Source organism: [Actinomadura] parvosata subsp. kistnae (genome assembly GCF_900323885.1).
Classification (GTDB): domain Bacteria; phylum Actinomycetota; class Actinomycetes; order Streptosporangiales; family Streptosporangiaceae; genus Nonomuraea; species Nonomuraea composti.
Map to the genome: position 1 here is coordinate 451,570 of NZ_OOHJ01000030.1, position 111,900 is coordinate 563,469.

The window sequence follows — 111,900 nt, forward strand, 5'->3', positions numbered from 1 at the left end:
CCCGCAGCCTGCCCGGCACGCCCCTGGCGGCCAGCTCGTCGTCGGTGAACCTGGTCAGCCCCTCGCGGCCGTCCCGGAGCAGCTCCCAGTACGCGTCGGCGTCGGGCGCGCCGGGGAAGCGGCAGGCCAGGCCGACGACGGCGATCCGGCGGTCAGCGGCGGTCATCCGGCGAGCTCCGCCGCACGCGCCCGGGCCGCGCGGCGGGCGGCGGCCTGGTCAGGGGCGGGTCCGGTCTGTCCTGGCGGGGTGGCGGGCGCCTGCCTGCGGGCGGTGATGAAGGCGGCGAGCTCCCTGACGGTGGGCCGGGCGAACATGTCCACCACCGTCAGCTCCTCGTCGAGCTCGGCTCTGAGGGTGCGGTGGGCGAGCACCATGGTCAGGGACGAGGCTCCCAGCCGGAAGAACGGCGTGTTGACGTCGACCGGCGTCTTCAGCAGCTCGCTGAAGACTCTGGCCACGACCCGCTCCACCTGCGGATCGGGGCCAGGCGGCGGCATCGGGGAGGACGTCGCCGGGGCGGGCGGCTGCTCCTGCTGGGAGGCGGCATGGAGGCCCGCGCCGGGCATGGCGGGCGGCCTGCCGGCGCCGCTCGCGACATCACGGGCGGGTGGTCCGCCTGCGGCGCTCCCGACGTCTCGGGTGGGTGGCTCGCCTGTGTCGCCGTCGACGACGAGCTCCATCACTCCGTCGGGCGACACCGTGAGGGTGAGCCGCAGCCCACGGGTGACCGTGGCGCTGACCGCCTTCGGCGGTGTCGCAGGAGGCGCCTGCGCGGGGAGCGGTTCGGCCGGCACGACGGCCTCGGCCGGGCTCCCGGACCGCCGGTAGGGGTTGGCGAGCGCCTTGTAGTCGATCTTGCCGTTGCCGGTGATCGGCAGCGTGTCCATGAGCAGGAACCGGTTGGGCACCATGAAGCTCGGCAGGCTCGCCCGCAGGGTGTCGGCCAGCTCGTCGTCCGACGGCGGCGCGGCGGGGTCGGCGGGCACCACGTAGCAGACCAGCCGGGCCGGTCGTCGGGCCCGGGCACCGCGCGGGCCACCGCCTGCCGCACGGCGGGGTGCCGGTCGAGCGTGGCCTCGATCTCGCCCAGCTCGATCCGGTGGCCGCGGATCTTGACCTGCCGGTCCAGCCGGCCGAGGAACTCGATCGTCCCGTCGTACCGCCAGCGGCCGAGGTCGCCGGTGCGGTAGAGGCGGCGGCGCAGGATCGGGTGGGTGATGAACCGCTCGGCCGTCTGCGCGGGGTCGCCGACGTAGCCGCGGGCCAGCCCGTCGCCGCCGATGTGCAGCTCGCCGGGCTCGCCCACGGGGCTGGGCCGGCCGTGCTCGTCGAGGATGTGGAAGGACTGGCCGCCCAGCGCCCTGCCGTACGGGATGCTCGGCCAGGACGGATCGACCTGCCCGATGGGGTGGCAGATGGACCAGATCGACGCCTCGGTCGCCCCGCCCAGGCTGACCACCTCGGCGTCCGGCGCGAGCGCCCGCAGCCGGTCGGGCAGCGTCACCGGGATCCAGTCGGCCGACAGGAGCACCAGTCGCAGCGTGGCCAGGGCCTCGCGCACCGCCTCCGGCTCCAGCTCGGCGTACTCGACCAGCATCTCCAGCAGGGCGGGAGCGGTGTTCCACACGGTCACGCGGTGGCGGGCCATCAGCTCCAGCCAGTGGCCGGGGTCGCGCTGGCGGTGGGCGTCGGGCAGGACGACGGCGCCGCCGGAGCCGAGCACGGAGAAGATGTCGTAGACCGACAGGTCGAAGCTGTAGGCCGACAGGGCCAGCACCCGGTCGTCCGGGCCGAGGGGGAAGCGGCCGTCGAGGTCGTCGAGGGTGGTGCGGGCGGCGCGGTGCTCGATGGTCACGCCCTTGGGCCGGCCGGTCGAGCCCGAGGTGAAGATGGCGTAGGCGAGGTCGCCGGGCGCGGGCCGCCGCGGCTCGGCCTCCTCCGGCAGGCTCAGCACGCCGTCGGCGTCGAGCCGGTGCACGACGACGGGTTCCGGCCAGGCGGTGGCGTCGGCGTCCGGTGCGAGCAGCGCCGTCCTGATCGACGCCTGCTCGCTCAGCGCGGCCACCCGGCCGGCGGGCCAGGACGGCTCCACGGGCACGTACCCCGCACCGCTGGCCAGCACGCCGAGCAGGGCGGTGACCTGGGCGATGCCCTTGTCCGCCACGACCGTCACCAGGTCGCCCGGCCCGATCCCGAGCGCGGCCAGCGCGCGGCCGGTGCGCCGGGCTCGCTCGGCGAGGTCTCCCGAGGTCACCTCGCGGGCCGGGTCGAGCAGGGCGGGCGCGGACGGGGTCCGTTCGGCGGCGGCGCGCAGCGGGTCGTCCAGGAGCGGGCCGGCCCCGTCGAACGCCCCGGCCGGCACGTCCTCGTCGGCGCGGAACGACGGGTCCCAGCCGAGCGCGGGGTCGGTCCACAGCTCGGGCTCGGTGGCCAGCCGGCGCAGGAGGCGGACGTGCGCGGCCAGCATGCCGTCGACGAACCCGGCCGGCAGCGCGCCGTCCACGGCGTCCCAGGCGATGCGCAGCCGGCCGTCCTCGTCCCAGACGATGTGGTCGAGCATGACCTGGGGCGTCTGCGAGACGCCGAAGACCTCGCTGCCGAGCCAGGCGGCCGGCGGCTCACCCGGGCCCGCCAGGCCGATGCCGCTGGTGAAGACGACGGTGTGGGTGGGGATGGGCAGGCCGGTGGCCGGGTCGGTGACGCGGGGGCGTTCCCCCGCCTCGATCGCGGCGCGCAGCGCCTCCATCCCGGAGACGGCCCGGTGGTCGAGATCGGTCCAGAACTGACGGTTGACGGCCGCGGCGTAGCCGGCGAAGCCGTACCAGCGGCCGGGGTCGGCGACGGGGATCTCCACCAGGACGGTGCTGGTGAAGTCGCCGACGATGCCGTCCAGGCCGGGGGTGTCGTCGCCGCGGGCGAGGTCGTCGCGGTCGAAGAGGGTGGTGTTGAGGCAGAAGGGGTCGCGGGCGCCCCAGCGTTGCAGGACCAGGCCGAAGGCGGCCAGCAGCAGGCCGGTGGGGCTCAGCCCGTGCGCCGCGCCCTGCTTGCGCAGCTGCGCCCACTCCTCGGCCGGCAGCTCCGCGGCGTGCCGGACGAGTCGGTGGCCGCTGAACTCGGCCGGGCCCCGGGTCCACGGCAGGTCGGGGCCGTCGGGCAGGCCGGGAGCGCGGCGGGCCCAGTAGGCGGAGTCGAGCTCGCGGCGCCGCCGTTCGGCCGGGTCCGTCAGCCGGCGCCGTACGAGGTCGGCGAAGCCGAGCGGCGGCGGGGGCAGCTCCAGGTCGGGATCGGCGGTGTACTGCCCCCACTCCCTCATCAGCCGCATCCAGCTCATGAGGTCCAGGGCGAGCACGTCCACGCCGACGAACAGCCGGGTGCGGCCGTCCGGCAGCAGCGCCGCCCGCAGGTCGAACAGCGGCCACCGGTCGGCGGGCAGCACCTGGTGCGAGCACTGTGCGCGCAACGCCTCCAGCGCCCGCTCGGCCCGTTCCGGGCTTTCCCCGCGCAGGTCGGTACGGGCGATGACGTAGTCCGGCACCTGGTCGAGCACCGTCTGCCTGGCCGCGCCGTCCACCACCATGCGCAGCATCGGGTGCCGCCGGACGAGCCGGTTCCACGCGCTCTGCAAGCGGTCGAGGTCCGCTTCCGGGGAGCCCGGTGGCACGCGGTCGTACTCGACGTAGTAGAAGGTGGCCACTCCTCCGAGCGGGAACGCGGGGTCCCGGCCGACGAGGTAGGCGGTCTGGATCGGGGTCAGCGGGAAGGGCTCCCCGGCCTCGGCGGGCTGGTCCGGGACGAGGCCGGCGGCGACCGTCCGCGCGGTCGCGGAGCCGAGGAAGGCCGTCAGGGGAAGCTCGAGCCCGGACTCTTCCATGAGCCGCCGACGCAGGCGCACGGCCGTGAAGGACTCCAGACCCAAGGCGGTGAGCGGGGTGTCGGGGTCCAGGTCCGAGGGCCGGAGTTCCAGGACGTCGGCCAGACAGTCGAGCACTTCTTCGACGGTGGCGGAACCCAAGGGTGACCCCTTTCCGAGCATGGCAATGGAAACGGTTTTCATTGCTACACGCCTTCGTCGGCTTTGTCCAGATCTTGAAAATGATTACCGTTATTTCATACGATCTCGCCCCATGTCGCCCTTGAACGACCGTGCCGACGGCGCGGGGCACGCCGCCATCGCCGGTACCGACCTGAGCGGCGCGGCCGGAGCCGTCGAGGACCTGGACCGGCTGATCCTCCTGGGCCTCGCGGCCCACCTGCACCGGCACAGCCGCCTGGGCCAGGACGCGGCGCACCAGCCCCGCCTGTCCCCCGGGCCGGGCCAGGACCTGGCGCGCCAGACCTCCCCGTACCCCGGCCTGGGCCGGGACGCGGCGCACGAGGCCGGCACGATCGCGGGCGATCTCGGGGCCGCGCCGCGGCACCGCTGGATCGCCGGCCACTGGCTGGCCGCGCTCCACGAGGCCGGCCTGGTGGACCGGGACCCGGCGGGCCGCTACCACGACCTGCGCGGCCCGCGCCGCGCCGAGCTGGCCACCGCCCGCACCCGCATGGAAGCCGCGCGGCTGGCGCTCGGGTACCCCGCCGAGCTGGCCGAGCTCATGCTGCGCTCGCTGCGGCTGCTGCCCGCCCTGCTGCGCGACGAGATCGGCGTACAGGCGCTGCTCTACCCGGACGGCGAGCCCGCCACCGCCGAGGCCGTCTACCGCGGCAACGTGATCAGCCGCTACCTCAACGCCGCCGCCGCGGAGGTGGTCCGGGCTCAGGCGGAGCGGGCCACCCGGCCGCTGCGGATCCTGGAGCTGGGCGCCGGCATCGGCGCCACCACCGCCGACCTGCTGCCGGCGCTGGCCGGCCGGCCGGTCGAGTTCTACCTGTTCACCGACCTGTCCCCGTTCTTCCTCGACACCGCGCGGCGCCGCTTCGAGGCCGGCTTCCTGCGTTACGCCCTGCTCGACATCGCCCACGACCTGCCCGGCCGGCCGGGCGAGCTGGACCTGATCGTCGCGGCCACCATGGCGCACAACGCGCCGCACGTCGGCCGCCTGCTCGGCCAGGCCGCCGCGTCGCTCGCCCCGGCGGCCGGGTGCTGCTCATCGAGACCGTCCGCGAGCACCCCCAGTCGCTCACCTCGATGCCGTTCGCCCTGTCCACCCAGGACGGGCCGCCGCGCCGGCTCGACGGCCGGGCCGGCACCACCCGCACCTACCTCAGCCGCGAGGAATGGCTGAAAGCACTGGAAGGCAGCGGGCTGCGGGTCGAGGTGGACCTGCCCCGCGCCGGGGACCCGCTGGCCGCGCTGTCGCAGCGGCTGCTCGTCGCCACCCGCTGATCACCTGAACTGATGGGAGTACACGCATGAAGGAACTGGCCGAGATCTGGTCGGAGCTGCTCGGCCTGCCGCCGGACGAGATCCCGCACGACGTCGGGTTCCTGCGCCTGGGCGGAGACTCGGTGCTGGCGGTCCGCATGTCGGCGCTCGTCCGTAAACGGCTCGGCGTCGCGCTCGCCCTGTCGGACGTGCGGGTCGAGACCACCCTGGACGACCTGGCCGAGCTGGTACGCCGGCACGCCTCCGGCGGCGCGCCCGCGACCAGGGCGCTGCCCCTCACCGTCACGCCGCGCCCCGACCCGCACGCCGAGTTCCCCCTGCTCCCCCTCCAGCAGGGCTACTTCGTCGGCCAGCAGGACGGCTGGGAGCTGTCCTACGACTCGGCCCACTACTACCTCGACTACGCCCTGACCGGCGTGGACGGCGACGAGGCCGCCGACGCCCTGGCGGACGCCGTCGAACGGCTGGCCGCGCACCAGCCCACGCTGCGGGCCCGGGTCACCTCCGACGGCCGCCAGCACGTCCTGCCCGCCGACGCGCCCGGCGCGGTGCCTCAGGTCCGCGTGTACGACCTGCGCGAGGCGTCCCCGGGCGAGATCGCCACGGCACTGCGCGACGTACGGCAGGAGATGAGCACCCACGGCCCCGACCCCACCAGCGGGCCCGGCATCGACGTCCGGCTCACGCTGCTGCCCGGGGACGAGGGCCGGCTGCACCTCGGCCTGAGCCTGCTGCTGTTCGACGGCTGGTCGTCCAGCGTGCTCAGCCGCGACCTGCTCACCTTCGCCGCCGACTGGAACGCCGCCCTGCCGCCCCTGGACATCCACTTCGGCGACTACGTCACCTCGCTCGCCGACCTGCCCGCCACCGAGGCCTGGCAGGCCGACCGCGACTGGTGGTGGTCCCGGCTCGACACGCTGCCGGGACCGCCGGCGCTGCCCCTGGCCGCCGACCCGCAGGAGGTACGGCCGGTCACCATGGGCAACCGCGAGCACCGCTGGAGCGCCGGGAGCTGGGCGGCGCTGCGCCGGCAGTGCACCGACCGGGGCGTGACCCCGTCCACCGCCATGCTGACGGCGTTCGGCGTGGTGCTGGCCCGCTGGGCCGGGCACCGCCGGATGTTGCTGAACTCGCTGCAGCTCAACCGCCTGCCGATCCACCCCGAGGTGCAGCGCGTGGTGGGCGCCTTCGCCGCGACCATGCTGCTCCCCCTCGACCTGGCCGCCGAGGCCACGTTCGCCGAGCTCGCCGCCGCCGTGCAGGCGACGTCCGGCGAGCACGCCGCCCACAACCTGATCACCGGGGTGGAGGTCGGGCGCGAGGTGGCCCGCCGCCGCGGGAGCTGGCGGCCGGTCGGGCCGGTCGTCTTCCAGAGCGTGCTCGGCGTGGACGCGGCCATGGGCGGCGGGCCGCCGGAGGAGGCGGGGCCGCTCGGCCAGGTGGTCGCCTCCGACTACTTCCACCAGCTGCGCACGCCGCAGGTGGCGATCGAGGTCCGCTGCTTCGAGCTGGGCCCGGAGATGGTGGCGGTCTTCTCGCTGGTCGAGGAGCTGTTCGAGAGCGATCAGGTGACGGCGGCGTTCGACGAGTTCGTGGCGCTGGTCGACGCGCTCGCCGACGGGAGCGGCTGGGACCGGCTGCCCGGGCTGCCCGGCACCCCGGAGCCGGCACCCGGCGGCGGCCTGCGGCTCGGCCTGCTGCCCGAGCCGGCCGTCCGCCACCGGGAAGGGCCGCCGGCCGGCGATCTGGAGCAGGCGGTCGCCGACGTGTTCGAGGAGCTGCTGGAGGTGCCGGTGCTCGACCGGGCCGCCGACTTCTTCGGCCTCGGCGGGGACTCCCTGCTCGCGGTCCGGGCGGTCGTGCGGCTCGCCAAGGAGGCCGGCGCGTCCGTGCCCGTGCGCGAGTTCCTGTCCGACCCCACGGTCGCGGGGGTGGCCGCCGTCGTCCGCGCCCGCCTCGGGGACCAGCGGTGATCGGGATCCTGGGCGCCACCGGCGCGGTCGGCCGCACGGCCGCGCGGCGCATCGCCGCCTACGGACTCGGGCCGCTGCGCATCGGCGGCAGGAACCTGACGAAGGCCGCGGACCTCGCGTCCACGCTGCCCGCCCCTGCGCACGCGGTCCGGGTGGACCTGAACGATCCCGCCGGGCTGGCCGCCTTCTGCGCCGGCTGCCGGATCGTGGTCAGCTGCGCGGGGCCCACGTATCAGGTCCTGGACACGGTCGCCCGCGCCGCCTTCGCCGCCGGCGCCGACTACGTCGACATCGGCGGCGAACTGGCCGCCAAGGACGCGCTCACCGGCGACGGCGTCGTCGGCGACCGGACCGCGGTGTTCTCCGCCGGGGTCATGCCGGGCCTGTCCGGCCTGCTGCCCCGGCTCCTGGCCAAGGGACGCCCGCCGCGCCGCCTCGACGTGTACGTGGGCGGTGCCGCCGTCTTCACCCCGCTGTCCGCCGTGGACGCGCTGCTGACCAGGGGCCCGCGGTTCGGCGAGCCCATGGCGGCCTGGCGGGACGGCCGGGTGGCCCCCGGCACGCTCGCCCCGCTGCACCAGGTGCGGCTGCCCGGCTTCCCGGTGCCCGTGCACGCCTGGCCGTACCTCACCACCGAGGCACAGACCCTGGCCACCGACACCGGGGCCGGCGAGGTGCGCTCCTACAACGTCTTCGTCTCCAACCGCCTCCCCGAGGCCCTGGCCGCGGCGTGGGCCGAAGCACCGGACGCCCGCCCCGAGACGCTGGCGCCGTACGCGGAGACCGTGGTGCGCGCCTCCCTGCGGGACAACGCCGACTTCGGCGCCTTCTACGTCATGCTGTTCACCGCGCGCCCCCGCCCGGGCGCCCCGCCCGGGCCCACGAGAGTGCTGCTCACCGCCGTGGACTCCTACGCGTTGAGCGGGGTGGTGATGGCGCTGGCCACCCGCGCGGTGCTGTCCGGCGCCGTCCCGCCGGGCGTCCACCTGGCGGCCGAAGTGCTGGACCCCGACGCGACCGCCGCCGCCCTGCGCGAGGACGCGCTGGTGACCGGTCTCACCATCGAATAGGGCCGCCGGCGAGCAGGGGAAGCGGAAAGGCATCAGCGGTGCCGCGGCAGCCCCAGGGCACGCAGTTCTTCCCTGAGGGATTCGGGTGCGGTTCCGTGCCAGGCCACGAAGCCGTCGGGCCTGACCAGCGCCGCGCCCTCCACGGCTTCGAGCTCGTGAACGTGCACGTCGATCCCCAGGGAGGCGACCGCCGCCGGCCACCGGTGCTCGCCCGGACCGGTGAACAGGCTCCAGTGCGAGCCGGCCAGGTCGAGCGTGGAGACCCGGCCGGCCGCGGGCGAGTCGATCCAGCGGTGCGGGAACCGGCGGCCGGGCCGGATGGTGTCGTCCAGCACGTCGGGCTCAGGACTGTCGTATGGGGGGTAGGCGTAGCACATCATGCCGCGCAGGTAGTCGGCCGCGATCTGGTCGTACAGGGCGTCCGGGCCGCCGTCCAGCGCCTGGTAACCCTGGTGCAGGCCGCGGGAGAGGTTCAGGGACGCCCGGGCGGCGGCGCGGCGCTCGGGCTCGTAGGTGTCGAGCAAGGCCGGGGTGAACGACCCGTCCAGGACCGCCGCCATCTTCCAGGCGAGGTTGTGGCCGTCCTGGATGCCGGTGTTCATGCCGAGCCCGCCCGCCGAGCTCTGCACGTGGGCGGCGTCACCGGCCAGGAAGACCCGGCCGGCCGCGAACGAAGCGGCCATGCCGATGGCGGCCTCCCAGGCGTTGACGGCGTGCAGCTCGATCCGGACGCTGTCGTCGCCGATCGCCGCCCGCAGCAGGTCGATGGTCTTGCTCTCGGTCAGTTCGGCCGGCTCGTGGGGCTTGCCGGGGTAGTCCATGATGTGGGACGACCACTGGTCGTGCCCGTTCTTCGACATGAGCGTCGCGTACACCGCGTCGTTGCGCACGAAGCACATGTGCGTTCCCCACTCCCGCAGCACGGGCCCGAGATCGGCGCGGAAGAACGCGGTGTTGAGGCGCGCGATGACCTCGCGGTCGGGCACTTTGATCCCCAGACGCTCGCGTACGTCGCTGTTCGCCCCGTCCGCGCCGATGAGGTAGTCGGCCCTGATCTGCCATTCCGCGCCCGTGGCGACGTCGACGACCCGCGCGCGCACCCGGTCGGCCTCGGGGACGAGGTCGACCAGCCGGGTGCCGAACCGGACCTGGCCGCCGCGGCGGCGCACCTCGTCCAGGGCGAGACGCTGCACCTGGTCGTGCGTCAGGATCAGGCGCGGGTTCACCGGGCTGCAGGTCTCCAGCCTGGCGGCGTAGCGCTCCGGCAGCCCTGCCCGGTGCACGGTGGCGCCGAACCCGCTGTCCTTGAACACCGTGCGCATCGGCGGGCCGCCTTCCCAGCCGGCCTCCTTCAGCGCCGCCTCCAGCCCTATGGAACGGAACACCTCCAGCGTGCGCAGGCTCGTGCCCGCCCGAGCCACCTCCGAGATCCCCTCCCGCTTCTCAATGACCAGCGGCCGCACGCCCCAGTGGGCGAGGAACAGCCCCGTCGACAACCCGACCGGCCCGCCGCCCACCACCAGCACCGGCACATCCTCGATCCGCATCGCCCGCTCCCTTCAGCCGTTCCGTGGTGATCGGTGTCCACCCTGCACGCTCAAGTCGACTTGAGCGCAACATGGATCCATGACGGACGAGCGCTACTCGATCAGCCAGGTGGCCCGCTGCTTCGGCATGCCGGTCTCCACCCTGCGGTACTACGACGACCTGGGCCTCCTCCCCGCCGCCGAACGCCGGGGCAACGTGCGCTACTACGGCCACGAACAGCTGCGCCGGCTCGCGCTCATCCAGCGCCTGCACCACCGCGGCCTGGTCAGCCTGGCCGACACCGCCACGCTGATCACCGAGGACCCGCCCGCGGATCAGCCCTCAGGCCGGCAGGTTCTGATCGCCTCCATCGAGACGATCAGGACCCGGATCCATGACCTGCACCTCGCCCAGCAGCTCCTCGAACACCTGCTGACCTGCCCGACGGCGGATCCAGTGCGCGAGTGCACCCATCTGCGCACCGAACTCGGCGAGGTGGTCGACCACGCACTCGCCGCGCTGCGGCCCCCACCGCCGTCCCGCCCATGAATCCGCGACACCCGGTCACGACCGGGACGAAGTCTCTCGCATGCGCGAACGCACGTGACCGGGCGGCGGGGAAGGTCGTCGGCAGGCGCTAGGTGATCGCCCTGAGGATGTCGAGCAGGGCGGTGGTCGCGGGCGGGTCCGGCGGCTCGCCGTAGGTGGCGGCGTAGATGTGCCGGGCGTGGCCCGGGATCTCGGTGGCGTGCACCCCTGGCGTACGGTGTGCCTGCAGTGCGAGCCCGGGCAGGGTGGCGACGCCCATGCCGGCCGCCACGAGCGTCTGGACCACGACCATGTCGTCACTGCTGTACGCGATCCGCGGCGTGAAGCCCGCTCGCCGGCAGGCGGCGACCATCGTGGCGCGGCACCGCTCGCACCCGCCGACCCAGGCGGAGTCGCGGTGATCCTCCAGTCGCTGGCCCGGCTCGCGGCTGATCAGGTAGAGCGGGTCGTCCAGCAGGTGGGTCAGCCGGAAGCCCTCCTCCTCGTCCGGGGTGTCGGCGTGCCGGAACACCAGGGCGAGGTCGACGTGCCCGGCGCGCAACATCCGCAGCCCCTCGACCGGGTGCACGTCGACCAGGTTCAGCTCGATGCCCGGGTACGACGCGGCCAGCTCGGCCGCCGCCTTGGGGACGATCGTGCTGAGGACCGTCTGGAAACCGGCGACCCGGACCCGCCCGGCCCGCAGCCCGACGTGGGCGGCCATCTCGGCGGAGGCCGCCTCCACCCGCCCGACGATCTCCCTGGCCCGCTGCGCCAGAACCTCGCCTTCGGGGGTGAGCCGGATGCCGCGGCCCACACGTTGGATCAGCCGGGCCCCGATCGAGGACTCCAGCCGCCCGAGGTGGTGGCTGATCGAGGGCTGGGAGTAGTGCAGCTCCCTGGCCGCCTCGGTCACCGACCCGTGCCGGGCGACGGCCTCGAGAACCCGCAGGTGCGTCAGGTTCATCACCTATCAAGTTTATCTATGGGACGTTCGAGACTTTGGCATTGGACGTCATGAGCCCCGGCGCGCCAGCATCGTTGCCATGACCGAGCAGCTGACCACCCCCGCCGGCACCATCCGCACCGGCCCGCCGCCCAGGACCGGCCTGGCCGAGCTGGTCGCCCGCATCCGGCCGCACGCCAGCGGCCAGGCGGCCCCGCGCGCCATCGCCGAGCAGGTGGCCGTCGTCCTGGCGGAGACCGGACCGGACGCCGGCCTCCTCACCCCGGCCGAACGGGCCGGCTCGCCCGACGGCTACACCCGGCACACCCTGCACACCGAGGCGGCGTTCTCGGTGTCGGCGGTGGTGTGGCGGCCCGGCCAGGTGACGGAGATCCACGACCACCTGGTGTGGTGCTCGTTCCAGGTGCTCCAGGGCGCCGAGACCGAGACCCTGTACGACATCGACGGCGACCGCCTGGTCGAGATCGGCGAACGGCACCGGCCCGCCGGCTCGGTCAGCGCCGCCGCGCCGCCCGACGACATCCACCGGGTCCGCAACACCGGCGAGACGGTCGCGATCACCCTGCACGTGTACGGCGCCGACCTCAGCAACGGCACCAGCGTGCGCCGCGTCTACGAGCAGCGCCACGATCGCTGACGAAGAATCCGGGACGCGGGCCGCCGAGGATGTCGAGAACGCCGTCCCGGCTCCGTCCCAGGGATACCGGCGGCCACGTACCGGCCGCGTGATCAAGGAGACTTGGTATGACGATTCAGCGGATGGACAACGTCCTCATCGTGGTCGACGACCTCGACGCGGTCATCGCGTTCTTCGTGGAGCTCGGCATGGAGCTGGAGGGCAAGGCGGCGATCGAGGAGGCTTGGGCGGCCCGCGTCGTCGGGCTGGACGAGCAGCGCGTCGAGGTGGCGATGCTGCGGACCCCGGACGGCCACGGGCGGATCGAGCTGACGAAGTACCGCACGCCGGAGGCGATCGGCGGCGTGCCGGCGGACGCGCCGGTGAACACGCTGGGCATTCGCCGCATCATGTTCGCCGTCGACGACCTCGACGACGTCATCACCCGCCTGCGCCGCCACGGCGCCGACCTCGTCGGCACGGTGGAGCAGTACGAGAACAGCCACAGGCTCTGCTACGTGCGCGGCCCCGAGGGCATCCTCGTCGGCCTGGCCCAGCAACTCGGCTGACGACCCGTCGCGGCCGAGCCGGACCGTGTCCAGGCCGGGCAGGGTCCCGCCGGCGACGTGACAGGCCCTCACCGGGAAGGGCTCGCCGCCGCCACTCGGGACGGTGACGAGAATCCGGTCAGAGCGGCTCGCCCTGAGCGTTCAGGGGCGAGCCGTCCAGAGCGGTGTCCGTCAGCGTCATCCGCAGATTCGCGCTGAGCGTGGCCGAGCCGATCGGCATGCGGGTCAGGGCGAAGAGGATGAACCCGGCCCGCTTCTGCCCTCGTACTCCCTCGCTCAGCGGGCGGCTGTCGAGCCCCTCGATCAGCCAGTCGTAGAGCGCGTGCTGGTCCTGCTCCTGCCACCCCTTGAGGTCGGCGGCGTGCGCGGCCAGCGTGAGCTTCTCTGCCAGGTAGACGGGGTCGGGTACGCACCGGACCTCGATCTCCAGCCGGTCGAACTGGTGATCTCCGTCGAACTGCCAGACCGCCCAGACCTGGGAGATGTCCGGCGTGAGAGGGCGGGCCTCCAGGAGCCAGCGGTACTCGCCGGGGAACGGCCCATGACGCCGCAGCCACTTCTCCTCGCTGCCGCGCGGCAGCCCCCAGGGGTGCGGGATCTCCTCCAGCCCCGGCCAATCGATCTCCGGACAGTCCCAGCCGGTGATCCATGACCGAACCCTCTCCCTGTTGGAGAGATATTTCGCCAGGGGCTGGTCCCTGTTCTGCCGCTTGGCCGGGCGGAAGATCACGTGGCTCGTCCCTTCTCGGAGTAGTGGGCGACATCTCCTGACCTACACGCCAATGGATCACCAGGCAACCGCACAGTGCTCACCCGTGGCGACGGCCCGCGCCCGTGCCGCCGGTCCCACACTGGGAGCATGAGCACCACTCTGGTCAAGGTCATCCAAACCGTGCGGGACTGTGACCTGTCCCAGTGGGACGCATGGACGGCCGACGGGCAGTACCTCTGCCTGCGCTACCAGTCCGGCCTCGGCACCGTGGACGCCTACGACACCGCGGACTGGCGGACGTGGTCGCACCCGCCGTACGGATCGGTGGCCGAGTTCGGCGAGCCCGGCCCGGACGGCGCCATCAGCCTGGAGGACTTCTGCGCGGCGGCCGGGCTGCTGCTCGCCCCGGGCGCCCTCAACCTCCGCTTCGGGTGCGTGCCCGAGGTGTTCGGCGACTGCACGGTCAGCCGCGACGCCGACGGCACCTACAGCGTGACCCGGGCCGACCCGCGCCTCCACATCTCCGCCGGTCTGCTGCAGAAGATCGCCGCCGGGGAACACGAGCCGGGCGTCCTGACCGGCGACCCAGCCCGCATCGCCGCCTGCGCCCGCGGCGAGCACCACCGGGACGGCCCCGACATGGTGCTCACCATCGACGCCACCAACCGGCGGGTGATCTACCGGATCAGCACGTACGAGTTCCAGCCGGATTGGTACCTGGCCGAATGGCCGGACTGAAGCGGTGACACCATGACCATGAGCGCGGGCAGGCACCGCAAACCGACGGTCGGCGGCCGGCCTACTGCGGTGCAGGCCGCTCGGACGTCGCGAACCGGGTCAGGCCGTGGACGAGGTCGGCGGCCTCGGGCGAGGCGAGCCGGTAGCGCACGACCCGCCCGAGGCGGCGGCAGGTCACCAGTCCGGCCGAGCGCAGCACGGCCAGATGGTTCGACATGTTCGGCTGGGTGACGCCGGTGTGGCTGGTCAATTCGCTGACGGACGCCTCCCCCTGGGCGAGCCGCTGCAACACGGTCAGCCGGACCGAGCAGCCGAGTGCGCGCCCGATCAGGGAGAGCCGGTCGTCGGCGCCGCTGCCACCGTTGCCACTCATCACCAGGCGATGATACTTTGCGCGCATATATCAGCATACAGTGATGTATCGACGCCTCCCTCACGGGATCGGCATCGCACCTGCGGACCGTCCATCTCCAGGAAGGGCAGATCATGGCCGCGGACCGGACCAGGAACGCCGTCGTCACGGGCGCCGGCAAGGGCATCGGGCTGGCCGTCGCCGCCGCCCTGCGCGATGAGGGCTACCAGGTGGTGGCGGGCGCCAGGAACATCGGCGACGAGATCAGGCGGATCACCCCGTTCGCCGTCTCCGTCGATCTCAGCACCCCCGACGGTCCCGGCCGCCTTATCGACACGGCCATGGCCGAGCTCGGCGGCATCGACCTCCTGGTCAACAACGTCGCCGGCACCACCGGCCCGCACCCGGGCGGTTTCCTGTCCGTCTCCGACGACGACTGGCGGCACGCTCTCGACCTGACCCTGTTCAGCGCCATCCGGGCCAGCCGGGCCGCGCTGCCCGGCATCGTCGAGCGCCGCGGCCACATCATCAACATCGGCTCGGTCAACGCACGGCGCCCGGCGCCGCACCTGGTGGACATCTCCGCCGCCAAGGCCGCGCTGGCCAACCTGGGCAAGGCTCTCGCCGAGGAGTTCGGTCCTCGTGGCGTCAGGGTCAACACCATCTCCCCCGGGCCCGTACGTACCGCGGTGTGGACAGAGCCGGGCAGCACGGGTGACGTTCTCGCGAGCCGGGCCGGCATCTCGCGTGAAGAGCTCCTCACCACCCTGCCTACCACCTTCGGGATGTCCACCGGGCAGATCACCGAACCGGCCGAGATAGCCGCCCTGGTCGTCTTCCTCGCCTCGGGAAGGGCGCCGAACATCAACGGCTCCGACCTCGTCATCGACGGCGGCCTGCGCAAAGAGCTCTGATGACCCGCGCGGCGCCTCCTGCGCATCGCCGTCGGCACGCCGCCGCGGATGACGCTCACGCGCACTCCACGTCGACCTTGCTGACCCAGTGGCCCTCGTAGTAGACCTCGACGTTGGCCTTACAGGTGGAGCTTTCGGTCGGGCCGGGTGTCCAGCCGGGCTGGTACGTGGTGACGTCGCCCGGGTAGCTGGTGCCGCCGTTGGCGCCGCCGCCGCTGGTTCCCGGCTCCAGGCCGGGGATGTCGGGAGAGACCGGCGGTGGAGGGACGGGCACCGGCAGGGGGCGGCAGGTGAGGCCCTGGCTCATCATCGTGGCGTCCTCGACCGCGCGTTTGCCGACCTGGCGGGCCCAGGCCGAGTTGACCATGGACTGGGCCGCCTCCTCGTAGGCGCCTCGCCCGATGGCCGACAGCAGCTGCTCGAACTTGGCCAGACCGGTGGGCCCCAGGTTGAACACCATGTCGACCAGCGCCGCCTGGCGGGCCATGGACAACGAGTCGAACTGCGGCACGATCCGCTTGGCCGCGGCGAGGGCGACCGCCAGGTCGCCCTCGAAGAGCAGGGTGATCTGCATCTGTGTCAGGGTCGTCCGGCCGGCGCGGACGTCGTCGTAGCCGGCTCCGACGCCGGCGAGCTTCTCGCGGGCGTCGGCACGGTCCAGGTTGAAGCCGATGCCTACCGTCGGGTGCCCTTTGGTGTCGATGTAGACCTTGGGGTTGCCGGACAGGCCGTAGCCGCTCTCGTGCCGGGCGATGAAGTCCTTGATCTCGCCCACCAGCATCTCGCGCCCCGTTCCGCCGCCGGCACAGGGGAAGTCCGAGCCACCCTGCTGACCGCCGCCTCCCGGCTGGCCGCCGTCCGAGGGGGGCTCGTCGATCGCGGGCAGGTCGGGTATGGGGTCGGCCGCCGCCGCACCGGCGCCGGCCAGCACGATCAGCAGCCCCAGCGCGACCATGGTCGCCCAGCGTCGAAGGCCGCGTAAGAACACGTTCACGAAAAATCCCACTTTCATCCGAAGCGCTGCTCGATGGCGTGACTCGCCCGCCGAACAGCATCACCGGAGCCGAGAGGCGGTGAAAGCTCGTGAAATCACGTATGCGTGCCCGCCGGCCGCCCGCCGGCGGTGCCGAACACCCGCAGCGCGGCCTCCGTACGGCTGGCGGCGCCGAGCTTGGCGTAGATGTGCTCCAGGTGCTTCTCCACCGTGCGGGCGCTGATCCGCAACACCTGCGCGGCCTGCGCGCTGGTGTGACCGTGGGCGACCAGCCAGAGCACATCGTGTTCCCGGGAGGTGAGGCCGCTGTCCGTGACGGCGGCCGGGGCCGCGGCGTCGATCTCGGACAGCAGCAGGGCGGTGCTGGAGTGGTGCTCGGACAGGGTGACGGTGAGGTGGCGGGAGCCACGCGAGAGTGTGAACGGTCTCGGCGGCGCGGGCTGGTCAAGGCTGGGCGCGCGGCGTTGCTCGGTGAGCCAGGAGGCCAGCTCCCCGGGCAGCGTGCCGCTCTCCCCGCCGCAGCCGCGGAAGTAGGTGCCGAGGAGCAGCCGGGCCGACCGGTTCATCGCCCGGATCTTGCCGAACCGGCCGAGCAGGATGACGCCGTAGGAGGTGTCGTCGATCGCGTCCAGCGCCGCCAGGGCGGCCTCGAACAGGTGACGCGTCTCCGAAGCCGCCAGCAGGCCGGCCAGGTGCGGGCGGGCCAGGAGCAGAAGCTGCCGCTCGGCCTGGGCGAAGTCGGTCGTGCCCCGGCTGAGCACCAGCGTGTTGACCACGCCGAGATCCGAGGTGAGCAAGCAGGCCGTCTGGTGGTGGATGCCGAGCGGGCGATAGAAGTCCTGGTATATGCCGAGGCCGCGCAGTTCGCGCCGGCTGACCACGTCGCTCATCCGCACCGCGTCCCCGTCACCGGTGCGCAGGAAGTGACGCAGCAGCGGATGGTCGGGAAGGTGGCCGCGGAAGATCTGTTCGTAGTCGGCGGTCACCCACTCGTCGGGGGAAGCGATCTGCGTGGTGTGGTGCGTGTGCGGGTCGATGGACTGAAAGGCGACGATGTCGCTGGGAACGATCCGCGCGGCGATCGCCATGACCTGTTCGCGGGCATCTCCCGAGCCTGGCGGCCCGGTCTCGCGGATCGCACGGAACACTTGCTGGACTTGACTTGCGCGCAGCCGGGCCACCGCACCAGCGTACGACAAGTGGATCTTCCGTGGTGGATACGTAGATCCACGCACTTGGTGGAAGGGCCCGCCGATCGTTGACTGGACCCGCAGGTGTTCGACACGCAGAACGGGAGACCTCCACGATGCGAACGCTTCCTCAGCTCCTGGCCCGCTTGCTGGTCGTCGCGGTCCTGTCCGCCTCGGCCGCCGCCTCGGTCGCGGCCCCCGCCTCCGCCCGTGCTCTGTGCTCGGGCTACTTCTCCGACGCCGGTCGCGTCTCGGGCAGCGCGATCTGCAACACCATGTACGAGTACGAGGTCCATGTCACCTGCAGTGACGGCTTCTCGTTCGTCTCGTTCCCCGAGCCTTTGGGCTACGCCTACTTCACCTGCAGCGGCCATGGCTCCATCAGCAACGCCGTGGCCTGGATCTGGTACAACGCGGTCCGGACCCGGCCGGAGCCGATCGAGATCGCCATGTCGTAGGCGGCGCGGCTCGGGGACAGCATCGCGGCCGAGGGCGCGGGCGGGGCCGGCGGGCGCCCCTGACCTGCCCGCACCCCGCCCTGTGGCATCATCGCCTGATGCTCCAACTCACGGATTTCATCATCGACTGCCCGGACCCGATGAAGCTGGCGGCCTTCTACGCCGAACTGACCGGCCGCGCGATCAAGCCGGACAGCGACGACCAATGGGCCGGGATCCTCTTCGGCAAGATCGAGCTGGCCTTCCAGCGGGTGGACGACTACCGCCCGCCGCTCTGGCCCGACGACGAGCACCCCAAGCAGTTCCATCTCGACTTCGAAGTGGACGACATCGAGGCCGAGGAGCGGCGCGCCGTCGGGCTGGGCGCGACCCTGCGGAAGGACTTCATCGGGCCGGAGGGCTACGGCTGGCGGATCTACACCGATCCGGTCGGGCATCCCTTCTGTCTGTGCCGCAACAAGGGCGTCACGTGGACGGACGAAGGGGTGGTCCGGTCTTAGGAGCCGGCGTCAGGAGGCCCGTTCGACGGTGGAGCGGTAGTCGGCGGTGATGGTGGCCAGTTCGGCGGCCTTGTCGTCGCCGGTGCCGGGCCGGGCGGACACAATGCGTTCGGCGTGGTCCATCTTCCGGTTGGCGAGGATGATCGCGGTGGTGGCGGGGCGGCGGTCGTTCTCGTAGCGTTCCAGCGCTGAGGGCACGTCGCCGCGGGAGAGCTTGGCGGCGAGGGCGGCGGCGTCGAGGATGGCCTGGGAGGCGCCGTTGGCGCCGATCGGGTACATGAGGTGGGCGGCGTCGCCGAGCAGCGTGACGCGGCCCCGGCCCCACCGCTCCAGCGGCGCACGGTCCACCATCGGGTAGCGCAGGATCCGGGTGCTGCGGGAGAAGACGTCGTGGACGTCGAGCGCGCCCAGGTCCCATCCGGAGACGTGCGGGAGGAGGTCGGCGAGCCGGCCGGGGACGTCCCAGTCCGCGCCGCCGACCGGGCCGGGCGTGCCGGTGGAGGCGAGCAGGACCCAGTTGAGCAGCGCCCGGCCGCGGGCGGCGTGCCGGGCGGAGATGGGGTAGGCGACCAGGCGGGTGGCCCGCTCGTCGTTGGCCAGGATCATCGTGCGGCCGTCGAGGAAGCCGTCCAGCTCGGTCAGGCCGCGCCACATGTCGACCCCGGCCCCGTACAGCGTGCCCTGCCCGGGGTGCAGGCGGGCGCGGACGGCCGAGTGCAGCCCGTCGGCGCCGACCAGGGCGGCGGCCTCCAGCAGGCGGTCGGCGCCGCGGGTCCGGTCGCGGACGTGCACGCGGACGCCGTCCCTGCTCTGCTCGAAGCCGTGTACCCGCGTCCCGGTGCGGACCGCGTCGGGGCCGAGCCGGTCGCGGACCGCGTCCAGCAGCAGGGTCTGCAGTTCGCCCCGGTGGACGGAGTACTGCGGGCACGGATGCCCGGCGGCGATGCCGCGCGGCTCCGTCCACAGGGTGACACCCGTGTGGTCGAGGTAGTGGTGCGCGCGCGTGGGGATGCCGGTCGCGGCCAGCGCGTCCCCCAGGCCGAGGGCGGTCAGCACGGCGACGGCGGCGGGCTGGATGTTGATCCCGACGCCGAGCGGGCGGATCTCGGGCGCGCTCTCCAGGACGGTGGCGACGATGCCGCGGGCGTGCAGGGCCAGGGCGGTGGTCAGCCCGCCGATCCCGGCTCCTGCGATCACGATGTCGGCGGTGGTGTCGTTGCTCATGGCGGCTGACGTGCTCCCCTGCGGGTCTCGGGTCGGGCGGTGGCCGCCCCGCCGGCGCGTGGCCGGCGGGGCGGGGCCGGGCCTCGGGTTCCGGCTCAGGCGTGGTAGGTGGCGACCACCCGGTACGGGCTCGGCGTCGCCTTGGCGATCTCGGCGGCGCGCTTGGCGAACGCCTGCGCCTCGGGGTCGCCCATCGTCGCCTTGACGTCGTCGGGGCTGCGCCACTGGGCGTAGTTGACGACGCGGGTCCCGTCGGGGCTGGCGAGCAGGTTCACCGAGACGAAGCCGGGCCGGCTCCGCATGACCTTCTCCGTGCCCTCCTTCAGGATCTCGATGAGCTCCTGCTGCTTGCCGGGCTCGACGTCGAAGATGTTGATGAACGTCGCCACCGTGTCGTCTGCGCGGATCACGGTCTCACTCATGGTGGTGTTCCTTTCTCTGTCGGTGGAATCTCTTGATGCGATAAGTGGGGCCCCTCATTCGTTATGACGACCGGGCTCCGTGGAAGGTGACGCCGGGGTATCCGGCCGCGGCCACCTCCTTCAACCTGGCCCGATACGCGCCCAGGCCGCCGAAGTAGAACATGACGCTGTTCTTCTTGCCGGGGATGTTGGCGCCGAAGATCCAGGAGTCGACCTTCGGGAAGAGCGTGTGGCCGGCGCTGATCTGGCAGGCGAGCGTCCACTCGTCCTCGGCCTGCCGGGTGGCCTCGGCGGCGGCGGCGCCGCGCTCCTCGGCCGCCTCAATAAGCTCGGCGATCCAGTCGACCTGGGTCTCGATGCCGGGCGGCAGGTTGCTGAAGGCGCTGTTGGGGCCGAGCACCATGAACAGGTTGGGGAAGCCCTCGGTGGCCACGCCGAGGTAGCTGGTGGGGCCGTCCTTCCAGTGGGTGCGGATGTCCAGGCCGCCGCGGCCGCGGATGTCCATGGTGCGGTAGCTGCCGTCCACCGCGTCGAACCCGGTGGCCAGCACCAGCACGTCGAGGTCGTGCTCGGTGCCGTCCTCGGTGACCACGCCTTTGGCGGTCATCTCCCTGATCGGGGTCTCCTTGAGGCTGACCAGGGTGACGTTGGGGCGGTTGAAGGTCTCGTAGTAGCCGGAGTTGCAGATCGGGCGCTTGGCGTACGGGTCGGTGGGGGTGAGCCGGCGCGCGGTCTCCGGGTCACGGACGATCTCCTTGATCTTGCCCCTGATGAAGTCGGCGGCGGCCTCGTTCGCGGCCGGGTCGGTGGCGATGTCGCCGAACGTGCCGAACATGAAGCGGAAGCCGTTGCCCTGCTCCCACGCCTCCTCGAAGACGCGCCGGCGCTCCTCCTCCGTCACGCTCATGGCGGGCACGTCGCTCTCCTCGAAGCCGCAGGCCACCCGCGAGGCGCGCACCTGCTCCCAGATGCGGTCGTAGCCCTCCCGGTAGGCGGCCCGCTCCTCCTCGGTCAGCGGGCGGTTGCCGGAGGGCACGCAGTACTGTGGCGAGCGCTGGAAGACGGTCAGGTGCTCGGCCAGGCCGGCGGCCGTGCAGACGAACTGGGTGCCGGTCGAGCCGGTGCCGATGACGCCGACGCGCTTGCCGGTGATGTCGAGGTCGGCGGGCCAGGCGCCGGTGTGCACGATCCGGCCGGTGAACAGGTCGCGGCCGGGGTAGTCGGGGATGTTCCTGGACGACAGCGGGCCGAGCGCGGTGACCAGGTAGCGGGTGGTGCAGCGGTTGCCGTCGTCGAGGGTGACGTCCCAGAAGTGGCCGGACTCGTCGTAGACGGCGGACTCGACGCCCGTGTTCAGCTGGATGTCCTTGCCCAGGTCGTGGCGTTCGACCACGGCCTCCAGGTACGCCAGGATCTGGGCCTGCGGGATGTAGCGGGTCCGCCAGACGTCGTCGTCGATCAGCCACCGGTCGAAGGAGTACCGGTAGACGAAGCCTTCGACGTCCGACATGGCCCCCGGGTACCGGTTCCAGTACCAGGTGCCGCCGACCCCGCCGGCCCGCTCGAACGCCCTGACCTTCAGCCCCAGCTCGTTGCGCAGCCGATGCAACGCGTAGATCCCGGCGAATCCGGCGCCGATCACGACCGCGTCGAAATCCGTCTTGACAGTCACCTGTGAACTCCTCTCATGGTTGCAGCCTGCGGGCCTGCCAGCCCGCGGGTGTCTGGTCGTAGCGGAGCCTGCGGTGCAGCCTCGTGGCCGCGGCGGCCCAGAACTCCACGGCGGCCGGCTCCAGCCGGTAACCGGCGAACCGGGCCGGGCGCGGCAGCGGCCCGTCGCTCGCGGCCAGCCGGTCCGCCTCGGCCTGCAGCGCGGCGGCGTCCTCCAGCGGCTCGCTCTGGCGGGAGGCCGCGGACATGGGGTGCAGCTGGGGCGGGCGGGCGGCCCACAGCCGCTCGGCCTCCTCGTCGGGCACCTGGACGATCGGGCCCGACAGGATGATCTGCCGGCCGCTCTCGCGCCAGTACAGCACCCCGGAGCCCCAGCCGGTCTCGGCGATCTCGCGGCCCTTGCGGCTGCTGCTGTGGCTGGTGAAGAGCGCGCCCCGGTCGGTGATGTCGATGACGGCGACCATCCGGGTGGAGGCGCGGCCCCGGGCGTCGGCGGTGGCCAGCGCCAGGGCCAGCGGCTCGCGCACCCCCTCCGCCTTCGCCTCCTCGACCCAGCGCCGCAGGAGGTCCATCGGCTCGGCCGGCGGCCGGTCGTACTCGGGGAACGCCTCGTCCACCAGGCCCGTCAGGCTTTCGAACCTGCTGCTCACGCGTGCCTCCTTCAGACGTGGATGACGCCGCGGGCGACGGTGACGCCCGCGCCGCCGACCCGTACGGACGTGATCTGCCGGTTGTCGCCGCTCGCGCAGGCCCGCATCAGCGACGGGCGGCCCATCTCGACGCCCTGGTGGATGTCGATCCACCGGCCGAAGGGGGCGCGGCCGTGCCGGGCCACGTGGATGGCGAGCGGGCCCGCGGCCGAGCCCGTCGCGGCGTCCTCGCTGACGCCGTACGCGGGCGAGAACATGCGGCTGCGCCAGCTCGTGCCGGATCCGGCGAAGCAGTTGACCGCCATGTCGGGGAAGCCGGCCAGGGCCCGCTGGTCGGGGTCGACGCGCGAGAGCGCGGCGATGTCCCGCAGCCCGACGAAGACGTGCCGCGGGCCGTTGGTGTAGATCTCGACGGGCAGCTCCGAGCGCGGGACGCCGAGCGCCTCCAGGAGCTCCCCGGTCCGGTCGAACGGCTCCCACACCGGGACGGGCTGCTCCATCCGGGCGGCGACCGCCCGCCCGCCGCCGCGCTCCAGCTCGAACGGGATGACGCCCATCGTTGTCTCCAGCAGCAGCCGCTCCCCGGCAGCCGCTCGCCGAGCGCGATGGCCGTGCCCAGCAGGGGGTGGCCGGCGAACGGCAGCTCGTTGACGGGGGTGAAGATGCGCACGCGCGCGTCGCCGCCCCGCTCGGGCCGCAGCACGAACGTGACCTCCGACAGGTTCATCTCCTTGCCGATGCTCTGCATGCGGGCGGCCGGCAGGTCGTCGGCGCCGAAGAAGACGGCCACCGGGTTGCCGCTCAGCGGCGTGTCGGTGAAGGCGTCCACGACGACGTACTCGTGCCCGGAAACCTGTAGCGCCTGGTCCGCCGTCATGGCCGCAGCACCCTCTCGATCAGCGTGCCGAGGACGCGCGGCCCGTTCTGGGTCAGCACGGACTCGGCGTGGAACTGCAGCGTGGAGAAGTGCGGGCCGAGCAGCGCGTGCACCTCGCCGGTCCCGGGATCGCGGCAGATGTCGACCCGCCCGACGCCGGGGACGTCGATGGTGTCCGTGGCGCAGTGGGCGGCGAAGGTGTTGTAGAAGCCGACCCGCTCGCGCACGCCGAACAGCTCGATCTCCTTCTGCACGCCCTGGTTGGGCGTGGGGCGGCGGCGCAGCTCGAGGCCGAGCCGGTCGCAGACCACCTGGTGGCTCAGGCAGACCGCCAGGAAGGGGCGGCCCGCGGCCAGCAGCCCGGCGGCGGCCGCCCGCAGGTAGGCGATCTTGGGGTGGCCCGCGTCCCGGGGGTCTCCTGGGCCGGGGCCCAGCACGACGAGGTCGTGGCCGTCGAGGTCGGGCCGCTGGTCGTGGCGGCGTACCGTCACTCGCATGTCCAGCGCGCGCAGCTGGTGGTCGAGCATCGAGGTGAACGTGTCCTCGGCGTCGATCACCAGCGCCGAGCGGCCGGCGAGCCCGGCGGGGACGGCGGCCGGCTCGGTGCGGCCGTGCAGCCAGAAGCCCGCGACGGAGGTGTTGCGGCGGCTCAGCGCGTCGCGCACGCGCGGGTGCCCGCCCAGCCCGGCGTTCCTGGGCTGCAGCGCCGCGAGCAGCGCGGCGGCCTTGGCCCGCGTCTCGGCCACCTCGGAGGCCGGGTCGGAGTGGCGGACGAGGGTGGCGCCGACGCCGATGCGCACCCCGCCGGCGGCGTCGATGTCGGCGGTGCGGATGAGGATGGAGGAGTCCAGCGTCCGGCCGCCGGAGTCGTCGCGGCCGATGAGCGCGGCGACCCCGCTGTAGTAGCCGCGGCCGTGCGGCTCGTGGCGGGCGATGACCCGGCAGGCGTTCTCCAGGGGGCTGCCGGTGACCGTCGGGGCGAACATGGTCTCGCGCAGGATGTCGCGGATGTCCCAGGCGCTGTCGCCCTCGATGTAGTACTCGGTGTGCGCCAGCCGCGCCATCTCCTTCAGCCGCGGCCCCAGCACGCGCACGCCCGGCCGGCAGATCCTGGACATCATCTTCAGCTCCTCGTCCAGGACCATGTACAGCTCCTCGGACTCCTTGCGGTCGGCGAGGAAGTCCAGCACCTCGGGCAGGTTCGGCCCGGAGGGCGGATAGCGGTAGGTGCCGCTGATGGGGTTCATGGTCGCCACGCCGCCGCGCAGCGTCAGGTGCCGCTCCGGGGTCGCTCCCACGAGCGTGCGCCCGGGGGTGTGGATGACGAACGTCCAGTACGCCCCCGACTCGACCTCCAGCAGCCGGGCGAACAGCGCCACGGCGTGGTGCGGCGCGTACCCGTCGATGGCGGTCACGAAGTCGCGCCTGATGACGAAGTTGGCGCCTTCGCCCTCGCCGATGGCCTCCTTGATCACCCTGCGGACGATCTCGGCGTAGTCGTCGTCGCCGACGTCGAACCGGCCGCCCGTCAGGGTGATGTCCGGGGTGGGGATGCGGGCCAGCGCCTCCGGCACGGTGACCGTCTGCTGCGCCCGTACGGCCATCGCGATCAGCGGCGTGCCGTCGTCGGCGCAGACGAAGCCGCGCTCGGCGATCTGCCGGTAGGGGATGACCGCGAGCACCTCGTGACGGGGACCGCCGTCTCGCGCGAGGTCCGGCAGCGGGATCCCGGCCAGCCGGGAGGGATGGGTGACGGTGCCGGTCAGGACGTCGATCGTGCCCGGCCCGGCGGCCTCGGGGCGGTGCAGCAGCGCGAACGACGGCGGGTTCGGCCCCAGCACGGTGCCGAGCAGGTCGCTCATGTGAACACCTCCTTGGCCGTGACCACCGCGGCGCAGCGCTCGGCGGCGTACTCCAGGGCCATCCGGTGGTAATCGGCGTTGAAGTCGGCGACGGCGTCGCCCACCAGGAAGGTCTCCAGGTCGTTGGTGAACGCGTCCACGGCCGTCATCAGCACGCCCACGTGGGCGTACACGCCGCAGACGATGAGCTGGTCGCGGCCCAGGCGGCGCATCCGCTCCAGCAGGTCGGAGCGGAAGAACGCGCTGTAGCGCCATTTGGTGAACATCCAGTCGCCGGGCTCGGGGGCCAGCTCGTCGACCACGAGCCGGTCGGCGGGCGTGCTGCGCATGCCGGGGCCCCAGAAGTCCTTGAGCAGGCCGCGCTCCTCCTCGGTCATGCTGCCGGGCTGCGCGGTGTAGCCCACGGGGACGCCGAGCGCGGCGGCGCGCGAGCGCAGCAGGGCGATGCCGCGCACCAGCTCGTCGCGGGTGGGCGAGGGGAAGGGGTTGACGAAGTAGCGCTGCATGTCGTGGACGAGCAGGACCGCGCGGGCGGGGTCCGGGATCCACGGGACGGGGCCGCGGGGCAGGTCGCCCGCGGTGGGCAGCGGATAGGGCTCGATCGCGGGAATGCCGGGCATGGGCTCTCCTTCTCTCAGTCGCCCCAGGCGGAGATCACCGAGACCGCCTGCCAGAGCGTCAGCCGGGGGTCGCACAGGGTGGTGTAGCGCTCGCCCAGCTCGTCGAAGTCGTTCTCGTCGGCGACGCACTCGACCACGTCGTCGGGGGTGGTCTCCAGGTGCAGGCCGCCCGCCACGCCGCCGGCCGCCTCGACCGCGGCCACGAACCCGCCGACCTCCCGCATCAGCTCGGGCACCAGGCGGGTCTTGCGCCCGCCGGGGTGGTGACGGTGTTGGCGTGCATGGGGTCGCACAGCCAGATGGCCGGGTGGCCGGCCTCCCGTACGGCCTCCACCAGTGGCGGCAGCGCGCGGGTCACGGTGCCCGCGCCCATCCGGGCGATGAGGGTGAGGCGGCCCGGCTCGCGGCCCGGGTCGAGCCGCTCGCACAGGGCCAGCAGCTCCTCGGGGGTCGTCTTGGGGCCGACCTTGCAGCCGACCGGGTTGACCACCTCGGCGAGCAGGGCGACGTGCGGGCCGTCGGGCTGGCGGGTGCGCTCGCCGATCCAGGGCCAGTGCGTGGAGCCCAGGACCAGCGCCCCGGACGGGTCGCGGCGCAGCATGGGGACCTCGTAGTCGAGCAGCAGCGCCTCGTGGCTGGTCCAGGTGGGCGGGTCGTTGGCGGGGCGGCGGGAGGAGCCGCGCCAGCCCAGGTGCTCCATGATGTCGCTGGCGGCCATGTAGCCGGTCAGGATGCGCAAGGGGTCGGGCTGCCGGCTCTCGGGGGTCGGCTCCGGGCCGTTGACCAGGTGCCCGCGGAACACCGGGAGCTCCAGGTCGCCGACCTTCTCCACGGGGCTGGAGCGCGGCTTGGCGAACTGCCCGCCGATGCGCCCCGCGCGCAGCACGGGCTTGCGTCCGACCATCTTCAGTGCCCCGGCCAGCACGTCCAGGGCGGCGGTCTTGCGGCTGACGTGCTCCTGCGTGCACTCCTCGGGGTCCTCGGCGCAGTCCCCCGCCTGGATGACCAGGGACTGGCCCGCCGCGACCGCGGCGAGCAGCGTGCGCAGGACGTGCACGTCGCTGGGCCGTACGAGGGGCGGGCGGGCGGCCAGCACCTCTCGTACGCGCTGCACCTGCGACGGGTCTTCCCAGGCCGGCTGCTGCAGCGCGGCGCTGAGCCGGATGTCGGGCATCGCGTGGTCCACGGCTCTCCCTCGGTTGTCTGCCGGATTCCTAGGTCGGAATCCCCTCGCGTCGGATCTCGGGGACGGGGATGCCGAGCGCGCGCAGCTGCTCGTTGGGGTTCATGAACTCCCGCTGCCGGCGGATCAGGCCGTCCTCCAGCTGGAAGGAGTGCAGGAAGTGGTTGCGGTAGTGGCCCTCGGGGTAGCCGGGGAAGCGGATGGCGCCCTCCCCGTCGCACTCGACCCAGAAGAAGCCGGGGTCGCCGGTCTCGAAGATCTGGACGTTGTACCAGACCCAGTCGGGGAAGCAGCGCAGCGACCAGACCGCGTGCTCGGCGAGGCGGTCGCGTCCCCGGATGACGATCGGCTCGCCGGTGTCGTTGGTCCACAGGCCGCCGGTGCCGTCCTCGGTGAACAGCAGATGGCGGCGCAGCCGTTCCTCGCCCCGAGTGTTCATGTACTTTTCGACGGTCGCCCGGTTCTTCTTCCTCAGGGCTATGTCGGCGCTGTTTCCCGGATAGTGGCCGTTTTCGGGCATGGCGAATTCTCCGCATTTCTGAAAGGCGAATGAATAACGAAATCCCGGCTAGGAGATGTGCTGCGGAACGCGGTCCGCGAGCCGCTTCCAGTCGTCACAGAATTTCAGCAGGACCGATCGCACGAGCGGCACGGAATGGGCCGGGACGGCCTCGGAGATGTGCTCCCAGCGCAGGGTGACGGCCTCGGCGGCGAGCAACATCCGCAGGAGCGTGCGGCCGGACTCGGTGGCCCGCAATGACGGGTCGCGGGTGAGCTTGCGCACCAGCGACAAGGTCTCGGACATGGCCTTGGCGACCTCTTTCCCCGAGGCCGCCCCTTTCCCCGAAGTGGCGCCTTTCCCCGGGGCCGCGCCGTCGGCGGACGCGCGGCGGTCCTGGCCGCGCAGGCGGTCGGGCACGGGGTCCTGGCCGCGGTCGAGGCGGTCGCGCACGTCGCGCACGGTGCCCACCGACAGGCCGGTCTTGCGCGACAGCTCGCGCAGGGAGATCTGGGAGTCGCCCGCCAGCAGGACGGCCGCGCTGCGGCGCCCCTCGACGCTGCTGGCAGGCCGGAGTCTGCCGTCCCGGCCCAGCCGGGTGGCCAGGCAGGACGCGCCGGCCTCGCGGCGTACCTTGCCCACGGTCTTGGAGCTGAGCCCGACCCGCTCGGCGATCGCGCGGTCGGACCAGTCGGGGTGCGAGGCGATGATGCGCCGGGCGGCGGCCCTGCGCTCCTCGAGCGTCAGCGGCAGGCCGTGCCGCACGTTGAGCTGGACGGCCAGCACGAACGCGTCGGCCTCGCTGCCGTCGAAGAAGCGCACGGCGATGTGCGACCAGCCGCACATCGTGGCCGCGCGCAGCCGGTGCATGCCGTCGATGACGCGCATCGTGGGGCGGTGCACCAGGAGCGGCTCGGCGCCGCCGCCGGTCTCGGCCAGCCGGCGCACGTGCGCCGGGTCCTCGTGCCGCTCCCGGGGGGAGAAGGACGGCAGCAGGTCGCCGATGGGGACGACTTCCTCCGGTAATTGGCGCAGCAGATCATCTCCCGCTGGCAGGGGAATCGCTTCATTTCGAACTGCTTCGGCTGTGGTGTGAAGGGTCACGGCTGGACCTTCCTAATGAAAGGAAACGGGACGGGAGCGCATTCTTCACGTCTGGCACGGCCATTCGTCAGCTTAAGGATCGACCCTCGGTATAGCCAGTGCTCCGAGGTCTTCCCTGTTGACCGGCATTGGACAGTGCGGCGGAAAGCCGCCGACTCCGTGAATGGATCGCGCCCGCACGAGCACGCCGGTTCTCGGATACGGGGGTCGCGTCGCGACGGGGGCACAGTGGCGGGAGGATGGAAGGATGAGAGGCATGTCGCACACTGCCCGCCGCCCTCCGGCAGCATCGTCCGCTGTCGTTCCACCGCCGCTGGTCAGATGACGCACCACCATCAGCACGACACCCCGTCCCCTGTCAAAACCACGCATATCGTGCGAGCGCTTTCCACCTGATACGACGCCCCGTCTCCAGGAAAGGTGACCGATGGACACTCAGGCCGAACTGGCCGCCCACTTCGATCACTCCCGCAAGCGGTTGCGCAACATCGCGTACCGGATGCTCGGCTCGGCCGACGAGGCCGACGACGCGACGCAGGAGGCGTGGCTGAGGGCCTCCTCGGCCTACACCTCCGCGGTCGGCAACGTGCAGGCCTGGCTCACGACGATCGTCGCCCGCATCTGCCTGGACATGCTGCGCTCGCGCCAGCGCCGCAGGGAGGACTACACCGACCTCGGCGAGCTCGACCAGCTCGCCCCGCCCAGCGACGTGGCCGACCCGGAGGACGAGGCGGTGCTCGCCGACTCGGTCGGGCTGGCGCTGCTCGTCGTCCTCGACACGCTCACGCCCGCCGAGCGGGTCGCGTTCGTGCTGCACGACCTGTTCGCCGTGCCGTTCGGTGAGATCGCCGGCATCGTCGAGCGCACCCCGTCGGCGGCCAAGAAGCTCGCCAGCCGGGCGCGGCAGCGCGTGCACGGCAACACCGGCGTGCCGCCGGCCGACTTCGCCCGCCGGCGCAAGGTGGTGGAGGCGTTCCTGGCCGCCTCACGCGCCGGAGACCTGGAGGGCCTCATGGCCGTCCTGGCGCCCGACGTGGTGCGCAGGGGCGACCGGGTCGCGCTGCCGGCGCAGGAGGAGCTGGAGGTGCGCGGCGCGCGCCGCATCGCGGAGGAGACGCTCACCAACAGCGGCCGGGCCCACTTCGCCGAGCCCATCCTCGTCGGCGGGGAGCTCGGCATCGTGGTGGCGCCGCGCGGGCGGCTGCGCCTCGTGCTGCTGCTCGGCATCGACGACGACCGGATCACCTCGGTGGAGGTCATCGGCGAGCCGGAGCGCCTGCGCGAGCTCGACCTCGCCCTGCCCGGCCACCCCGACTCCTGATCGGCCGGGCGCGTCCAGCGGGGTGTGCAACCATGCGCTTCCACAGTTGCACACCCCGCGGCTAGCGCGGCGGCCGCACCTGGCCGCGGATCCTGAACCGGGCCTCGCCGTCGAGGCGGCGGACCTTCTCCTCCGGCTTGCGGGTGACCGCGGCGATGTCGGCGTAGGAGAACCCGAAGCCGTGGCGCAGCAGGAACACCAGCCGCTCGTCGGCGCGCAGCGCCCACATGGCGGTGCTGAGCGCCGCCGACACCGACTCGGCCAGGCTCAGCCCCGGCTCGTCCCGCAGCGGCTCGGGCAGCCACGGCCCGATGTGCTCCTCGCCGGCCTGCCGCGCGGCGCGCAGGCGGGCCAGCGCCAGCGTGGTGGCCAGGCGGGTCAGCTCGCTCTCCGGCCGCCCGGCGGGCTCGCCCGCCGGGGCCCGCCAGCGGGCCCGGGTCTCGCTGACCACCTCCTCGGCCGCCTCGGCATCGCCGAGCATGCTGAGGACCACCGCCCGCAGCAGCGGCTCGTGCTGCTCGAACGCCCGCGCCGGCGCATCGCCTTCGTCGTCCGGCGGGCCTGGGGGATGCTCGGTCGCCATGGTCTGATGATCCGTTCTGTACGGGGCGGAGCGCCAGTACGACGGCGATGTCATGCTTGCCGGTGTTCCTCCTCAGGGGAAGGGCCCCCGCTCCGGGCCGGTAATGCGGGTGGGCATGCCGACGGCCGGCGGGGCGCGCTGCCGTCGCGCCCGCGCCGGACGTGAGAGCGGGACCATGTTGGAACCGCTGCGGGGCCGTTACGGGGCCGGACCGTTGCGGGACCGGACCCGTCCTCGCCCTCCGGCCCCGCAACGGCGTCAGTGGGGCGGGAGCACGCCCTGCTTCTTCGGCGCGTGGCCGTTGCCCAGGGTCTCCGGCGCGTGGCCGTTGCCCAGCGGGACCTTCTCCCCGCCGTACGCCCTGGACATGCGGCCGCGCAGCCCGCCCAGCGGGCCCCGCAGGCGCTCGGGCAGCACGCCCGAGCCGTTCGCGCCGGCCGGGAGCGCCGGCACCGGCTCCTTGCCGCGCAGGTGCGCCTCGCTCTCCTCGGACAGCGGCGCGTGCACCTCGACGAACTCGCCGTGCGGCAACCGCTTGATCACGCCCGTCTCCACGCCGTGCGCGACGAGCGCCGCGTCGGACCGCTGCAGCCCCAGGCAGATGCGATAGGTGAGCACGTACGCCAGGACCGGCGCCGCGATGACGAGCACCCGGCCCGCGTAGGTGGTGGCGTTCAGGCTGATGTGGAACGTCGTGGACAGCTCGTCGTTCGCGCCGAACAACCACAGCACGCCGTAGAACGCGACGGCCGACATGCCGATCGCGGTGCGGTGCGGGTTGTTGCGCGGCCGGTCGGCGATGTGGTGCTCGCGGTGGTCGCCGGTGATCCAGCGCTCGGCGAACGGGTAGGCCGCCATCCCCACGACGATGATGCCCAGCGGCACCAGCGCCGGGATGATGACGCTCAGCGGCAGCGTGAAGCCCAGGACGTGGAGCTCCCACGGCGGCATGATGCGCAGCGCGCCTTCGAGGAAGGCCAGGTAGAAGTCCGGCTGCGAGCCCGCCGACACGTCGGCCGGCGTGTAGGGGCCGTACAGCCAGATGGGGTTGATCTGCGCGAACGTCGCGAGCCCGGCCACCGTGCCCAGCGTGAACAGGAAGTACGCGCCCGACTTGGCCATGAACGCCGGGTAGAACGGCGCGCCCACCACGTTCCGGTTCGTGCGGCCCTTGCCCGGCATCTGCGTGTGCTTCTGCACCCACATCAGCACCAGGTGCGCCGTGACCAGCGCCAGGATGATGCCCGGGATGAGCAGGATGTGGATGGAGTAGAACCGCGAGATGACCTCATCGCCCGGATACTCCCCGCCGAACAGGAAGAACCGGATGTACGTCCCCACCAGCGGCAGCGAGATCACCACCCCCTCGGTCACCCGCAACCCGGCCCCGGACAGCAGGTCGTCGGGCAGCGAGTAGCCGGTCAGTCCCTCGAACAGGGCCAGCGTCAGCAGCGCCACGCCGATGATCCAGTTGATCTCGCGCGGCTTGCGGTACGCGCCGGTGAAGAACACGCGCAGCGCGTGCACCATCATCCCGGCCACGAACAGCAGCGCCGCCCAATGGTGCATCTGCCGGATGAGCAGGCCGCCGCGCACGTCGAAGCTGATCTCCAGCGACGACGCGTACGCCTCGGACATCATGACGCCCTTGAGCGGCGCGTACGAGCCGTCGTAGACGACCTCCGTCATGCTGGGCTTGAACCAGAGCGTCAGGAACGTCCCGGTCAGCAGCAGGATGACGAACGAGTAGAGCGCGATCTCACCCAGCAGGAACGACCAGTGGTCCGGGAAGATCTTGCGCAGGTTCCGCTTGAGGAAGCCGGCTCCGCCCAGGCGATCGTCGAGGAAGCCCGACGGCCGGGCGACGGCTTTCGGGACGGTCCTCATCGCGCTGTCGCTCACGCCTTACCTCCCTTCTCGCGTACCAGTGCCTCCTTCTAGGTAGACGACGGGGGCGGGGAAGAGGTGACGCGCCTCGTCCGTCCCCCTAGGGATTTCCCCGGGTGAGACCCTGGCGCGTTCCCCTCGCTCCGCCGTCTTCAATGGTCGATGAGGACAGGGAGGGAACATGGCGTCTGACAGCGGGTTCGAGCAGGGTGGCGGCCGGGTGGTGCAGGTCACCATCCCGGCGGAGGTCGCCTTCGACCTGGAGCGGTTCCAGAGCGTGCAGAAGGAGATACTCGGCCGCCTCGGCTGCCGGGGCTGCTGCTCGGGCTGGGACATCCGGTACGAGCTCCAGCGCAGGTTCCTCGTCAACGAGAAGCTCGAGATCCGCGAGCCCGGATGAGCGACCTCCAGGACCTGCGGGAGCTGCCGGAGCTGGGGGTCGGGCTGGTCTACTGGCCCGAGCACGACGGGCTGCTCGACCTGGTGGACGTGGTCGAGGTGGAGCCGCAGGTGTTCTGGTTCCCGGCTCGGGCGCCGGGCGGGCCGTACGAGCTGGACGCGCGCGCGTTCCAACGGCTCGCGCGGATCCCGAAGCCCAAGCTCGTGCACGGCGTGGGGTGTCCGGTGGGCGGCACGGTGGCCGACGAGCGCCACCTGCGGCCCTTCGCCGACTCCGTCGCGCTGCTCCAGGCGGCGTGGGCCAGCGAGCATCTCAGCTTCAACCAGGCCGGCCCCCATGACCTGGGCTTCCTGCTGCCGCCCGTGCAGAGCGAGGAGGGCATCGCCCTCGCCGTCGCCAACATCCGCAGGATGCGCGAGCTCCTGCCGGTGCCGTTCGCCTTCGAGACCGGCGTCAGCTATCTGCGGCCGGTGCCGGGCGAGCTGCCCGACGGCACGTTCTTCGCCGCGGTCGCCCGCGCGGCCGGCTGCGGGATCCTGCTCGACCTGCACAACCTCTGGGCGAACGAGCGCAACGGCCGCCAGCGCGTCCTCGACGTGGTGTCCGAGCTGCCCCTGGAACGGGTGATCGAGGTGCATCTCGCCGGTGGCCAGGAGTACGCCGGCTACTGGGTGGACGCCCACTCCGGGCCCGTCGCGCCGGAGGTCATGGAGTGCGCCCGCCAGGTGATCCCCCGGCTGCCGAACCTCAAGGCCGTCGTCTACGAGGTGATGCCGGACAGCGCCCCGCCGGCGGAGGAGACCCGCGACCAGCTGCGTGAGCTGCGCGAGCTGTGGAAGTCGCGCGGCAGCGCCGCCACCCCCACACCCCCGGCGCCGGCGGTCTGGGAGCACGCCCTCGCCACGGCCCTCCAGAGCCGGGGCGCCGTCGCGGACCCCGGCATCGCGGTCTTACGCGAGCTCATCGCCTCCGTCCGCGCCGGGAAGGTCGCCGACGCCCTCCCGCTCACGACGCGGCTGCTCCTGCTGACGCTCGGCGGCGCGGCCGTGGACGAGCTGTTCGCCGGTTTCTGGACCGCCACCCCTTCGCAGCCGATGGCCGCCGACGAGGCCCGGCGCTTCGCCGCCCACGTCGGCGACCTGCCGCTGGAGGTGCCCCATCTGCGGGAGGTGATGGCGTTCGAGCTGGCCGCCCAGCAGGCCGTGCTCACCGGCCGGGCGCAGGCGGTCTCGTTCGGCGTCGATCCCGGCCCGGTGCTCACGTCCCTCCTCGAGGGACGCCTTCCGTCCGCGCAGCCGCCAGGCAGCTACGAGATCACGGTGAGCCCTCCGCCCTGAAGAGGCCCGTCGCGGAACCGTTCGTGCGGGCGGGTGATCTCCGGCGAGCGGACGTGCGCCCGCCGCACGGCGGCCGGATGCACCGCGCCGCCGTGCCGCTCGGCCGACGCGCGTGTACGGAACGGATACATCTCGCTACCCCGAGACCATACGACGAACTGACTTTCCTGCATCAGGGTTCGGCCATAAGCTCGACGGCGACGGCACGAGGCCGCCGCATCACTTCTGCCTACCTGACAAGACGGTGATGATCGCGATGGCTCCGCCTCCCATGCCCCCGCACTCCGGCGCGCAAGCCGCGATCACGGCCCAGCCGCGCCCCGCCGCACCGTCGCCGCAACCGCGGAGGCTGTCATGAAGCTGACCCACCGTTACCAGTCCGGCGCGTGCGTGCTCACGATCGACGGCGAGGTCGACGTCACCACCTCCCATGAGCTGGAGACCTACCTCGACCTGGTGCGCCGCAGCCTGGACGACCACCTCGTCGTCGACGCCGGCCGCCTGTCCTTCCTGGACAGCTCCGGCCTGACCGTGCTGCTGGCCGCCGCGATCCTCGCCCAGGCCCGCGGCGCCGCCGTCCACCTCGTCGGGCTGCAACCGCGGGTGGCCCGGATCCTGGAGATCACCGGCGCCATGGTCGCCATCCGCACCCACGAGGACGTCGAACAGGCGCTGACCGCGGCGGGAAGCATGAGCGGAAGCGGAGTCGCCGAACCGGTCTGACGCCTTGGTCAGGAGGAGAAGCGGTTCACCCTCTCCGGGTGGACGACGATGCGCAGCACGCCCCCGGCCCGCCACTCGTCGAGGAACTTCTGGCGGTTCGGGTCGCTCATGTCCCAGTAGCGGGCGGCGAGCCGGGCCGCGAGCTCGGCGCCGCCCTCCTCGTGGAGGGTGACGCAGCCCTCGACCGACACCCAGTGCTCGGGCTCGCCGGGCGGAGCCGCGACGACGACGGAGGCGCGGGGATGCTCGCGGAGGCGGTCGAGCTTGGGCGCACCCCGGACGGAGAACAGCTGCAGGTCGCCGTCGCCGGTGACCTCGAACCACACCGGGCGCGGCGCGGGCCAGCGATCGCCGCGCGGCGCGACGGTGAGGAAGGCGTAGAGCGGCCGGGCGAGCAGGTCAAGATCCTCATCGCGGAACATGGGATCACCTTATGCCGACGACCCCCGCTTAAGCAACCGGAGTTGACTACGCTCAAATTAGTCAACTACGGTTGCTCGCATGTCTGGAGAAACCGCATCCGTGTCGTCACCGGGAGAGGTGACGTCATGACGAGAAGCAAGGGCCTCGTGCTCGACGTCGAGGGGCTGCGCATGCGTTACGGCGCGCACGACGTCCTGCACGACGTCACCTTCCAGGCCCGGCACGGCGAGGTGGTGGCCCTGCTGGGGCCGAACGGCGCCGGCAAGACCACCACGATCGAGATCCTGGAGGGCTTCCGCGTCCGCTCGCGGGGCCGGGTCTCGGTGCTCGGCACCGATCCCGCGCACGGCGACGAGCGGTGGCGGGCCCGGCTCGGGATCGTCCTGCAGTCGTGGCGGGACCACGGCAAGTGGCGGGTACGCGAGTTCCTCGCCCACCTCGGCACCTACTACGCCCCCTACGCCACCCCCGGGATCCCGCGCCCCTGGGACGCCGACGAGCTGATCGAGCGGGTCGGCCTGAGCGGGCACGCCGGCAAGAAGCTCAAGACCCTGTCCGGCGGCCAGCGGCGCCGGCTGGACGTGGCGATCGGCCTGGTGGGGCGCCCCGAGCTGCTGTTCCTCGACGAGCCGACCACCGGCTTCGACCCGCAGGCCAGGTCCGGCTTCCACGAGCTCGTCCGCGACCTGGCCGCCGCCCGCCGGACCACGATCCTGCTCACCACCCACGACCTGGACGAGGCCGAGAAGCTGGCCGACCGCATCCTGGTGCTGAACGGCGGCCGGATAGTCGCCGACGGCACCGCCGCCGAGCTGGCGCGGCGCATCGCCGGCGAGGACGAGGTGCGCTGGACGTACGACGGGCGCCGGCACGTCGAAAGGACGCCCGACTCGACCGCGTTCGCCCGCGAGCTGTTCGCCCGCCACGGCGACGGCGTGCGGGAGCTGGAGGTGCACCGGGCCTCGCTGGAGCAGACGTACCTGGCGCTGGTGCGCGAGGCCGAGGGGGCGGCCGGATGAACGCGACGGTGCTGCGCGCGGGCTGGTCCAGGGGCGTGATCGAGCTGCGGCAGTCGTTCACCAACGGCGCCGAGCTGGTCTCCCACGTGCTGTGGCCCGCCCTGATGGTGGCCACGCTGTTCTTCGTCCGGGACCTGCCGGTCGGCGGCCTCCTGCTCGGCGCCCTGGCCCTGCCCGGCATCCTCGGCATGAACGCCGCGACCGGGCTGATCAGCATGAGCCAGCAGCTCACCGCCGACCGCGAGGACGGCACCCTGCTGCGCGCCAAGGCGACCCCGCACGGGATGCCCGCCTACCTGATCGGCAAGGTGATCTCGGTGTCCGGCGGCCTGCTGGCCGACCTGGCCATCTTCCTCGTGCCGGCCGTGCTCCTCGTCGAGGGCCTGCGGATCGGCCCCGACTCCTGGCCCGGCCTGGCCTGGGTGCTGGCGCTCGGCCTGGTCGCGACCCTGCCGCTGGGCGCGGTGCTGGGCTCGGTGTTCACCACCGCCCGCGCCCAGGGGCTGGTCCAGCTGCCGTTCCTGGCGCTGGTCGGGATCTCCGGCATCTTCTACCCGATCACCTCGCTGCCGGAGTGGCTGCAGGGGATCGCCCAGCTCTTCCCCCTCTACTGGATGGGGCTCGGCATGCGCGCGGCCCTGCTGCCGGACGCGGCGGCCGCCGTCGAGATCGGCCAGTCGTGGCGGCACCTGGAGACCGCCGGGGTGCTGGCCGCCTGGGCGGTGCTCGGCCTGCTCCTGGCGCCGGTCGTGCTGCGGCGGATGGCCCGCAGGGAGTCCGGCTCGACGGTCGCGGCCCGCCGCGAGCGCGCCCTGCGGCGGGTCGGGTGAAGGAGCTCACCAGTCGTGCACGGTGCCGTCCTGCGGCCGGTTGACCGGCAGGTACGCCGCCGCGTACGGGGACACAGCCCTTGGTGGGAGCACCGGCTTTGTCCAGGTCCGCGCGTCAGGTTCTGCGTGAGATGACCATGATGTATTCGCAGGGCGCGTTCGTCCGGTTGGCGAAGCCGTGGTCCGCGTCGGCCTGGAAGAACAGGGAGTCGCCCGCGTCCAGGGTCTCGGTGATCCCGCCGAGCGCGACGGTGAGGGTGCCCTGGAGCACCACGAGTTGTTTCTCCGTGCCCGGCGGGTACGCGGGCAGCAGCCCGGTGGAGACCTGCGCGGGGAGGTAGTGGACGATCATCTCGGCCCCTCCCGCGCCCGGGGCCGCCGACACCATGTGCCGCTCGAAGCCGGTCTCCGGGTCGCGGAAGACGGGGCGATCGTTCTTGCGCATGACGATGGCCACGCCGGACGCGGCGCCGGCCGGCGCGCCGATCAGGTCCGAGAGCGACGTGTCGAGCGCGTGGGCGATCCTCGACGCGACGCCGATCGTCGGGCTCTTCTCGCCGCGCTCGACCTTGGACAGCATCGCCCGGCTGACCGACGACCGCAGGGACAACTGCTCGAGCGTCAGGCCCGCCTCCTCGCGGCGTCGCCGCACGTTCACGCCGAACGCGCCGGCCAGGTCGTCACTCTCTTGTGTTCCGGTCGCGTTCTGCTCGACCACCGTGCTCCTTGATCGACGGGTACCTCGCTCGCCATAGTGTACGGTTTCTTCTAAAGTAGAAATCGTCTTCCATAGGAGATGCGCTCATGCGTCTGATCTCAAGCGGCCGGCACCATGCCACGTTCGCGTTCGGCGAGCTGCGGGTGACCTCGTTGCGCGACGGGTACATCGACATGCCGCCGACCCGGCTGCGCGGCGAGGACGGCCGTCCGCTCGCCGAGCTGCCGGCCGCCGTCCCGCTGGCCGGTGACAACCTGCGGCTGTCGGTCAACGCCTTCTTCGTCACCGACGGCACCCGGTCGGTGCTCATCGACACCGGCGCGTCCGACGCCTGGCACGACCCCACCATGGGGTTGATCTACGACGCGCTCGACGAGGCGGGGATCGATCGCGCGCAGGTCACCGACGTGGCCATCACCCACCGGCACGAGGACCACGTGAGCGGCCTCGTCATGCCCGGCGGTGCGGAGGCGTTCACCGAGCTGGAGCGGGTGTGGATCGGCGCGGGCGACGCCTCGGTGTTCACGGGGCGGCTCGCGCCGATCCGCGACCGGGTCGTACCCGTGACGGAGAACGTCGCGATCAACGACTGGACCACCGCGATCCCGGCACCGGGCCACACCCCCGGCCACACCGTCTACGACGTCAGGAGCGGCACCGGCCACCTTCTCGTCTGGGGCGACACCGTGCACGTCCCCACCCTCCAGTTCGATCGGCCGAACGTGTCGTGGGAGCTCGACGGCGACCAGCACCGGGCCCGCGCCGCCCGAGCGGCCCTCCTCGACCGGCTGACCCGGCCCCACCACTTCGTGGCCGGCGCCCACCTCGACTCCCCCGGCATCGCCCGCGTCACGCCCTCCGGGGAGGGGTATGCGCTCGAATACCTCGCACCACCGATCGGCTGATGCGAGCGTGCCGGTGCCGGGCCGCGCTCGCGAAGGCGTCGCCGCCGGGAACGACCGAGGTGAACGGCTCCGTCAGGGAATCGGGACCCTGGCGGTGAAGATCTCCTCGTCGTTGGCGGGGTCGGCCTGCGGGGCCGGTGCTGTGCAGGTCCGCGGCGGGACGCCGGGCACGCCCGTGCCGGGGCACAGGAACCGGGCCGCCGTACGCGTGTCGGACCAGGCCGGATACGCATGTGTGGCGGTGGCGGTGACCTGGATGTAGTCGCCGTAGAACGTGCCGCCGAACTGGGTGGGCGGCGGCATCGCCGAGGAGGTCACCCGCCGCACCTGGAAGCCGGAGCCGGACCGGGTGGACAGCGAGATGTCGGAGAAGCCGCTGCGGCTGTCGCCGCCGTACTGCCGGTCGTAGTAGGCGACGACCAGCTTGCCGAGCGGCGAGTAGTCGGCGCCGTGCCAGAACTGGTCGGTGGTGCGCTGGCCGGGACGGTCGGTGGCGGTGGCGAGGGTACGCACGTCGGCGGCGGTGCCGGTGAAGGACGCCCCCGCGTCGGTGGACTCCGACACGACGATGTCGTTGTTGCACCCTCCGGTCTTGACCCCGTCATAGAGCGCGTTGCCCAGCGGGCCGGTGAATCCGGCGGGGGTGCAGCCGACGGCCTCGCGGGAGTTGCGGTTGACGTAGGAGCCGTAGGTGACGGTGACCTGGGCGGGGTCGCGCGGGTTGACGTTGACGTAGGGGTAGTTGGCGGCGCGGAAGATGGAGTTGAACGTGGGCCCCTTCTCGGGCACGCACGCCCGTCCCGGGTCGGCGCCGCCCTGGTAGGTGGCGCAGTCGGGCAGGTCGAAGAAGTCGCCCACCTTGACCGGCGCCGAGTAGGAGGCGCCGCCGTCGGTCGACTTGGCCAGCAGCATCTGCAGGTGGTTGTCGGCCGCGTTGGCGGGGGTGGTGTTGGAGTTGGCCCACACCACGTACAGGGCGCCGTCGGGGCCGACCGCCGGGTGGGAGAACTGGTTGACGTTGCAGGAGCCGCGCGGCGTGGGGATGCCGAACGTGTTCGCGCACAGGGGCGAGTCCGAGCTGATCAGCACGGGGGCGCTGAAGGTCTCGCCGTAGTCGGCCGAGTAGGCGCCGAAGATGTAGGCGGTGCCGTCGGCGTCGAACGTCGTCCACGTCACGTACACGCGGTCCCTGAACGGGCTGCCCGCGAAGCCGTCGACCGCCATGAGCTGTTTGTCCAGCAGGAAGTCGCCGGCCCCGGCCAGGTCGGCGTGCTCGGCGACCGGCCGCCCGGGGAAGGTGAACGAGGCGCCGCCCGTCCCGGTGGAGCGGAAGACGTAGAACGCGCTGGACTGGTCGGGATCGCCGGTGACCGTGGTGCCCCGCTTGAACACCTGGCACGACAGGTACACGTTGCCGCGGCTGTCCCAGTCCACCGAGGTGTCGCCGCCGGCCTGCCAGTACTCACGCGGGAACCCGCCGAACGCGGTCCCGCGGGTGAAGCCGTTCGGGACGGTCGTGTCGGCCCAGCTCGCGCCGCCGTCGCGGGAGTACGACACCCCGCAGGTGCCGTCGCCGCGCCGGTAGTCGTTGTAGGAGGCCACGAGCTGCCGGGGGTCGGCCGGGTTTGCGGCGATCCAGGTCTCGTTCTGCGCCTGCCCGCGCCCGGCCAGGTCGGGGTCGGTGAGGTTCAGGCAGTTCTGGTTCACCTTGACGTTGTCGCCGCGCCGACCGTCGCAGTCGGGGGCCGCGGCGGGCCGGAACCCGGTCACGGCCTGGCGGGCCGCCGCGGGCCGCTCCCCGAGCGCGTCGCTGAGCGCGCCCGAGGCCAGGCGTCGCTGCCAGGGTTTGAGATCGTCGTACGAGAAGCCCTGCGCGCCGGTGGACGGGATCATCACCAGGACGAGGGCGGCCGAGGCGACCAGGCCGAGGGCATGCCGGAATCGCATCCTGCCTCCATGGGACGACGGGGACTGAGCCGGGGGCTCCCGACCGGCCCCGCCCATGACGGGAGGACCCGAGAACGTGACGGTATGCCCGCCCCCACGGCTCGCCAAGGCCCAAGGGCTGGCCGCATCCGGACAACAGCCGATCACCCGCACCGACCGCGGCCCCGCCGTCGATGTCGGCCCCGGCCATCGGGTACGGCGAGCGGCGGAGCTCGCCGTACCCGCATCGTGTCTTCGGTCAGCGTCCGCTGGAGGCCGCGCGGTAGTGCAGGTCCTGCACGTACGGCGTCGCGGTGATCGGGTACGGCGAGACGACCTTCGCGACCGTGGCCGCGTTCCTGGTCACGGTCGCCGACGCGGTGCCGGGTCTGAGCGGGAACGTCTTGGCGGACACTCCCGCGGGCGCGTCGTAGGTCTGCGTCGTGCCGCCGATCGTGACCGACACCTTGCCGGCGGCGGTGAGCATGCTCAGCACCTCGACCGTGTCGCGGGCCGCGGTGCTGCCACCGCGCAGCTTCATCAGCTTGGTCTGCGCGTACGACGGGGCGGCGGCGACCGGCTGCACCCGGTGGGTCAGGTAGGCCACGTCATGGGTGATCTTCGGGCAGCCCAGCTTGTAGCAGGTGAGGTAGTAGGCGTTGATGTCCAGGTAGGTCCATCCGGCGTTCCTGGAGGGGGCGAACTGGGTGTTCTCGGAGTAGTCGTTCCAGGTGGTGAGCTGCACCCAGTCCGCCTTTCCGTCGATGGCGCCCTTCCACGTGGCCCGCAGGTTCTCGGTGTTGCCGGCTTCGTCGAAGATGCCCTGGTTGGGGCGCTCGTCCTGGACGGACACCGGCTGCATCCAGAGCTTGCCCAGGTTGTGCGCGGTGGTGATGGCGGTGGTGAGGTTCGCGTTGGCGGCGGGGTTGCGGCCGCCCCAGTTGGAGAAGCCGTAGCTGATGGGGGCGAAGGCGTCGCGGTTGGTGGTGAAATTGAGGAAGACGGGCACCAGGGCGACCTTGATCCCGTGGGCGGTCTCCATCGTCTTCATCCAGTCGCTCCACCAGGCGGCGGTGTGCCCCTCGGCCTTGAACGGGGCGACCACCAGGCGGTCGTCGGGGAGCCGGTAGACCGACTCCGACTCCGCCAGCTTGGCGATGGAGGAGGCCAGGGTGGCGCTGTCGACCGAGGCCAGGCCGTTCGTGTCCGGCATGAGCACGATCTTGAAGCCGGGGTCCACGGCCTCGGCGGCCTTGATCAGGTTCTGGACGCGGGTCCAGTGCGCGCTGGTCACGGACAGGATGTCCACGGTGAAGCCGTCCAGGCCCGCCGCGATGGCCTGCTTGACCTCGGTCTTGAGGTCGGTCAGCGCGTAGTCGGCGGCGATCGGTGCGCGGCCGAGCGGCCGGTCGCGCAGCAGCCCGCCGTAGGCGGCGTGCTTGCCGCTCTCCCCGTCGGGCTTGAGGTAGTTGCGGGCGTAGTAATCGTTTTCCGGCGCGGCGTTGTCCAGCGAGATCGGATACGGCGTGAAGTAGTGCGCGAACACCTTCTTGCCCGAGGCCCGCAGCGCCGCCGTACTGGCCGGGGTGAACGGCAGCGGCCCGTCGGTCTGCTCCTCCCCCGTGCCGGGCGTGTAGGTGAGCGTGAGCTTCGGCCCCCGGTCGCCGCTCTCGCGGGACGACATCAGCACCGTCGTGGTGTCGGAGGTGCCGGTCAGGGCGAAGGCGTACGTGCCGTCGGCCGGGACGGCGGAGGAGAGGTCCAGCTTGGCGGTCGCGCCGGCGGCGAACCCGGTGTGCGAGCCGATCGTGCTCGCGCCGACCGCCGGGCGGGTGTTCCAGGTGGTGGCGGCCTCGGTCCAGGTGCCCGTCACGGGGTGGGCGGAGATGGTGGTGTCGGTGGTCCTGGCCGAGACGACCTCCAGGGTGGCCTTGACGTCCTGGGCGTCCGCCGGGATGCCGGCGACCTTGAAGCGGAGCAGCGCCTGACGCTGGCCGGCGGCGGTGCCGCCGCAGGAGGAGCCGCACACGCTCAGCCACGTCGCGGTGGCGAAGCTCTTGGCGGGCTCGCCCTGGCTGATGAAGACGTCCTCGGCCGCGGCGACGGTCACGGTGACCGGCGCGAGCGCGGCGGCCGGTGCGGGAGCGACCGCGACGGACGCCAGCATGGCCAGCGCGGCCAGGGCGGTCACCGCCGCCGGCACCCGATGGGGGTGGACCATGGAACTCCTTGAAGGTGAGGGGAGCGGATCCGTCGGGATCCACGGCATTCCGAGCCAGGACGAAGCATGATCAACGCCGGCCGTTCAGGTCAAGCCGCGTTCCCGCCGGGACGAGGCGGGCCGGGGCCGCTGTCCCGAACCGGACCCTTGGCAGGCGGGCGGGCCTGGACGACTATCGAGAGGTCGGTGTCGAGCCGGGCGACAGGTGCGGAGGGCTCGATGACTCAGACGTCATCCGGGGGCGGCCCGCAGCGGATCGGTGACTACTGGCTGCATCGGCAGATCGGAGCCGGCGGGCAGGGCGTCGTCTACGAGGGGTACGACCGGGCGGGCACGCGGGTGGCGGTCAAGCTGCTCAGGGTCGACCGGGCGGAGAGCCACGCGGCGCGCGCCCGGTTCGTCAAGGAGGTCGCGGCGACGCGCAAGGTGGCGCCGTTCTGCACGGCGCGGGTCATCGCGGCGGAGCTGCACGGCGCGCAGCCGTACATCGTCAGCGAGTACGTCGACGGGCTCAGCCTGCGCAGGGCCGTGGCCGAGGGCGGCCCCTACGGGCCTGCCGAGCTGCACCGGCTGGCGGCGGGGGTGGCGACCGCGCTGACCGCCATCCACCTGGCCGGGGTGATCCACCGCGACCTCAAGCCCGAGAACGTCATGCTCGGCCCCGGCGGCCCGCGCGTGATCGACTTCGGCATCGCCCGGGTGGACGGCACCACGCTCACCGACGACGGCCCGTTCCCGCCGGGCACCCCCGCGTACATGGCGCCCGAGCGGGTCCGCGGCGAGCGGGCCGGTCCGGCGGCCGATGTGTGGGCGTGGGGGGCGGTGGTGCTGTTCGCCGCGACGGGCCGGCCGCCGTTCGTCGCCGGCAGCCCGGTGGCGGTCTACAACCTGGTCCTGACCGTGCCGCCGGACCTGTCGGCGCTGGAGGGGAGGCTGCTGCGGCTGGTGGGCGCGGCGATGTCGGCGGATCCGGCCGATCGGCCCGAGGCCAGGGCGCTGCTGGAGGAGCTGGTGGGCGGCAAGGGCGAGACCCGGCTCCTGCTGGCCGAGGGCAGCGAGCTGGCGCAGGAGGCGCACCGGCCCGGCGGCCCGCCGCAGGAGGTGGGTGAGCGGCCGCTCGGCGAGGTGGCGGAGGAGATCTACACGCGGCTCGGCCCGGCGGACCGGGAGGTCGTCCCCGACGTGCTGCTGCGCCTCGTGCTGCCGGGCGATGACCCGGACGGCGCGTTGCGCCAGGCCGACCTCGGCGACCTCCTGGACGGCACGCTCGACCCCGGACGCGTCGGCCGCGTGCTCGACGGCTTCACCCGGGGCGGGCTGCTGCTGTGCCACGGCGACACGGTCAGCCTGGCCGGCGCCGCCCTGTTGCGGGCCTGGCCGCGGCTGCGCCGCTGGATCGACGCCGACCGGCAGGGCCTGGTGCTGCACGGCCTGCTCGGCAGGGCGGCCAAGCTCTGGAACGCGGGCGGCCGCGACCCCGCCGACCTGTCTCGCGGCAGCACCCTGCGCATGTTGCGGCACTGGGCCGACGGCGACCGCCGCCTCACCCTGAACCGGCTGGAGCAAGCTTTCCTCGACGCCTCGGTGGCGCAGCACCGGCGGCAGAACCTGCGCCGCCGCCAGGTGCGGGCCGCGCTCGCCGCCCTGCTGGCCGTGACCGTCGCGGTGGTGGGCATCCTGATCGCCCGCGACCCGACAGCGCAGAACAACGCGCTCGCGGCCAGGAAGGCGGCCCGGACCGCCGAGGGGTTGCGGGCGCGCGACCCGGTGCGGGCCATGCTGCTCACCCTCGCCGCCTGGAGCCTGGCGCCGAAGGAGATCGAGGTCAGGGAGTCCCTGTTCGGGTCGCTGGCCCAGCGCGAGTCACGCGTGTGGCGGCCGGGCACGCTCAGCGGCGTCGTCCGGTACGACCTCAGCCACGACGGCAGGACGCTGGCCGCGGTGCGCGGCGGCGCGGTGACCTTGTGGGACGTCGCCGGCGGCGCCCGGCTGCCGGTGGCCCGCGGCCTGAACGTCGGCACGAACGTGACGGCGATCGCCCTGAGCCGCGACGGCGGCAGCCTGGCCGTGGGCTCGACCCGTTCCGTCCAGCTGTGGGACCTGCGCGGCGGGCAGCCCATCGGGCGGCCGTTCGGGCTCGCGTCCGCCGAACGGCTGTCGTTCGGCACGAAGACGCTCGCCGCCGTCAGGCGGCCCCGCGGGCAGGTGTGGGAGCTGTCCGGACGCGCCCCGCGCCGCGTGATGGACGTGCGTGACGACGACCTGGAGTCGGTCGAGGTCTCCGGCGACGGCCGCCTGATCGCCCAGGTCTTCGGCGCGGCCCCGTACCGGCTGCTGACGAGCCGGGGAGCGGGCACGCCACCGGGCGGCGCCGCCCCCGCCCGGGGCCAGGCCGCCGCCTTCTCCCCCGACGGGAAGATCCTCGCCGTCCGGGCCGGTGACGACGTCAGGCTGTGGGACGTCGCCGGCGGCCGGTGGGCGGGCACCCTGCGCGGCGAGCACGCCGGCGGCATCTCCTTCAGCGACGACGCCCGGTACCTGGCGACCTACGACGGCCGGGCCGTCTCCCTGTGGCGCCGGGACGGCGTCCGGATCCTGCGGCACCCGGCGCGCGACGTCGTGGACGGTCCCCGTTTCGACTCCGCGGCCCGCACGCTCGCCTACCGCGTGGCCACCGGCGAGGTCACCCTCCTGGACATCGCCGCGCTCACCCGCCCGGGCGCGGTGGTCTCCCGCACCCGGACGGCCGCGATCGACGGGCAGGCCCGCTTCGCCGCGTTCCAGGGCACGACCACCCGGCTGATCACCGTCGGCTCCCGCGCGGCCGTCCCGCTGCAGGTCCCTCCGGGCCCCGGCGTGGTGATGGCGTTCGGCCCGGGCGGGCGCGTGCTCGCCACCAGCACCCCCGACCGGGCGAAGGTGACCATCTGGGACGCCGGGACGAGGCGGCCCGGGCAGACGATCACCGTCCAGGGCGCCTACGCGATCGGCGGCCTGGCCTTCTCCCCCGACGGGCGCACGCTGGCCGTCGCTCCCCTCCGCGACACCTGGCGGAAGGTGCAGCTCTGGGACGTGCCGCACGCGTCGCTGATCAGGGAGCTCGACCAGGCGGGCGGCCCGCGCCTGGCGTTCAGCCCTGACGGCACCTCGCTGGCCGTCAACGGGCCCGGCGACAACGGCGTGGTCGAGCTCGGCACGGGCGCCAGGCACCGCAAACCGTTCGGCGTGGGCGGCAACGGCGGCCGCGCGCTCACGTTCAGCCCCGACGGGAAGATGATCGCCGCAGGGGGCGCGAGCACCGGCATCGACCTCATGGGCGCCGCCGGCTCTCCGCTCATCAGGCATCTCGACGTCCCGGAGGAGGAGCCCGACCAGCTCGCCCACGCGGCGTTCTCGCCGGACGGCCGCACGCTCGCCGCCGGCGGTCTCACCGGCGCCGTCCGGCTCTGGGACGTCGCCACCGGACGCCCGCTCGGCGCCCCGATCCCGCAACACGCGGGCCCGCTGCTCGGGCTCGCCTTCTCCCCCGACGGCTCCGCGCTGTTCAGCGTGGGCGGCGACGGCATGCTGCGCGAGCTGCCGATCGAGGCCGGGCGGGTGGCCGCCGCCGTGTGCGCCCGTACCGGCGTCACCGTGACACCGGAGCGGTGGCGTGACCTCATCCCCGACGCGGACTACCCCGAAGTCTGCTGACCTTCTCCCGGAAGGGGGCCCCATGGCCCAAGCGTTGCGAGCCGAGGAGTGCGACGGCGTCCTCGACCTGGTCGAGATCATCCCAGAGGTCGTTCACCTGGGCTCGGAGCCGGTCAAGGCCGTCTTCCACGTATCCGTCAGCGGCCCCACGTCGGTCTCCGCCCGGCTGGTCACGCCCGACGGATCCGTGGTGAACCTGCGACCGGGAGGCGAGCGCGGCGACCCCGACTGGTACCCCTCCTACGTGTTCCGCCCGGAGGAGCAGGTCGGCAGATGGGTGCTCCAGGTGGACGCCGAGACGGACACGGCCGAGCTGGACTTCGAGGTGCGATGGGATCCGGAGCGGCCGAGGTTCCGCACCCGGATCATCGGCTTCGAGGCCGCACCGCTCGAGATCGACGAGGGGCAGTCGCCTCAGGTGCGCGGGCAGGCGCAGTTCTTCACCGACGGCAGGTGGGTGCCGTTCGCCGGGCAGGTCGTCCTGATCGCCTTCCGGCCCGACGACGACACCGAGTGGATCCACCTCGGCAGGACCGTGACGGACAGGGACGGCACGTTCACCACCGACTTCAGCCCCGACACGAGCGGCACGGTGCGCCCGGAGCTGAGCCTCGGCTACCAGGAGGTCCGGGAGCTGCACGTCACGGTCCACCACCACAGCGACGCGGTCTGTGGCAAACCCAAGATCAAGACCCTGCACACTCCGCTCAGATACCGGCACCGCGTCTACGTCAAGGTGGACGGCCTGCCGGCCACCACGGGGAAGGTGGAGATCTTCGCCTCGTCGCTGGGCAAGGCCGGGGAGGGCATCTGCCCCAACCTGGACGGCTGGTACGTCATCTACACCCAGCACCATTCGGGGCACAGATGGCGGGCCCACCTCGTCAACACCCCCTCCGACTGGAGCGGCTGGACGGACGTCATTCCCTAGCCGGGCGCCCGCCGCTGGTTCGGGGCCGGTGCGCGGATCAGCAGCCGGTCGAAGCCCACATGCCTGCCGTTCTCGTAGCGCCGTACGGCCGGCTCACGCAACGTCAGGGGAGGGTGGCGCAGCAGCTCCATCAGGACCGATTCCAGCTCCGCCCGCGCCAGGTGGGCACCGATGCAGAAGTGGATGCCGAAGCCGAAGGACAGATGGCGCTGGGGCCGGTCCCGGTCCAGCCGGAAGGCGCAGGGATCGTCGAACACCCGGGGGTCGTGGTTGGCGGCACCGGTGAGCAGGAGAACGCGTGACCCGGCGGGGATCACCTCGCCTCCCATGGCCGTGTCGCCCTGCGTCAGGCGCGAGCCGTGGTCGACGGGTGGCCACATCCGCAGGGTCTCCTCCACGGCATGCGGGACGAGGTGGGGCCGCGCGCGCAGCCGGTCGTACAGGTCCGGTTGCCGGGCCAGGTTCCACATGAGGTGCGACAGGGCGTTCATGGTCGTCTCGTGCCCCGCGATCGCGAAGGCGACGAGCATGACGTGCAGCTCCTCGTCCGTGACGGGTCGTCCCTGGAAGTCGGCGCGGACGAGCGCAGACAGGTAGTCGTCTCCGGGGTGCCGCCTGGCGCGGCGGATCTCCTGGTCGAAGAGCTCGGCGAACGCCGGCCAGAACCCATCCGGGTGGGAGTCCTTGGGCATGCGCTCCCAGGTGTTGCGGGTCAGCGCGCGAATGCGGCTCTGAGCCTCTTCCGAGAACCCGACGGCCAGCGACAGAGCCGCCAGGGGCAGCGGGACCGCGATGTCCTTGACGAGGTCTCCTTCGCCCGCTTCGGCGACCGGGCTGACCAGCTCGGCGACCAGGCGGTCCACCTTCGGGCGCAGGGCGCGTACGGCGGCCGCGGTGAACGGGGGCCGCATCAGGTCGCGGTACGCCGTGTGCAGGGGCGGGTCGTACTCGAGGGGCGCGAAGTAGGGGGTTCCGGGGGCTCGCGGGCAGAAGACGCCGGAACCGGAAGTGAACCGCCGGTGGTCCTTCAGCGCCTGCCGGACGTCGGCGTACCGGGACAGCAGCACGAGCCCGCCGTGGGCGTCGGTGCGGGCGATGGGCCGTTCGTCCTGGAGCCGGTGGTGGACGGCGTGCGCCAGGTCCGGGGTGAACTCCGGTGCGTGATGGTCGAAGGCGCCGGCCTGCCGCGCGACGGCGGCGGGGTCGGGTTCGGTGAGGAAGTCGCTGATGAGACGCTCCCAGGCGCCGAAGTGGGCGGGGCCGATGAGGTGCCCGCAGGGCAGCCGGGCCAGGCGGGCGCGGGGGATGGCGGCGGCCAGGTGCTCGGAGTGCTCGGGCCTGACGAGATGGTCATGGGCCGTGGCGATCACCAGCGTGGGCACGTCGAGGTGCGGCAGGTCGCGGGACACGTCGGCGCGCAGGGCGAGCTCGGCCTGCGCGAGGATCCCGGGTTGACGGCCGCGGCCGTCCGGGCGATCTCCTCGTCCAGCTGAGCGGGGGTGTGGCGGGCGAGGTCGGCGGGGTCCGTGCCGAGCAGCAGGAACAGCCGGGCAAGGGCCGCATGCTCGCGCTGCGCCGCCAGGTGCCGCCAGAGAGCCAGGGTGAGTCGCAGGTGCGGGTCGGGCGCGGCGAAGCCTGCCGTCAGGACGAGGGAGCGGACCCGGCCTGGATGGCGGATCGCGGTCCGCACGGCGACGGGCACGCCCAGCGAGTATCCGACCACGGAGAAGCGGTGGTGGCCGGCGGTGGTCGCGGCGGCGGCGAGCCGGTCGGCGAGGGCGTCCAGTTCGAGGGGCCGTCGTCGAGGGGCGTCGTGCCCGATCCGGGATAGTCGGGCGTCAGCACGGTCCATGATGCGGCCAGCGCGGTGATGATCGGGCCGAAGTTGGCGGCGCAGCTGCCCGCGGCCCCATGAGCCAGCACGACGGCCGGCCGGGACCTTCCCACCGAACCGGGATGAGACCGGCCCGTCCTCCCCGCTGCCTGGTCACGCATCCCCACTCCTTTGAATACAGAAAGTGACTGATTCTTTACTCTAAGTTACCATGGCTTGTCGCGGGGCCGTCGGCTGGGCGATCGCCTCGGTCCAGACCCCGCGCCCGCGTCACGAACGGGAGCCTCATGAGAGCAAGCGAGATGAGCCGCACCCCCACGTCCGCCGATCACCCCGTCGAAGCGATCGCGATCATCGGGATGGCCTTTCGCGCGGGCGGCGACATTCGTTCGCCGGCGGCGCTGTGGGAGTTCACCGAACAGGACGGTGATGCCTGCGGCGACCTCCCGCCCGGCCGCTGGGACCCCTATCGGCGGGCGGGGCCACGGCAGGCGGCCGTGTTGCGCCGGACGACCAGCCGGGCGTCGTTCATGAGCGACGTCGCGGGGTTCGACGCGGCCTTCTTCGGCATCTCCGCCTCCGAGGCCCGGCAGCTGGATCCGCAGCAGCGCATCATGCTGGAGGTCGCCTGGGAGGCGCTGGAGCACGCCGGCATTCCGCCACGTTCGCTGGAGGGAACGCGCACCGGCGTCTACGCCGGGTCGGGTCGGACGACTACGGCCGCCGGCTGCTGGAAGACCTCCCCGGCATCGACGCGTGGACCGGCATCGGGGCGTCCCCTTGTGCGGTGGCCAATCGCATCTCCTACACCCTCGACCTGCGCGGGCCCAGCCTGAGCGTCGACACCGCCTGCTCCTCCTCCCTGGTCGCGCTCCATCAGGCGTGCCAGGCGCTGCGGCTGGGCGAGATCCCGCTGGCGCTGGCCGGTGGGGTGCTGGTGATGTCCGGGCCCGGGCTCACCGTCGTGCTCGACGCGGCGGGCGCGATCTCCCCCGACGGGAGATCCAAGCCGTTCGACGCGGCGGCCGACGGTTACGGCCGGGGCGAGGGCTGCGGCGTGGTGGTGCTGAAGCGGCTGCGCGACGCCCGCCGTGACGGGGATCGGGTCCTGGCGGTCATCCGCGGCAGCGCGGTGGGCCAGGACGGCCGTACCGAGGGCATCATGGCGCCGAGTTCCGCGGCCCAGGCCGACGTGATGCGGCGGGCCTACGCACAGGCCGGGATCGCCCCTCAGGACGTGCACTACGTGGAGGCGCACGGCACCGGCACCCGGCTCGGAGATCCGGTGGAGATCGCGGCGCTGGCCGAGGTCGTCGGCGCCGGACGGACGGACCGGCCGCCCTGCCTGATCGGCTCGGTGAAGGCGAACATCGGGCACCTGGAGGCGGCGGCCGGGATCGCGGGGCTGATCAGGACCGTCGAGTCGATGCGGCGCAAGACGCTTCCCGCGCTGCCGATGACCACGGGCCCGGCCGCCTTCCTCCAGGAGCGGTCCTCGGGTCTGCGGCTGGTGACCGAGACCATCCCCTGGCCGGAGGGGCCGCGCCGCGCGGGCGTGTCGAGCTACGGGTACGGCGGCACCGTCGCGCACGCGGTGCTGGAGGAAGCGCCCGGCTCCGAAGCCCCGGCGCCACCGGACGCCGGCGACCGCGGGACTCCGCGGCTCTTCCCGGTGTCCGGCGCGTCCGCGGCCGCGGTGCGGGAGCTGGCCGGGCGGCTGGCGGACGCGGCCCCGCGAAGCGCTCTGCGCGACGTGGGGCACACCCTCGCGCTGCGCCGCCAGCATCTCCCGTACCGGATCGCGGTCGTCGCGGCCGACCACGCGGAGCTGACGACCGCGCTACGCGCCGCCGCGCGTCCGGACAGCCGGCCGGCGCGCGCGCCGGACACCGCACGGGATGCCGTGTGGGTCTATTCGGGACACGGCTCCCAATGGGCCGGCATGTGCCAGGAACTGCTGGCCGCCGAGCCCGCGTTCGCCGCCGCGCTCGACGCGTTCGCCGACGTCTACGAGCAGGAGATGCGATTCTCCCCGATCGAGGCGCTCCGCGAGGGCGGGCTCGGCGGGACGGAGCGGGTCCAGGCCCTGATCTTCGCCGTCCAGGTGGGGCTGACGGCCGTGTGGCGTGCCCGGGGCCTGCGGCCGGCCGCCGTCATCGGACACTCGGTGGGAGAGATCGCCGCGGCGGTCACCGCCGGAGCGATCACGGTGCGGGAGGGCGCCCGGCTGGTGTGCCGCCGCTCCGCCCTGGTGGCACGGGTCGCCGGCCGCGGCGCCATGGCGCAGGTGGACCTGCCGTTCGACGAGGCCGCCCGGCGCATCGCGACGCTCGGCGGCGCCGTGAGCGCCGCCATCGACTCCTCGCCGCACACGTGCGTGGTGGCCGGCGACGCGCGCGCGATCGACGAGCTGTGCCGCGCCTGGACCGCGGAGGGCGTCGCGGTCCGCCGGGTCGATTCCGACGTCGCCTTCCACAGCGAGCAGATGGAGCCGCTGTGTCCCCGGCTCGTCGAGGCGGCCGGCTTCCTTCGCCCCTCCCCCGCGCGGATCCCGCTCTACTCCACAGCGCTCGCGGACCCCCGTTCCGGCACCTCGCGCGACGGCGCGTACTGGGCGGCCAACCTCCGCGAGCCGGTGCGCCTGAGAGCCGCGGTCCAGGCGGCCGCGCACGACGGGCACACGCTGTTCCTGGAGATCTCGCCCCACCCGGTGGTGGCGCACTCCATCGAGGAGACCCTGACCGGGACGCAGGCGGGCTCGGCGGCGTGCGTGGCGCACACCTTGCGCCGCGCGAAACCGGAACGGGTGACCCTGCTGGACAATCTCGGCCGGCTCTACGCCCACGGCGCGGCGGTGGACTGGCCGGCCCTGCATCCCGGCGGCCGGCTCACCGACCTGCCCACGACCTGCTGGCAGCACGTCCCGTACTGGGTCGACGGATCTCCCGCCGGCGCCGCGGCGGGCGGCCACGATCCCGACCGGCACACCCTGCTGGGGGCGGGGCAGGAGGTCGGCACCTCGCCCCCCATGCGGCTGTGGGCGACGCACCTCGACTTCGACAGCCGGCCCTATCCGCTGTCGCACCCGGTGCTCGGCGTCGAGATCGTCCCGGCGGCCGTGCTGCTCACCACGTTCTTCACCGCCGCACTCCCGGACACCGGCGATCCGTCCTCCCCCGTCGGGCTGCGGGACGTGCGGCTGCGCGTCCCGGTGAGCGCCGACACCGCCAGGGACGTCCAGGTCGTCCGGCAGGACGGCGTCATCCGGCTCGCGTCGCGGGCGCACGGCACCTCCGGGTGGCTCACGCACGCGACCGCCCAGGTCGCATCCGGTAGCCCGCTGGAAGCGGACGGCGGCGGTGATCCGGCCACGGAGCCGGCCGAGCCGCTCGACCCCGGCCACGTGCGGGAGCGGCTGGCGGAGCTGGGGGTCGCGGCGATGGGGTTCCCCTGGAGTTTCGCCTGGATCCGGCGGCGTCCCGGTAGCCTGGAAGGGCTGGTGGCGGCGGCGCCGGAGCAGTCGCCCGTTCCGGCGAGCTGGGCGAGCGTGCTCGACGCGGCCACCTCGATGGCCTCGACGATCTTTCCCGGCCCGGCCGCCCTGCGGATGCCCGCGGCGATCGACGAGGCCGTGCTGCGCGGCCCGGCACCCGGCCGGGCGCGGATCCTGGTGCGGCTCACCGGGCCCGACACCGTCGACGTGTCCATCCGCGGCGATGACGGCGCCTGCTCGGCCCGGCTGTCGGGGCTCAGGTTCGGCCTGCTGGATCCGGCCACGGTCGAGGCCGAGCCCGCCGGCGCGCTGCTCCACCAGCCCGTCTGGCGGCCCGTGGAGCCCGACGCGTCGGCCCCGCCGCCCGTGGGACAGGTCGTCCTGGTCGGCGGCGGGCAGACGCTTCGCGCGCTGCTCGCCGAGGAACTCGGCACCCGGCTGCACCTGGTCGACGATCCGGGCCGGTTGCCGTCCGCCCCGCCCCCGACCGTGCTGTTCGCGGCACCTGAAGGAGCCGGCGCGGAAGGAGCCGAGGCGGCTGTCTTGGGAATGCTGCAGGTGCTTCGCCGCATGACCGCCGGCCGTTTGTGGTGCCTCACCACCGGTGTGCGCGACGCCACCGACGCTTCCAGCCTCGGCCAGGCACCGTTGTGGGGGCTGGCGCGCATCGCGGCGGAGGAGCGTCCCGGCATCTGGGGAGGCCTGGTGGATCTGCCCGCCCGGCCGGCCGCCGCCGACGTCGCCGCGTTGACCGGCCTCCTGGACACGTCGCACGACCGGGACGTCCAGTCCGTGCGGCAGGGAGTCGTCGAGACGCTGCGGTTGACCACCGCGGGCGCCGGCGACGCCCGGAGCGGGGAACGGCTGCGGTGCCACGCCGACGGCGTCTACCTCATCACCGGGGGCCTGGGCGCCCTCGGCCTGGAGGTCGCCGCCCACCTGGCCGCCCGCGGCGCCCGCCGGCTGGTCCTGCTGGGGCGTACCGGGCTGCCGCCGCGGACGGCCTGGCCCACCGTCGCCGACCCGGCGCTGCGCCGGCGCGTCGATGCGGTGCGGTCGCTGGAGGCGCAGGGTGTCACCGTCCGCGTCGTGGCGGCCGACGTCGCCGACCACGCGACGCTCGAACGGCTGCTCGATCCCGAGGCCCTGGGCATGCCGCCCGTGCGGGGAGTCGTCCACGCGGCCGGGACCGTCGTGAACCGCAGGCTGAGCGAGCTCACCGACGACGACGTGCGCGCCACACTCCACGCGAAGGTCGCCGGCGCGCTCGCCCTGCACGCCTTGTATCCGCCCGGCGGCCTCGACTTCTTCGTCCTGTTCTCCTCCGCCGGGCACCTGTTCCGGCTGCCCGGCCAGGGCGCCTACGCGGCGGCCAACGCCTTCCTCGACGCCCTGGCCGTACACCGGCGGGCCGTCGCGCCGGAGGACACCTCGGTGTCGCTGGCCTGGACCAGCTGGCGGGGCCTCGGCATGTCCATGTCCTCCGACGTGATCGACGCCGAGCTCGCCGCCCGTGGCGTCGGCGACATCACCGCGCACCAGGCGCTGCGGGCCTGGGACGGCGCGGTGCAGGCGCCCGCCCCGCACCTGGCGGTCTTCCGTCTGACGGGGCAGGGCGGCGACGGGAGCCGGCCGCCGCTGCTGCGCGGCCTGAACGCTCCCGCGCGGCCCGGCCGCACCGCGGCCGGCGCCCCCGACGCGGCGGCGGCGCGCCTGCTGGCCCTCCCCGGCGATCAGCTGCGCGCGGCCGTGTACGACGAGGTCCGCGCCGCGGTGGCCGGCGTGCTCGGCACCCAGGCCGACGCGATCGATGGTGAACGCGCCCTGCCGGACCTGGGGATCGACTCCCTGCTGGCGGTCCGGCTGCGGGCCGCCCTTGAGGAGCGCACGGACGTCGCCCTGCCGGCCAACGTCCTGTGGAACCGGCCCACCTCCGCCCAGATCGCCACCCACCTGACCGATCTGCTGTCCGGACGCCGGTGCAGGCAACCGACCACGACTGGAGCCACCGCATGACCAGCGAAGCCCCCTTCCCCGCCGACCCGACCGGCTTCTTCGGCACCCGGCAGGCCATGCACGAGCTGCCGTCGGAGGACCTCGCCCGGCTGCAGACCGACGCGTTGCGCGAGCGGTACGCGGCGCTGCGCGGCCGCCTGCCCGTGCTCGACACGCTGGCCGACGACGCGGGGATCCACGAGGTCCGTACGCTCGACGACATCGCCCCGCTGCTGCTGCCGCACACCGTGTACAAGTCCTACCCCGCCTCCCTGCTGGCCTCCAACCGTTACGACCGGCTCACCGCCTGGCTCCAGCGGCTCACCACGGTGGACCTGTCCGGGGTCGGCACCGCCGGCTGCGACAGCATCGACTCCTGGCTGGAGCGGATCGACACCGAGACCGAGCTCCGCCTGGCCCATTCCTCGGGCACGTCGGGAACGATGTCCTTCCTGCCGCACACTCACCGGCAGTTCGACGAGCTGTTCCGGATCGTGGGCCACGACGCGCTCGTGGCAGGAGAGCCGCCCGTGGACGTCGTGTGGCCGTCCTACCGGTACGGGCGCAGCGGGATCGCCCGGTGCGGGCGGGCGATGGCCGAACGGTTCGCCCAGCACGAGGACCGCTTCCACTGCCTGCATCCGGGCCTGATGAGCGCGGACGTGATGTTCCTGGCCGGCCGGCTGCACGCGGCGGACACGGCCCCGGCCGGCCCCGGGCTGTCGGCCCGGTTGACGGAGTTCCAGGAGGCCCAGCGTCCCGGGGCGGCGATGGCGGCCTTCGCCCGGGAGCTCGCCGACACGTTGCGCGGGCGCCGCGTCATCGCCATGAACACCTGGAACCTGCTGTACTCCGTCGCCCGCGCCGGCCTGGACCAAGGGCTGGAGGCGGTGTTCGACCCGGGCTCCGTCGTCATGCCCGGAGGCGGAGCCAAGAACCAGGCCGTGCCGGACGACTGGGAACGGACGGTCCGGGCGTTCTTCGGCGTGCCCGCGCTGCACCACATCTACGCGCTGTCCGAAGTCATGGCGCTCAACCGGCTCTGCTCGCAGGGCCGCTTCCACATCGAGCCCTGGGTCGTGCTCTACGTCCTCGACCCCGAGACCGGGCGGCCGCTTCCCCGCAGCGGCGTACAGACCGGACGGGCGGCCTTCTTCGACCTGATGGCGGAGGTCCACTGGGGAGGGTTCGCTTCGGGCGACCGCGTGACGGCCGGCTTCTCCGCGTGCCCGTGCGGACGCTCCACCCCCCACATCGACCGGCGCATCGAGCGTTACGACGCCGGCCAGGGCGGCGAGGACAAGATCACCTGCGCGGCGGCTCCCGACGCCCACGCCGACGCCCTTCGCTACCTGGAGGACACTCGTGCCTGAATCCGGCGACGTCCCCCACGCCGCGTCCGTGCTGCGGGGCAGGACCGTCACCGGCCCGCCCGTACGGTTCGCCGCCCGCGACGGCGTCGGCGGCTTCCAGGCTCCCGACCCGCACACGCTGCTGCGCGACCTGCCCCTGCGCGATCCGGCCGCGATGGCGGACGTCGGCGCGCTGCGCTACCAGGAGATCGAGGACTACCTCGTGGCACTCGGCCCCCGGCTGCGCCCGGAGGCCAATCCGCTCATCGCCGAGGCCGTCCAGCGCTCCTCCGCCTGGTCCGACCTCACCCCGCCGCTCCTGCTCAGCACCTACGCCCACCTGCCGAGCCTGTTCACGCCGGAGGCGATCCGTGCCGTCGCCCGGCAGGCCGGCGGCGCGGCGGCGCTCGACGGCTGGCAGCAGGTACGTCAGCCCGACGGCCGCACCGCGTCGGTGCGGGCCATGGGCGCGCGTGCGGTGCACGTCATCGCCGGCAACAGCCCGATGATCGCCGCGCTCACCGTCATCCGCAACGCCCTGACACGCGGCGACGCCATCATCAAGACCCCGTCGAACGATCCGCTGACGGCACCCGCCATCGCCCGCACCGCCGCCGCCATGGCTCCCGGGCACCCGCTCACCAAGCACCTGAGCGTGCTCCACTGGAAGGGCGGCGACGCCGCGCTGGAGCGGCAGCTCTACCATCCTGCGCACCTGGAGAAGGTCGTCGCGTGGGGTGGCCACGCCGCGATCCGGCACATCACCGGGTATCTGCGGCCGGGGCTGGAGCTGCTCACCTTCGACCCGAAGCTGAGCGCGTCCCTCGTCGGCCCGGAGGCTTTCGCCTCCGGCGAGGAGATGGCCGAGACCGCCCGGCGCGCCGCGGTGGACGTCGGCGCGCTCAACCAGCTCGGCTGCATGAACAGCAAGGTCATCTATGTCGCCACCGGTACCGGGGCGGAGGGCCTCGCCCGGGCCTGCGAGTGGGCCCGCCTGGTGTACGCGCAGATCCGGGCACTGCCCGCACAGGTCAGCACTCCCGCCCGGCGGTTCGACCCGGAGCTGCGCGCCCGGCTGCAGGCCCTGCGCGCGGTGCCCGACTGGTACAAGGTGCTCGGCGGCCACGACGGTGAGGGCGCCGTCGTGGTCTCGCTGACCGGGGAAGCGCTCGACTTCCCGGAGCAGCTGAGCGGCCGGGTGGTGAACGTCGTCCCGGTGGCGGACGCGCGCGACGCGGTGCCGGCCCTCACCTCCGCGACGCAGACGCTGGGCGTGTACCCGCCGTCCCTGCGCCGCGAGGTGCGCGACACGGCGCCCCTGTACGGGGTGCAGCGGATCGTGGACCTCGGCTACGCGACCCACTACCGGCACGAGCTTCCTCAGGACTGCGTGGAGCCCGTCCGCCGGATGATCCGCTGGATCACCGATCAGGGAGCGGACCCGGCCCAGGTGGCGCCGGAAGAGTGCCTGGGACGGCTCCAGGACGGCCCCGGTGAACCCGCCCCGACCAGGGCCGCGCCATGAGACTCCGCGCGCCGCTGGCGATCCGCGCCGCCGCCGTCCACCTGCCGCGCCGCTCGCTGCAGGTGTCGGAGGCGCTGGCCGGCGGGCTGCTGCGACCGCAGGACCATGCGGCCAGCGGCTACGAGGCACTGCCCGCCGCCGAGCCGGGAGACACCCCCGAGGCGTTCGCCGTGGAGGCGGCCCGGCTCGCCCTGGAGCTGGCCGCCACGCGGCCCTCGGCTATCCGCCTCCTGATCCACACCTGGCTGCACCGGCCGGCGCATCCGTTCTGGTCGCCGGCCCACCACATCGCCGACCGGCTCGGCGCCGGCCGCGCCCTGCCGCTGTCGGTGCAGCAGATGAGCAACGGCTCCGCCGCCGCGCTGCACACCGCCGCGGCCTGGCTCACCGCCGACCCCGAGACGGGGCCCGTGCTGATCACGGCGGCGGACACGTTCGTCCCGCCCGGATTCGACCGCTGGCGCGGCGACATCATGCTGTACGGCGACGCCGGCTGCGCCGCCGTCATCGACCTGCCCGCGCCCGGCCGCGACGACCTGCAGCTCATGGCGCTCGCGTCCACCGCCGCCCCGCACCTCGAGGCCGTGCACCGCGCGGGCCGGCGTCCGGGCGACACCGGCGCCCCCCATCCGCGCGAGACCCGCCGGCGCTTCCTCACCGAGCACGATGCCGAAACCTTCCGGAGCGCGGCCCAGGCGGGCGCCGCCGAGGCGATCCGCACCGCCCTGCGGCACGCCGGCCTCGATCACGGCGGCCCGGCACCGCGCATGGTCCTGCTGCCGCGGGTCGGCGCGCGGACGCTGGCCGCCCTCTACCGCCCGGTCCTGGAACGGCTGCTCCCCGGCGTGCCCTGCCTCGATCTCGGGCAGCACACCGGACACCTGGGAGCGGGAGACCTGCTGGCGAACCTCGCCGCCTTCCCCGCCGCGACCTGCTCGCTGCCGCCGGGAGAGCACGCGCTGATCCTCAACGGAGGCGGCGGATTCACCTGGACGTGCGCCGTCTTCCGCCGTCCCGCCCCGACGTGCCCGAGCCATCGGCCCACCGACACGAAAGCGCAGACATGACCACGACATCACCATCCCCCTCCTCCCTGGCCGGCCGATCCGTGGGCCGCGTCGGATTCGGGACGATGCAGCTGCCCGGGCCGGGGGTGTGGGGCCACCCGCCGACCGCGACCGCGCGATCGGCGTGCTGCGCACCGCGGTGGACCACGGCGTCACCCACCTCGACACGGCCGACTTCTACGGGCCTGAGGTCGCCAACCACCTCATCCGCGACGCCCTGTTCCCGTATCCGGACACGCTGCTCATCGCCACCAAGGTCGGTGTCCGGCGGGACGACACCCGCGCGTGGCTGCCCGCGGCCGCACCGGCCGAGCTCACCCACCAGGTGCACGGCAACCTGCGCAACCTCCGTCGTGACCGCTTGGACCTCGTGTATCTGAGAGTCGGCGGTGACGGGCTGCTCGACCACGATCCCACCCCGTTCGAGGAATCATGGGGCACGCTCGCCGAGCTGGTCACCAAGGGCGACATCGGCTGCCTTGGCCTCAGCGGCATCGTTCCCGGCCACCTGCCTCGCGCGACCGCGATCGCGCCGGTCGCCGCGGTGCAGAACCGCTACAACCTCTTCGACCGCGGCAGCGAGGACGTGCACCACGCCTGCACGGAGGCGGCCATCCCGTTCGTGCCCTACTTCCCGCTGGGCACCACGGCGCGACGCCGCGCGTCCGTGCTGACGGAGGTGGCGGACGGCCTCGCCGCATCACCCGCGCAGGTCGCGCTCGCGTGGCTGCTCAACCGGCACCCGGGGATCCTCCTCATCCCAGGGACCGGCGATCCGGGCCACCTCCTGGAGAACCTCGGGGCGGCCGAGGTCGCCGGCCGGATGAGCGATGCCGACATGGCGCGGCTGACCGCCTTGAGCTCTTGACCACCGACACCCCCGACAGGAGCGGCATGACGCACACCATCGACGCCGGGACCCAGGACCCGGCCGTTCTCCCCGAGACGATGACCGCCGCGCGGCTGGAGACCTCGACGGGCTCCTTCGGCCTGCACGAGGTGCCCGTTCCGCGGCCCGGCCCCGGCCAGGTGCTGATCCGGGTGGACGCCGCAGGCGTCTGCCTGACGGACGTCCACGTCCTCGACGGCTCCTTGCGTGCCTTCACCCCCGACGGCGGGCCGGGGCACCACGTCACCCTCGGCCACGAGATCGCCGGGACCATCGCCGCGGTAGGCCCGGGCGTACCCGGCATTTGGCGGGCGGGGCAGCGCGTCATGCCCATGTCCCGGCAACGCTGCGGGCTGTGCGCGGCGTGCGGGTCGATGTCCGGGCCGTGCGCGTCGTTGCGCACTCTGGGCATGGACGTCGACGGCGGATGGGCGAACTACGCCCTTTCCGCCCATCACGCGCTGGTCAGGGTGCCGGACGAGCTTCCGCCCGAGGCCGCGTCGATCGTTCCGGACGCCGTCACCGTGCCCTACCGCGCGCTCATCCGGATCGGCGCCCTGCGCGCGGGCGAAAGCGTCGCGCTGTGGGGAGTCGGCGGCCTCGGCGCGCACGGCGTCCAGATCGCCCGGCTCGCCGGCGCGGCGCCGATCGTCGCCTTCGATCCCCTGCCGCAGGCCCGCCGGCGCGCTCTCGACCTGGGCGCCGACCTGGCCTGCGACCCGGCCGATCCCGAAGCTCCGGCCCGGGCCGACGCCCTGACCGGCGGTCGCGGTTTCGACCTGGCCGTCGACTTCGCCGGCCGTCCCGAAGCGCGCGATCAGGCCCAGTCGCTGCTGGGCATGCGGGGCCGCCTGGTCCTGGCCGGGGTGTGCACGGGAGCGATCGCCATCCAGGACTTCGGGCGCTTCTACGACCGCGAGCACACCGCCGCCGCGTTCCTCGGCTACCCCCTGGAGGACCTGCGACGGGTGGCCGGCCTGCTGGCGCACCACCGGCTCGACCTGTCGGCCTCGGTCACGCGGGTCTGCCCGCTGGCGGAGGTCGAGAGTGCCGTCGCACTCCTGGCCGACCACGCTTCGGCACAGGTGCGCGTCGTGCTCAGGCCGTAGCCGGACCGGCGGCGGCGCCTCGGGGCGGCGCTCTGCGGCGGGAGGCCGGGCGGCACGCGGCGGGTCAGCTCGGCGGAGCCGCGGTGAACACGGCGATGTCGCGGTCGAAGCAGACGACGACGTCGCCGCGCGGGGTGGCGGCGACGGCGTGGACCGGGCCGGGGAGCACGAGGTCAGGGCCGATCCTGTCGAAGGTGAGCAGGCTCCAGGCCGTCACCGTGTCATAGTGGCCGGCGACGATCGCGACCGGGTGGCCGCCGATCGTGGTGGCGGCGAGGGCGTTCACGGTGCCGGCGGGAAGGTGGCCGAGCTGCCGGGCGGTGGCGACGTCCCATACCTTCAGCGGCGGGTCGCGCCAGTCGTCGTCCGTGGTGACGGCGATGGGGCGGCCGTCCACGAGGGTGACGGCCACCAGGCGGACCGGTTTGCCGTTGCCGCCGGTGCTCTGGAGGCCGGTGTCGCGGTTGGTGGCGAGGTCGCGGACGCGGAAGCCGCCGCCCCACCGCCCGAGCACGGCGACGGGCCGGCCGTCGAGCATCGTGGTGGCCAGGTCGTGGACCCATCGGTGGTCGCTCTTGCGGGGGTTGCCGGTCTCTTCGCCGGTGCGCAGGTCCCAGACGCGGATGGTCTTGTCGTCGCCGGCGGTGATGGCCAGGGGCATGTCGGCCGCGACGGCGGTGATCGGGCGGTGGTGGGCGGTCAGCGGTGCTCCGGCCGCCTTCCCCAGCGTGAGGTCCCAGAGGTGGACGGTGCCGTCGTCGCCGCCGGTGATCGCCATGGCGCGGTCGTCCGCCTGGGTCGCGGCCACGGCGGTGACGGCGCCGGTGTGGCCGGTGAGCGGCGGGCACACCTGGTCGCCGGTGTCCAGGTCCCACACGCGTACGGTCCGGTCGTCGCCGCCGGTGACCGCCACCGGCCGGCCGGACTCCGTCGTGGTGGCCACCGCCCTGATCGTGGCGTCGTGGCGTACCGGCTCACCAACCGGCTCCCCGCGTGCCGGCTCGCTGGCCGGCTCGCCCACGACCAGGTCCGACGCCCGCACCGACCCGCCGTCACAGGTGGACACCACCACCTGGCGGCCGTCCACCACCGCCGTCGCCAGCGCGTGCGCCGTGCGGAGATGCTGCGGGAACAGCTCGCCGATCCGCTCGGCCGTGCTCAGGTCCCACACCTGGAGGGTCGGGTCGTCCGAGGTGCAGGTGACCGCCACCTGGCGGCCGTCCACGACGGTGGTCGTCACGTCCTCCAGGTTCGCCGGTCCGGGCAGGTCGAGGACCGGCAGCCCGGTGGCGAGGTCCGACACGCGGGTGGCGGCCCGGTAGCCGCCGGAGACGACCACCAGATGGCCGGGGGTCAGCTCCGTCACCGCGAGCGCGCCCACATAGCCGGTGTGGCCGGTGAACGGCCGGCCCACCGGGTCACCGGTCTCCAGGTCCCACACCCGCACCTCGGGGCCGCCGCCCGTGACGGCCACCCAGCGGCCGTCCAGCACCGCGGTCGCCGCCGCGTACACGGGGCCGGTGTGGCCTTCGAGCGGCGCCATCACCTCCTGCCGCGTCTCCAGGTCCCACACGTGGACCGTCGCGTCGTAGCAGCCGGTGACCACCACCCGGCGGCCCTGCCGTTCGCCGATGGCGAGGGCCTCCACGCTGCCGGCCCCCAGGTCGAGCGGGCCGCCCACCGGGTCGCCGGTCGCGAGGTCCCACACCCGTACGGTGTGGTCGCCACTGCCGGTGAGCGCCACGGGACGGCCGCCGAGGACGGTGGTCACGACCGACGCGACCCAGCCGGTGTGGCCGTCGGCGGAGCCCAGCGGCGGGCAGGACCGCACGCCCTTCGGGAGCAGGCTGGTCCAGGACGGGCGCAGGCGCCAGGCGGCGGAACCCTCAGATGGCATGCCGTGCATAGTAGATCATGACGGGTCGCCGTCGCCCGGCCGTCCTTCGTCAGCCGCAGGGGCTGGCGGACCACGTGATGTAGCCGGTGGTCCGGCCCCAGATCGAGACCTCGCCGTCGCAGAACTCCGTCTTGACGCCGACCAGGTTGGTGCGGGCGGCGTCGGAGAAGTACTGGGTGTTGCACATGTAGCCGGCCCGGCAGAGGGGGCGGCCTGCGCGGCGGCCGGTACGGTGGCGAGTACGGCACTCGTCAGGGCGGCGGCAGCCAGCACGCGACGGATCATGAATCGTCCTTTCCTGAACGGGGGAAGCGGTGGGGACCTTGCCCCAGAAGCAGGGGCTCTCGTGCCAGGTCCTGCTCGCCTGCTCGCCGTTCGACGGCATGGACGGGGGCGGCGAGGAGCGCGCGTCGGATCACCGAGGATCCTTCCTGAGCACCGAACAGCACCGAGGGTTTCGCGGCTTGGTGGGCGCCCCAGCCGATGATCGAAATAATGCGTCGTATGTGGAGAAAAGGCAAGAGGGGCTCATGTTCGTCGACCGAACCCGCTTTTCGGCTCAGCCTCCCGCACCCCGACATGGCCTATGACCTCATCCATGACGCTCCCCTCGCCCACCTCTGACGTACTGCCACCGAGACCGGCCTCGCCCCCGGCCCGCTCGCGCCGCCACGTGCCGGTGACGGCCGTGTTCGCGTCCGCGGCCTTGTGTCTCCTGCCCGTCGCCGACCACGCGCGCGGCCCCGTCACCACCGCCCAGGACTGCTCGCCGGCCCGGCCGGCGGAGGTGGCGGGACCGCCGCCGCCCACCGGCGCGCGTGCCTTCATCTGCGCCGTGCGCACCGACAAGGCGCTCGGCCTTGCCACCAGCACGCCCGACCAGGTGCTGCTCGCCCACGGACACCGCCTGTGCGCCGCCTACACCCGCGACGACCCGGACGAGCCGGCCCGCCTGGACGCCGCGGAGGGGGTGGACGTGCGCGAGCTGTACGGCCTGCTCGCCCCGATCTGCCCGGCCGCCGACGCCACGGTCGAGGCCGACCTGGCCGCCGCGGACCGCGAGTTCGCCGAGTCCGACGCCAAGGAGCGGCGGAAGTGCGCGGCCACCCCTCGCCACCGCCCCCTCATCGCGCCCGCCAAGGCGGTGCGGCTGGAGGATCCGCGGTGGCCGGGAACGGGGATGGAGCTGTACGCCCCCGGGACGGGGGCCGGCGTGCCCGTCCAGAGCCTGAAGAACGGGCTGGTCGGCGCGGGGCCCGGCCACGTGGCGGTGCGCACGCACGCCGGCCTCCCCGCCTGCGTCACGCTGGAGACCTACGCGCTGCGCCCGCCCGTGGAGACCAAGGGCTGGGACCACGTCGCCGAGGCCGGCTACGACCACCGCGGCGGCCGGATGTTCTTCCGGGCGAGTACGGGCGGGATGGAGCTGCCCGACCTGTCGCTCGACGGCCGCACGGGGCACTACCGCATCCGCGTCCACTTCGCGTGGTTCCGCGGTGAAGGCGGGAAACGGCGCAGTCAGCGGCTGCTGATCATGGCGTACCCGGGGCAGGGCGACGACCTCGTCACCTACCGCAAGCCGCCCGGACGCTGACCGGGACCAAAGGTTCGCGCTTCGGACGAACGCGGGCCACGCGCGGTGACGGCGGGGGGCTGACCACGCGGCATGTCCTCACCGGACGTGGAGATTGCCTGGCGCACCAAGGTGCCGGGCGAAGAATCGGATCGAGCTATCGATTTCGAAGGACGGGACCCGGAAGTGGCTGCCGGGGTTGGCGTGCAGGGTCTTCTCGGCGGAGCCGAGCGCGTCGAACAGCTTCATGACGGAGTCGCGCGGATTGCCCTCGTCGTCCCACTGCAGCAGGAACTCGACCGGGATCGTGATCCGCGCCGCGGTGTCGATGAGCCATTCGCTTCCGATGAGGCCGAGGACCGCGGCGGTGATCCGGGGTTCGGCCGCGACGAGGCGGATGCCCATCTCACCGCCCTGCGACAGGCCGTAGTAGCCGACGGGGCGGCTGTCGCCGACGGAGTCCAGTTTCCGCAGCGCGTCGAGGGTGGTCTGCCAGTCGGGGATGAGCTGCGCCGCCACCGTCTCGTTGAGGGCGGGCCACTCCGGGCCGGACCAGAAGGGCTCGCCCGCGGCCTCTTGTTCCTGGATGAGCGCGACCAGCCGCCGGACCTCCGGGTGCTGCGGCCGGTCGCCGGTGCCCGGCGCGTCGATAGCGGCGACTGCGAAGCCGCAGGTGGTGACGTACGGGAAGGCCCGGGAGACGACCTCCCATCCCTTCTTGTGCGACCCGCCGCCATGCCCGATCAGGACCAGCGGGCGGGGACCGGAGCCCTCGGCGGGCGTCCACAGCACCCCCGGGATCTCTCCGATGGTGAAGAGCTGTTCGCGGATGCCGTCGGTGAACGTTTCCGAGGTGATGCGCATGCCGGTATTAGACCGGCACTCCCGCTGACGCGGCGACTCGATTATCGGCGCGATGGGGGTGGCGCCCTTTCCGCGATATATCCCCATGCGAGGACTTGAAAGTCCCCAGATGAGGATATAGCGTCGGCCAGTGGCGGGAGGACGGCCCGTCCCTCACCGCTCCGTCCCACGATCACGAGAAAGGCCGGCCCCATGGTTGATCTCCCCAGCGGCCCGCTCGCCGCCGTAGACGCCGAGTTCGAGAAGATGGCGCTGGAGACCGGCGGGTTCACCTTCGGCCTGCCGTGCACCAGCGTGCGCGAGAAGCTGCTGCAGGTGACGGCGCACGACATCTGCCGCGCCAGCTTCGGCCTGCCCTTCAAGATGCACGTCCTCGCGATGAGCAGGCACGGCGTCCCGTACGCGGACATGCTGGCGCTGATCAGGTTCGTGGCCCCGTACTCGGGCTATCCGTCGGCCGCGGGGGCGCTCGGCCGGGTGGCGGAGATCGCGGGCGAGCTGGGCCTCGACACCGCCGCCGAGCCGTCCCGGGTGACGGACGGCTCGGCGGGCGGATCCGCGGGGGTCTCCTGGCCGGTGGGCGACTCGTGGATGGCCGGGTTCGTGGCCTCCCGTACCGGGCGGGCCTGGTCGGAGGAGCGGCTGAGCCCGCGCGAGCGCGCCTTCGTCGCGCTCACCGCGCACGTCACGCAGCGCGCGCTCGGCGAGTCGTTCCGCCGGCACGTCGAGCTGGCACTGAAGGTCGCCGGCGCGGACGACGTACGCGACGCCGTCCGCTTCACCGCCGAGATGGGCGTCATCGAGACGTGCGCGGCACTGGAGGAGCTGGAGAAGATCCTGGCCACGTCATGACCCCACCACCGGCGGCCCGCAGACCGCCCGATCATCCGGTCTTCGGGAGCCGGGCGGTGCCCACCCAGCCGGGCCCCGAGCCATCACGGGCGGGGTCGAACGCGGCCGGCGCGGGGCGCCCGTACGCCGCGGCCACCTCGCGGACGTCCCGGGCCTGCGCCGTCCACCCGTGCCGCCCCCACCACAGGCCCGGTTCGCCCTCGGGTCCGCCGAGCCAGAGGTTCGCCATCTCGGCGGAGATCGAGGTCCTGGCCGTGCGCAGGGCGGGATTGTCCGGGAGGTGCTCGAAGGCCGCGACGCTGCCGGGCGCCGACAGGCTCGTCACACGGTCGAGGAGGGCGTGGGCGGCCTCGGGCGTGAGGGCGTACAGGATGCCCTCGATCAGCCAGGCCGTCGGGGCGCCGGGCGCGAACCCGGCCTCGCGCAGCGCGCGCGGCCAGTCCAGGCGCAGGTCGGTCGCCACCTCCACGCGCTGGCACGCCGGCTCGGCGTCCCGCAGGACAGCGGCCTTGAAGGCCAGCACCTCGGCGAGGTCGACCTCGAAGACGCGGGTCCTGTCGGGCCAGTCCAGCCGGTACGCGCGCGCGTCCATGCCGGAGGCCAGCAGCACGACCTGCTCGCACCCCTCTGCCACGGCCCGCAGCAGCTCCTCGTCGAAGTACCGGGTGCGCACCGCGACCTGCTCGCCCATGAGCGCGGCGAAGGCCGCCCAGCCGGCGGGCGCCGTGTCCCAGTAGCCGTCGCCGCCGGCCGCCCGCACGAAGCGCTCGGCGTACGGGTCGTGGAAGAGCCGGTCCTCGCGGCCGTCCTCCAGCGCGCGCAGGGCGGCCACCCCGATGCTCGTTCCAGCGATGCTCGTCAAGGACGGAAGTGCGCTCATGCCTGCTCCTCGTGGTGTGAATGCGCGCCGTCCGCCGTCCGTCGCCGGGCACCCGGGCGGTCAGGCGGGACGGACGCGGTCCGCCGGCTATCGCTCCTGATCGGTATCGACCCTAGAAGGCGGTCGTGGCGGCGCGAATCTGTCACGTGACTGGTGAGCGGCGCCGCCGGTTCACGTGCCGGGGCAGGCCAGAGGGACTGTCAGCCGAGGTCTCCGGTGAGGTGGCGCTGCACGACGGGGGCCTGGATGGCGACCAGGCGCTCGCGGTCGAGCGAGGCGAGCGGCTCGACGCGCAACACGTACCTGGCGGTGGCGATCCCCAGCAGGTGGGCGCCGGTGAGGTTGGCCCGCAGCTCGGCGTGGTCGGCCCCGATGGCGCGGGCGAGGGGCAGCATGACCTCCTCGGACATGAACGCGGCCACCATCGCCGACGCGCTGGGGGAGGCCGCCGATCCGCGTACCACCGCCAGGAGCCGCGCTCCCGTGCCGGGCGTCTCCCACAGCTCCAGGTAGCGGCGCAGCAGCCGCTCCCCGAGCACGTCGGCGTCGCTCTCCTGCACCAGCGCCAGCAGGGGTCGGGTCGGCGGATCGACCCGCAGGGCGGCGTCGAACAGGCCGTCCTTGCTGCCGAAGAACTGCAGGACGAGCGCCGGGTCGACGTCGGCCGCGGTGGCGACGCCGCGGATGGTGGTCGCGGTGTAGCCGCGCTCGGCGAAGCTCTGCTGCGCCGCTCGCACGATGGCCTCGCGGGTCCCCGATGTCCCTGGACGGCGTCCGGGGCCTCGCCTCTGGCGGGTTTGAGTCACCCCAGCAGAATAACTCTTCAACGTTGAGTTATTGCCAGGCGAGGGGTCCGCCCTCGTCGAGGTCGAGCCTGGCCAGCTCCGCCCGGGAGGCCACCCCCAGCTTCGGATAGGCCTTGTACAGGTGGTAGCCGATCGTGCGCGGGCTCAGGAAGAGCTGGGCGGCGATCTCCCTGTTGCTCAGCCCCGTGGCCGCCAGCCGGATGATCTGCAGCTCCTGCGGGGTGAGCCGGTCCAGCAGGCCCTCCGGCGCACGCCCGTCGCCGGTCTGGCGCTCCCCCGCCGCACGCAGCTCCGCGCGGGCCCGCTCGGCCCAGGGGCGGGCGCCGAGCCGGTCGAAGATGTCCAGGGCCGAGCGGAGCTGGTGGCGGGCGTCGGCGCGCCGGCGCAGCCGCCGCAGCCACTCGCCGTACAGCAGCTCGGTGCGGGCCCGTTCGAACGACCGGCCGCCCCGCAGGTGCAGCCGCAGCGCCTCCTCGTAGTACCGCTCCGCGTCCTCGTCGGGGGCCAGCAGCGCGCTGCAGCGCAGCGCCACCGCGCCCGCCCACGGCGACGGGGTCTGCGCCGCCCACATCTGCACCCGTTCGGACGCGGCGGCGGCGAAGCGGGGGCGGCCGGCCCGCACGGCCGCCTCCACCAGGTCCGGCATGCGGTGCATGATCATGACGGTACGGGCGGCGGGCCCGACCGTGCCGAACGCCTCGGCCCTGCGCAGAGCCGTCTCCGGCCGGCCGAGCGCGAGGTCGAGCAGGTTCAGCGAGACGCAGCGGATGCCGCCGGTGGCGGCGTCGTGGACGTCGGCGATCTGCGCGGCGAGCTTCAGGCACCGCTCCTCGTCGCCCTCGATCGCGGCCAGGTACGTCAGGACGCCGACGAGCAGCGCCGCGTAGTACCCCTGGTCGGTGTCGCGGGCGATGCGCAGCCCCTCCTCGGCGCTGGCCAGCGCCTCCCGGTGCAGGCCGAGGAACATCTGCGAGCGGGCCACCAGGGCGAGCGCCAGCGGCAGCAGCCCGATCGCGCCCTGATCCCGGCACTGGCGCTCGATGGCCACGGCACGTTCGTGGGCCTTCGTGTCGTCGCCGATCACCAGGTCCCAGATGGCGAGCTGGGCGCGTTCCCGCAGCTCGGCGGGCTCGGAGCGGTCGCGCAGACCTTCGATCATGTCGCGCAGCCACGCCAGGCCGGCCGGCGGCTCCTCGCCGGCCAGGCCGCCCATGCCGGCCAGGACCCGCGTCATCGGCCGCAGCGGCCCGGTCTTCGTGCTGGGGAGCGTGGACACGCGGGTGGCCGTCTTCGCGAGTGCCGCGTAGTCGCTGCCGATCCAGGCGGGGGTGAGCGCGTCGAAGAACAGCGTGACGGCGACGTCCTCGGCCTGGCCGATGACGGCCTCCGCCGTTCCGGCGAGCAGGGCGTGCGCCCTTTCCGGCTCGCCGTGCGCCATCGCGATCATCGCCCGGGTGCGGGCGAGGTAGGCCAGCACCTGGGGGTCGGCCACATCGGCGGCGGCCTGGTCGGCCAGCTCGCCGGCCCGCTCGTACAGCCCGGCCTCGGCGGCCGCGGCGGCGGCGAGGGTCAGGCGGCGGCCACGCTCGCGAGGGTCGGGGCTGAGCCGGGCCGCACGCTCGCAGGCGGCGGCGACCGCCGCGTGCCCGCCCCGGGCGCGGGCGTGCTCGGCGCTGCGCTCCAGCGCCGCCGCGCTCTCCTCATCGGGGCCGGTGGCGGCCGAGGCCAGGTGCCACGCCCAGCGGTCCACGTCGCCGGGACGCCCGGCCAGCGTCCCGGCCAGCGCGCGGTGGGCGGCCAGCCGCCGCACCAGGGAGGCCAGATGATAGGCGGCACTGCGGACGAGCGGGTGGCGGAAGGTGACGCGGCCGTCGCCGACGTGCACCAGTCCGGCGGCCTCCGCGGTGTCGAGATCGGCCAGGTCCGCGCCGAGCGTGCGGGCCGCCGTCAGGATGACGTCGAGCGAGCCGGTGTCGTCGGCGGCGGCCACCAGCAGTACGGTGCGCGCCGCCTCGGGCAGGCGGGCGATGCGGTCGCGGAACGCGCGGTGCACCCGGCCCGGGGCCGGGCGGGCGTCGATGCCGAAGGCGTGGATGGGCGCCGCGTCCGCCGCTTGTGCCTCGGTGAGCAGCGCGGGCAGCTCCAGCAGGGCCAGGGGGTTGCCGCGCGCCTCGCGCAGGACACGTTCGCGGGCCCGGGGCGCCAAGGCGTACCTGGCCAGCAGCTTCGCGGCGCCGGCCGGGTCGAGCCCGGTCAGGTGCAGGTCCGGTACGCCGGCGGCGGGGAAGGCGCGCTCGTCCTCGCGGGCGGCGAAGACGAGCACCACCCCTTCGGCCTCCAGCCGCCGGGCCGCGAACAGCAACGCCTCGGCGGAGGCGTGATCGAGCCATTGGGCGTCGTCCACCAGGCACAGCAGCGGGCGCCGCTCCGCGAGGTCGGCCAGCAGGGTGAGCACGGCCAGCCCGACCAGGAACCGGTCACCATTGAACCCGGGCTCCAGGCCGAGCGCGCCGCGCAGGGCCCGGGCCTGCACGCCGGGCAGCGTGTCGATGGCGTCGACGGCGCCGCGCAGCAGCAGGTGCAGCCCGGCGAAGGGCAGCTCCATCTCCGGCTCGAAGCCCGCCCCGCGCAGCACCCGCAGCTCCTGGCCCGCCGCCGCGGCGGCGTGGTCGAGCAGCGCCGACTTGCCGATCCCGGCTTCGCCGCGCAGCACCAGCGATCCGCTCTTCCCGGCTCTGGCCGCGGCGAGCAGCCGGTCGATCGCCGCGCGCTCCTCGATCCGCCCTATGAGCATGAGCATCCCCATTCGCTCGCCGGTCGCCCCGCACCGCCCTCCCCCAGCGGTCCCGTACCGGTGCCGACCGGGCGGTTCACCCTGTTCACGGTAGAGGCCCCGCCCTGCGTGCGAATCCGTCGGACGACTGGCGGCACGATCGTCACACCCCCGTGGAGGAGGCTCGATCGACGCCGAGCATGCGCAGGAACAGGGCGTCCATCGCGCGGTCCGGCAGCACGCGCCGCAGCCGGGTGAGCAGCCTGGCGTGCCCGCCGGCGGGGTAGCGCGTGCGCGGCCGCGGCGCGGTCATCGCCTGCACCACGGCGCGGGCGATTACCTCCGGAGGGCTGCCCGTCCGTTCGTGGCCTGCGGCGATCTTCTCGATCACGTGCAGGAACGTGACCCCGTAGTCGGCCCGGCCGCGCGCCGTGAACAGCTCGGCGACGGCGCGGCGGCCGTGGTCCACCAGCTTGACGGGGGCCCTGCTCCGCGTGGCGCCCGGCTCCACGATGCTGACCTGCACCCCCCACGGGCGCAGCTCCATGCGCAGCGCGTCGGTCACCGAGACCAGCCCGTGCTTGGCGACCGTGATGGGGCCGAGGAACGGCAGCGTGATGCGCCCGCCCTCGGAGCCCACGTTGACGATGCGCCCTCTGGCGCGCTTGATCAGTGGCAGGAACGCCTGGGTGACGGCGAGCTGGCCGGTGAGGTTGACCTCGAGGTGCTCCCGGAACACCTGCAGCGGCACGAGCTCCATCGGCCACGGCGCGCCGCTCCCGGCGTTGTTGACCAGCCCGGCCAGGCCCGCCATCCCCGTGGCGGCCTCCACCTGCGCCACCGCCGTGGCGATCGATTCCGCGTCGGTGACGTCGATGCGCACCGGGACGATGCCGCCGCCGGACGTGGCGCGCAGGTCCTCGGCGTCCGCGAGATCGCGGACGCCGGCGAACACGGTGAAGCCCCTGGCGTGCAGGGCCAGGGCGGATGCGCGGCCGATGCCCGACGAGGTTCCGGTGATCACTACGGATGGCGGCATCGTCATCTCCTCCCGAGACAACTCAACGGTGATGAGTTCACGATAAGCGCCGCCCGACAGGAACTCAACGCTGATGAGTTATTCGGTGAGGAACGGCCACCCCAGGACCACACCGGGACGGCCCGCCTCACCTGCGCGGGCTTCTCGCCGGCCGGACGGCAAGACCGGCGGTGACCAGGCCGCCGAGCCCGGCCAGCGCCAGCAGCACGGCCTCGACCCACAACGCCGTGCCGATGCCCCGCACGTCCTCGCTGATCCGCGGCCGGACGCGCCGGCGCGGGTCCACCATCACCTCGACGGTCGTGCCGACCTTCGCCTCGCACGCCGCCCGATCCGCCTGCGTGTCGACGGGGAACTCGCCGCTCCACTGGTCGGCGCGGATCCCGCCCAGGACGTACCGGCAGTGGACGCCGCGCCTGGCCTCGTCCACCTGCACCAGGGAGACCCGTGCCCGCTCGGGCACGCCGTACCAGTGCTGGTAGGCCTGCTCCAGGTGGATGACCGCGTTCACGCCGAGAGCGAGGCCGAGCAGTGCCGCCACCACGAAACTTCCGGCCAGCGGCGCCGGATCACTCCTCGGGGGCGAGGCGGCGCCGACCACGCCGGCCAGCACGGCGGCGAGCACGATGCCGCCCAGCGCCGTGACGACCAGCGCCAACGACGCCCACCCCACGCCGGCCGTCAGCGCGAACACCCCTGCGGTGGCACTCACGGGCAGCAGGCTGACCAGCAGGAACCCGGCGCCGGCCAGCAAGGCGCGCGGCACGATACCCATGTGTCCCTCAGCCGTCCTCGTCCAGCTCGCCGCCCGTGCCATCGTAGTGATCAGGCGGCCTTGCCGCGGGCGACGTAGAGGTTCATGTGCGTGAAGTCGACGGTGACGTTGTACGGCTTCCAGAAGCAGTGGGCGAACCAGCCCGGCGAGTCGAACCCGGTCCCGTAGGGCCAGGGCACGTTGAGCGGCTGGTTCGGGTTCGTGTAACAGTAGACGTCCCTGGCGACGGCGTCACCGAGCCGGACCTCCTTCGGATAGCAGGGGTAGACGACGGCCGGATGGCTATGGGCGAACGTGCCGATCTGGCGTTCGTGGTCGACGCGGATCCCCAGCCGCTCGGCCGTCGTCCCGCGCACGCCGGCGGCGATCTCGCCCACCCCGCCGAAGTTCACGCCCACCACGCCGGTGGCGGATCCGGCGGCGCCGGTGAAGCCGCCCACGCTGTGCAGGTACTGCTCGCGGGCCAGCCACACCGGCAAAGGCCGCACGCCCGCCCGGGCGGCGGCGGCGCGCACCGCCTGCGCCGTCTCGGCGGTGCGGCGGCGCAGGATCAGCTGCCGGCCCGCGTAGTCGAAGGTGGGCAGCAAGTGGTAGAAGACCCACATGCCGATCAGGCCGTCGCTGTCGGCGTCGACGTCCTCCCCCGAGGTCGTTTCCGTCCAGCTCACGGGGAGGTTACGCAGCTCGATGCCGCCCAGCTCGAACGAGTCCAGGATCCCCCAGTGCGCCCGGACGAGGCCCATCCCGAAGTCGGTCTCCTGGCTGAAGACGGGACGCAGCCCGGCCTCCCTGGCCACCGACGCGCGCAGGCTCAGGTTCGGGGCGCCGGTGTAGAACATGAAGCGCTTCGCGGCTCCCCCGTTGACCGAGGCCGCCACCAGCGGCATGGGGTCCATCTGCTCGAACGGCACCCGCGCCGTGTCGCCGTGCACCTGGTACGCCTCGCCGCGGACCGCCGCGAACCACTGGGCGTAGCTCTCGTCGCCGGCCGCCGCCCAGTGTGGTACCGACTGGGCGAACTTGTCCTGCCGGATGTAGCAGTCGCCCAGGAGCTGGTGGGCTTCCTTGTCGTCGGGCGCCAGGCCGAGGGCCGTCTTCAGGTACTTCTCGGCGTCCGGGAACCGGTTGCCCAGCAGCCCGACGTAGCCGCGCCGGCGGGCCGCGTGCAGGTTCCCGGGGTCCTTCTTCAGGATCTCCTCGTACGCGCGCCCGGCCTGCTCGAACTTGCCGGCCTCGAACAGCGCGTCCGCGTCGCCGCCGCCGGCCAGGGCGGTGGCCGCCTCGCCCAGCAGCGGCACGGTCGCGGCGGCACCGGCCAGCGCGGCGGCGCCCCGCAGCAGCGAACGCCGGTCCCATCGCCTGCCATCAGCCATGCCTTCTCCTCAATGTGATCATCGTCGCCATGACTTGGTGGCCGGCGGACGCCCACGACACCTCCGGCCGGCCTCGTCCACTGTCGGCGAGCGGTGTCCCCGCCTCGTCCGTGCCGTGTCATGGTCGTGTGACGGCTGCGACCGGCGCCGCGGGCGGGTCACGGTGAGGTGATCGGCGCTCCGGCCGGGGCGGCGGAGCCCGGCACCCCCGCGTAGTCGGGCAGCTCGACGCCGTTGATCGCGCGTCCGACCAGGTCGGCGAACCATTCGCCGGTGAAATCGGGGGCCGGCTCGGCGTCCGGTCCGGAGAGGTCGCGGCTGCGGGCGTTCAGCCGGCCGATCTCCTGGTTGGCCTCGACGTACGAGCGCATCCGCGCCTCGTAGCGGGCGAACCCGGCGGCGGGGTCCCATCCGGCGGCGGCCAGCTCTCCGGCCAGCACGTACGCGCCGACCAGCGCCAGCCCGGTGCCCTGCCCCGACATCGGCGAGGAGCTGAACGCCGCGTCCCCGAGCAGCGCCACCCGTCCCTTCGACCAGCGCTCCATCACCACCTGGGCGACCTGGTCGAGGTAGAAGTCGGGGGTGTCGTCCAGGTGCGCGAGGAGGTCCGGGGTCAGCCAGCCCAGGCCCGTCATCCGTTCGCGCAGCAGCACTTTCTGGGCCGCGACGTCACGGTGGTCGACGTCGAAGCCGGGCGAGGTGAAGGAGAGCATGGCCATCGCCCGGGTGGCGTCCTGGATGGGCCGCAGCAAGGCGGAGCGCCCCGACTCCTGATCCTGGTACTCCAGCAGCCAGCGGTCCAGCCCGAACTCGTTGGGCACGCTGTAGAAGGCCAGCACGTGCCCGAGGTGGCGGACGAACCGCTCGTGCGGCCCGAAGACCATCGCCCGCAGCGCCGAGTGCAGCCCGTCGGCCCCGATGACCAGCTCGAAGCGCCGCCGGTCGCCGCCCGCGAAGACCACGTCGACCCCGTCGGCGTCCTGGGCGAGCTGCGCGATCCGGTCGCCGAAGACGTACTCGACGCCGTCGCGGGTGGCGTCGTAGAGCACCTGGGACAGGTCCCCGCGCAGGATCTCGATGTCCGCGATGTACCCGTCGCCGCCGTCGTCCTCGGCACGGAACGTCTCCAGCACCTGCCCGTCGGCGTCCACGGTGTACGCGCCGGCGGTGTCGGTGCGCGCCGCGCGTACCGCAGAGTCCAGCCCCATGCGGCCGATGACCTCCTTGGCGATGCCGCGCGCGTCCACCGCCTGCCCGCCGGGACGCAGCTCGGGCGCCCGCTCCACCACGGTCACCGCGGCCCCCACCGGCGCAGCCAGTGGGCCAGCGCGGGTCCCGCGATGCTCGCCCCCACCACCAGCACCCTGGGACCACTCGTCCGTGTCCCCTGCTCCTGCTCGGAGTTGCCGGCGCTCATCACTGCCTCCATGTGCTCGCTCCCGCGCCGGGCGTTCCCCAGCGCGGGCTCACCGCTGTCGAGCCGTATCGACCACGGAGCCGCACAAAACTCATCGGTACGACCGGCCGCCCTCGGGATCGCCGACCCGAAGGACGACCTTGCCGGTGGTCCGCCCCTTGGCCACCAGGTCATGGGCCGCGGCCGCCTCCTCCAAGGCGAACTCCCGCTCCACGTGCACCGCGAGCCGGCCCTCGCGATACAGCCGCGCCAGCGACTCCAGCCCGGCGGCGTCCGGCTCCACCAGGTAGGCCAGGGCGCGCACCCCGAGCTCGCCGGCCCGCTCGGTCATGCCGGGCGTCCACGCCCCCTGCCCGCTCACCATCAGCCCACCCGGGCGCAGGCACTCCAAGGTCTGGAGCCCGGTGTCGCCGCCGAACATCTGAATGGCGACGTCGACGTCCCGCACCGCCTTCGTCACGTCCACCGCGGTGTAGTCGACGACCTCGTCGGCGCCCATCCGGCGGACGAAGTCGTGCTTGGCCGCGCTGGCCGTACCGATCACCTGGGCGCCACGGGCCTTGGCGACCTGCACCGCCAGGTGTCCCACTCCCCGGCCGCGGCGCCCACCAGCACGCGCTGCCCGGCCCGACCCCGGCGACGTCGACCGCCATCTGCCACGCCGTCAGGCCCGCCAGCGGCAGAGCCGCCGCCTCGATGAACGACATGCCCTCCGGCATCCGCGCCAGGTGCCGCGAGGGCGCCGTCACGTACTCGGCGTACGCGCCCGCCTCCCGCGGGAACCACGGCATGCCGAACACCCGGTCACCCTCCTTGAACCGGGTGACGCCATAGCCCACGCCGGCGACGACGCCCGCCACGTCCCAGCCGTGGACGAAGGGCAGGCTCAGCACCCGGTTGTAGGCCACGCCCATCCGGGTGTAGACGTCCACCGGGTTGACGCCGGCCGTGGCCACCTTCACCAGCACCTCGGTCGGGGCCGGCTTCGGCACCGGCACGTCGGCGACCTCCAGCACCTCGGGGCCGCCCCATTCGCTCTGCTGCACCGCACGCATGTTGCTCCTCAAGCTCCGGATGCGCCGGTCACCGTCCGGTGTGCAGGTCGATGAGGAGCCGGGCCACCTCGCGCGGGTGGGTGCTCATCACGTCGTGCGGGCCGTCCAGAGGCAGCGTGCGGTATCCGACCGCCTTCCCGAACTGCTCGAACGGGAAGGTCGGCGGGTGGCAGAAGATCGCCGTTCCGGGGATCCGGTCGACGGCGCCGCTCAGCCGGGTCGCCTCGGTGAACGTACGCAGCGGCTGGGGCCGCAGGCGCCGGGCGAGCACGCGGGCGTCCTCGGGATCGGTGACGCCGAAGCGCTCCGGCTGCGGGGCGGGCACGTGGCGGCCGCCGGCGCTGGCGCGGGCGCTTCTGCTGATCACGGTGACGAAGGCGTCGGGGGCCAGGCTGAACAGGCTCTCGCCGTCGCCCCCGGCCCAGCCGTCGATCATCATGACGTGGCGGACCAGGCCGGGCCGCTGATCGGCCGCCTGGCGGACGACGAGCCCCGCGTAACTGTGCCCGACCAGCACCACGCCGCCATCGCCGGCCGCCTCTTGGTCGAGGATGGTGACCAGTTCCTGGACGTGCGTGCCCAGACCCGCGTCGCCCTCCAGGGTCAGGGTGGGGGTCACCGTCCGCACGCCGGCTTCGTGCAGGAACGGGGCGACGCGTTCCCAGGCCCAGGGCCCGTACCAGGCGCCGTGGACGAGGACGAAGGTGGTCATGCTTTTCCTTTCGCGGGCAACAGCTGCAGAACGGTGCCGGCGAACTCCTCCAGGGCCGCGCGATGGTCGTCGGCGGCCAGGCGGATCACCAGGTGGCGGGCACCGGCCTCGATGTAGGAGGTGAGCCAGGCCGCGGCCTGCTCGGCCGGGCCGGCGAACATGGCCTGGATGGCTTCGACGGCTTCCAGCGGAGCGTTGTAGTAGCGCTCGATGCTCCCGCGCAGGCGTTCGCGAGCCTGCCCGGGGTCCTCTCCCAGGCAGAGGGTCGCGTAGAGGGCGGGCGTGACGGGCCGCGTCGCCTCTTGCTCGATGAGGGCCCGCTCGTGCGCGTACGTCTCCGCGAGGGGCGGGTACGGCAGCCACCCGTCGGCCAGCCGGGCGACCCGCCGCAGCGCGGCTTCGCCGCCGCCCGCCAGCCAGATCGCCGGCCCTCCCGGGCGCATCGGTGGCGGAGCCAGGCTGGTGTCGCGGCCGGAGAGGGAGACCTCTTCGCCGCTCCACAGGCTCCGCATCGCGCCGATCGACTCCTCCATCAGGGCGATGCGCCGCTTGAACGGGACCCCGACCGCCGCGAACTGGGCCTCGGTGGCGGCGTTGGGAAACCCGCCGCCCATGCCGGCGATCAGCCGCCCGCCGCAGAGCCGGTCCAGGGTGGCGAGCTGGTGCGCCAGCAGGATCGGATGGCGCAGCGCCGGCAGCAGGACCGCGGTGCCGAGCGTGATCCGCGTGGTGGCGACGGCCACGCCCGACAGGAGGAGCAGCGGGTCGGCGCGGGGCCTCGTCAACGGGCTGTCGCCGGCCCACACCGAGTCCAGGCCGAGGGCTTCGGCCTGGCGGGCCTGGTCGATGAGTTGCTTCAGATCGTGGTCACCGCGTATCGCGTGATCCCGGGTCGGCAACAGGTAACCGACCTTCAGTGGACTCATGGGCCGCCTCCTTAGGTTCCCCCATCTTAAGCGCACGCTTCCTCTTTTTGAAGTGAAAAATCTTCTTTCAGGAAGCTCCATCATCCATGCCGCCCGGCGGCCGATCCGGCGGCGGCGTTCTGCCGAGCCGTACGGACCTGAGGCGGCCGGCGCTCAGAAGTCCACCCACACCGGACCGCACCGTGGGCCACGGGCCTGGGCACCGCCGCGTTCCTCGACGCGGGGGCCGCTGCCGGGAGGACTCACCCGCGCATCGACGGGGACGGGAGCGGGGTGAGCCAGGAGCCGAGCAGGTCGCGCAGCCGGCGCGGGTCGTCGGTCCGGAACGCCAGATGGCCGTCCGGCCTGATGAGGAACACGTCCCCCGGCCTGGCGCCGAGCTTGTGCAGCACGTCGCGGCCGGCGTCCAGCAGGGTGAGGACGTCGCCGTGGCAGGGAAGCCCTTCGCCCAGCACCATGAGGCACCGCAGGACGGGGGCGTGGCGCTGCCGCAGGGCGGACAGCTCGGCCAGCATGGCCTTCTTCTTCGCCTCGGAGGTGGAGGACGAGGCGTAGCCCAGCAGGATGTATCCGGGGGTGCGCATCAGGTCGTACAGCCGGACGCCGGGCCCGTCGGTGTCGGCGAGGTCGAGGTCGGGCACCCGGTCTCCCGCGTTGATCGCGCTCTTCGGCAGCCCGGGGAAGCGCTGGGCCTTCGACAGGGCCGTGTGCCGGTAGTGCACCCCCGTCTGGGACACGCGGCCGCTGATGAGGTTCTGTACCGGGCCGGTGGCCAGGGCCAGGCCGAGCACCTTGCTGCTGACCCTGCGGTACGTCGCCGAGCGCGCCTGGTTGATGAACAGCCGGAACAGCAGGTCGGACAGCTTGCGGGTGCGCTCCCCGACGGCGTGCCGTTCCTCGTCGTAGCTGTCGAGCAGGGATGCGGGCGCCCGCCCCCGGCAGACCCAGGCCAGCTTCCAGGCGAGGTTGAAGGCGTCCTGGATGCCGGTGTTCATGCCCTGCGCGGCGACGGGGATGTACAGGTGCGCGGCATCGCCGGCGAAGAAGATCCGCCCCGCGCGGTACGTGGTCAGGAGCCGGTTCTGGGCGCGGAACCGGGTGATCCACCGCGGGTCCCTGATCCGCAGCGGGTAGGGGACGATCGCGTCCACCGTCTCCTGGACGTCGGCGAGCTCCAGCGGCTCCGTGGGCGGGATCCCCATCTTGGCCAGGTCGAAGGCGATGACGCGCACGTACTCGTTCTGGAAGGGCAGCAGCGCGAGGCCGCCGCGGTCGCTGGTGTGCAGGCTGACGAACCCGCGCGGCAGGTCTCCCTCGGCCAGGACGTCGGCGATCAGGGCGGTGCCGTCGAACAGCGCGTGCTCCTCCGTCGTGCCGTGGTCACGGCTGAGCACGCTGTGAGATCCGCCGCAGTCGACGAGGTAGCGGGCGCTCAGGGTGCTCCGCTCGCCCGAGGCGTCGGCGAGCGTGGCCAGCACGCGGGTGCCGTCCTGGACGGCGTCCACGAGCTTGAGCCCGCGGCGGACGCTGCCGCCCAGCTCGCCGAGGCGGGCGGCCAGCGCCCGCTCCGTCTCCTCCTGCGACAGGGTCAGCATGAAGGGATAGCGGCTGCCGGTGTGATACATCTCCACGATCGCGGGCGTACGGTCGTCGGCGCCGAAGTTGAAGCCCGGGGCCAGGTATCCGTCGCGGACGAGCGCGTCGCTGAGGCCGTGCAGCCGCAGCAGCTCCAGGGAACGCGCCTGGAGGACGAGCGCGCGCGAGTAGCGTGCGGGCTCGGCGCGCTCGTCGATCAGCACGCACTCCACGCCCTGCCGGGCCAGCTCGATCGCCGCCGTCAGCCCGGTGGGCCCGGCCCCGACGACGAGCACTTCGGCGTCGTCCATGGTCATGTCGGTTCCCCTCTGGTCATCGTGCAGGTGAAGAAGAAGCGCAGATGCGCCTCGACGAGGCTCCTGGCGGCGGCGATGTCCGCCTCGGAGGCGTCCGGGTGCAGGCGCAGGAACCAGATGGTGTCCAGGGGCGCCATCAGCTCCCACACGAGCTGCTCGGCCGGCAGGTCGGCGCGCAGCAGCCCGGCCGCCTGCCAGGCCTTGAACGGCCGCGCGAGCCGGTGCTTGGCCGTCTCGATGGCCTCCGTCAAACCGCGAACGCCGTCCTGGCCCGATCCGTCCCGCTGGACGACCCGGGCGAAACGCCGCCCCCGCGGGCTGGACCACGTCCGGAACAGGCCGTCCACCAGGTCCCGGACGGCCTCCTCGGGCTCTCTGGCGGCCATGGCGTCGGGGTCGGGGCACAGCGCTTCGAGCGAGGGCGGGCCCAGCTGCGCGAACAGCTCCGCGTACAGGGCCTCCTTGCCGGCGAAGTGGAAGTAGATGGCGCTGTCGTGCACGCCGGCGAGCCCCGCGATCTCGCGCACGCTCGTCGCGGCGTAGCCGTTCAGGGCGAACAGCTCCAGTGCGGCGTCGAGCAGGACCTGCCGGGTGTCCTGCCTGTCTTCGTTGCGCGGCCGGCCCGGCCGTCGTCTTCCTGGTTGCGACACGGCCCCATTAAAACCAGCGCTTGCTGAATTAGTCAATTCAGCAAGCGCTTAATATTTCGCTGTTCGCGGTGACCGGTCCGATCGGGATCGCGGCGTGCCGGCCGGCTCGTCCATGAAGTGGAACGGCCTACCCATTTCCATTGCTAGGCTTCTCCCATGGAAACGGGTAGGCCGTTCCACTTTTCGAGAGGTGCTGCTCATGCGTGCCGTAACGCTGAACTCCGTCCCGGACGCCCCCGTCGTGGCCGACGTCCCTGCCCCTGAGCCCGAGGCCGGGGAGGTGCTGGTGAAGGTGGCCGCCTCCTCGATCAACGGCTTCGACGCGGCCACCGCGGCCGGTTACCTCCAAGGGGCGATGGAGCACCGCTTCCCGCTGGTGATGGGCAAGGACTTCGCCGGCACCGTCGAGGCGCTGGGCGAAGGCGCCGAGGGCTTCACGGTCGGGCAGGCGGTCTTCGGCGTGGTGATGAAGCCGTTCCTGGGCACCGGCTCGCTGGCCCAGTACGTCACGGTGCCCGCCGGCTACGGCATCGCCCCCGTTCCCGACGGCCTGTCCGTGCCGGAGGCGGGCGCGCTGGGCCTGGCCGGCACCGCCGCGCTGAACAGCCTCGACACCGTCGCCCCGGCCGCGGGCGAGACCGTGCTGATCTCGGGCGCCACCGGCGGGGTGGGCGCGCTCGCCGTGCAGCTCGCCGCCGCCCGTGGCGTCCGCGTGATCGCCACCGCCCGCCCCGGCGCCGAAGCGGAGTTCGTCACCGGCCTCACCGACGCCGAGATCCACCTCGTGGACCACAGCGGCGATCTGCCGGCTCAGGTGCGCGCGCTCGCCCCCGACGGGGTGGACGCCGTGCTGCACCTGGCCGGGGACGGCGTCCGGCTCGCGGGCCTGCTGCGGCCGGGCGGCCGACTCGCCTCCACCATCGGCCTGACCCAGGAGGCCGTCGAGAGGGCCGACGTCACCGTCCACACGATCATGTCCGACCCGAACCCGCGGACCTTGACCGCCCTGGCCGCCCGGGCCGTCTCCGGCGCGCTGCGCGTCCCGGTCACCGCCACCTACCCGCTGGAGCAGGCCGCGCAGGCGTTCGCCGCCTTCGGCGCCGGCGCGCTCGGCAAGCTCGCCGTCACCTGCTCCTGAACGCTCCCAGGAAGGAATCAACGGGCGCTTCAACGGCTGAGCCGGGCACCACCCGGCCGTGGTCAGAAGGTGGCGATCGGGTTGACCGGGCTGCCGGAGGTGCCGGCGAAGCGCACCGGGGCGACCGCGAGCTGGAAGTCCCACTGGCCGAGCTCGGCGGCCGTGGCCGCGCACGCCTCCAGGTCGCAGTTGTCGACCATCCACAGCCCCATGGCGACGAGGCCCACGGTGTGCACCGGCATCGCCAGGTCGTCGTAGCCCGAGGGCTGCACGTCCTGGGGGCTGTCGGCGCAGATCAGCGCGACCTGCCGCTCGTGCAGCCACGGCAGGCAGGACGCGTGCCAGCCGGGCTGCGTGACCCCACCGGTCTGGCCGCCTTCGTGCCGGACGCGGCCATGCCCGGTGCGCAGCAGCACCGCGTCGCCGGGCCGTACCCGCACCCCCTGGCGGCGCTCGGCCTCCTCCAGGTCCTCGGGGAACACCCCGTCACCGGGCTCCAGCCACGGCACCCCGCGCACCTGGGCGACGTCCAGCAGGACGCCGCGCGTGACGATGCCGTCCGCCGCCGCCGTCACCGCCGCCCACGCCGACCCGGTCTCGGCGTCGACCAGGGTGTGCGGCCGCCCGTTGTACATGGCGCCGTCCCAGAAGACGTGGCACGGCGCGTCCAGGTGGGTGATCGTGTTGCCGTGGAAGGTGAGGCCGAGCCGCTCCAGCGAGTACCCCCAGTGGCGGTCGTTGCGGAAGCCGGGCAGCGGCATGCCGGCGGCGGCCGGCAGGTCGGCGAAGCACGGGCACGCGGTCGTCGACCGCTCCATCTCCGCCGGCACCGCCACCTCCCACGCGCACGACACGCTCCTGCCGTGCCGCACCGCCCGCGCCGCCGCCAGCCGCACCCCGTCGGTGATGTGGTTCAGCGTGCCGAGCTGGTCGTCGTCGCCCCACCTCCCCCAGTTCGACAGCGACTCGGCGTACCCGAGCACGTCCTGTTGCGTCGGCATGGCCCGTCCGGCATTCGACTGCATGGTGATTCCTCTCATCGTTGTTCGGCCGGCGCGGTGGCCGGTTGGGCTGCGAGCGGCGGGGTCCCGTTCGACGGCAGGCGCAGGGCGGGGGTGAGCAGCGCGGTGACGGCGAGCGAGGCCAGCGCCATCACGGCCATCGTGGCACCCGCGGGCAGGTACTGCGCGAGCAGCCCGGCCAGCGTGGCGCCGACCGCCTGCATCGCCTTCATGCCGGTGACGTGCAGGCCCAGCGCCTGACCGCGGACGTCCTCGCCGATCAGCGCGATCAGCCGTTCCTGCAGCAGCAGCGTGGAGGCGAAGCCGACCGACGCCACCGCGACGACGCCCGCCGCGACCGGCGTGCCGAGCGGCAGCACGAACAGCAGGTACGGCAGCGCGAGCAGGAAGCGCAGCGGGGCGGCGGAGCGCCGCCGTGCCTGTGGCGACAGGAACCGGCCAGCCACAAGATCGCCGGACAGCATGCCCAGCGCCGCCGCGACGAACAACGCGGCGGCCGAGCCCGGCGCGTAGGGCACGAACAGCGCCTCGCAGCCCACCACGAGGCCGTTCGGCACCCACATCGCCAGGTAGACCGCCCGGCGGGCCGGCGTGGCCAGCAAGTGCCGGTTGACCCGCCAGGTGGCCGCGACGGACGGGCGGCCGGACGCCCGCGCCGGCCGGGCACTGAGCCCCCGCCACAGCACCAGGGCCGCGGCGAAGGACAGCGCCGCGCTGATGGCCAGCGTCGCCCGCGGCGACACCACGGCCAGCAGGACGCCGCCGAGCGCGAAACCGGCGATCTGCATGGCGCCGACCGAGATGTTGAGCACCGAACGGCCGAGCACGTAGCCCTGCGGCGGCACGATCTCGTTGAGCAGGCCGTACCGGACGCCGCCGCCGATCGAGCCGGCCAGGCCCAGAGCCAGGATCACCGCGAACATCGCCCACAGCGGCATGCCGGGCAGGGCCAGCGCCAGACCGGCCAGGCCGCCGGCCAGCGCGGTCAGCCTCAGCGCCGTACGCGGCCGCACCCGGTCGGCCAGCGACAGCAGCGTGGTCGCGCCGACGAGTTCGGCGAACGACGGCCCGAACATGCTCAGCGCGGCCAGCAGCGGCGAGTCCGTGTGGGCGTACACCAGCGTGGCCAGCGCCAGCCCGTTCAGCGTGGTCGAGGCGACCTGCGCGCACGAAGCGGCGAACAGCGGGGTGAACTCGGGTGTCCGGAACAGGTCCTGGTACGTACGCATCGCGCTGGATTCCCTCGCTCTCGTCCGCCGCCGGGCGTGTCCAACGGCTCCCGGCTCATCGACGAGCCTGCACCCCGGAGGGCTTATGCGTCTAATGCCACCTTGGGCGGAAATCCATCGATAGGGTTGATGAATGCTCGACATCGTGCGGCTGCGCGTCCTGGCGGCGGTCGCCGCCCACGGCTCGGTCACCGAGGCGGCCAAGGCGTTGCACTACTCCCAGCCGTCGATCAGCCACCATCTGGCCCGGCTGGAGGCGGCGACCGGAGCCAAGCTGATCCAGCGTGCCGGGCGCGGCATCCGGCTCACGCCCGAGGGCGAGCTGCTGGCCCGCCGCGCGGCGGAGATCGTCGCCCGGGTCGACGCGGCGGGCGCCGAGCTGGCCGCGCAGCTCGGGCTGCAGACCGGACGGGTCCGCCTCACGGCTTTCAGCTCGGCCTTGAGCGTTCTGGTGCCGCCGGCGGCGATGGCGCTGTCCCGGTCGTACCCGAACATCGAGCTGCACCTGGCCGACGCGCATCCCACGGTCGCCCTGCGGCGGCTGCGCGACGGCTCGGCCGACCTGGCGATCGTGCACCGCTACGACGACGTCGTCCCGGACGACGGCGTCCGCTACTCCTATCTCCTCGACGACCCGATGTACCTGCTCAGTCGGCACCCCGGGCAGACGCTCGCCGACCACCGGGACTCCGCGTGGATCGCGGGCTGCGAGAACTGCCGCGGCGAGCTGCTGCGGTTCTGCGAAGCGGCCGGGTTCAGCCCGCGCATCACCTACAGCAGCGACGACATCGTCGTCGAGCAGGCGTTCGTCGCCGCCGGGCTCGGGGTCACGACCATGCCCGGCCTCGCGCTGCGCTCGCACCACGCGGACGGGGTCGTCGCCAGCGAGCTGGCCGGGTTCCGGCGCCGCATCTACCTCGCCACGTTCGGCGAGCCCCCGGACCCGCCGGCCACGGCCGCCTTCATCACCGCCCTGCGCACCACCGTCAGCGCCCTCGGCTAAGAGTGGCGGTATTTTTATACCGATGTCATGCTAGAGTCCCGGTATTAAAATACCATTTCTTGTGACGTGAGGTACTCGTGATCGAGCTCAAGACGCCTGCCGAGATCCAGCGCATGCACGTGGCCGGGCGATTCGTCGCCGAGGTGCTCTCCGAGGTGGGTCGCATCGCCGACGTGGGCGTCAACCTCCTCGACCTGGAGCACCACGTACGTGACATGATCAAACAGCGCGGTGCGGAGTCGTGCTACTGGGACTACTCGCCGTCGTTCGGACGCGGGCCGTTCCGCAACGTCATCTGCCTGTCGGTCAACGACGCCGTCCTGCACGGCCTGCCCCACGACTACACGCTGCGCGACGGCGACGTGCTCAGCGCGGACATCGCGGTCGGCATCGACGGCTGGGTGGCCGACTCCGCCCGTACGATCGTCGTCGGCACCCCCGCCGAGGAGGACCTGCGGATCATCCGCGCGACCGAGGAGGCGCTGGAGGCGGCGATCGCGGTGGCCCGCCCGGGCAACCGCGTGGGCGACCTGTCGGCGGCCATCTGGGCGGTGGCCCGCGACTACGGCTACCCGGTCAACACCGAGTTCGGCGGCCACGGCATCGGCCGCACCATGCACGAGAGCCCGCACGTCTCCAACATGGGCCGGCCGGGGCGCGGCCTGACGCTCCGCCCGGGCCTGACCCTCGCCCTCGAACCGTGGCTCGCCCGCACCACCGACCGCATCGTCTACGACCCCGACGGGTGGACCATCCGATCGGCGGACGGCTCGCGCACGGCGCACTCGGAGCACACGGTGGCCATCACCGAGGACGGCCCCCTGGTGCTCACCCGGCGCGAAGAGGAGGTCCCGCCGCCGGTGCGTGCCTGAGCCCGGCGGCGGCTCGGCGTTCATCCGATCAAGGGAACCCGTGGAGCCTCGCGCCACGCGAGCCGGCGATCCATGGCCAAGAGGACGCCGGAAAAATTGTCGGCCGGAGTTGTCGGATCCGGGCCGCGCCGTTCGTAGCCAGGATGAACGGGCGCCCACGAGGGCGCTGCCGACGATTGAGGGAGATGCCGACCGATGCAGCAGCACCCGCAGGCCAAGATCCACCGCATGTTCGAGCTCATCGAGCCGATCGCCACCGTCACCTTCTCCGAAGTGGCGAACGAGGCGTTCCTGGCCGTCGGCATGCGCAACTACTGGGACGGCTACTTCGCCGGCCGGGCCGCCCCGCTGGGCCAGGCGCCGGCCGAGGTGGTGCACGCCGTCTTCTACAACTTCGCCGACGGCGAGGTGGCCCGCCACATCCCCTGGGTGTGGGGCAAGATCACCCCGCAGGAGGCCATCGCCGTGCGTGAGCGAGGCAGCACCGCGGCCCTGCGCCACATGATCGGGGAGCTCGCCGACTCCCCCGCCCTGGTGCGCGCCGCCGACCTCGCCACCCGAGCGGCGTTGAGCGCGCCGACCGAGGGCCGGCCCCTGTACGCCGGGCTGCGGGCGCTCGACGTGCCCGAGGAGCCGCTGGCCAGGCTCTGGCACGCGACGACGCTGCTGCGCGAGCACCGCGGGGACGGCCACAACGCCGCCCTCGTCGCCCACGGCATCGGCGGCACCGAGGCCCACGCCCTGATGGCCGTCTCGCTCGGCATGCGGGCGGAGGAGTTCGGCCGCATCCACCACCTGCCCAAGGCGCGGCTGGCCGCCGTCGTCGACGGGCTGCGCCGCCGCGGCCTCCTGGACGCCGCCGGCCGCTTCACCGAGGCTGGCCGGCGGACCAAGCAGCGGATCGAGGCGCTCACGGACGAGCTGGCCGCGCCGGCGTACGACGTGCTCAGCGCGGACGAGCTCGACGAACTGGCCGCGGCGCTCGAACCGCTCGCCGCCGCGATCCAGGCCGCCGACCACTGAGCCAGGAGCGTCAAGCCGCTGGAACGGCCACACCCCCCCGGCCCCCAGGTGAGCGGGTAAAGCGCCGCCTAACGGGTACAGCGCCGCCGCCAAGCGGTGCCGGGCTCATGCCTGCGCCGGCCGTGTCAGCGGCCGTGTCAGGGCGGCACCGGCCCGGCATCAGAGCGGTCCGCGACCGTGACGGCCATGAACGGTTCGGTGACCGCGGCGGCGACGCCGCGCAAGGCGTACGGGGACACCATCGTCCTGGACTTCCGCCCCGCCATGCGGGGCCCGCTGGCGTGCTACGACGCCATGCTGGGCCGCCTCGTGGCGATCGGGATCGTCGTCGGGCTCGTGCCGGCCGGCAGGAAGGGGCCGGAGGTGCGGCCGTTGGCCCGGCACCTGTCGTTCACCTCGCTCATCGACACCCTGCGCGGCCTGCTGACCGGCCCGCCGTCGGCGGGCCCGATCCTCACGGCGATCGCCTGGTGCGCCGGGCTCTCGTTGCTCGGCTACGTGTGGGTACGCGCCCGGTCGACGATCGGCCGATGACCGGGGGCGGCGCCTCCGCGACCAGTCGACCAGCTGGGATGGCGGCGTCGTGCTCGGGTAGTCTCACCTGGTGATCGAAAAGGCGGGCACGAGAGGACGGGCATGGCGCTGATCCTGGTGACCGGGGCCGCCACCGGGCTCGGCCTCGACACGGCGGCCGCGCTGGCGGAGGAGGGGCACGACGTGGTCGTCCACGTCCGCAACCGCTCCCGACTCGCCGACGCGGGCGGCGCCGAGCGGTGGAAGGGCGTTGTCACGGGGGATCTCGCCATCCTCGACGAGATGCGCGACGCCGCCCGGCAGGCCGCCGCGTTCGGCCGTTTCGACGCCGTCGTCCACAACGCCGGCACCATGCGCCAGGGCGAGGCGGGCGAGGTCAACACCGTCGCTCCGTACGTGCTGACGGCCCTGATGGACAAGCCGGCCAGGCTCATCTATCTCAGCAGCGGCATGCACCGGGGCGGCTCCACCGACCTGCGCCGGCTGAGGGCCGGCACCGCCTCCTACAGCGACAGCAAGCTGTGGGTCACCGCCTTCGCGCTCGCGATCGCCTCCCGCTGGCCGGGCACCTCCGCTCACGCGGTCGACCCCGGCTGGGTCCCCACCCGCATGGGCGGCCCCGGCGCGCCGGACGACCTGACCGCCGGCCGCCGCACCCAGATGTGGCTGGCCACCAGCAACGACGTGACCCCGCCCACCGGCGGCTACTGGTACCACCAGCGCGTGCAGGAGCCCCACCCGGCGACGCGGGACGACAGCTTCCAGGCCCAGCTCCTCGAAAGCCTGGAGCGCCACACCGGGATCCCGCTCGGCTGACCTCGGCCCCGGTCGTCGCGGGCCGGGAGCCGCAGGTTGTACGGGCCGAGGTCGTGCGTCGTACCTTGCGTGAGATGCGGTCGACTGGTCGGCGACCAGGTGTGCGGAAGCTCGGCCTGAGGTCACGAGCCGAGCCCCTCGGCGCGTAGCCCGAACAGTTCCAAGCAGTCGTGTACGCCGTCGACCGTGATGCCGGGCATCCGGTGCTTCGCCCACGCGGCCGCGTCGAGCAGCATGCGATGCTCGACGACCCTTCTCCCGTCCTCGGCGTAGGCGCGACGCCCGTTGGCGGCGTAGCCGAGCTTGCGCGAGACCCGTTCGGAGGCCGTGTTGCCGTCCACGTAGGAGGTGCGCGCCTCCACCGCGCCCAGGTGGGCGAACGCCAGCTCCAGGACGGCGGCGCGGGCCTCGGTCCCGTACCCGTGGCCCTGGCGGGCCCGGGTGATCCACGAGCCGGTCTCGACCGTGCGGACGGTCGCGTAGTCGGCCGCCCACATGTTCTGCACGCCGACCGCGACGCCCTCGACGCGGATGGCGAGCTGGAGGTTCCAGCTTTCCGGCCGCCAGTGCGCGAGGGCTCGCCAGTGCCTTTGCAGCAGGTGCCGCTCCCGCTGTGGTGACGGCTCGTAGAGGTAGGCCTGCTGGTAACGGGGTTGGTCAGCAGGCTGGAGGTCAGCGGAGGCGCGGGCCAGGTCGAGCAGGTCGGGGGTGGTGGGGATCGCGAGTTCGAGGCGCCCCGTGGTGAGGCGCAGAGCGAGCAGCGGCCACAGACCGGCCAGGTCGTCGCTCATGCTGTCACGTCGCGGTCGCCGGCGGCCCCCGCGGTAACGGCAGCAGGCTCGGCGGTCGCCGCTTGCGCGACCACGGCGGCCGGCGCGCTGCTCGATGCGCCTGACAAGCCTCGGCGGTCCACGACCCTCCCATCCATGGGGCTGTCCTTCAGTGTGATGCTGCTGTGCACGGCCGCCGGCCACAAGGCGATGAGAAGCAACCCATCGGCAACCGAAAGCAACGGACAGCTGTCTTCACGGACCCTCGACACCGAGTCACGGTGAAGATGAAACCGCCCCTGCCACTCGGAACCGGAGCAGACGCGGGCGAACTGTCTCACCCCCAGGAGGTCCTCATGGCCGCCGCGACCCCCACCACCCCCAGCGAGCGGTACGCGCCCCCGCCCGGCGGCTGGCGCGACCCCAGGAGCTTCGTCGACCCCGACGTCTGGGACCGTCAGATCAAGCTCCTCGTCCGCGATCACCCGTGGGACACGGTCATGGCCGAACGGTGCTTCGGACAGGCGATCGCCTACCTCATCACTGCCATGGAGAAGCACGGCCAGCACCTGGAGATCGGCTGCGGTCCGCTCATCGACCGCGCGGTGCACGGCTTCATCCTCGACACGCGGAACTACGCCTCCTTCTGCGCCAAGTACTTCAACGGCGCGTTCCTGCATCACGTCCCAGAGATCGAGTTCAAGGTCGACGGGTCGGTGCAGAAGACCGCGCACGTCGTGGCCGGCAACGGGTTCGAGGTGGACTGGTCGCTGTGGGAGGCCGACTTCGCCAAGTGCACGCCGTGCGCGCCCGGCACCGACTGCCACTGACCGCTCCTGATCGAGCGGAGGGCTGGAAACGTCACGCGTTCCCAGCCCTCCATCATGTCTGAGCATGTGGTGGCCGATTCTCCGGTGATCAACGCCGGTGGCGCGCTACCGTGACGCGGGTCCTGCCCCTGCCGTCCCAAGGTGCCCGCCATGCCCACCGAGCCCGCCAAGCCCGACCGGCCCACTGTCACCGACCGCGCCAGCTACTGGGACCGCTACGCCACCGGCATCCGCACGACCGACGCGCCGGAGACCGCGCTGAAGAACGCCTTCGGCTGGACGCAGTACGAAGGCCATGGCCCCGGCGACGAGCTGCTCGGCGAGCCCGCCACCGCGCTGGAGCTCGGCTCCAGCCGCGGGCACGCGGTCGCGGCGCTGGCCACCAAGGGCATCGACACGACCGGCGTGGACCTGTCGCTCGTGCAGGTCGAGGGCGCTCGCCAGCGGTGGGGGCATCTGCCGAACGCGCACTTCGTGCACGCGGACGTGATCACCTTCCTCACCAGCGCCAGGGAGCGCCGTTGGGAGGCGATCTACTCCATTTTCGGTGCGCTGTGGTTCACCGACCCCGAGCAGTGGATGCCGCTCGTGCGCGCCCGCCTGGCTCCCGGCGGCAGGCTGGTGTTCTCGTGCGCGCCGGCCGTGCCGGGCACCGCCGGCGTTCAGGGCATGTACGGGGCGGGCTTCACGGGCCCGCAGGTGTGGATCTACCGGTGGACGTACGAGCCCGGCGAGTGGGCGCGGCTCCTGACCGGGACGGGGTTCCGCGAAGTGGACGCGAGGGTCGAACCGGCCCCTGACCCGCGGAACGTGGGGACGCTGATCGTGGAGGCCCGCGCGTGACGGCCGACGAAGGCACGACCGGCCCCGTTTCGCCGCCGTCCTCGGCATCGGCGGCTTCCCCCGAGACCATGGGTGCAAGGCGCACTCCGCCGCCGGTGCTCGCCGGGCTCGGTTGCGGCGCTAGGCGTTGGCCCGGCGGAGGCGTTCGGCCGCCTGGGCCCGTAGCGCGTCGCCGCCCGCCGGGGAGCCGCCGCACAATGCCATCTCGCGGGCGTTGTAGGCGGCCATCCACACGCCGGCCGCCCAGGCGATCTCCAGCTCCTCGGGCGTGAACAGGCGCCCGCGGAAGTGCTGGTAGGCCGCCAGGAACGCTTCGGAGCTGTCGAGCGGTGCCAGGGTCGGCGGGCCGGCGCTGGCGAAGGATCCGCTCGCCTCGCCCGCCAGTGCCGCCTCCGGCTGCCAGGCCAGGCTGTCCCAGTCGTGCACCGCCCACACCTGCCGTCCCCGCCACCGCAGGTTCTGTGCCTCGAAGTCGGCGTGGCCGAGCACGCACGGCAGGTCAGCGGTCAGCAGCCGTGTCCGGGCCCGCTCGGCCGCCTCCACGATGTGCCCGGACACGACGCTCTGGTCGAGGTCGTCGAGGAAGCCGGTCGCCGGCCACGTTCCGGAGCCGGGCTCGTCCCAGCGCACCCAGGGCGGGTTCGGCAGCGGCGGCGGGACGGTCACGGCGGCGAGTTCGGTCATCAGCCGGGCGAACGCCTGCGCGCAGCGCACGGCCGTCTCGGGCGAGTCGCCGTGCAGCACCTCGCCGCCGGGCCGGTACTCCTCAGCGTGTACGGCCAGCGCACCGGCCCCGACCACCGGTGTCAGCGGCCTGGCGCACGGGAACCCGCGCGCGGCCAGCCGGGCCTGGGCCGCGACGCAGAACGCCGCCCGGCCGTCGTCGGCGCGTGCCTTGACCACGACGTCCCGGCCGCCGGCCAGCCGCAGGCCGAACACCATCGAGACCTTCTCCGAGCGGAACAGCACGCCGGCGGGTTCGCCGCCCAGCTGGTCCCGGCACCAAGCCGGTAACCAGTGCGGCAGCTCGTCCAGGGGCACGGTCATCACTGTGCCAAAGACGCCGGACCCCCGGAAGTCAGTCGCCTGCAAGGATGAAGTCGGCCACGGCGGCGGCGACGGCTTCGGGCTGCTCGTCGGGGATGAAGTGGCCGGCGCCGGGCACGACGACCCCGGTGACGTGGTCGGCCCACGGGCTGAGGGAGGCCGCCATGTCGGGAATGGAGCCGTGGCTGCTGGAGATCCCGAGGACGGGCACGGTGAGGTGCTGCCGCTTGAGCGCCTCGTGGTTCCGGCGCGCGGACTCGGCGGCGTCCCGGTAGTAGGCGAGGCTGGCGCGCAGGCCGCCGTCGGCGGCGATGGCCGCCGCGTAGTGGTCGATCTCGGCGTCGTCGAACGTGCCGGGAGACAGGGCCTTCATTCTCAGGAACCAGCCGACGTAGTCCCGTTCGCGGCCGGCGAGCAGCGTCTCGGGCAGGTCGGGCACGAGGTGGAACGCGAAGTGCCAGGTCTTCCACGCCCGGTCCGGGTCGGTGGGGATCGCGTCCGGGAGGGTGATGCCGGGGATTCCGGCGTCGAGCAGCGCGACCCCGCGCAGGTGGCGTTCGAAGCGAAGTGCGAGGGAGAAGGCGACCCAGGCGCCGATGTCGTGGGCGGCCAGCCAGTACGCCGGCACGCCGAGCGCCCGCACCGCGGCGTGGACGTGGGCGGCGACGGTGTGCGTGTCGTAGCCGCGTTCCGGGCGCTCGGAGTGGCCCTGGCCGGGCAGGTCGATCGCGATGACGCGGAACCGGGCGGCGAGGCGGGGCATCACCTTCCGCCAGGCCCACCAGGTCTGCGGGAATCCGGCGAGCAGGACGACGGCCGGGTCGGCCGGCTGTCCGCCTTCGACGGCATGGAGACGGACGCCGTCCGCGTCGACCCAGCGGTGCGTGAATCCGGCCAGGTCGTGCAGGGGCAGGCCGGGGATCGGATTACTTTCCGGGGCGCTGGTCGCAGGGTCGGTCATGGGGATCCTCCAGAGGAAGCTTGAATGCGCAGGTCAGCGTCCTGCCGGAGGCTAGCACATCTTGAACTGTTTAGTTCAAGATAGGATGGCGCACAGCGCAGCCCCCAGACATCAGCACCCCGGCGAGGAAGTGCCACGTGGCAGGCAAGAAGCAGTTCGACATGGACACGGCGCTCGACGCCGCGATGATCCAGTTCTGGCGCGCCGGCTACGCCGGCACCTCGCTGGACGACCTGTCGCGGGCGACCGGCCTGAACCGCAGCTCCATCTACTCCTCGCTCGGCGACAAGGACACGCTGTTCCTGCGCTGCCTGGACCGCTACGCCGCGCGCTATGGCGACAAGTACGACGCCGCCCTGTCCCGTGCGACCACGGAGCCGGTCGAAGCCGTTCGCGCGTTCTTCGACGTCACCCTCGAACGCATCGCCGATCCCGAGCTGCCGGACGGATGCCTGATCGCCCAGACGGCCATGGCGATCCCGGTGCTGAGCCCGGGCATCGCGGCGCACGCGAGGGAGGCGCTGGGCCGGCAGCGCTCCCGGTTGCGCGCCGCGCTGAAGGCCGGCTCCTTGCCCGGCCAGGTCGCCGAGGCTTTCGCCGAGCACGTGGCGGCCGTGAACCAGTCGCTCGCCGTCATGAGCAGAGCCGGGGCGAGCCCGGCGCAGCTCCTGGCCGTCGTGGGGGTGACCGTAGACGCGCTCTCGCAGGCGTTGCGCACGCGCGACGTACCAGGTTAACGCGATCTCAGCCGTTGGTGAGCTCGTTCCTGATCCAGTCCAGGACGGAGGCGTGGCGAGGCCGCCAGCCGAGCCGGGCGCGGGCGCGCTCGCCCCGGACCCGGCTGTTGGAGCCGAGGGCGAAGACGGCGGCCTCGTAGCCCCACTCGTGGATGGCCGCGTCGATGTCCCAGGCCTCGGCGGGGCCCAGGCCCAGCGCCTCGGCGATGGCGGCGGTCAGGTCGCCGAACGACGCCTCGCCGTTCTCCACGAAGAAGAACGAGCCGGCGGGGGCCGCGTCGAGCGCGAGCAGGTAGAGGTCGGCCACGTCGTCGATGTGCACGTTCGACCAGATGTTGCGCCCGGCGCCGATCCTGCGGACGGTCCCGCTCCTGCGCGCCTGCCGGACCAGGGCGGGAATCTGGACGCTGTCGCGGCTGAGCCCGCGGCCGTGGCCGTAGATCAGGGTGTTGCACAGGACCACCGACCGGATGTTCCGGCTGGAGGCGGCCAGGACGTAGCGGTCGATCGCCATCCTGGCCTCCTTGTCGGCGGCCGGCCGCCACGGCGATCCCGGATCGAGGATGTCCTCCCCGAAGATCTCCCCGGACGGCTCGCCGCGGGAATCGGTGCCCACGATGCTCGACCCGCTGGTGTGCAGCAGCGGCTTGCCCGATCCCGCGAGCGCTTCCACCAGCGCCTCCACGGCTCCTCGGTGGTCGCTGTCGGCGGCGTTGACGACGGCGTCGGCGGCCCGCGCCTGCTCGGCGAGCAGCGCCCGGTCGTCCAGGGTGCCCACGACCGGGGTCACGCCGAGGCGTTCGAGCAGGCGTGCCTTCTCCGGGCTGCGGGCCAGGCCGGTGACCTGGTGGCCGGCCCGCAGCAACCGGTCGGCGACGGAGCCGCCGATGTATCCCGTGGCGCCAGTGACGAAAGCACGCATGAGCACTCCCATGTACGTACAACATTTGCTTATACAAAGGTTGTCCATGCATGGAATCCGTGTCAAACTGGTCACTCGAAGGGAGGGCCATTGGGAGGACGCGTCCCGCGCATCGAGCTGCCGTCGGGCCTCGAAAGACGCTGGCAGGCGCTCAGGCACCTGGAGGCCGCCGTCCAGGAGGCACTCGACCGCGCCCTGCAGAACGAGCACGGCCTGTCCGTCTCCGAGTACACCGCCCTCGCGGCGCTGGCCTACTCCGACGACGACGGCCATCTGCGCCAGCAGGTCCTCGCCGAGGCGATCCCGCTCCGGCAGAGCTCGGTCAGCCGCCTGGTCGCCCGGCTCGAGCGGATGGGCCTGACCGAACGCTTCCACTGCCCGACCGACCGGCGCGGCGTCTACACGCAGATCACCGACCGCGGCCGCGACGTCGTCACCGCCGCGCGGGCCACCTATGTCGGCGTCCTCCAGCAGGCCCTGGCCGAGCTCAGCGGCGATCGGCGACTGGCCGCCCTGGTCGAGCAACTCCACCGGGACACGGACCCGGCCGGCCCCCCGCGGGTCTGACGTGGCGGCCGGCCGCGTTCCGGCGATCATTCGTGATCGTTTCCCCGCAACTTTTCCCGGGGTTGCGCCGTCGAAGCAGACATGATGAAGACGATGATCGGGGCCTCGCTCCTCGCCGGCGCGCTGATGGTGTCCGGCGCCACCGCCGCTGCGGCACAGGCGAAGCCGGCCCTGGGGCCGTACGGATACGGTGCGGTGAAGCTCGGCATGACGGCCAAGCAGGCCAAGGCGACCGGGGCCGTGGTGAGCAAGCTGCCGGGCGGGGGCGGCTGCTCCGGGTGGGACTTGAAGGAGTTCCCGACGCCCAAGGACCAGATCGGCGTCTACATCTCACCGCGCGTGGGAGTGGCCGCGATCTTCGCCGCGAAGGGCATGAAGACGCCGGAAGGCATCAAGATCGGCGCCACCCTCCAGCAGTTGAAGACGGCCTACCCGAAGATCAAGAAGGACTTCCACGGCTACTACGTGATCACCGTTCCTGGCAACAAGAAGGCCTACTACAGCTTCGGCGTCAACCGCGGCAAGATCACCGAGTACGGCATCGCGCTGAACAAGCAGGACTGCTTCAACTGAGGTCTCGCGGCGTTGGCGGGCCTTCGCCCGCCAACGCCGGCGCGGCCCACTGAAACGACCGGGCTGTCACGCCGCTGAGCCGATCTGGACGTCATGGGCCGCTTGCCCCAATAATCGGGGCTGTCATCCCAAGGACCGACCGGGGGCCTGCCGTGAGACTGCTGCTCCGCACGGCCTTGCTGCTTGCCCTCGTGGCGTCGCCGCCGCTGGCGGTGGCGCATCCGGCCGACGCGTTCAGCGCGAAGAAGGTCTTCGTGCGTTACGTGGTCGACCGCTGCCCGATGGAAGAGGGCGAGCCCTGTACCGTGTGGCGGCTGAGGCTGAGCGACGGGCGGATGGTCCGCCTGCCGGACGCGGTGGCCCCGGTCGCCACGCCGCACGGCAGCCAGGTGGCCTACTACCGCAGGAGTGACGGCGCACTCGTCGTCCATGACGTGACCACGGGGAAGGTCCGCGCCGTCCCGGGCAGGTGGTCGCCCGCCGCGAGCCCGCTCAAATACCTCTCCCCGGCCGGCCGGTTCGCCGTCATCGGGGCGTCGTACCAGGTGGTGGACACCTCTACCAGGCAGGTCCACACGCTGCCCTTCACGCCCGACCGGGCGATCTCCTTCAGCCCGGACAACGCGTACCTCATCGCCCGCCGCCCGCCGGTGGCCGGCCGGCCCGAGGTGGCCGAGGTCTTCTCCACCACGACGTGGACCGTGGTGCGTCGCGGTTCCAAGTTCGGCGCCCTGCGGATGGGCGGCGCGGTCGTCGCCTACATCGACGCGGAGACCGCCGGCAAGCCCGCGTACGTCCGGTTCTGGGACCTGACCACGGACAAGCCCGCCGGCACCCCCGTGACGATCCCCGCCAACGAATTCCCCCAAGGGTTGTTCTGGGACCGGGCCGACCATCTCGATGTCGTGAGCTACCTGCCCAGGAAGTTCCACCACGGAATGATCGTGCGCGGCAGCGGCTACCGCTGGCGCCGCGCGACCGACCACCTGCGCATCCTCGACACCGTCATCCCCAAGGAACGCCGGACCAGCGCCGTCAAGGGCAGCGTCACCTCCTGACGGTGGCCGGGCTCGGCGATCCCGGCCCTCCCGGTGGGGGTCAGCCGAGCGGCTGCACGGCGGACGACGGTGCGACGGATTCGCGGATGCGGACGGGCATCGCCACCCGGTGCACCTCGCCCACCCGGTCGCCGCCCGTACGATCGCGGTCGATCTCCGCGAACAGCACGTCGACGGCCTTGCGCCCCAGCTCGTAGTGCGGCAGCGCCACGGTGGTCAGCGGGGGCCGCATCCACGAGGCGATGGGGTGGTCGTCGAAGGAGACGATGGAGACGTCCGCGGGCACCTTGAGCCCGAAGTCGTCGAGCGCCTGGTAGGCGCCCATCGCGATCCGGTCGTTGAAGCAGATCAGCGCGCGCGGCTGAGCGGTGCGCAGGAGGTCGCGGGTCGCGGCGAGGCCGTACTCCGGCAGCCAGTCGGGGCAGGCGCGGGCGCCGGCCACCTTGACGCCCGCCGCGCCGAACGCCTCGCGGATGCCGACGAGCCGTTCCACCGCCGCGAGGCTCTCGGAGGGGCGGTCGCGCAGGCTCGGGCCGGCGCCGATCAGGTGGATGCCGTCGCGGTGACCGGCGTCGAGCAGGACGCGGGCGGCGCGGCGGCCGGCCTCGACCTCGTCGGGCAGGACGGCGGGCAGGGGCGCGGGCTTCTTCGGCAGGGCGTTGAGCAGCACGGCGGGCATGGCGGTGACGGCCTTGGGCACCTTGATGGTGCGGGTGAACATCGAGGCCAGGATGAGCCCGTCGACCTGGCGGTCCTGCATGGCCTGGAGGAGGAGGTGCTCGAGCTCGGCGTCGCCCTCGGTCTCGCCGATGAACAGCATGAAGCCGCGGTCGCGGGCGGCCTCGAGGGCGCCCTTGATCATGTCGCCGGCCAGCCGGGAGGTGGCGACGGTGTCGGAGACGAAGCCGATGGTCCGGGTGGTGCCCGTGCGCAGGCCCCTGGAGACGATGTTGGGCCGGTACTGCAGCTCCTCGGCGGTTCTCAGCACCCGCTGCTCGACGTCCTGGGAGATCCGCAGCTCGCGGCCGCGGCCCGAGAGCACGAGCGAGGCGGTCGTGCGGGAGACGCCCGCGGCCTTGGCCACATCGGCCAGTGTGACCCGTCGTGGGCTCACCGAATCTCCGATCGTCGCGGGTGTGTTACGGGGGGTTGACATCGTACGACGCGCGTGGTGAGACTATCGGGCGCTAATCCGATTTAGCAATGGAGTTGGGGCATCTGCCGCGGGCCGATCGTCCCCGGCAGCAGAGGAGATGCACATGGCTCGTCGAGTCCGTCCCGGCAGGTCCGGGGCCGCGCTGGTGATCGCCATGGGGACGCTGGCCGCCGCCTGCGCGGCCCCCGGCAGCAACAGCCCGCAACCCCAGGCCACCGGCACGTCCGCGGTGTCCAAGGCGCCCGCCTGCGGCTCGGCGCCGATCACGATGAACGGCTACTTCGAGACCGGCTTCCCGCTGCCCAAGGCGCTGACCACCGAGTTCACCAAGCAGCACCCGAACGTGACGTGGAACGTCCGCGAGGACCAGTTCGCGGTCATCACCCAGAACGCCCCGCGCGTACTGGCCGACAACCCGCCCGACCTGATGCGCCTGCCCCAGGTCTCCGAGTTGGTCAAGGACAACCTGCTGAAGAACCTCGACGGCTACGCGACCGCGTTCGGCTGGGACAAGTGGCCGGCCTCGCAGCTCGAACAGCTGCGCCTGGGCCCGGGCGGCCGCCCGCGCGGCGAGGGCTCGCTGTACGCCCTGGGCCTCAACATGAGCATGACCGGCGTCTTCTACAACAAGAAGCTCGCCGCGCAGATCGGGATGACCACGCCGCCCGCCACGCTGGCGGAGCTCGACGAGGTGCTGGCCAAGGCCAAGAACGCGGGCATCACCCCGATCGTGCAGTTCAACGGCGGCGCCACCGGCGGGCTGGCGTTCCCGCTGCAGAGCCTCATGGCCGCCTACGGCCCCACCGGGCCCATCAACGACTGGATCTTCCAGAAGCCGGGCGCCACCATCGACACCCCGTCGAACCAGCAGGCCGTCCAGCACCTGGAGAAGTGGATCAAGGCGGGTTACTTCCAGAAGGACGTCAACGCGGTCGACTACGCGACGATGATGAGCCGCTTCATCGACGGCCAAGGGCTGATCATGTTCAACGGCGACTGGGAGTCGGGCAACCTCGACAAGCAGATGCCGGGCAACGTCGGCTTCACCCTGATGCCGCCCGCCCAGCAGGGCGGCAAGCGCGCCGCCATGTCGGCGCCGCTCGCCTTCGGCATCGCCGCGAACGCCAAGAACGCCGACTGCGCCGCCTTCTTCCTCAACTGGGTGGCCACCGACAAGCGGGCCCGCGAGATCGGCGTCGAGATCGGCGGATCGCGGCCGATGGGCCCGGCGGACGCGTACATGCCGGAGGTGGCCGCCGACAAGGTCACCGCGAGCACCCTGGAGGCCGGGGCGGACATCGCCAAGGACAACGGCGCGATGGACTTCATCGCCAACGCCACCGGCGCCATCTACGCCAAGAGCTGGACCCCCAACCTGCAGAAGCTGGTGGCCGGGAAGCAGACGGCGCAAGGGCTGCTGACGGCGGTCCAGGCCGACTACGCCCGCCAGCTCGAAGGGAACTGATCAGGTGCCCCGATCCGCGCATCGGCGGCCGGCCGCCGGCAGGCTACGCGGCGCGCGCGGCCTGGCCGGCTGGCTGTTCGTCCTGCCCGCGCTCGCCTTCTACGCGGTGTTCGTCCTGCGCCCGATCGCCCTGACGTTGCAGTACTCGCTCTACGACTGGGACGGCATCGGCCCGTCCACCTGGGTGGGCGCGGCCAACTACGGCAAGGTGTTCACCGACCCCGACCTGTTCGACTCGCTGGTCAACGCGTTCAAACTGATCGTGTTCTTCAGCGCGATCCCGGTTGTGCTGGGCCTGGCCATCGCCGCGACGATCCGGCGCATCGCCGCCAGCCGGCTCGCCCTCGTGGCGCGCACCGTGCTGTTCCTGCCGCAGGTCATCCCGCTGGTGGCGGCCGGCATCGCGTGGAGCTGGCTGCTGGCCTCCACCGGAGTGATCAACCAGCTGCTCTCGCTCGTCGGCCTCGGCGGGGTGACCCGCGCCTGGCTGGGCGACTTCGCCACCGCCCTGCCGGCGGTCGGCATGATCGGCGCGTGGGTGCTGCTCGGCCTGTGCACGCTGCTGCTCCTGGCCGGCATGAGCAAGATCGACCCCGCGTTGTACGAGGCCGCCCGGCTCGACGGCGCCGGCCCGTGGCGGGAGTTCGTCTCCATCACCGTGCCGAGCCTGCGCCAGGAGATCGCGGTCTGCGTCACCGTGACGGTCATCGCGGCCCTGGCCAGCTTCGACATCATCTACATCGCCACCCAGGGCGGCCCCGGCAACACCACCATGGTGCCCGGCCTGCAGATCTTCTACCTGGCCTTCTCCGAGCGCGAGGTGGGCACCGCCTCGGCGCTGGCCGTGGTGCTCATGGTCCTGGTGATCGCCTGTGCCCTGCCCATCCAGTGGTTCGCGAAGGACGGCAACAAATGATCACCGCTCGGCGGGAGGCCTGGACCGGCCGGCTGCTGCTCATCGTCCTGATGGCGGTCACGCTCCTGCCGTTCCTCAGCCTGTTCGTCACCGCCCTGCACCCCTCGGGCACCTACCCGGCCGGGCTGGCCTGGCCCGGCGACCCGCAGTGGGGCAACTTCCTGCGCGCCTTCGAGGCCGCGAACATGGGCGCGCTGCTGTGGTCGAGCGTCCTCATCGTGCTGGGCGTGGTGCCCATCTCGATCCTCCTCGGGACGATGGCCGGCTTCGCCATCGGCCACCTGCGCGTCATCGGGGCGCGCGTCGTCTTCCTGCTGTTCGTGCTCGGCCTCACGCTGCCGTTCGAAGGCGTCATCACGCCGCTGTACTACCAGGTGCGCGACATGGGGCTGCTGAACACGCGCTGGGCCATCATCCTGCCGCTCATCGGCCTGTTCATGCCGTTCAGCGTCTTCTGGATGCGCGCCCACTTCGTCAACATGCCCGCGGAGCTGTCGGAGAGCGCCCGGATGGACGGCGCGAACGTGTGGCAGCTGTTCCGGCGCATCCACGTCCCCCTGGCCATGCCGGCGATCTCGTCCCTGGGCATCCTGCTGTTCCTGTGGACGTGGAACCAGTTCCTGCTGGCCATCGTGCTCGTGGACGATCCGGCGAAGCGCACGATGTCCGGCGCTCTGGGCGCCTTCCAGGGCCAGTGGGGCACCGACATCCCGCTGCTGTGCGCCGGATCGCTGCTCATTCTCACCCCCACGCTGGTGATCTTCCTCATCTTCCAGCGGCACTTCGTCAAGGCCCTGCTCCAGGGCTCCCTGAAGGGGTGACGGCGATGAGCACGACCCGGCTTGACAGCGGGACCAGCCACTATCGGCGGCGTGTCACGTGAGCGGTGACCGGCCGGCGCGCTGGACCCGCCGCCATCTCGACCTGCTCGCCGAGAGCGGCGCGACCACGGCGCCCGTCTTCGACCCGGCGGCCGTACCGCGGGTCCTGCCCGGCCACGACGTGTGGGACCTGTGGCCGGTCCAGGAGGAGGACGGCTCGACCAGCGTGTCCGGCGGCCACGAGCTGTGGATGGCGCTGTCGGCCCCCGCTCTCGGCCATCCCGAAGAGCGCCACGACCGGGCCCGGATCCGGTTGCTCGGCAGGAACGGCGACACGTGGCAGGACCTGGGCAACGCCTTCGCCGACGGCGCCTCGCCCGGCAGCCGCGAATGGTCCGGCTCGGCGGTCCGCCGCCCGGACGGCACCGTGTCGGTGTACTACACGGCCGCCGGGCGGCGCGGCGAGGCGCGCCCGACCTACCGGCAGAGCGTCGTCGAGGCCCGCCCCGCCCTGCTCGCCGACGGCGACCGGATCACGCTGCACCAGGACGCCGGGCATCGGGAGATCCTGCGCTCCGACGGCCGCACGTACCTGCCGGCCGACGAGGCCGACGGGGCGCCGGGCCGGATCAGGGCCTTCCGCGACCCCGGCTGGTTCCGCGACCCCGCCGGCGGGCGGGACCATCTCCTCATCGCCGCTTCCACCGCCTGGGACGACACCTTCACCGGCGCGATCGCCCTGGCCGAGCCGGACGCCGGCGGCTGGAGACTGCTCCCGCCGCTGCTGGTCGCCGAAGGCGTCAACCACGAGCTCGAACGACCGCACGTCGTCGTCCACGACTCCCGCTACTACCTCTTCTTCTCCACCCAGCGCCACTCCTTCCACCCGCCCGGCAGCGCGCCCACCGGGCTCTACGGCTTCGTCGCCCCCGCCCTGAGGGGACCGTACGAGCCGCTCAACGGCTCCGGCCTCGTCATCCGCAACCCTGCCGGCGCACCGGACCAGGCCTACGCGTGGCTGGTGCTGCCCGGCCTCGACGTGGTCGGCTTCGCCAACTACCGATCACCACAGGGCGTGGACCTGCGGCACGCGGACGCCGGGCGGGCACGGGCGAACTTCGGCGGGACCGTCGCGCCGGCGCTCAGGCTCGTCCTGGAGGGGACGGCCACGTGCGTCGTGCCCGCTCGGGATCCGCGCGGAGCCCGGTGAGGTGCAGGCGGACGAAACGACGCCACGGCGCGTCGTCCCCGTCGGGTGAAGCGGCGACCACTGCTCGTATCGCGATGATGAGCGCCTTGATGTCGTCCGCGGTCACGTCCCGCGCGAGATATCCCGCCTCGACCGCCTTCTGCGTGAGCTGCCGGATCCGGTCGGCCGTCCGCGTGCTCACCTCGTCGTCGCTGGGGACCCGATCGGCCAGGGACGCCGCGTAACGACGCTCCTCCGCGTTGAAGGAGCCGACGAAGTCGAGGAACCGCTCAAGACCGGCCGCCGGGTCGGGGTCCGCGAGCGCGGCCGCGGCGGCCTCGTCCATCTCCTCGGCGATGAGCCGCGCGATGGCGTCGAGGAGGGCGTCCTTGCCCGTGAAGCGCCGGTAGATCGTGCCGACGCCGAGGCCGGCGCGCGCGGCGATGGTCTCCATGCTCGCCTGCGGCCCCTGCTCGGCGAACACCGCGCGGGCGGCCTTGATGACGATGACGTCGTTGCGCAGGGCGTCCCGGCGCGGCGCGCGCGTGGCGCCCGGAGGACTGGGTCGTGAGCTCATCGGCACCAGTGTATCCAAAACGGAATCCTCATTCCGAAACGTGTTAAGGTGAATTTAGATTCCGTTTTGATGAGGGAGACCCGCTATGAGGAGCACGACCGGCTGGCAGAGCCTCGACCCGACCGGCAACACGCTGACGCGCGTGACCTTCGAACGGCGTGATCTGCGGCCCGACGACATCGCCGTGCGGATCGACTACTGCGGTGTCTGCCACAGCGACCTGCACCGCATCCACGGCATGCTCGGCGAGAAGGACCTCGTCCCCGGGCACGAGGCGACCGGCGTGGTCGTCGCCACCGGGCCGGCGGTCACCGGCTTCGCCGTGGGCGAGCGGGTCGCCATCGGCACGATCGTCGACTCGTGCGGCGAGTGCGCCATGTGCCTGGCCGGGCAGGAGAACTACTGCTACCACCGCCCGACCACCACCTACGGCGGCACCGACCGCATCGACGGCACCCCGACCATGGGCGCCTACAGCCGCGAGTACGTCCTGCGCGAGAAGTTCGCCTTCCACCTGCCTGACGGGCTCGACCCGGCCGCCGCGGCACCGCTCATGTGCGCCGGCGTCAGCGTCTGGGAGCCCCTGCGGGCCGCCGGCGCCGGCCCCGGCAGCCGCGTGGCCGTCGCCGGCCTCGGAGGGCTCGGCCACCTCGCGGTGAAGCTCGCCGCCGCGCTCGGGGCCGAGGTCACCGTTCTCAGCCGCACCGCGGCCAAGGAGCAGGACGCCCTGAGCCTGGGGGCGGCCGAGTTGCTCGTCACCACCGACGAGGCCCAGGTCGCCGCCGCGCGGGCCGCTTCGACCTCGTCCTCGACACCATCGCGGCCGACCACGAGCTCACGCCGCTCATCGGCATGCTCGGCCTCGACGGGACCCTGTGCGTCCTCGGAAACCCCCTGCTGGCCGGCCCGCGGCTCTGGGAGCTCGGAGCCGGCCGCAAGAAGCTCACCTCCTCCGGCACGGGAGGGCTGCGGCAGACCGTGGAGATGCTGGAGTTCTGCGCCGAGCACGGCATCACGGCGGACGTCGAGATCCTGCCCTCCAGCGAGGTCGAAACCGCCCTGAACCGCCTCGCCGCGGGCGACGTTCGCTACCGGTTCGTGCTCGATCTGTCGGACCTCGACGAGTAGACGACCGCTCCCCCGCGACGGTGCCGGGCACCGGCGGAAGGCCTCATCGGCCGGGGTCGCCGGTCAGGGCGGTCAGGCAGAGGGCGCGCAGGTCGGCGAAGGCTTGCAGGAGATGTGCGTCCAGGCTCTGGGAGGAGTCGTCGATCCAGGCCTGGGCCGCCTGGTGGAAGGTGGCCCAGCCGACGTGCGCGGCCAGGCCGGCCGGGCGGGCGGGGACGCCGCGCCGCCGCAGCGCCTGCGCCGCGGCTTCGGCGATCGAGGCGGCCTTGGCCAGGTCCCGCTCGCGCAGTGCGGGCGTCGCCGCGATGACCCGCAGGCGTGGCTCGGCGAAGGGGCGGTTGTCCTCAAGGAGGTGCTCGACCTCGCGGAAGGCGTGGAGCAGCAGGTCGAGCGGCTGGAGACCGTCGGGCGCCGCGGCGATGGCCTGGGTCAGGGCCGCGCGCAGGTCGGCCTCGCCGTCGAAGAGGACCTCGCGTTTGTCGGGGAAGTGCCGGAAGAACGTGCGCTCGGTGAGGCCGGCCCGGGCGGCGATCTCGGCCGTGGTGGTGCGGTCGAAACCGCGTTCCCGGTACAGCTCCAGGGCCGCCTGCTGGAGGCGGCGGCGCGCTTCTGCTCCGCTGCGTGGCACGTCCGCAGAATACCCCATATGTCAGTCACTGGCGCTACTTGACGCCAGTGACTGACGCTACCTACAGTCGGCGACTGGCGCTACGTAGCGCCAGTCACTGACGTTATGGGGAGAGTTCCATGCATGTCTTCGTCACCGGGGGAACCGGCCAGACCGGGCCGGCGATCGTGGCCGAGCTCATCGCGGCCGGTCACACCGTCACCGGTCTGGCGCGCTCGGACGCCGCCGCCGCCCGGCTGCGATCGCTGGGCGCCACGCCACACCCCGGCTCCCTCGACGACCTCGACAGCCTGCGCAGCGGCGCCGAGGCCGCCGACGCGGTCCTGCACATGGCGTACGGCGGCGACTTCTCCGATCCCGACGACATGATGCGGCGCGACCGGACCGCGATCGAGACGCTCGGCCGGCCGCTGGAGCACTCGGGCAAGCCGCTCGTGGTCACCTCGGGCACGCTGGTCATGCCCGCCGGCCGGGAGAGCACCGAGCACGACGAGCCCGACCCCACCGGCATCGCCGCCTTCCGCGTCGCCGGCGAGCGTGCGTGCCTGGACTTCGCCAACCGGGGCGTGCGCGCCAGTGTGGTGCGCCTGGCGCCCACCGTGCACGGCCCCGAGGACCACGGGTTCATCCCCATGCTGATCGGCACCGCGCGGAAGACCGGCGTGTCGGCCTACGTGGGAGACGGGAGCAACCGGTGGCCCGCGGTGCACCGGCTCGACGCGGCCGTCCTGTTCCGGCTGGCCTTGGAGCAGGCGCCCGCCGGCAGCGTCCTGCACGGAGTGGCCGAGAGCGGCGTCACCTTCAGGAGCATCGCGGAGACGATCGCCCGGCGCCTGGGCCTGCCCACCGTCTCGCTGACCCCGGACGAGGCCGCCACGCACTTCGTCAGCCCGTTCATGGCCGTCGTCTACGCCTTCGACGGGCCCGTCTCCAGCTCCCACACCCGGGAGCTGCTCGGCTGGTCACCCGTTCACCCGACCCTGCTCGAAGATCTGGAGCACGGCGACTACCTGACAGAAAGAGGCCCGGCGGGCCTTTCCTAGAGGTCGATGACGACCTTCCCGTGCACGTGCCGGCCCGCCTGGAGCTCGACCGCGGCGCGGATCTCCTCGATCGGGAAGCGGGCCGCGATCGGCACGCGGAGCCGGCCGGCCGCGACCAGGCCGGCGATCTCCTCGATGGCGCCCGGGGCCGCGTTGGCGCCGTTGGCCGGCGTGATGCCGTCGATCTGGGCGGCGATGGTGGTGATGCGCTCGTCGGGCACGCCCAGCTCGCGTGCCGCCTGCGCGGCGTCCGTCCCGTGCAGGTCCATGGCGGCGGTGACGCCGGCGGGAGCCAGCGCGCGGACGCGGCCGGCCAGGCCGTCGCCGTAGGTGACCGGCTCGGCCCCCAGGGCTCGCAGGGCATCGGCCGAGGCCGCCGACCCCGTGCCGATCACGCGTGCGCCCGCGAGGCGCGCGAGCTGGACGGCGAACACGCCGACCCCGCCTCCGGCGCCGCCGATGAGCACCGTGTCGCCCGGGCCCGGCTTGACCACGGCCAGTGCCGCGGCGGCCGTGCAGCCCGCGATCGTCAGGGTGGCGGCGGTGCGGTCGTCGACGCCGTCCGGGGTGCGGTGCGCCTGGCCGCCCACCGCGATGGTCCCCGTCTCGTCCACGACGACGTGGTCGGCGACCGCGCGGGACAGGGCGCCGCCGAACACCCGGTCACCCGCCGCGAACGAACTCACGCCGGCTCCGACCTCGTCCACCACGCCGGCGTAGTCGGTGCCGAACCCGCACGGCAGGCTCAAGCCGAAGCGCGCGGCGGTCTCGGCGTCGGAGGTCATGAACCAGTCCATCGGGTTCAGGCCGGCCGCGGTGACCCGTACGCGGATCTGCCCGGGGCCGGCGTGCGGCAGGGGCACCTCGCGGAGGCGCAGGGCCTCCGGGCCGCCGAACGACGTGAACTGGACCGCCCGGCTCATGGTCGCCGGCGTGTCGAGGCTCGGTTCTTTCATGCTCACCTGTCCCCTGTCGCGGCTCGCGAAGCAGCGTAAACGAACTATGCTCCGTTTTCAGGAACCCAAGCTAGCACAAGTGGAGCGTGATCCGTTTTGGCCGCCGCAGAGATCCGCAGACCACGGGCGGACGCGACCCGCAACCGCGAACAGCTCCTGGCCGTGGCGACCCGCCTGTTCGCCACGGCCGAGACGGAGCCGTCGATGCGGGCGATCGCCAACGCGGCCGGGGTCGGCATCGCCACGCTCTACCGGCACTTCCCCACCCGCGAGGCGCTGGTCGACGCGGTCTACCGCGACCAGGTCTCGCGGCTCACCGCCGGCGCCCGCGAGCTGCTCACCCAGCTCGACCCGCCCGCGGCGCTGCGGCGCTGGATGGACCTGTTCGGGGAGTGGATCGCCACCAAGAACGGGATGCTCGGCACGCTGCTCGCGATGATCGAATCAGGCGAGATCGCCCATGCCCACACCCGGACCGAGCTGCTGGGCGCCATCGACGACCTCCTCGAAGCCGGCCGCGCGAGCGCGCAACTGCGCACCGACGTCCCCGCCGAGGACATCGCCGCCGCTCTCATCGGCATCTTCACCGTGGCCGGCTCGCCCGAGCACGAGGCGATGGCGGCTCGCCTGCTGGACCTCCTGATGGACGGCCTGCGCCCCTGCGGCCAGGGCTGACCATGCTCACCGCCGCACCGGCGCCGACGACGCCCGGTCGTTCACGCGGTCGATCACCTGCCGGCTCCACGTGTGGATGGCCTCGGCCTGCTCGGGCGTGAGCGCGTCGAAGAAGTAGCGGCGGATGTTGTCCGCGTGCCCCAGGATGGCGCCCTCCACGACGCCGCGCCCCTTGGCCGTCAGCCCGATCCCCACCCGGCGGCCGGAGCGGTCCTCGGTGCGGTCCACCAGCTCGCGGCTCTCCATCCGCGTCAGCTGGTGCGCCACGCGGCTTTTCTCCCAGGCGAGAGACTCGGCGAGCTCGCTGACGCGCATCCGCCCCTCGGCCGCCCGGTGCAGCGTCACGAGCACGCTGAACTCGGCCTTGGAGATGCCGTGGTCGCGCTGCAGATCACGGTCGAGCTCACGGGCCAGGAGGCGCTGCGCCTCCATCCAGTCGCTCCACAGCTCCCACTGCTCAGGCTCCAGGGTGCGGGGCTCGGCCATGGCCCGATCGTAACGCCTCGGAGTTGACGTGACAACTCGCCTCGTGCTTAGAGTTGTCACGTCAACTTCGACGCTGTCGCATGACGGCGAGCCGCTGAGGAGCGAGCATGAATCACGTGGTGATCGTCGGGGGAGGTTACGGCGGGTCGCTGGTCGCCAAGGAGCTGGACGCCGAGGCGGACGTCACGCTCATCGACCCCCGGGAGGCGTTCGTCAACGCGGCCGCGTCGCTGCGGGCGCTGACCCGCCCGGACTGGGCGCCCAACGCGTTCTTCCCGTTCGCGACCCTGCTCCGGCGGGGACGGGTGATCCGCGGCAGGGCCGTCTCCGTGGACCCGAAGGGCGTCGCGCTCGCCTCGGGCGAGCGGGTCGAGGCCGATCACCTGGTGCTGGCCACCGGCTCCGGCTACCCGTATCCGGCCAAACCGCACCCTGCGGCGACGAGCGTCGCCCGGCAACTGGACGATCTGCGCGCCACCCACCGGGAGCTGGCCGCCGCCGGGCGCGTGCTGATCCTCGGCGCGGGTCCGGTCGGCCTGGAGCTCGCCGGGGAGATCAAGGACGTCTGGCCGGACAAGCACGTCGTCATCCTCGACAGGTCCGAGCAGCTGCTGCCCGGCTTCCTGCCCGAGGTGCGCAACGAGCTGCGCCGCCGGCTGGACGACCTCGGCATCGACGTGCGCCAGGGCACCGGCCTGACCGCGTTACCGCCGGTCGAGGCCGGTCGGGCCGGGCGTTTCGAGGTCACCACCGACAGGGGCGAGCGGATCGTGGCGGACATCTGGTTCCAGGCGTTCGGCGTCGAGATCAACACCGGATACCTGGCCGACGGAGCCCTGTCGCCGCTGACCGAGCGGGGAGAGGTGCCGGTCACCGAGCACCTGAACGTCCAGGGCTACGAGCACGTCCACGCGATCGGCGACATCGCCGCTCTCCCCGACCCCAAGATGGCCTCCTACGCGATGACCCATGCCGCCGTCGTGGTGCGCAACATCAGAGCGCGGCTGGCCGGCGGCCGGCCGGACACCGTTCACACACCGGCGTCCGAACGAAGGATCCTGCTTCCGCTGGGCACGCGCGCGGGCGTCGGGCAGCTCCCCACCCCGGACGGCGTCGCCGCGGCCACGGCGGAGACGGTCCGCGAACGCAAGGGCGCCGACCTGTTCACCGCCCGTTTCGCCGCCCGCTTCGGCCGCACCTGAGAGGCCGTCCCGGTGGCGGCGGCTCGCCGCTCAGTCGCGCTGCTGATCACCGCCGATGCCCAGCTCGTGCGCGATGTCCTCCACGTTGGTGAAGGTGCGGTCCGGCAGGGAACGCAGCGCGGACAGCACCCCCTGCGGGGCCGACTGCGACTGCGCGCGCTCCACCAGCGTCGCCCGGTCGGCGGGGAAGGCGTGCACCCCGCTGATCCAGCGTGCCAGGTCGCTGCGCCGCTCCACGTCCTGCGCGCTCATCCCTTCCGGGGAGCCTGGCGCGCGCCCATGGTCGTCACGGTCCTGAGTCATCTCTGCGTCCTTTCAGCCGAGCGGATGCGGTTGGGGGCAGCGCACGTCCGCCGCCGTTCGGTCCGGCGGCGCCAGGTCCTGGTCGGGCAGGACGGCACGCAGCACCAGGGCCGCCGGAGCGCTGGGGCCGACCAGCGTCAGGTTCCCGCCGAGCGAGCGGGCCAGCCGGCGCGCCCGCAGCATGGCGGTGGCTCCCCGGGAGTCCATGAACGTCACGCGCCGCAGGTCCACGCTCAGCCGCGGGCCGCGCTGCCGGATCACGGTGGCGAGGAATTCGTACAGGTCGTCGGCGGTGAGCAGATCGACCTCTCCGTCCACGCCGACGACGGGTGCGCCTGCGGACAGGCTGACACTGAAGTCCAGTCTCATGAAGGGTTCCTAGCTGGTGCACGCCCGGCGCTCTGGTGCGCCGGGTCCCCTCCCGTACCCTCAGCAAGCCACCTCAACCGCCTTCTCACCTCTCCCCCGCTCCCGCTGTGAGGCCGGGCCTCCGCAACACGCGGCCGGTGGCGGAGGACGGCGGTTTGGGGGGCGCGGCGGTTTGGGGGGCGCGGTGCGGGGCAGCCGCGCGGCATGAAGCCCATACCGTTCACCGGCCGCGGGCCTCGCGGCCGGGGCCGCCGTACCCGACGCCTCTTGCTGGTGGGGGCCGTCGCGGCCGTCGCGGGTGCGGCGGTCGCGCGACGGGCGCGGGCCGCGCGCGCGGCGGAGCCTGCCTGGTTCGCCGTCACGGTCCTGGCGGACCCGGCCGAGCTGGCCGGGCCCGGCCGGCCCGACGTGCTGGCCCGGCTGGCCGAGCGGCACGAGGTGCGCGTCACGCCCGCTCCGGGCGGGCGGGGCAGCGAGATCGCGGTCCGCGCCGCCGACGGGCAGGCCAGGCAGCAGGTACGGGCACTCAAGCAACTCCTGGAGACCGGCGAGGTGCTCGTGGTGAAGGGGCAGCCGGAAGGACACCGGACGGTCCTGGGCCGGACGGGCCTGCCCGCGTTCCGCCGGCTGACCAGGGAAGGGCTGCGATGAAGGCGCTGTGCTGGACCGGCGTAAACCAGGTGTCGGTCGAGGACGTCCCCGACCCGGTGATGCTCAACCGGCAGGACGCCGTCGTCAAGGTCACCGCCAGCTCGGTCTGCGGATCGGACCTGCACCTGCTGGACGGGTACGTGCCCACGATGGCGGCGGGGGACGTGCTCGGCCACGAGTTCGTCGGCGAGGTAGTCGAGGTCGGGCCGGACGTGCGCGAGCGGCGAGCCGGCGAGCGGGTGACGGTGTGCTCGATCATCGGGTGCGGCCGCTGCCACTACTGCCGGACCGGGCTGTGGTCGCTGTGCGACAACACCAACCCCAACCCCGGCTTCCTGGAGAAGCTGAACGGGCACGCCACGGCCGGCATCTTCGGCTACTCGCACGCGATGGGCGGTTTCGCGGGCAGCCACGCCGAGTACGTGCGGGTGCCGTACGCCGACGTCAACGCCTTCCCCGTGCCCGAGGGCGTGCCGGACTCCAGCGCGGTGTTCGCCTCCGACGCGGTGCCGACCGGCTGGATGGGCGCCGACCTGGGCGAGGCCGGCCCGGGCAAGGTGGTGGCCGTGTGGGGGTGCGGCGGCGTCGGCCAGATGGCGGTCCTGGCGGCGCTGCTGATGGGCGCCGAACGGGTGATCGCGATCGACCGGTTCCCCGAGCGGCTGGCGATGGCCGCCACGATCGGCGCCGAGACCCTGGACTACGAGCGGGTGGACGTGCTGGACGCCCTCAAGGAGCTGACCGGCGGGCGCGGGCCGGACACCTGTATCGAGGCGGTCGGCATGGAGAGCCACGGCACCGGCCTCCAGTACGCCTACGACCGGGCCAAGCAGTCCGTACGCCTGCAGAGCGACCGCGGCCTGTCGCTGCGCCAGGCCATCCACGCCTGCCGCAAGGGCGGCATCGTCTCCGTCCTGGGCGTCTACCTCGGGCTGGTCGACAAGTTCCCGATGGGCGCGGTGATGAACAAGGGGCTGACGCTGCGCAGCGCCCAGCAGCACGGCCACCGCTACATCCCGATGATCCTCGACCGGATGAGCAAGGGCGAGATCGACGCCTCTCCCCTGCTCACCCACCCGATGAGCCTGCGCGACGGCCCCAAGGGCTACGACCTGTTCAAGAACAAGCGGGACGGCTGCGTACGGGCCGTCTTCCAGCCCTGAACCACGAACCCCACCGCATCGTTTTCCCGCTGGGCCTCCCGGCAGCGTCATGCGCGCGGTGCCGGGCACGCTCCAGCGCCGCCGGGCGCGATGGGCGGCGGCGTGCCGCAGCCCGCGCAGCAGGTGGCGGCGGGCCAGCTCCGCCGTCAGGTGCCGGTGCTGGGCCAGGTCGGCCGCCCGTGCTCCGTGGCCAGGTCGCCACTCCGGACACGTTAAGTGTCCGCATTGACACCGAAAGTATTCATGCTGGTAGTCGGCGTGTCATGTCATTTTCCGGGGCGATCGGCGACCCGTGCACGCCGGAGCTTGATCGCCAATCGCCTGACCGCGAGCGATCTTCGGCGCTACTGTTCGCTGTCAACAACGTCGCCGTGGAAGCGGGGAAATCGATGCGACATTCGGTTGCCGTGGTCGCGCTACTCATCGTAGCGACCTTCCTGAATGGAGTGACGGGTCAGGCGGCCGGCGCCGACGCCCGCCGAGAAAGCGCGGCCGGCGGCTGGTACGCCGAGTTACCGGCCCACTTAAAGGTCTGCGACAGCGAGGCGTGGAAGGGCGGCCCGGCCAGTGCGCCGGCGGGCGCCGTCGTGGTGCCGGAGGGCGACAACAAGGGCTTCGACTTCGACCAGCCCGACACGACCTACTGGTTCGCCCCGGGCACGCACACGCTCGGCGACGGGCGGTACAGCCAGATCGCCACGGGCGCGAACAGCGTCTACATCGGGGCTCCCGGCGCGGTCCTCGACGGCAAGAACATCAATGTCTACGCCTTCTCCGGCGAGGCCACGAATGTGCGCATCGCCTATCTCGAGATCCGCAACTTCGGCGCGGGCGCGGACAACGGCGACGAAGGCGTCATCAACCACTCCGCCGGTGACGGCTGGGTGATGGAGTACCTGTACGCGCACCACAACGACGGCGCGGCGGTGTTCCTCGGCAGCGAGAACACGCTGCGCCACAGTTGCCTGAAGGACAACGGCCAGTACGGCGCCAGCGCGTACAAGAAGCAGGTCGC

At 72.9% G+C, this 111,900-nt stretch carries 104 protein-coding genes and 6 pseudogenes (2 of these 110 cut by a window edge); 52 read left to right on the top strand and 58 right to left on the bottom strand.

Annotated features, from left to right (window positions below; all coding sequences use genetic code 11):
- The 4 genes and pseudogenes from KIS93_RS57835 to KIS93_RS57840 all read right to left on the bottom strand — a co-directional run.
- Positions 1-166: the 5' end (the start) of a type I polyketide synthase gene (locus tag KIS93_RS57835; RefSeq protein WP_186405071.1), read on the bottom strand. 6,428 nt of this gene lie to the left of the window's left edge; the window shows 166 of its 6,594 coding nt (coding positions 1-166); it begins with the start codon at positions 164-166; its stop codon lies off the left edge, out of view.
- On the bottom strand, positions 163-681 hold the full coding sequence (locus KIS93_RS64110) for an acyl carrier protein (protein ID WP_222108089.1): 519 nt from the start codon (positions 679-681) through the stop codon (positions 163-165). Before KIS93_RS64110 ends, KIS93_RS57835 begins: the two co-directional genes overlap by 4 nt.
- 234 nt (positions 682-915) lie before the next feature.
- Positions 916-990: pseudogene (locus KIS93_RS69440) on the bottom strand (hypothetical protein); the annotation flags it as partial.
- Positions 991-1,046: 56 nt separating this feature from the next.
- A pseudogene (locus tag KIS93_RS57840) lies at positions 1,047-4,055 on the bottom strand (non-ribosomal peptide synthetase); the annotation flags it as partial.
- 70 nt (positions 4,056-4,125) lie between these two features.
- Here KIS93_RS57840 and KIS93_RS57845 point away from each other — a divergent pair.
- Genes KIS93_RS57845 through KIS93_RS57860 form a run of 4 tightly spaced genes read left to right on the top strand, consistent with a single transcriptional unit; the run spans position 4,126 to position 8,370 of the window.
- The gene (locus KIS93_RS57845; protein ID WP_186405072.1) at positions 4,126-5,226 is read left to right on the top strand and encodes a class I SAM-dependent methyltransferase; all 1,101 of its coding nucleotides are present in this window, start codon (positions 4,126-4,128) and stop codon (positions 5,224-5,226) included.
- Positions 5,130-5,327, top strand: a complete 198-nt coding sequence (locus KIS93_RS57850; protein ID WP_186405073.1) for a hypothetical protein — start codon at positions 5,130-5,132, stop codon at positions 5,325-5,327. The genes KIS93_RS57845 and KIS93_RS57850 overlap by 97 nt, the downstream gene beginning before the upstream one ends.
- Positions 5,328-5,353: 26 nt before the next feature.
- On the top strand, positions 5,354-7,300 hold the full coding sequence (locus KIS93_RS57855; RefSeq protein ID WP_080039557.1) for a phosphopantetheine-binding protein: 1,947 nt from the start codon (positions 5,354-5,356) through the stop codon (positions 7,298-7,300).
- Positions 7,297-8,370, top strand: a complete 1,074-nt coding sequence (locus KIS93_RS57860) for a saccharopine dehydrogenase NADP-binding domain-containing protein (RefSeq protein ID WP_080039558.1) — start codon at positions 7,297-7,299, stop codon at positions 8,368-8,370. Before KIS93_RS57855 ends, KIS93_RS57860 begins: the two co-directional genes overlap by 4 nt.
- Positions 8,371-8,402: 32 nt before the next feature.
- Here the strand turns inward: KIS93_RS57860 and KIS93_RS57865 are convergent, their stop codons facing one another.
- Positions 8,403-9,917: an FAD-dependent monooxygenase gene (locus tag KIS93_RS57865; RefSeq protein WP_080039559.1), complete on the bottom strand. Its 1,515-nt coding sequence runs from the start codon at positions 9,915-9,917 to the stop codon at positions 8,403-8,405.
- A gap of 79 nt (positions 9,918-9,996) precedes the next feature.
- On the opposite strand from KIS93_RS57865, the gene KIS93_RS57870 reads away from it, so the two are divergent.
- Positions 9,997-10,446 carry a MerR family transcriptional regulator gene (locus tag KIS93_RS57870; protein ID WP_080039560.1) on the top strand — a complete coding sequence of 150 codons (450 nt, stop codon included), beginning with the start codon at positions 9,997-9,999 and terminating at the stop codon, positions 10,444-10,446.
- A gap of 88 nt (positions 10,447-10,534) precedes the next feature.
- On the opposite strand, the gene KIS93_RS57875 is transcribed toward KIS93_RS57870, so the two are convergent.
- The gene (locus tag KIS93_RS57875; protein WP_230466508.1) at positions 10,535-11,392 is read right to left on the bottom strand and encodes a LysR family transcriptional regulator; all 858 of its coding nucleotides are present in this window, start codon (positions 11,390-11,392) and stop codon (positions 10,535-10,537) included.
- Between the two features lie 79 nt (positions 11,393-11,471).
- On the opposite strand from KIS93_RS57875, the gene KIS93_RS57880 reads away from it, so the two are divergent.
- Complete coding sequence (locus KIS93_RS57880; protein WP_080039562.1) at positions 11,472-12,029, top strand: cysteine dioxygenase family protein; 558 nt, start codon at positions 11,472-11,474, stop codon at positions 12,027-12,029.
- A 107-nt stretch (positions 12,030-12,136) separates the two neighbouring features.
- The gene (locus KIS93_RS57885) at positions 12,137-12,577 is read left to right on the top strand and encodes a VOC family protein (RefSeq protein ID WP_080039563.1); all 441 of its coding nucleotides are present in this window, start codon (positions 12,137-12,139) and stop codon (positions 12,575-12,577) included.
- A gap of 118 nt (positions 12,578-12,695) precedes the next feature.
- Here KIS93_RS57885 and KIS93_RS57890 read toward each other — a convergent pair whose 3' ends face one another.
- On the bottom strand, positions 12,696-13,307 hold the full coding sequence (locus KIS93_RS57890) for a hypothetical protein (RefSeq protein WP_080039564.1): 612 nt from the start codon (positions 13,305-13,307) through the stop codon (positions 12,696-12,698).
- A gap of 129 nt (positions 13,308-13,436) precedes the next feature.
- On the opposite strand from KIS93_RS57890, the gene KIS93_RS57895 reads away from it, so the two are divergent.
- The gene (locus KIS93_RS57895) at positions 13,437-14,027 is read left to right on the top strand and encodes a hypothetical protein (protein WP_186405074.1); all 591 of its coding nucleotides are present in this window, start codon (positions 13,437-13,439) and stop codon (positions 14,025-14,027) included.
- A 61-nt stretch (positions 14,028-14,088) separates the two neighbouring features.
- Here the strand turns inward: KIS93_RS57895 and KIS93_RS57900 are convergent, their stop codons facing one another.
- Positions 14,089-14,400 carry an ArsR/SmtB family transcription factor gene (locus KIS93_RS57900; protein WP_186405075.1) on the bottom strand — a complete coding sequence of 104 codons (312 nt, stop codon included), beginning with the start codon at positions 14,398-14,400 and terminating at the stop codon, positions 14,089-14,091.
- Between the two features lie 113 nt (positions 14,401-14,513).
- Between KIS93_RS57900 and KIS93_RS57905 the strand changes: the two genes are divergently transcribed.
- On the top strand, positions 14,514-15,293 hold the full coding sequence (locus tag KIS93_RS57905; protein ID WP_080039566.1) for an SDR family NAD(P)-dependent oxidoreductase: 780 nt from the start codon (positions 14,514-14,516) through the stop codon (positions 15,291-15,293).
- Between the two features lie 55 nt (positions 15,294-15,348).
- Here KIS93_RS57905 and KIS93_RS57910 read toward each other — a convergent pair whose 3' ends face one another.
- Complete coding sequence (locus KIS93_RS57910; protein ID WP_186405076.1) at positions 15,349-16,287, bottom strand: glycoside hydrolase family protein; 939 nt, start codon at positions 16,285-16,287, stop codon at positions 15,349-15,351.
- A 95-nt stretch (positions 16,288-16,382) separates the two neighbouring features.
- Positions 16,383-17,435: a helix-turn-helix transcriptional regulator gene (locus tag KIS93_RS57915; RefSeq protein WP_155127694.1), complete on the bottom strand. Its 1,053-nt coding sequence runs from the start codon at positions 17,433-17,435 to the stop codon at positions 16,383-16,385.
- Between the two features lie 158 nt (positions 17,436-17,593).
- On the opposite strand from KIS93_RS57915, the gene KIS93_RS57920 reads away from it, so the two are divergent.
- Positions 17,594-17,935: a hypothetical protein gene (locus KIS93_RS57920; RefSeq protein ID WP_155127697.1), complete on the top strand. Its 342-nt coding sequence runs from the start codon at positions 17,594-17,596 to the stop codon at positions 17,933-17,935.
- A 98-nt stretch (positions 17,936-18,033) separates the two neighbouring features.
- Positions 18,034-18,435: a VOC family protein gene (locus tag KIS93_RS57925; protein WP_080039570.1), complete on the top strand. Its 402-nt coding sequence runs from the start codon at positions 18,034-18,036 to the stop codon at positions 18,433-18,435.
- A 9-nt stretch (positions 18,436-18,444) separates the two neighbouring features.
- On the opposite strand, the gene KIS93_RS57930 is transcribed toward KIS93_RS57925, so the two are convergent.
- The 10 genes and pseudogenes from KIS93_RS57930 to KIS93_RS57975 form a co-directional block, all read right to left on the bottom strand.
- Positions 18,445-19,659, bottom strand: a complete 1,215-nt coding sequence (locus tag KIS93_RS57930; RefSeq protein WP_080039571.1) for an FAD-dependent monooxygenase — start codon at positions 19,657-19,659, stop codon at positions 18,445-18,447.
- Between the two features lie 95 nt (positions 19,660-19,754).
- Positions 19,755-20,081, bottom strand: a complete 327-nt coding sequence (locus KIS93_RS57935; protein ID WP_080039572.1) for an antibiotic biosynthesis monooxygenase family protein — start codon at positions 20,079-20,081, stop codon at positions 19,755-19,757.
- A 61-nt stretch (positions 20,082-20,142) separates the two neighbouring features.
- Positions 20,143-21,753 (bottom strand): flavin-containing monooxygenase, encoded by a 1,611-nt coding sequence (locus KIS93_RS57940; RefSeq protein ID WP_080039573.1) that lies wholly within the window; start codon positions 21,751-21,753, stop codon positions 20,143-20,145.
- Positions 21,754-21,766: 13 nt separating this feature from the next.
- Positions 21,767-22,402 carry a phenazine biosynthesis FMN-dependent oxidase PhzG gene (phzG, locus tag KIS93_RS57945; protein ID WP_080039574.1) on the bottom strand — a complete coding sequence of 212 codons (636 nt, stop codon included), beginning with the start codon at positions 22,400-22,402 and terminating at the stop codon, positions 21,767-21,769.
- A gap of 11 nt (positions 22,403-22,413) precedes the next feature.
- A pseudogene (locus tag KIS93_RS69445) lies at positions 22,414-23,279 on the bottom strand (PhzF family phenazine biosynthesis protein).
- Positions 23,276-25,141, bottom strand: coding sequence for an anthranilate synthase family protein (locus KIS93_RS57955; protein WP_080039576.1), 1,866 nt, complete (start codon positions 25,139-25,141; stop codon positions 23,276-23,278). Before KIS93_RS57955 ends, KIS93_RS69445 begins: the two are co-directional and overlap by 4 nt.
- Complete coding sequence (locus KIS93_RS57960; RefSeq protein ID WP_080039577.1) at positions 25,138-25,761, bottom strand: isochorismatase family protein; 624 nt, start codon at positions 25,759-25,761, stop codon at positions 25,138-25,140. The genes KIS93_RS57955 and KIS93_RS57960 overlap by 4 nt, the downstream gene beginning before the upstream one ends.
- A gap of 14 nt (positions 25,762-25,775) precedes the next feature.
- Positions 25,776-26,935, bottom strand: a pseudogene (locus tag KIS93_RS57965) (3-deoxy-7-phosphoheptulonate synthase).
- A gap of 40 nt (positions 26,936-26,975) precedes the next feature.
- Positions 26,976-27,464 carry a PhzA/PhzB family protein gene (locus KIS93_RS57970; protein WP_080039579.1) on the bottom strand — a complete coding sequence of 163 codons (489 nt, stop codon included), beginning with the start codon at positions 27,462-27,464 and terminating at the stop codon, positions 26,976-26,978.
- Between the two features lie 48 nt (positions 27,465-27,512).
- Positions 27,513-28,547 carry a ParB/RepB/Spo0J family partition protein gene (locus tag KIS93_RS57975; protein ID WP_230466254.1) on the bottom strand — a complete coding sequence of 345 codons (1,035 nt, stop codon included), beginning with the start codon at positions 28,545-28,547 and terminating at the stop codon, positions 27,513-27,515.
- 427 nt (positions 28,548-28,974) lie between these two features.
- Here KIS93_RS57975 and KIS93_RS57980 point away from each other — a divergent pair, with 427 nt between their 5' ends.
- Positions 28,975-29,868, top strand: coding sequence for a sigma-70 family RNA polymerase sigma factor (locus tag KIS93_RS57980; RefSeq protein WP_080039580.1), 894 nt, complete (start codon positions 28,975-28,977; stop codon positions 29,866-29,868).
- Between the two features lie 61 nt (positions 29,869-29,929).
- On the opposite strand, the gene KIS93_RS57985 is transcribed toward KIS93_RS57980, so the two are convergent.
- Together KIS93_RS57985 and qcrB are read right to left on the bottom strand one after the other, a co-directional pair.
- Positions 29,930-30,451, bottom strand: a complete 522-nt coding sequence (locus KIS93_RS57985) for a sigma factor-like helix-turn-helix DNA-binding protein (RefSeq protein ID WP_186405077.1) — start codon at positions 30,449-30,451, stop codon at positions 29,930-29,932.
- 258 nt (positions 30,452-30,709) lie between these two features.
- Positions 30,710-32,338 (bottom strand): cytochrome bc1 complex cytochrome b subunit, encoded by a 1,629-nt coding sequence (gene qcrB, locus KIS93_RS57990; protein ID WP_080046831.1) that lies wholly within the window; start codon positions 32,336-32,338, stop codon positions 30,710-30,712.
- A gap of 181 nt (positions 32,339-32,519) precedes the next feature.
- On the opposite strand from qcrB, the gene KIS93_RS57995 reads away from it, so the two are divergent.
- The 3 genes from KIS93_RS57995 (at position 32,520) to KIS93_RS58005 (ending at position 34,798) form a co-directional block, all read left to right on the top strand.
- Positions 32,520-32,738: a hypothetical protein gene (locus KIS93_RS57995; RefSeq protein WP_080039582.1), complete on the top strand. Its 219-nt coding sequence runs from the start codon at positions 32,520-32,522 to the stop codon at positions 32,736-32,738.
- Positions 32,735-34,075: an MbnB/TglH/ChrH family RiPP precursor modification enzyme gene (locus KIS93_RS58000; protein ID WP_080039583.1), complete on the top strand. Its 1,341-nt coding sequence runs from the start codon at positions 32,735-32,737 to the stop codon at positions 34,073-34,075. Before KIS93_RS57995 ends, KIS93_RS58000 begins: the two co-directional genes overlap by 4 nt.
- A 354-nt stretch (positions 34,076-34,429) precedes the next feature.
- A complete protein-coding gene (locus tag KIS93_RS58005; RefSeq protein ID WP_080039584.1) occupies positions 34,430-34,798 on the top strand; it encodes an STAS domain-containing protein in 369 nt (122 codons plus the stop codon).
- Between the two features lie 8 nt (positions 34,799-34,806).
- On the opposite strand, the gene KIS93_RS58010 is transcribed toward KIS93_RS58005, so the two are convergent.
- Positions 34,807-35,220, bottom strand: a complete 414-nt coding sequence (locus KIS93_RS58010) for a pyridoxamine 5'-phosphate oxidase family protein (protein WP_080039585.1) — start codon at positions 35,218-35,220, stop codon at positions 34,807-34,809.
- A gap of 126 nt (positions 35,221-35,346) precedes the next feature.
- Between KIS93_RS58010 and KIS93_RS58015 the strand changes: the two genes are divergently transcribed.
- Entirely contained in the window at positions 35,347-36,240 is an 894-nt protein-coding gene (locus KIS93_RS58015) for an ABC transporter ATP-binding protein (RefSeq protein ID WP_155127700.1), read from the top strand.
- Positions 36,237-37,070, top strand: a complete 834-nt coding sequence (locus tag KIS93_RS58020; protein WP_080039586.1) for an ABC transporter permease — start codon at positions 36,237-36,239, stop codon at positions 37,068-37,070. The genes KIS93_RS58015 and KIS93_RS58020 overlap by 4 nt, the downstream gene beginning before the upstream one ends.
- A 115-nt stretch (positions 37,071-37,185) precedes the next feature.
- On the opposite strand, the gene KIS93_RS58025 is transcribed toward KIS93_RS58020, so the two are convergent.
- Entirely contained in the window at positions 37,186-37,788 is a 603-nt protein-coding gene (locus KIS93_RS58025; protein ID WP_080039587.1) for a helix-turn-helix domain-containing protein, read from the bottom strand.
- An 86-nt stretch (positions 37,789-37,874) separates the two neighbouring features.
- Here KIS93_RS58025 and KIS93_RS58030 point away from each other — a divergent pair, with 86 nt between their 5' ends.
- Positions 37,875-38,693 (top strand): MBL fold metallo-hydrolase, encoded by an 819-nt coding sequence (locus tag KIS93_RS58030; RefSeq protein WP_080039588.1) that lies wholly within the window; start codon positions 37,875-37,877, stop codon positions 38,691-38,693.
- A gap of 72 nt (positions 38,694-38,765) precedes the next feature.
- On the opposite strand, the gene KIS93_RS58035 is transcribed toward KIS93_RS58030, so the two are convergent.
- A complete protein-coding gene (locus KIS93_RS58035) occupies positions 38,766-40,640 on the bottom strand; it encodes a sialidase family protein (RefSeq protein ID WP_080039589.1) in 1,875 nt (624 codons plus the stop codon).
- Positions 40,641-40,878: 238 nt separating this feature from the next.
- Positions 40,879-42,840 carry a glycoside hydrolase family 71 protein gene (locus KIS93_RS58040; RefSeq protein ID WP_080039590.1) on the bottom strand — a complete coding sequence of 654 codons (1,962 nt, stop codon included), beginning with the start codon at positions 42,838-42,840 and terminating at the stop codon, positions 40,879-40,881.
- 219 nt (positions 42,841-43,059) lie between these two features.
- On the opposite strand from KIS93_RS58040, the gene KIS93_RS58045 reads away from it, so the two are divergent.
- Positions 43,060-46,533 (top strand): serine/threonine-protein kinase, encoded by a 3,474-nt coding sequence (locus tag KIS93_RS58045; protein WP_186405078.1) that lies wholly within the window; start codon positions 43,060-43,062, stop codon positions 46,531-46,533.
- 22 nt (positions 46,534-46,555) lie between these two features.
- A complete protein-coding gene (locus tag KIS93_RS58050; protein WP_080039592.1) occupies positions 46,556-47,464 on the top strand; it encodes a hypothetical protein in 909 nt (302 codons plus the stop codon).
- Here the strand turns inward: KIS93_RS58050 and KIS93_RS58055 are convergent.
- Positions 47,461-48,873, bottom strand: coding sequence for a cytochrome P450 (locus tag KIS93_RS58055; RefSeq protein WP_186405079.1), 1,413 nt, complete (start codon positions 48,871-48,873; stop codon positions 47,461-47,463). The genes KIS93_RS58050 and KIS93_RS58055 overlap by 4 nt on opposite strands.
- Positions 48,831-49,316, bottom strand: a complete 486-nt coding sequence (locus KIS93_RS58060) for an alpha/beta hydrolase (protein WP_186405080.1) — start codon at positions 49,314-49,316, stop codon at positions 48,831-48,833. The genes KIS93_RS58055 and KIS93_RS58060 overlap by 43 nt, the downstream gene beginning before the upstream one ends.
- Positions 49,317-49,657: 341 nt before the next feature.
- Here KIS93_RS58060 and KIS93_RS58065 point away from each other — a divergent pair.
- From KIS93_RS58065 to KIS93_RS58090, 7 genes and pseudogenes are all read left to right on the top strand, one after another.
- Positions 49,658-54,240 (top strand): annotated as a pseudogene (locus tag KIS93_RS58065) (type I polyketide synthase); the annotation flags it as partial.
- A gap of 27 nt (positions 54,241-54,267) precedes the next feature.
- On the top strand, positions 54,268-54,807 hold the full coding sequence (locus KIS93_RS68655) for an acyl carrier protein (protein ID WP_246005551.1): 540 nt from the start codon (positions 54,268-54,270) through the stop codon (positions 54,805-54,807).
- Entirely contained in the window at positions 54,804-56,159 is a 1,356-nt protein-coding gene (locus tag KIS93_RS58070) for a long-chain-fatty-acid--protein ligase (protein WP_080039595.1), read from the top strand. The genes KIS93_RS68655 and KIS93_RS58070 overlap by 4 nt, the downstream gene beginning before the upstream one ends.
- Positions 56,152-57,663, top strand: a complete 1,512-nt coding sequence (locus KIS93_RS58075) for an acyl-CoA reductase (protein WP_080039596.1) — start codon at positions 56,152-56,154, stop codon at positions 57,661-57,663. Before KIS93_RS58070 ends, KIS93_RS58075 begins: the two co-directional genes overlap by 8 nt.
- Positions 57,660-58,730 carry a beta-ketoacyl-[acyl-carrier-protein] synthase family protein gene (locus tag KIS93_RS58080; RefSeq protein ID WP_080039597.1) on the top strand — a complete coding sequence of 357 codons (1,071 nt, stop codon included), beginning with the start codon at positions 57,660-57,662 and terminating at the stop codon, positions 58,728-58,730. Before KIS93_RS58075 ends, KIS93_RS58080 begins: the two co-directional genes overlap by 4 nt.
- 88 nt (positions 58,731-58,818) lie before the next feature.
- Entirely contained in the window at positions 58,819-59,598 is a 780-nt protein-coding gene (locus tag KIS93_RS58085; protein WP_222108093.1) for an aldo/keto reductase, read from the top strand.
- A gap of 26 nt (positions 59,599-59,624) precedes the next feature.
- The gene (locus KIS93_RS58090) at positions 59,625-60,728 is read left to right on the top strand and encodes a zinc-binding dehydrogenase (protein ID WP_080039599.1); all 1,104 of its coding nucleotides are present in this window, start codon (positions 59,625-59,627) and stop codon (positions 60,726-60,728) included.
- Positions 60,729-60,792: 64 nt separating this feature from the next.
- Here the strand turns inward: KIS93_RS58090 and KIS93_RS58095 are convergent, their stop codons facing one another.
- Together KIS93_RS58095 and KIS93_RS58100 are read right to left on the bottom strand one after the other, a co-directional pair.
- A complete protein-coding gene (locus KIS93_RS58095) occupies positions 60,793-62,625 on the bottom strand; it encodes a WD40 repeat domain-containing protein (protein WP_186405081.1) in 1,833 nt (610 codons plus the stop codon).
- Positions 62,626-62,674: 49 nt separating this feature from the next.
- Positions 62,675-62,812, bottom strand: coding sequence for a DUF6289 family protein (locus tag KIS93_RS58100; RefSeq protein ID WP_186405082.1), 138 nt, complete (start codon positions 62,810-62,812; stop codon positions 62,675-62,677).
- A gap of 411 nt (positions 62,813-63,223) precedes the next feature.
- Here KIS93_RS58100 and KIS93_RS58105 point away from each other — a divergent pair, with 411 nt between their 5' ends.
- Entirely contained in the window at positions 63,224-64,219 is a 996-nt protein-coding gene (locus KIS93_RS58105) for a hypothetical protein (RefSeq protein ID WP_155127703.1), read from the top strand.
- 78 nt (positions 64,220-64,297) lie between these two features.
- Here KIS93_RS58105 and KIS93_RS58110 read toward each other — a convergent pair whose 3' ends face one another.
- Entirely contained in the window at positions 64,298-65,062 is a 765-nt protein-coding gene (locus tag KIS93_RS58110; RefSeq protein ID WP_080039603.1) for a dienelactone hydrolase family protein, read from the bottom strand.
- A 192-nt stretch (positions 65,063-65,254) separates the two neighbouring features.
- On the opposite strand from KIS93_RS58110, the gene KIS93_RS58115 reads away from it, so the two are divergent.
- Positions 65,255-65,914, top strand: coding sequence for a carboxymuconolactone decarboxylase family protein (locus tag KIS93_RS58115; RefSeq protein WP_080039604.1), 660 nt, complete (start codon positions 65,255-65,257; stop codon positions 65,912-65,914).
- Between the two features lie 31 nt (positions 65,915-65,945).
- Here the strand turns inward: KIS93_RS58115 and KIS93_RS58120 are convergent, their stop codons facing one another.
- The 14 genes and pseudogenes from KIS93_RS58120 to KIS93_RS58175 form a co-directional block, all read right to left on the bottom strand.
- Positions 65,946-66,794: an SAM-dependent methyltransferase gene (locus tag KIS93_RS58120; RefSeq protein ID WP_080039605.1), complete on the bottom strand. Its 849-nt coding sequence runs from the start codon at positions 66,792-66,794 to the stop codon at positions 65,946-65,948.
- A gap of 200 nt (positions 66,795-66,994) precedes the next feature.
- Positions 66,995-67,531, bottom strand: a complete 537-nt coding sequence (locus KIS93_RS58125) for a TetR/AcrR family transcriptional regulator (protein ID WP_186405083.1) — start codon at positions 67,529-67,531, stop codon at positions 66,995-66,997.
- A 97-nt stretch (positions 67,532-67,628) separates the two neighbouring features.
- Positions 67,629-70,394 (bottom strand): helix-turn-helix transcriptional regulator, encoded by a 2,766-nt coding sequence (locus KIS93_RS58130; RefSeq protein ID WP_080046833.1) that lies wholly within the window; start codon positions 70,392-70,394, stop codon positions 67,629-67,631.
- Positions 70,395-70,536: 142 nt separating this feature from the next.
- Entirely contained in the window at positions 70,537-71,412 is an 876-nt protein-coding gene (locus KIS93_RS58135; protein WP_186405084.1) for an SDR family NAD(P)-dependent oxidoreductase, read from the bottom strand.
- A gap of 127 nt (positions 71,413-71,539) precedes the next feature.
- Positions 71,540-72,187 carry a hypothetical protein gene (locus KIS93_RS58140; protein ID WP_080039608.1) on the bottom strand — a complete coding sequence of 216 codons (648 nt, stop codon included), beginning with the start codon at positions 72,185-72,187 and terminating at the stop codon, positions 71,540-71,542.
- 50 nt (positions 72,188-72,237) lie between these two features.
- Positions 72,238-73,560 (bottom strand): tetratricopeptide repeat protein, encoded by a 1,323-nt coding sequence (locus tag KIS93_RS58145; RefSeq protein ID WP_080039609.1) that lies wholly within the window; start codon positions 73,558-73,560, stop codon positions 72,238-72,240.
- A 158-nt stretch (positions 73,561-73,718) separates the two neighbouring features.
- Positions 73,719-74,855, bottom strand: a complete 1,137-nt coding sequence (locus KIS93_RS58150) for an FAD-dependent monooxygenase (RefSeq protein WP_246005532.1) — start codon at positions 74,853-74,855, stop codon at positions 73,719-73,721.
- Positions 74,852-74,977 (bottom strand): hypothetical protein, encoded by a 126-nt coding sequence (locus tag KIS93_RS68120; RefSeq protein WP_281262017.1) that lies wholly within the window; start codon positions 74,975-74,977, stop codon positions 74,852-74,854. The genes KIS93_RS58150 and KIS93_RS68120 overlap by 4 nt, the downstream gene beginning before the upstream one ends.
- 91 nt (positions 74,978-75,068) lie before the next feature.
- On the bottom strand, positions 75,069-75,551 hold the full coding sequence (locus KIS93_RS68660) for a zinc-binding dehydrogenase (RefSeq protein WP_335673946.1): 483 nt from the start codon (positions 75,549-75,551) through the stop codon (positions 75,069-75,071).
- Positions 75,552-75,747: 196 nt separating this feature from the next.
- Positions 75,748-76,032 (bottom strand): annotated as a pseudogene (locus tag KIS93_RS68665) (alcohol dehydrogenase catalytic domain-containing protein); the annotation flags it as partial.
- Positions 76,033-76,060: 28 nt separating this feature from the next.
- Complete coding sequence (locus KIS93_RS58160; protein ID WP_080039612.1) at positions 76,061-76,744, bottom strand: alpha/beta fold hydrolase; 684 nt, start codon at positions 76,742-76,744, stop codon at positions 76,061-76,063.
- Positions 76,741-77,670, bottom strand: coding sequence for an LLM class flavin-dependent oxidoreductase (locus KIS93_RS58165; RefSeq protein WP_080039613.1), 930 nt, complete (start codon positions 77,668-77,670; stop codon positions 76,741-76,743). The genes KIS93_RS58160 and KIS93_RS58165 overlap by 4 nt, the downstream gene beginning before the upstream one ends.
- A gap of 242 nt (positions 77,671-77,912) precedes the next feature.
- On the bottom strand, positions 77,913-79,562 hold the full coding sequence (locus tag KIS93_RS58170; protein ID WP_080039614.1) for an FAD-dependent monooxygenase: 1,650 nt from the start codon (positions 79,560-79,562) through the stop codon (positions 77,913-77,915).
- A complete protein-coding gene (locus tag KIS93_RS58175) occupies positions 79,559-80,212 on the bottom strand; it encodes a TetR/AcrR family transcriptional regulator (protein WP_186405085.1) in 654 nt (217 codons plus the stop codon). Before KIS93_RS58175 ends, KIS93_RS58170 begins: the two co-directional genes overlap by 4 nt.
- Before the next feature lie 199 nt (positions 80,213-80,411).
- Between KIS93_RS58175 and KIS93_RS58180 the strand changes: the two genes are divergently transcribed.
- The gene (locus KIS93_RS58180) at positions 80,412-81,350 is read left to right on the top strand and encodes an NADP-dependent oxidoreductase (RefSeq protein WP_080046834.1); all 939 of its coding nucleotides are present in this window, start codon (positions 80,412-80,414) and stop codon (positions 81,348-81,350) included.
- Positions 81,351-81,412: 62 nt separating this feature from the next.
- Here the strand turns inward: KIS93_RS58180 and KIS93_RS58185 are convergent, their stop codons facing one another.
- Positions 81,413-82,351 carry a cyclase family protein gene (locus KIS93_RS58185; protein ID WP_080039616.1) on the bottom strand — a complete coding sequence of 313 codons (939 nt, stop codon included), beginning with the start codon at positions 82,349-82,351 and terminating at the stop codon, positions 81,413-81,415.
- Positions 82,352-82,386: 35 nt separating this feature from the next.
- A complete protein-coding gene (locus KIS93_RS58190; RefSeq protein WP_080039617.1) occupies positions 82,387-83,601 on the bottom strand; it encodes an MFS transporter in 1,215 nt (404 codons plus the stop codon).
- Positions 83,602-83,734: 133 nt separating this feature from the next.
- On the opposite strand from KIS93_RS58190, the gene KIS93_RS58195 reads away from it, so the two are divergent.
- The 5 genes from KIS93_RS58195 to KIS93_RS58215 all read left to right on the top strand — a co-directional run bounded on the left by KIS93_RS58195 (position 83,735) and on the right by KIS93_RS58215 (position 87,849).
- Complete coding sequence (locus tag KIS93_RS58195) at positions 83,735-84,604, top strand: LysR family transcriptional regulator (protein WP_080039618.1); 870 nt, start codon at positions 83,735-83,737, stop codon at positions 84,602-84,604.
- A 77-nt stretch (positions 84,605-84,681) separates the two neighbouring features.
- Positions 84,682-85,476: a type I methionyl aminopeptidase gene (gene map / locus KIS93_RS58200; RefSeq protein WP_080039619.1), complete on the top strand. Its 795-nt coding sequence runs from the start codon at positions 84,682-84,684 to the stop codon at positions 85,474-85,476.
- A 195-nt stretch (positions 85,477-85,671) separates the two neighbouring features.
- A complete protein-coding gene (locus KIS93_RS58205; RefSeq protein ID WP_222108095.1) occupies positions 85,672-86,499 on the top strand; it encodes an SCO6745 family protein in 828 nt (275 codons plus the stop codon).
- A 186-nt stretch (positions 86,500-86,685) separates the two neighbouring features.
- A complete protein-coding gene (locus tag KIS93_RS58210) occupies positions 86,686-87,033 on the top strand; it encodes a hypothetical protein (RefSeq protein WP_155127706.1) in 348 nt (115 codons plus the stop codon).
- A 102-nt stretch (positions 87,034-87,135) separates the two neighbouring features.
- Positions 87,136-87,849, top strand: coding sequence for an SDR family NAD(P)-dependent oxidoreductase (locus KIS93_RS58215; protein WP_080039621.1), 714 nt, complete (start codon positions 87,136-87,138; stop codon positions 87,847-87,849).
- A 122-nt stretch (positions 87,850-87,971) separates the two neighbouring features.
- On the opposite strand, the gene KIS93_RS58220 is transcribed toward KIS93_RS58215, so the two are convergent.
- Complete coding sequence (locus tag KIS93_RS58220) at positions 87,972-88,640, bottom strand: GNAT family N-acetyltransferase (RefSeq protein ID WP_080039622.1); 669 nt, start codon at positions 88,638-88,640, stop codon at positions 87,972-87,974.
- Between the two features lie 335 nt (positions 88,641-88,975).
- Between KIS93_RS58220 and KIS93_RS58225 the strand changes: the two genes are divergently transcribed.
- Both KIS93_RS58225 and KIS93_RS58230 read left to right on the top strand, forming a co-directional pair.
- Entirely contained in the window at positions 88,976-89,449 is a 474-nt protein-coding gene (locus KIS93_RS58225) for a glycine-rich domain-containing protein (RefSeq protein ID WP_080039624.1), read from the top strand.
- 150 nt (positions 89,450-89,599) lie between these two features.
- Positions 89,600-90,292, top strand: a complete 693-nt coding sequence (locus tag KIS93_RS58230; protein ID WP_080039625.1) for a class I SAM-dependent methyltransferase — start codon at positions 89,600-89,602, stop codon at positions 90,290-90,292.
- A 120-nt stretch (positions 90,293-90,412) separates the two neighbouring features.
- Here the strand turns inward: KIS93_RS58230 and KIS93_RS58235 are convergent, their stop codons facing one another.
- Both KIS93_RS58235 and KIS93_RS58240 read right to left on the bottom strand, forming a co-directional pair.
- Positions 90,413-91,333: a phosphotransferase gene (locus tag KIS93_RS58235; protein WP_155127709.1), complete on the bottom strand. Its 921-nt coding sequence runs from the start codon at positions 91,331-91,333 to the stop codon at positions 90,413-90,415.
- A 37-nt stretch (positions 91,334-91,370) separates the two neighbouring features.
- Positions 91,371-92,300, bottom strand: a complete 930-nt coding sequence (locus tag KIS93_RS58240) for an alpha/beta fold hydrolase (RefSeq protein WP_080039627.1) — start codon at positions 92,298-92,300, stop codon at positions 91,371-91,373.
- A gap of 137 nt (positions 92,301-92,437) precedes the next feature.
- Between KIS93_RS58240 and KIS93_RS58245 the strand changes: the two genes are divergently transcribed.
- Complete coding sequence (locus KIS93_RS58245; protein ID WP_080039628.1) at positions 92,438-93,037, top strand: TetR/AcrR family transcriptional regulator; 600 nt, start codon at positions 92,438-92,440, stop codon at positions 93,035-93,037.
- 7 nt (positions 93,038-93,044) lie between these two features.
- Here KIS93_RS58245 and KIS93_RS58250 read toward each other — a convergent pair whose 3' ends face one another.
- Positions 93,045-93,959, bottom strand: a complete 915-nt coding sequence (locus KIS93_RS58250; protein ID WP_080046836.1) for an NAD-dependent epimerase/dehydratase family protein — start codon at positions 93,957-93,959, stop codon at positions 93,045-93,047.
- Positions 93,960-94,049: 90 nt separating this feature from the next.
- Here KIS93_RS58250 and KIS93_RS58255 point away from each other — a divergent pair, with 90 nt between their 5' ends.
- The 3 genes from KIS93_RS58255 (at position 94,050) to KIS93_RS58265 (ending at position 96,157) form a co-directional block, all read left to right on the top strand.
- Positions 94,050-94,526: a MarR family winged helix-turn-helix transcriptional regulator gene (locus KIS93_RS58255; protein ID WP_080039629.1), complete on the top strand. Its 477-nt coding sequence runs from the start codon at positions 94,050-94,052 to the stop codon at positions 94,524-94,526.
- A gap of 93 nt (positions 94,527-94,619) precedes the next feature.
- Positions 94,620-95,099: a hypothetical protein gene (locus KIS93_RS58260; RefSeq protein WP_080046837.1), complete on the top strand. Its 480-nt coding sequence runs from the start codon at positions 94,620-94,622 to the stop codon at positions 95,097-95,099.
- Between the two features lie 152 nt (positions 95,100-95,251).
- Entirely contained in the window at positions 95,252-96,157 is a 906-nt protein-coding gene (locus KIS93_RS58265) for a hypothetical protein (RefSeq protein WP_080039630.1), read from the top strand.
- A 40-nt stretch (positions 96,158-96,197) separates the two neighbouring features.
- Here the strand turns inward: KIS93_RS58265 and KIS93_RS58270 are convergent, their stop codons facing one another.
- On the bottom strand, positions 96,198-97,271 hold the full coding sequence (locus tag KIS93_RS58270; protein ID WP_222108096.1) for a LacI family DNA-binding transcriptional regulator: 1,074 nt from the start codon (positions 97,269-97,271) through the stop codon (positions 96,198-96,200).
- A 145-nt stretch (positions 97,272-97,416) separates the two neighbouring features.
- Between KIS93_RS58270 and KIS93_RS58275 the strand changes: the two genes are divergently transcribed.
- Genes KIS93_RS58275 through KIS93_RS58290 form a run of 4 tightly spaced genes read left to right on the top strand, consistent with a single transcriptional unit; the run spans position 97,417 to position 101,725 of the window.
- A complete protein-coding gene (locus KIS93_RS58275; RefSeq protein ID WP_080039632.1) occupies positions 97,417-98,778 on the top strand; it encodes an ABC transporter substrate-binding protein in 1,362 nt (453 codons plus the stop codon).
- Between the two features lie 4 nt (positions 98,779-98,782).
- The gene (locus KIS93_RS58280) at positions 98,783-99,694 is read left to right on the top strand and encodes a carbohydrate ABC transporter permease (protein ID WP_080039633.1); all 912 of its coding nucleotides are present in this window, start codon (positions 98,783-98,785) and stop codon (positions 99,692-99,694) included.
- Positions 99,691-100,515: a carbohydrate ABC transporter permease gene (locus tag KIS93_RS58285; RefSeq protein ID WP_080039634.1), complete on the top strand. Its 825-nt coding sequence runs from the start codon at positions 99,691-99,693 to the stop codon at positions 100,513-100,515. The genes KIS93_RS58280 and KIS93_RS58285 overlap by 4 nt, the downstream gene beginning before the upstream one ends.
- Before the next feature lie 58 nt (positions 100,516-100,573).
- The gene (locus KIS93_RS58290; RefSeq protein ID WP_080039635.1) at positions 100,574-101,725 is read left to right on the top strand and encodes a glycoside hydrolase family 68 protein; all 1,152 of its coding nucleotides are present in this window, start codon (positions 100,574-100,576) and stop codon (positions 101,723-101,725) included.
- Here the strand turns inward: KIS93_RS58290 and KIS93_RS58295 are convergent.
- Positions 101,658-102,281, bottom strand: a complete 624-nt coding sequence (locus KIS93_RS58295) for a TetR/AcrR family transcriptional regulator (RefSeq protein ID WP_080039636.1) — start codon at positions 102,279-102,281, stop codon at positions 101,658-101,660. The two genes, KIS93_RS58290 and KIS93_RS58295, sit on opposite strands and share 68 nt — an antisense overlap.
- A gap of 85 nt (positions 102,282-102,366) precedes the next feature.
- On the opposite strand from KIS93_RS58295, the gene KIS93_RS58300 reads away from it, so the two are divergent.
- Positions 102,367-103,344: an NAD(P)-dependent alcohol dehydrogenase gene (locus KIS93_RS58300; protein WP_246005533.1), complete on the top strand. Its 978-nt coding sequence runs from the start codon at positions 102,367-102,369 to the stop codon at positions 103,342-103,344.
- 108 nt (positions 103,345-103,452) lie between these two features.
- On the opposite strand, the gene KIS93_RS58305 is transcribed toward KIS93_RS58300, so the two are convergent.
- Positions 103,453-104,037, bottom strand: a complete 585-nt coding sequence (locus KIS93_RS58305; RefSeq protein WP_080039638.1) for a TetR family transcriptional regulator — start codon at positions 104,035-104,037, stop codon at positions 103,453-103,455.
- Between the two features lie 119 nt (positions 104,038-104,156).
- Here KIS93_RS58305 and KIS93_RS58310 point away from each other — a divergent pair, with 119 nt between their 5' ends.
- Positions 104,157-105,080, top strand: a complete 924-nt coding sequence (locus KIS93_RS58310) for an SDR family oxidoreductase (protein WP_080039639.1) — start codon at positions 104,157-104,159, stop codon at positions 105,078-105,080.
- On the opposite strand, the gene KIS93_RS58315 is transcribed toward KIS93_RS58310, so the two are convergent.
- Positions 105,077-106,036: an NADP-dependent oxidoreductase gene (locus KIS93_RS58315; protein WP_080039640.1), complete on the bottom strand. Its 960-nt coding sequence runs from the start codon at positions 106,034-106,036 to the stop codon at positions 105,077-105,079. The genes KIS93_RS58310 and KIS93_RS58315 overlap by 4 nt on opposite strands.
- Before the next feature lie 96 nt (positions 106,037-106,132).
- Here KIS93_RS58315 and KIS93_RS58320 point away from each other — a divergent pair, with 96 nt between their 5' ends.
- Entirely contained in the window at positions 106,133-106,711 is a 579-nt protein-coding gene (locus KIS93_RS58320; RefSeq protein WP_080039641.1) for a TetR/AcrR family transcriptional regulator, read from the top strand.
- Positions 106,712-106,717: 6 nt separating this feature from the next.
- Here KIS93_RS58320 and KIS93_RS58325 read toward each other — a convergent pair whose 3' ends face one another.
- Positions 106,718-107,197 carry a MarR family winged helix-turn-helix transcriptional regulator gene (locus KIS93_RS58325; RefSeq protein WP_080039642.1) on the bottom strand — a complete coding sequence of 160 codons (480 nt, stop codon included), beginning with the start codon at positions 107,195-107,197 and terminating at the stop codon, positions 106,718-106,720.
- Between the two features lie 107 nt (positions 107,198-107,304).
- Here KIS93_RS58325 and KIS93_RS58330 point away from each other — a divergent pair, with 107 nt between their 5' ends.
- Positions 107,305-108,399, top strand: coding sequence for an NAD(P)/FAD-dependent oxidoreductase (locus tag KIS93_RS58330; RefSeq protein WP_080039643.1), 1,095 nt, complete (start codon positions 107,305-107,307; stop codon positions 108,397-108,399).
- Between the two features lie 30 nt (positions 108,400-108,429).
- Here KIS93_RS58330 and KIS93_RS58335 read toward each other — a convergent pair whose 3' ends face one another.
- Both KIS93_RS58335 and KIS93_RS58340 read right to left on the bottom strand, forming a co-directional pair.
- Positions 108,430-108,702 (bottom strand): DUF2795 domain-containing protein, encoded by a 273-nt coding sequence (locus KIS93_RS58335; RefSeq protein ID WP_080039644.1) that lies wholly within the window; start codon positions 108,700-108,702, stop codon positions 108,430-108,432.
- 12 nt (positions 108,703-108,714) lie between these two features.
- The gene (locus tag KIS93_RS58340; protein ID WP_080039645.1) at positions 108,715-109,071 is read right to left on the bottom strand and encodes an STAS domain-containing protein; all 357 of its coding nucleotides are present in this window, start codon (positions 109,069-109,071) and stop codon (positions 108,715-108,717) included.
- Positions 109,072-109,338: 267 nt separating this feature from the next.
- Here KIS93_RS58340 and KIS93_RS58345 point away from each other — a divergent pair, with 267 nt between their 5' ends.
- From KIS93_RS58345 to KIS93_RS58355, 3 genes are all read left to right on the top strand, one after another.
- A complete protein-coding gene (locus KIS93_RS58345; RefSeq protein WP_186405086.1) occupies positions 109,339-109,722 on the top strand; it encodes a hypothetical protein in 384 nt (127 codons plus the stop codon).
- Positions 109,719-110,885, top strand: coding sequence for a zinc-dependent alcohol dehydrogenase (locus tag KIS93_RS58350; RefSeq protein WP_080039646.1), 1,167 nt, complete (start codon positions 109,719-109,721; stop codon positions 110,883-110,885). The genes KIS93_RS58345 and KIS93_RS58350 overlap by 4 nt, the downstream gene beginning before the upstream one ends.
- 446 nt (positions 110,886-111,331) lie before the next feature.
- On the top strand, positions 111,332-111,900 hold the 5' end (the start) of the coding sequence (locus KIS93_RS58355) for a right-handed parallel beta-helix repeat-containing protein (RefSeq protein WP_186405087.1). It continues 1,429 nt past the right edge of the window; only the first 569 of its 1,998 coding nucleotides appear in the window; it begins with the start codon at positions 111,332-111,334; the stop codon falls past the right edge of the window.

Excerpts from the sequence above, each read along its gene's own strand:
- KIS93_RS64110 (WP_222108089.1), bottom strand. The coding sequence starts at position 681 with ATGGAGCTCGTCGTCGACGGCGACACAGGCGAGCCACCCACCCGAGAC.
- KIS93_RS57845 (WP_186405072.1), top strand. The coding sequence starts at position 4,126 with ATGTCGCCCTTGAACGACCGTGCCGACGGCGCGGGGCACGCCGCCATC.
- KIS93_RS57850 (WP_186405073.1), top strand. The coding sequence starts at position 5,130 with ATGCCGTTCGCCCTGTCCACCCAGGACGGGCCGCCGCGCCGGCTCGAC.
- KIS93_RS57855 (WP_080039557.1), top strand. The coding sequence starts at position 5,354 with ATGAAGGAACTGGCCGAGATCTGGTCGGAGCTGCTCGGCCTGCCGCCG.
- KIS93_RS57865 (WP_080039559.1), bottom strand. The coding sequence starts at position 9,917 with ATGCGGATCGAGGATGTGCCGGTGCTGGTGGTGGGCGGCGGGCCGGTC.
- KIS93_RS57870 (WP_080039560.1), top strand. The coding sequence starts at position 9,997 with ATGACGGACGAGCGCTACTCGATCAGCCAGGTGGCCCGCTGCTTCGGC.
- KIS93_RS57875 (WP_230466508.1), bottom strand. The coding sequence starts at position 11,392 with ATGAACCTGACGCACCTGCGGGTTCTCGAGGCCGTCGCCCGGCACGGG.
- KIS93_RS57880 (WP_080039562.1), top strand. The coding sequence starts at position 11,472 with ATGACCGAGCAGCTGACCACCCCCGCCGGCACCATCCGCACCGGCCCG.
- KIS93_RS57885 (WP_080039563.1), top strand. The coding sequence starts at position 12,137 with ATGACGATTCAGCGGATGGACAACGTCCTCATCGTGGTCGACGACCTC.
- KIS93_RS57895 (WP_186405074.1), top strand. The coding sequence starts at position 13,437 with ATGAGCACCACTCTGGTCAAGGTCATCCAAACCGTGCGGGACTGTGAC.
- KIS93_RS57900 (WP_186405075.1), bottom strand. The coding sequence starts at position 14,400 with ATGAGTGGCAACGGTGGCAGCGGCGCCGACGACCGGCTCTCCCTGATC.
- KIS93_RS57905 (WP_080039566.1), top strand. The coding sequence starts at position 14,514 with ATGGCCGCGGACCGGACCAGGAACGCCGTCGTCACGGGCGCCGGCAAG.
- KIS93_RS57920 (WP_155127697.1), top strand. The coding sequence starts at position 17,594 with ATGCGAACGCTTCCTCAGCTCCTGGCCCGCTTGCTGGTCGTCGCGGTC.
- KIS93_RS57925 (WP_080039570.1), top strand. The coding sequence starts at position 18,034 with ATGCTCCAACTCACGGATTTCATCATCGACTGCCCGGACCCGATGAAG.
- KIS93_RS57930 (WP_080039571.1), bottom strand. The coding sequence starts at position 19,659 with ATGAGCAACGACACCACCGCCGACATCGTGATCGCAGGAGCCGGGATC.
- KIS93_RS57935 (WP_080039572.1), bottom strand. The coding sequence starts at position 20,081 with ATGAGTGAGACCGTGATCCGCGCAGACGACACGGTGGCGACGTTCATC.
- KIS93_RS57955 (WP_080039576.1), bottom strand. The coding sequence starts at position 25,141 with ATGAGCGACCTGCTCGGCACCGTGCTGGGGCCGAACCCGCCGTCGTTC.
- KIS93_RS57960 (WP_080039577.1), bottom strand. The coding sequence starts at position 25,761 with ATGCCCGGCATTCCCGCGATCGAGCCCTATCCGCTGCCCACCGCGGGC.
- KIS93_RS57970 (WP_080039579.1), bottom strand. The coding sequence starts at position 27,464 with ATGCCCGAAAACGGCCACTATCCGGGAAACAGCGCCGACATAGCCCTG.
- KIS93_RS57980 (WP_080039580.1), top strand. The coding sequence starts at position 28,975 with ATGGACACTCAGGCCGAACTGGCCGCCCACTTCGATCACTCCCGCAAG.
- KIS93_RS57985 (WP_186405077.1), bottom strand. The coding sequence starts at position 30,451 with ATGGCGACCGAGCATCCCCCAGGCCCGCCGGACGACGAAGGCGATGCG.
- qcrB (WP_080046831.1), bottom strand. The coding sequence starts at position 32,338 with ATGAGGACCGTCCCGAAAGCCGTCGCCCGGCCGTCGGGCTTCCTCGAC.
- KIS93_RS57995 (WP_080039582.1), top strand. The coding sequence starts at position 32,520 with ATGGCGTCTGACAGCGGGTTCGAGCAGGGTGGCGGCCGGGTGGTGCAG.
- KIS93_RS58000 (WP_080039583.1), top strand. The coding sequence starts at position 32,735 with ATGAGCGACCTCCAGGACCTGCGGGAGCTGCCGGAGCTGGGGGTCGGG.
- KIS93_RS58005 (WP_080039584.1), top strand. The coding sequence starts at position 34,430 with ATGAAGCTGACCCACCGTTACCAGTCCGGCGCGTGCGTGCTCACGATC.
- KIS93_RS58010 (WP_080039585.1), bottom strand. The coding sequence starts at position 35,220 with ATGTTCCGCGATGAGGATCTTGACCTGCTCGCCCGGCCGCTCTACGCC.
- KIS93_RS58015 (WP_155127700.1), top strand. The coding sequence starts at position 35,347 with ATGACGAGAAGCAAGGGCCTCGTGCTCGACGTCGAGGGGCTGCGCATG.
- KIS93_RS58020 (WP_080039586.1), top strand. The coding sequence starts at position 36,237 with ATGAACGCGACGGTGCTGCGCGCGGGCTGGTCCAGGGGCGTGATCGAG.
- KIS93_RS58030 (WP_080039588.1), top strand. The coding sequence starts at position 37,875 with ATGCGTCTGATCTCAAGCGGCCGGCACCATGCCACGTTCGCGTTCGGC.
- KIS93_RS58035 (WP_080039589.1), bottom strand. The coding sequence starts at position 40,640 with ATGCGATTCCGGCATGCCCTCGGCCTGGTCGCCTCGGCCGCCCTCGTC.
- KIS93_RS58040 (WP_080039590.1), bottom strand. The coding sequence starts at position 42,840 with ATGGTCCACCCCCATCGGGTGCCGGCGGCGGTGACCGCCCTGGCCGCG.
- KIS93_RS58045 (WP_186405078.1), top strand. The coding sequence starts at position 43,060 with ATGACTCAGACGTCATCCGGGGGCGGCCCGCAGCGGATCGGTGACTAC.
- KIS93_RS58050 (WP_080039592.1), top strand. The coding sequence starts at position 46,556 with ATGGCCCAAGCGTTGCGAGCCGAGGAGTGCGACGGCGTCCTCGACCTG.
- KIS93_RS58060 (WP_186405080.1), bottom strand. The coding sequence starts at position 49,316 with ATGGACCGTGCTGACGCCCGACTATCCCGGATCGGGCACGACGCCCCT.
- KIS93_RS68655 (WP_246005551.1), top strand. The coding sequence starts at position 54,268 with ATGTCCTCCGACGTGATCGACGCCGAGCTCGCCGCCCGTGGCGTCGGC.
- KIS93_RS58070 (WP_080039595.1), top strand. The coding sequence starts at position 54,804 with ATGACCAGCGAAGCCCCCTTCCCCGCCGACCCGACCGGCTTCTTCGGC.
- KIS93_RS58080 (WP_080039597.1), top strand. The coding sequence starts at position 57,660 with ATGAGACTCCGCGCGCCGCTGGCGATCCGCGCCGCCGCCGTCCACCTG.
- KIS93_RS58090 (WP_080039599.1), top strand. The coding sequence starts at position 59,625 with ATGACGCACACCATCGACGCCGGGACCCAGGACCCGGCCGTTCTCCCC.
- KIS93_RS58095 (WP_186405081.1), bottom strand. The coding sequence starts at position 62,625 with ATGCCATCTGAGGGTTCCGCCGCCTGGCGCCTGCGCCCGTCCTGGACC.
- KIS93_RS58100 (WP_186405082.1), bottom strand. The coding sequence starts at position 62,812 with ATGTGCAACACCCAGTACTTCTCCGACGCCGCCCGCACCAACCTGGTC.
- KIS93_RS58105 (WP_155127703.1), top strand. The coding sequence starts at position 63,224 with ATGACGCTCCCCTCGCCCACCTCTGACGTACTGCCACCGAGACCGGCC.
- KIS93_RS58110 (WP_080039603.1), bottom strand. The coding sequence starts at position 65,062 with ATGCGCATCACCTCGGAAACGTTCACCGACGGCATCCGCGAACAGCTC.
- KIS93_RS58115 (WP_080039604.1), top strand. The coding sequence starts at position 65,255 with ATGGTTGATCTCCCCAGCGGCCCGCTCGCCGCCGTAGACGCCGAGTTC.
- KIS93_RS58120 (WP_080039605.1), bottom strand. The coding sequence starts at position 66,794 with ATGAGCGCACTTCCGTCCTTGACGAGCATCGCTGGAACGAGCATCGGG.
- KIS93_RS58130 (WP_080046833.1), bottom strand. The coding sequence starts at position 70,394 with ATGCTCATAGGGCGGATCGAGGAGCGCGCGGCGATCGACCGGCTGCTC.
- KIS93_RS58135 (WP_186405084.1), bottom strand. The coding sequence starts at position 71,412 with ATGCCGCCATCCGTAGTGATCACCGGAACCTCGTCGGGCATCGGCCGC.
- KIS93_RS58140 (WP_080039608.1), bottom strand. The coding sequence starts at position 72,187 with ATGGGTATCGTGCCGCGCGCCTTGCTGGCCGGCGCCGGGTTCCTGCTG.
- KIS93_RS58145 (WP_080039609.1), bottom strand. The coding sequence starts at position 73,560 with ATGGCTGATGGCAGGCGATGGGACCGGCGTTCGCTGCTGCGGGGCGCC.
- KIS93_RS68120 (WP_281262017.1), bottom strand. The coding sequence starts at position 74,977 with ATGAGCGCCGGCAACTCCGAGCAGGAGCAGGGGACACGGACGAGTGGT.
- KIS93_RS58160 (WP_080039612.1), bottom strand. The coding sequence starts at position 76,744 with ATGACCACCTTCGTCCTCGTCCACGGCGCCTGGTACGGGCCCTGGGCC.
- KIS93_RS58165 (WP_080039613.1), bottom strand. The coding sequence starts at position 77,670 with ATGAGTCCACTGAAGGTCGGTTACCTGTTGCCGACCCGGGATCACGCG.
- KIS93_RS58170 (WP_080039614.1), bottom strand. The coding sequence starts at position 79,562 with ATGACCATGGACGACGCCGAAGTGCTCGTCGTCGGGGCCGGGCCCACC.
- KIS93_RS58180 (WP_080046834.1), top strand. The coding sequence starts at position 80,412 with ATGCGTGCCGTAACGCTGAACTCCGTCCCGGACGCCCCCGTCGTGGCC.
- KIS93_RS58185 (WP_080039616.1), bottom strand. The coding sequence starts at position 82,351 with ATGCCGACGCAACAGGACGTGCTCGGGTACGCCGAGTCGCTGTCGAAC.
- KIS93_RS58190 (WP_080039617.1), bottom strand. The coding sequence starts at position 83,601 with ATGCGTACGTACCAGGACCTGTTCCGGACACCCGAGTTCACCCCGCTG.
- KIS93_RS58195 (WP_080039618.1), top strand. The coding sequence starts at position 83,735 with ATGCTCGACATCGTGCGGCTGCGCGTCCTGGCGGCGGTCGCCGCCCAC.
- KIS93_RS58205 (WP_222108095.1), top strand. The coding sequence starts at position 85,672 with ATGCAGCAGCACCCGCAGGCCAAGATCCACCGCATGTTCGAGCTCATC.
- KIS93_RS58210 (WP_155127706.1), top strand. The coding sequence starts at position 86,686 with ATGAACGGTTCGGTGACCGCGGCGGCGACGCCGCGCAAGGCGTACGGG.
- KIS93_RS58215 (WP_080039621.1), top strand. The coding sequence starts at position 87,136 with ATGGCGCTGATCCTGGTGACCGGGGCCGCCACCGGGCTCGGCCTCGAC.
- KIS93_RS58220 (WP_080039622.1), bottom strand. The coding sequence starts at position 88,640 with ATGAGCGACGACCTGGCCGGTCTGTGGCCGCTGCTCGCTCTGCGCCTC.
- KIS93_RS58225 (WP_080039624.1), top strand. The coding sequence starts at position 88,976 with ATGGCCGCCGCGACCCCCACCACCCCCAGCGAGCGGTACGCGCCCCCG.
- KIS93_RS58230 (WP_080039625.1), top strand. The coding sequence starts at position 89,600 with ATGCCCACCGAGCCCGCCAAGCCCGACCGGCCCACTGTCACCGACCGC.
- KIS93_RS58240 (WP_080039627.1), bottom strand. The coding sequence starts at position 92,300 with ATGACCGACCCTGCGACCAGCGCCCCGGAAAGTAATCCGATCCCCGGC.
- KIS93_RS58250 (WP_080046836.1), bottom strand. The coding sequence starts at position 93,959 with ATGCGTGCTTTCGTCACTGGCGCCACGGGATACATCGGCGGCTCCGTC.
- KIS93_RS58260 (WP_080046837.1), top strand. The coding sequence starts at position 94,620 with ATGATCGGGGCCTCGCTCCTCGCCGGCGCGCTGATGGTGTCCGGCGCC.
- KIS93_RS58275 (WP_080039632.1), top strand. The coding sequence starts at position 97,417 with ATGGCTCGTCGAGTCCGTCCCGGCAGGTCCGGGGCCGCGCTGGTGATC.
- KIS93_RS58285 (WP_080039634.1), top strand. The coding sequence starts at position 99,691 with ATGATCACCGCTCGGCGGGAGGCCTGGACCGGCCGGCTGCTGCTCATC.
- KIS93_RS58295 (WP_080039636.1), bottom strand. The coding sequence starts at position 102,281 with ATGAGCTCACGACCCAGTCCTCCGGGCGCCACGCGCGCGCCGCGCCGG.
- KIS93_RS58300 (WP_246005533.1), top strand. The coding sequence starts at position 102,367 with ATGAGGAGCACGACCGGCTGGCAGAGCCTCGACCCGACCGGCAACACG.
- KIS93_RS58310 (WP_080039639.1), top strand. The coding sequence starts at position 104,157 with ATGCATGTCTTCGTCACCGGGGGAACCGGCCAGACCGGGCCGGCGATC.
- KIS93_RS58315 (WP_080039640.1), bottom strand. The coding sequence starts at position 106,036 with ATGAAAGAACCGAGCCTCGACACGCCGGCGACCATGAGCCGGGCGGTC.
- KIS93_RS58325 (WP_080039642.1), bottom strand. The coding sequence starts at position 107,197 with ATGGCCGAGCCCCGCACCCTGGAGCCTGAGCAGTGGGAGCTGTGGAGC.
- KIS93_RS58330 (WP_080039643.1), top strand. The coding sequence starts at position 107,305 with ATGAATCACGTGGTGATCGTCGGGGGAGGTTACGGCGGGTCGCTGGTC.
- KIS93_RS58335 (WP_080039644.1), bottom strand. The coding sequence starts at position 108,702 with ATGACTCAGGACCGTGACGACCATGGGCGCGCGCCAGGCTCCCCGGAA.
- KIS93_RS58340 (WP_080039645.1), bottom strand. The coding sequence starts at position 109,071 with ATGAGACTGGACTTCAGTGTCAGCCTGTCCGCAGGCGCACCCGTCGTC.
- KIS93_RS58350 (WP_080039646.1), top strand. The coding sequence starts at position 109,719 with ATGAAGGCGCTGTGCTGGACCGGCGTAAACCAGGTGTCGGTCGAGGAC.